Origin of the sequence: Microtetraspora malaysiensis (assembly GCF_050947145.1) — a bacterium.
In the GTDB taxonomy this organism is placed as follows: domain Bacteria; phylum Actinomycetota; class Actinomycetes; order Streptosporangiales; family Streptosporangiaceae; genus Microtetraspora_A; species Microtetraspora_A malaysiensis.
The window spans coordinates 1124901-1233442 of the sequence record NZ_CP191998.1 but is presented as its reverse complement, the minus strand read 5'-3'; the positions used below and the strand labels follow the sequence as shown (position 1 = coordinate 1233442).

At 69.0% G+C, this 108542-nt stretch carries 122 protein-coding genes and 2 tRNA genes (2 of these 124 cut by a window edge); 56 read left to right on the top strand and 68 right to left on the bottom strand.

The features are described from left to right. Nucleotides 1–66, bottom strand: the beginning of a protein-coding gene (locus ACQP1V_RS06230) for a GntR family transcriptional regulator (protein WP_433419735.1). The gene continues 294 nt to the left of window position 1, outside the view; the window shows 66 of its 360 coding nt (coding positions 1–66); it begins with the start codon at nt 64–66; its stop codon lies beyond the left edge, outside the window. Nucleotides 67–174: 108 nt separating this feature from the next. Here ACQP1V_RS06230 and ACQP1V_RS06225 point away from each other — a divergent pair, with 108 nt between their 5' ends. From ACQP1V_RS06225 to ACQP1V_RS06190, 8 genes are all read left to right on the top strand, one after another. Continuing rightward, nucleotides 175–516 (top strand): hypothetical protein, encoded by a 342-nt coding sequence (locus ACQP1V_RS06225; RefSeq protein WP_433419732.1) that lies wholly within the window; start codon nt 175–177, stop codon nt 514–516. Continuing rightward, a complete protein-coding gene (locus ACQP1V_RS06220; RefSeq protein ID WP_433419730.1) occupies nt 509–1861 on the top strand; it encodes an FtsK/SpoIIIE domain-containing protein in 1353 nt (450 codons plus the stop codon). Before ACQP1V_RS06225 ends, ACQP1V_RS06220 begins: the two co-directional genes overlap by 8 nt. A gap of 22 nt (nt 1862–1883) precedes the next feature. After that, on the top strand, nt 1884–2600 hold the full coding sequence (locus tag ACQP1V_RS06215) for a DUF2637 domain-containing protein (RefSeq protein WP_433419727.1): 717 nt from the start codon (nt 1884–1886) through the stop codon (nt 2598–2600). 17 nt (nt 2601–2617) lie between these two features. Next, nucleotides 2618–2779 (top strand): DUF3970 family protein, encoded by a 162-nt coding sequence (locus tag ACQP1V_RS06210; protein WP_157545489.1) that lies wholly within the window; start codon nt 2618–2620, stop codon nt 2777–2779. A gap of 5 nt (nt 2780–2784) precedes the next feature. Next, nucleotides 2785–2925 (top strand): hypothetical protein, encoded by a 141-nt coding sequence (locus ACQP1V_RS06205; protein WP_433222945.1) that lies wholly within the window; start codon nt 2785–2787, stop codon nt 2923–2925. Between the two features lie 97 nt (nt 2926–3022). Continuing rightward, entirely contained in the window at nt 3023–4417 is a 1395-nt protein-coding gene (locus ACQP1V_RS06200; protein WP_433419725.1) for a replication initiator, read from the top strand. Beyond that, complete coding sequence (locus ACQP1V_RS06195) at nt 4414–4599, top strand: helix-turn-helix domain-containing protein (protein ID WP_433419722.1); 186 nt, start codon at nt 4414–4416, stop codon at nt 4597–4599. The genes ACQP1V_RS06200 and ACQP1V_RS06195 overlap by 4 nt, the downstream gene beginning before the upstream one ends. Further along, nucleotides 4596–5783: a tyrosine-type recombinase/integrase gene (locus tag ACQP1V_RS06190; RefSeq protein ID WP_433419720.1), complete on the top strand. Its 1188-nt coding sequence runs from the start codon at nt 4596–4598 to the stop codon at nt 5781–5783. The genes ACQP1V_RS06195 and ACQP1V_RS06190 overlap by 4 nt, the downstream gene beginning before the upstream one ends. A 3-nt stretch (nt 5784–5786) precedes the next feature. On the opposite strand, the gene ACQP1V_RS06185 is transcribed toward ACQP1V_RS06190, so the two are convergent. Next, the gene (locus ACQP1V_RS06185) at nt 5787–6452 is read right to left on the bottom strand and encodes a DUF4145 domain-containing protein (protein ID WP_433419717.1); all 666 of its coding nucleotides are present in this window, start codon (nt 6450–6452) and stop codon (nt 5787–5789) included. A 462-nt stretch (nt 6453–6914) separates the two neighbouring features. Further along, nucleotides 6915–7451, bottom strand: a complete 537-nt coding sequence (locus tag ACQP1V_RS06180; RefSeq protein WP_433419714.1) for a hypothetical protein — start codon at nt 7449–7451, stop codon at nt 6915–6917. Between the two features lie 980 nt (nt 7452–8431). Here ACQP1V_RS06180 and ACQP1V_RS06175 point away from each other — a divergent pair. Continuing rightward, nucleotides 8432–8689, top strand: a complete 258-nt coding sequence (locus tag ACQP1V_RS06175; protein WP_433419711.1) for a hypothetical protein — start codon at nt 8432–8434, stop codon at nt 8687–8689. Between the two features lie 183 nt (nt 8690–8872). On the opposite strand, the gene ACQP1V_RS06170 is transcribed toward ACQP1V_RS06175, so the two are convergent. Continuing rightward, nucleotides 8873–10096, bottom strand: a complete 1224-nt coding sequence (locus ACQP1V_RS06170) for an XRE family transcriptional regulator (RefSeq protein ID WP_433419708.1) — start codon at nt 10094–10096, stop codon at nt 8873–8875. Between the two features lie 416 nt (nt 10097–10512). On the opposite strand from ACQP1V_RS06170, the gene ACQP1V_RS06165 reads away from it, so the two are divergent. From ACQP1V_RS06165 to ACQP1V_RS06125, 9 genes are all read left to right on the top strand, one after another. Next, nucleotides 10513–10797, top strand: coding sequence for a hypothetical protein (locus tag ACQP1V_RS06165; RefSeq protein ID WP_433419705.1), 285 nt, complete (start codon nt 10513–10515; stop codon nt 10795–10797). 296 nt (nt 10798–11093) lie between these two features. Next, a complete protein-coding gene (locus ACQP1V_RS06160; protein WP_433419702.1) occupies nt 11094–11786 on the top strand; it encodes a GntR family transcriptional regulator in 693 nt (230 codons plus the stop codon). Nucleotides 11787–12829: 1043 nt separating this feature from the next. Then, nucleotides 12830–13243, top strand: a complete 414-nt coding sequence (locus ACQP1V_RS06155) for a plasmid replication, integration and excision activator (protein ID WP_433419699.1) — start codon at nt 12830–12832, stop codon at nt 13241–13243. After that, nucleotides 13243–13563, top strand: a complete 321-nt coding sequence (locus tag ACQP1V_RS06150) for a hypothetical protein (RefSeq protein WP_433419696.1) — start codon at nt 13243–13245, stop codon at nt 13561–13563. Before ACQP1V_RS06155 ends, ACQP1V_RS06150 begins: the two co-directional genes overlap by 1 nt. Before the next feature lie 91 nt (nt 13564–13654). Next, nucleotides 13655–15196, top strand: coding sequence for an FtsK/SpoIIIE domain-containing protein (locus ACQP1V_RS06145; protein ID WP_433419693.1), 1542 nt, complete (start codon nt 13655–13657; stop codon nt 15194–15196). Further along, nucleotides 15189–15380 (top strand): hypothetical protein, encoded by a 192-nt coding sequence (locus ACQP1V_RS06140; RefSeq protein ID WP_433419690.1) that lies wholly within the window; start codon nt 15189–15191, stop codon nt 15378–15380. Before ACQP1V_RS06145 ends, ACQP1V_RS06140 begins: the two co-directional genes overlap by 8 nt. 38 nt (nt 15381–15418) lie before the next feature. Continuing rightward, the gene (locus ACQP1V_RS06135; protein WP_433425765.1) at nt 15419–16996 is read left to right on the top strand and encodes a replication initiator; all 1578 of its coding nucleotides are present in this window, start codon (nt 15419–15421) and stop codon (nt 16994–16996) included. Then, entirely contained in the window at nt 16993–17187 is a 195-nt protein-coding gene (locus tag ACQP1V_RS06130) for a helix-turn-helix domain-containing protein (RefSeq protein WP_433419688.1), read from the top strand. Before ACQP1V_RS06135 ends, ACQP1V_RS06130 begins: the two co-directional genes overlap by 4 nt. After that, the gene (locus ACQP1V_RS06125; RefSeq protein ID WP_433419685.1) at nt 17184–18398 is read left to right on the top strand and encodes a tyrosine-type recombinase/integrase; all 1215 of its coding nucleotides are present in this window, start codon (nt 17184–17186) and stop codon (nt 18396–18398) included. The genes ACQP1V_RS06130 and ACQP1V_RS06125 overlap by 4 nt, the downstream gene beginning before the upstream one ends. 59 nt (nt 18399–18457) lie before the next feature. On the opposite strand, the gene ACQP1V_RS06120 is transcribed toward ACQP1V_RS06125, so the two are convergent. From ACQP1V_RS06120 to ACQP1V_RS06105, 4 genes are all read right to left on the bottom strand, one after another. Further along, a tRNA-Thr gene (locus ACQP1V_RS06120) sits at nt 18458–18530 on the bottom strand. Between the two features lie 49 nt (nt 18531–18579). Further along, nucleotides 18580–19536 carry a 23S rRNA (guanosine(2251)-2'-O)-methyltransferase RlmB gene (rlmB, locus tag ACQP1V_RS06115; protein WP_433419682.1) on the bottom strand — a complete coding sequence of 319 codons (957 nt, stop codon included), beginning with the start codon at nt 19534–19536 and terminating at the stop codon, nt 18580–18582. Between the two features lie 22 nt (nt 19537–19558). Beyond that, entirely contained in the window at nt 19559–20953 is a 1395-nt protein-coding gene (gene cysS / locus ACQP1V_RS06110) for a cysteine--tRNA ligase (RefSeq protein WP_387407970.1), read from the bottom strand. Between the two features lie 120 nt (nt 20954–21073). Continuing rightward, nucleotides 21074–21454 (bottom strand): PPOX class F420-dependent oxidoreductase, encoded by a 381-nt coding sequence (locus tag ACQP1V_RS06105; RefSeq protein WP_067143158.1) that lies wholly within the window; start codon nt 21452–21454, stop codon nt 21074–21076. A 183-nt stretch (nt 21455–21637) separates the two neighbouring features. Here ACQP1V_RS06105 and ACQP1V_RS06100 point away from each other — a divergent pair, with 183 nt between their 5' ends. Then, nucleotides 21638–22702 (top strand): DUF2637 domain-containing protein, encoded by a 1065-nt coding sequence (locus tag ACQP1V_RS06100; protein ID WP_433419678.1) that lies wholly within the window; start codon nt 21638–21640, stop codon nt 22700–22702. Between the two features lie 214 nt (nt 22703–22916). Here ACQP1V_RS06100 and ACQP1V_RS06095 read toward each other — a convergent pair whose 3' ends face one another. The 4 genes from ACQP1V_RS06095 to ACQP1V_RS06080 form a co-directional block, all read right to left on the bottom strand. Next, nucleotides 22917–23186, bottom strand: a complete 270-nt coding sequence (locus tag ACQP1V_RS06095; protein WP_387407964.1) for a GlsB/YeaQ/YmgE family stress response membrane protein — start codon at nt 23184–23186, stop codon at nt 22917–22919. A gap of 81 nt (nt 23187–23267) precedes the next feature. After that, nucleotides 23268–23531: a GlsB/YeaQ/YmgE family stress response membrane protein gene (locus ACQP1V_RS06090; RefSeq protein ID WP_067143149.1), complete on the bottom strand. Its 264-nt coding sequence runs from the start codon at nt 23529–23531 to the stop codon at nt 23268–23270. 243 nt (nt 23532–23774) lie between these two features. Further along, on the bottom strand, nt 23775–24230 hold the full coding sequence (gene ispF, locus ACQP1V_RS06085; RefSeq protein WP_433419673.1) for a 2-C-methyl-D-erythritol 2,4-cyclodiphosphate synthase: 456 nt from the start codon (nt 24228–24230) through the stop codon (nt 23775–23777). Nucleotides 24231–24247: 17 nt separating this feature from the next. Next, complete coding sequence (locus ACQP1V_RS06080; protein WP_030510364.1) at nt 24248–24730, bottom strand: CarD family transcriptional regulator; 483 nt, start codon at nt 24728–24730, stop codon at nt 24248–24250. Nucleotides 24731–24986: 256 nt separating this feature from the next. On the opposite strand from ACQP1V_RS06080, the gene ACQP1V_RS06075 reads away from it, so the two are divergent. After that, nucleotides 24987–25646, top strand: coding sequence for a copper chaperone PCu(A)C (locus tag ACQP1V_RS06075; RefSeq protein ID WP_433419670.1), 660 nt, complete (start codon nt 24987–24989; stop codon nt 25644–25646). A 122-nt stretch (nt 25647–25768) separates the two neighbouring features. Here the strand turns inward: ACQP1V_RS06075 and ACQP1V_RS06070 are convergent, their stop codons facing one another. After that, on the bottom strand, nt 25769–26458 hold the full coding sequence (locus tag ACQP1V_RS06070; protein WP_387407958.1) for a response regulator: 690 nt from the start codon (nt 26456–26458) through the stop codon (nt 25769–25771). Further along, entirely contained in the window at nt 26455–27594 is a 1140-nt protein-coding gene (locus tag ACQP1V_RS06065; RefSeq protein WP_067143183.1) for a sensor histidine kinase, read from the bottom strand. Before ACQP1V_RS06065 ends, ACQP1V_RS06070 begins: the two co-directional genes overlap by 4 nt. Before the next feature lie 155 nt (nt 27595–27749). On the opposite strand from ACQP1V_RS06065, the gene phoU reads away from it, so the two are divergent. After that, nucleotides 27750–28403 carry a phosphate signaling complex protein PhoU gene (gene phoU / locus ACQP1V_RS06060; RefSeq protein WP_387407956.1) on the top strand — a complete coding sequence of 218 codons (654 nt, stop codon included), beginning with the start codon at nt 27750–27752 and terminating at the stop codon, nt 28401–28403. Nucleotides 28404–28479: 76 nt separating this feature from the next. On the opposite strand, the gene ACQP1V_RS06055 is transcribed toward phoU, so the two are convergent. The 3 genes from ACQP1V_RS06055 to mshA form a co-directional block, all read right to left on the bottom strand. After that, nucleotides 28480–29223, bottom strand: coding sequence for a phosphoglyceromutase (locus tag ACQP1V_RS06055; protein WP_067143137.1), 744 nt, complete (start codon nt 29221–29223; stop codon nt 28480–28482). A 25-nt stretch (nt 29224–29248) separates the two neighbouring features. After that, entirely contained in the window at nt 29249–29746 is a 498-nt protein-coding gene (locus tag ACQP1V_RS06050) for a YbjN domain-containing protein (protein WP_067143134.1), read from the bottom strand. Between the two features lie 103 nt (nt 29747–29849). Continuing rightward, nucleotides 29850–31133 carry a D-inositol-3-phosphate glycosyltransferase gene (gene mshA / locus ACQP1V_RS06045; RefSeq protein ID WP_387407954.1) on the bottom strand — a complete coding sequence of 428 codons (1284 nt, stop codon included), beginning with the start codon at nt 31131–31133 and terminating at the stop codon, nt 29850–29852. Nucleotides 31134–31295: 162 nt separating this feature from the next. Between mshA and ACQP1V_RS06040 the strand changes: the two genes are divergently transcribed. Together ACQP1V_RS06040 and ACQP1V_RS06035 are read left to right on the top strand one after the other, a co-directional pair. Beyond that, a complete protein-coding gene (locus tag ACQP1V_RS06040) occupies nt 31296–32033 on the top strand; it encodes an SDR family NAD(P)-dependent oxidoreductase (protein WP_433419666.1) in 738 nt (245 codons plus the stop codon). A gap of 71 nt (nt 32034–32104) precedes the next feature. Further along, entirely contained in the window at nt 32105–32893 is a 789-nt protein-coding gene (locus tag ACQP1V_RS06035; protein ID WP_433419663.1) for a class I SAM-dependent methyltransferase, read from the top strand. A 60-nt stretch (nt 32894–32953) separates the two neighbouring features. Here ACQP1V_RS06035 and ACQP1V_RS06030 read toward each other — a convergent pair whose 3' ends face one another. Then, on the bottom strand, nt 32954–33469 hold the full coding sequence (locus tag ACQP1V_RS06030; protein WP_433419660.1) for an O-acetyl-ADP-ribose deacetylase: 516 nt from the start codon (nt 33467–33469) through the stop codon (nt 32954–32956). 51 nt (nt 33470–33520) lie between these two features. Here ACQP1V_RS06030 and ACQP1V_RS06025 point away from each other — a divergent pair, with 51 nt between their 5' ends. The 5 genes from ACQP1V_RS06025 to ACQP1V_RS06005 all read left to right on the top strand — a co-directional run bounded on the left by ACQP1V_RS06025 (nt 33521) and on the right by ACQP1V_RS06005 (nt 36212). Continuing rightward, nucleotides 33521–33877, top strand: a complete 357-nt coding sequence (locus ACQP1V_RS06025) for a BlaI/MecI/CopY family transcriptional regulator (RefSeq protein ID WP_387407946.1) — start codon at nt 33521–33523, stop codon at nt 33875–33877. Next, the gene (locus ACQP1V_RS06020) at nt 33874–34788 is read left to right on the top strand and encodes a M56 family metallopeptidase (protein WP_387407944.1); all 915 of its coding nucleotides are present in this window, start codon (nt 33874–33876) and stop codon (nt 34786–34788) included. The genes ACQP1V_RS06025 and ACQP1V_RS06020 overlap by 4 nt, the downstream gene beginning before the upstream one ends. A 70-nt stretch (nt 34789–34858) precedes the next feature. Then, nucleotides 34859–35299, top strand: a complete 441-nt coding sequence (locus tag ACQP1V_RS06015; protein WP_067143116.1) for a helix-turn-helix domain-containing protein — start codon at nt 34859–34861, stop codon at nt 35297–35299. Between the two features lie 3 nt (nt 35300–35302). Beyond that, the gene (locus ACQP1V_RS06010; RefSeq protein ID WP_433419657.1) at nt 35303–35728 is read left to right on the top strand and encodes a hypothetical protein; all 426 of its coding nucleotides are present in this window, start codon (nt 35303–35305) and stop codon (nt 35726–35728) included. 142 nt (nt 35729–35870) lie between these two features. Then, nucleotides 35871–36212 (top strand): DUF2516 family protein, encoded by a 342-nt coding sequence (locus ACQP1V_RS06005; RefSeq protein ID WP_387407938.1) that lies wholly within the window; start codon nt 35871–35873, stop codon nt 36210–36212. 23 nt (nt 36213–36235) lie between these two features. Here the strand turns inward: ACQP1V_RS06005 and ACQP1V_RS06000 are convergent, their stop codons facing one another. Together ACQP1V_RS06000 and ACQP1V_RS05995 are read right to left on the bottom strand one after the other, a co-directional pair. Further along, nucleotides 36236–36970 (bottom strand): SGNH/GDSL hydrolase family protein, encoded by a 735-nt coding sequence (locus ACQP1V_RS06000; protein ID WP_433419655.1) that lies wholly within the window; start codon nt 36968–36970, stop codon nt 36236–36238. 270 nt (nt 36971–37240) lie between these two features. After that, nucleotides 37241–38212, bottom strand: coding sequence for a magnesium transporter CorA family protein (locus tag ACQP1V_RS05995; RefSeq protein ID WP_433419652.1), 972 nt, complete (start codon nt 38210–38212; stop codon nt 37241–37243). Nucleotides 38213–38272: 60 nt separating this feature from the next. Between ACQP1V_RS05995 and ACQP1V_RS05990 the strand changes: the two genes are divergently transcribed. Continuing rightward, complete coding sequence (locus ACQP1V_RS05990; protein ID WP_433419649.1) at nt 38273–39895, top strand: DUF2207 domain-containing protein; 1623 nt, start codon at nt 38273–38275, stop codon at nt 39893–39895. A gap of 28 nt (nt 39896–39923) precedes the next feature. Here the strand turns inward: ACQP1V_RS05990 and ACQP1V_RS05985 are convergent, their stop codons facing one another. Then, nucleotides 39924–40865 (bottom strand): asparaginase, encoded by a 942-nt coding sequence (locus tag ACQP1V_RS05985; protein WP_433419646.1) that lies wholly within the window; start codon nt 40863–40865, stop codon nt 39924–39926. Nucleotides 40866–40973: 108 nt separating this feature from the next. Between ACQP1V_RS05985 and dtd the strand changes: the two genes are divergently transcribed. Both dtd and ACQP1V_RS05975 read left to right on the top strand, forming a co-directional pair. Continuing rightward, nucleotides 40974–41399, top strand: a complete 426-nt coding sequence (dtd, locus tag ACQP1V_RS05980) for a D-aminoacyl-tRNA deacylase (RefSeq protein WP_387407928.1) — start codon at nt 40974–40976, stop codon at nt 41397–41399. A gap of 70 nt (nt 41400–41469) precedes the next feature. Then, nucleotides 41470–42282, top strand: a complete 813-nt coding sequence (locus ACQP1V_RS05975) for a hypothetical protein (RefSeq protein WP_433419643.1) — start codon at nt 41470–41472, stop codon at nt 42280–42282. A gap of 41 nt (nt 42283–42323) precedes the next feature. Here the strand turns inward: ACQP1V_RS05975 and ACQP1V_RS05970 are convergent, their stop codons facing one another. Together ACQP1V_RS05970 and ACQP1V_RS05965 are read right to left on the bottom strand one after the other, a co-directional pair. Further along, nucleotides 42324–43364: a YgfZ/GcvT domain-containing protein gene (locus ACQP1V_RS05970; protein ID WP_433419641.1), complete on the bottom strand. Its 1041-nt coding sequence runs from the start codon at nt 43362–43364 to the stop codon at nt 42324–42326. 53 nt (nt 43365–43417) lie between these two features. Beyond that, the gene (locus ACQP1V_RS05965) at nt 43418–43828 is read right to left on the bottom strand and encodes a Fur family transcriptional regulator (protein WP_066933898.1); all 411 of its coding nucleotides are present in this window, start codon (nt 43826–43828) and stop codon (nt 43418–43420) included. Nucleotides 43829–44139: 311 nt separating this feature from the next. Between ACQP1V_RS05965 and ACQP1V_RS05960 the strand changes: the two genes are divergently transcribed. Continuing rightward, a complete protein-coding gene (locus tag ACQP1V_RS05960) occupies nt 44140–47091 on the top strand; it encodes a S8 family serine peptidase (protein WP_433419638.1) in 2952 nt (983 codons plus the stop codon). Nucleotides 47092–47534: 443 nt separating this feature from the next. Here the strand turns inward: ACQP1V_RS05960 and ACQP1V_RS05955 are convergent, their stop codons facing one another. Then, nucleotides 47535–48530: an NAD(P)-dependent oxidoreductase gene (locus ACQP1V_RS05955; protein WP_433419635.1), complete on the bottom strand. Its 996-nt coding sequence runs from the start codon at nt 48528–48530 to the stop codon at nt 47535–47537. Between the two features lie 157 nt (nt 48531–48687). Beyond that, on the bottom strand, nt 48688–49185 hold the full coding sequence (locus tag ACQP1V_RS05950) for an FABP family protein (RefSeq protein ID WP_067143079.1): 498 nt from the start codon (nt 49183–49185) through the stop codon (nt 48688–48690). A 103-nt stretch (nt 49186–49288) separates the two neighbouring features. Between ACQP1V_RS05950 and ACQP1V_RS05945 the strand changes: the two genes are divergently transcribed. Further along, nucleotides 49289–49651: a DsrE family protein gene (locus ACQP1V_RS05945; RefSeq protein ID WP_433419631.1), complete on the top strand. Its 363-nt coding sequence runs from the start codon at nt 49289–49291 to the stop codon at nt 49649–49651. 73 nt (nt 49652–49724) lie between these two features. Here the strand turns inward: ACQP1V_RS05945 and ACQP1V_RS05940 are convergent, their stop codons facing one another. Continuing rightward, nucleotides 49725–50432 carry a type 1 glutamine amidotransferase gene (locus ACQP1V_RS05940; RefSeq protein ID WP_433419628.1) on the bottom strand — a complete coding sequence of 236 codons (708 nt, stop codon included), beginning with the start codon at nt 50430–50432 and terminating at the stop codon, nt 49725–49727. A gap of 33 nt (nt 50433–50465) precedes the next feature. Next, a complete protein-coding gene (locus ACQP1V_RS05935; protein WP_067143069.1) occupies nt 50466–51695 on the bottom strand; it encodes a MurT ligase domain-containing protein in 1230 nt (409 codons plus the stop codon). Between the two features lie 216 nt (nt 51696–51911). On the opposite strand from ACQP1V_RS05935, the gene ACQP1V_RS05930 reads away from it, so the two are divergent. Next, nucleotides 51912–52328: a YjdF family protein gene (locus ACQP1V_RS05930; protein ID WP_433419625.1), complete on the top strand. Its 417-nt coding sequence runs from the start codon at nt 51912–51914 to the stop codon at nt 52326–52328. 148 nt (nt 52329–52476) lie between these two features. Here the strand turns inward: ACQP1V_RS05930 and ACQP1V_RS05925 are convergent, their stop codons facing one another. Together ACQP1V_RS05925 and ACQP1V_RS05920 are read right to left on the bottom strand one after the other, a co-directional pair. Next, nucleotides 52477–56031 carry an ATP-binding protein gene (locus tag ACQP1V_RS05925; protein WP_433419623.1) on the bottom strand — a complete coding sequence of 1185 codons (3555 nt, stop codon included), beginning with the start codon at nt 56029–56031 and terminating at the stop codon, nt 52477–52479. A gap of 77 nt (nt 56032–56108) precedes the next feature. After that, nucleotides 56109–58073, bottom strand: a complete 1965-nt coding sequence (locus ACQP1V_RS05920; protein WP_433419620.1) for a hypothetical protein — start codon at nt 58071–58073, stop codon at nt 56109–56111. A 146-nt stretch (nt 58074–58219) separates the two neighbouring features. On the opposite strand from ACQP1V_RS05920, the gene ACQP1V_RS05915 reads away from it, so the two are divergent. The 3 genes from ACQP1V_RS05915 (at nt 58220) to ACQP1V_RS05905 (ending at nt 60588) form a co-directional block, all read left to right on the top strand. Further along, on the top strand, nt 58220–58873 hold the full coding sequence (locus tag ACQP1V_RS05915; RefSeq protein WP_433419617.1) for a hypothetical protein: 654 nt from the start codon (nt 58220–58222) through the stop codon (nt 58871–58873). Next, the gene (locus ACQP1V_RS05910; RefSeq protein ID WP_433419615.1) at nt 58873–59550 is read left to right on the top strand and encodes a DUF4352 domain-containing protein; all 678 of its coding nucleotides are present in this window, start codon (nt 58873–58875) and stop codon (nt 59548–59550) included. Before ACQP1V_RS05915 ends, ACQP1V_RS05910 begins: the two co-directional genes overlap by 1 nt. A gap of 105 nt (nt 59551–59655) precedes the next feature. After that, nucleotides 59656–60588 (top strand): hypothetical protein, encoded by a 933-nt coding sequence (locus ACQP1V_RS05905; RefSeq protein WP_433419612.1) that lies wholly within the window; start codon nt 59656–59658, stop codon nt 60586–60588. A 19-nt stretch (nt 60589–60607) separates the two neighbouring features. On the opposite strand, the gene ACQP1V_RS05900 is transcribed toward ACQP1V_RS05905, so the two are convergent. From ACQP1V_RS05900 to ACQP1V_RS05840, 13 genes are all read right to left on the bottom strand, one after another. Continuing rightward, nucleotides 60608–61897 (bottom strand): hypothetical protein, encoded by a 1290-nt coding sequence (locus ACQP1V_RS05900; RefSeq protein ID WP_433419609.1) that lies wholly within the window; start codon nt 61895–61897, stop codon nt 60608–60610. Between the two features lie 72 nt (nt 61898–61969). Then, complete coding sequence (locus ACQP1V_RS05895) at nt 61970–62128, bottom strand: hypothetical protein (protein ID WP_433419606.1); 159 nt, start codon at nt 62126–62128, stop codon at nt 61970–61972. Between the two features lie 62 nt (nt 62129–62190). Beyond that, a complete protein-coding gene (locus ACQP1V_RS05890; RefSeq protein WP_433425763.1) occupies nt 62191–62583 on the bottom strand; it encodes a type II toxin-antitoxin system VapC family toxin in 393 nt (130 codons plus the stop codon). Between the two features lie 28 nt (nt 62584–62611). Next, nucleotides 62612–62857, bottom strand: coding sequence for an AbrB/MazE/SpoVT family DNA-binding domain-containing protein (locus ACQP1V_RS05885; RefSeq protein ID WP_218002122.1), 246 nt, complete (start codon nt 62855–62857; stop codon nt 62612–62614). A gap of 106 nt (nt 62858–62963) precedes the next feature. Then, nucleotides 62964–63266 (bottom strand): DUF1416 domain-containing protein, encoded by a 303-nt coding sequence (locus ACQP1V_RS05880; RefSeq protein WP_433419603.1) that lies wholly within the window; start codon nt 63264–63266, stop codon nt 62964–62966. Beyond that, nucleotides 63266–64105: a sulfurtransferase gene (locus ACQP1V_RS05875; protein WP_285702703.1), complete on the bottom strand. Its 840-nt coding sequence runs from the start codon at nt 64103–64105 to the stop codon at nt 63266–63268. The genes ACQP1V_RS05880 and ACQP1V_RS05875 overlap by 1 nt, the downstream gene beginning before the upstream one ends. Next, the gene (locus ACQP1V_RS05870; RefSeq protein WP_433419599.1) at nt 64102–64512 is read right to left on the bottom strand and encodes a DUF4395 domain-containing protein; all 411 of its coding nucleotides are present in this window, start codon (nt 64510–64512) and stop codon (nt 64102–64104) included. The genes ACQP1V_RS05875 and ACQP1V_RS05870 overlap by 4 nt, the downstream gene beginning before the upstream one ends. Before the next feature lie 56 nt (nt 64513–64568). Then, nucleotides 64569–64652 (bottom strand): putative leader peptide, encoded by an 84-nt coding sequence (locus tag ACQP1V_RS05865; protein WP_352231756.1) that lies wholly within the window; start codon nt 64650–64652, stop codon nt 64569–64571. 136 nt (nt 64653–64788) lie between these two features. Beyond that, nucleotides 64789–65316: a thioredoxin family protein gene (locus tag ACQP1V_RS05860; protein ID WP_433419597.1), complete on the bottom strand. Its 528-nt coding sequence runs from the start codon at nt 65314–65316 to the stop codon at nt 64789–64791. After that, a complete protein-coding gene (locus ACQP1V_RS05855; RefSeq protein ID WP_433419594.1) occupies nt 65313–66110 on the bottom strand; it encodes an anti-sigma factor family protein in 798 nt (265 codons plus the stop codon). The genes ACQP1V_RS05860 and ACQP1V_RS05855 overlap by 4 nt, the downstream gene beginning before the upstream one ends. Beyond that, complete coding sequence (locus tag ACQP1V_RS05850) at nt 66107–66619, bottom strand: sigma-70 family RNA polymerase sigma factor (RefSeq protein WP_433419592.1); 513 nt, start codon at nt 66617–66619, stop codon at nt 66107–66109. The genes ACQP1V_RS05855 and ACQP1V_RS05850 overlap by 4 nt, the downstream gene beginning before the upstream one ends. Nucleotides 66620–66650: 31 nt before the next feature. Next, entirely contained in the window at nt 66651–67331 is a 681-nt protein-coding gene (locus ACQP1V_RS05845) for an LmeA family phospholipid-binding protein (RefSeq protein WP_387407889.1), read from the bottom strand. Between the two features lie 62 nt (nt 67332–67393). Beyond that, a complete protein-coding gene (locus ACQP1V_RS05840; RefSeq protein ID WP_387407887.1) occupies nt 67394–67642 on the bottom strand; it encodes a MoaD/ThiS family protein in 249 nt (82 codons plus the stop codon). A gap of 369 nt (nt 67643–68011) precedes the next feature. On the opposite strand from ACQP1V_RS05840, the gene ACQP1V_RS05835 reads away from it, so the two are divergent. Further along, nucleotides 68012–68731, top strand: a complete 720-nt coding sequence (locus tag ACQP1V_RS05835) for a winged helix-turn-helix transcriptional regulator (protein WP_433222339.1) — start codon at nt 68012–68014, stop codon at nt 68729–68731. Between the two features lie 67 nt (nt 68732–68798). Here the strand turns inward: ACQP1V_RS05835 and ACQP1V_RS05830 are convergent, their stop codons facing one another. Next, nucleotides 68799–70571, bottom strand: a complete 1773-nt coding sequence (locus ACQP1V_RS05830) for a bifunctional metallophosphatase/5'-nucleotidase (protein WP_433419588.1) — start codon at nt 70569–70571, stop codon at nt 68799–68801. Nucleotides 70572–70680: 109 nt separating this feature from the next. Between ACQP1V_RS05830 and mshD the strand changes: the two genes are divergently transcribed. Then, complete coding sequence (gene mshD, locus ACQP1V_RS05825; protein ID WP_433419585.1) at nt 70681–71583, top strand: mycothiol synthase; 903 nt, start codon at nt 70681–70683, stop codon at nt 71581–71583. A 56-nt stretch (nt 71584–71639) separates the two neighbouring features. Here the strand turns inward: mshD and ACQP1V_RS05820 are convergent, their stop codons facing one another. From ACQP1V_RS05820 to dcd, 3 genes are all read right to left on the bottom strand, one after another. Further along, nucleotides 71640–72638, bottom strand: coding sequence for an anion permease (locus tag ACQP1V_RS05820; RefSeq protein ID WP_433419582.1), 999 nt, complete (start codon nt 72636–72638; stop codon nt 71640–71642). Continuing rightward, nucleotides 72639–73256, bottom strand: coding sequence for a DUF47 domain-containing protein (locus tag ACQP1V_RS05815; protein WP_387407878.1), 618 nt, complete (start codon nt 73254–73256; stop codon nt 72639–72641). A gap of 175 nt (nt 73257–73431) precedes the next feature. Beyond that, nucleotides 73432–74007, bottom strand: coding sequence for a dCTP deaminase (gene dcd / locus ACQP1V_RS05810; RefSeq protein ID WP_067143016.1), 576 nt, complete (start codon nt 74005–74007; stop codon nt 73432–73434). 214 nt (nt 74008–74221) lie between these two features. On the opposite strand from dcd, the gene ACQP1V_RS05805 reads away from it, so the two are divergent. Further along, nucleotides 74222–74292 (top strand) — tRNA-Gly (locus tag ACQP1V_RS05805). Here the strand turns inward: ACQP1V_RS05805 and ACQP1V_RS05800 are convergent. The 5 genes from ACQP1V_RS05800 to ACQP1V_RS05780 form a co-directional block, all read right to left on the bottom strand. Continuing rightward, the gene (locus ACQP1V_RS05800; protein WP_433419579.1) at nt 74284–74961 is read right to left on the bottom strand and encodes a hypothetical protein; all 678 of its coding nucleotides are present in this window, start codon (nt 74959–74961) and stop codon (nt 74284–74286) included. The two genes, ACQP1V_RS05805 and ACQP1V_RS05800, sit on opposite strands and share 9 nt — an antisense overlap. A gap of 667 nt (nt 74962–75628) precedes the next feature. Beyond that, nucleotides 75629–76282, bottom strand: a complete 654-nt coding sequence (locus ACQP1V_RS05795; RefSeq protein WP_433419576.1) for a hypothetical protein — start codon at nt 76280–76282, stop codon at nt 75629–75631. Between the two features lie 146 nt (nt 76283–76428). Continuing rightward, entirely contained in the window at nt 76429–77409 is a 981-nt protein-coding gene (locus tag ACQP1V_RS05790; protein ID WP_433419573.1) for an NAD(P)-dependent alcohol dehydrogenase, read from the bottom strand. After that, nucleotides 77406–77639 (bottom strand): helix-turn-helix transcriptional regulator, encoded by a 234-nt coding sequence (locus ACQP1V_RS05785; RefSeq protein ID WP_285710287.1) that lies wholly within the window; start codon nt 77637–77639, stop codon nt 77406–77408. The genes ACQP1V_RS05790 and ACQP1V_RS05785 overlap by 4 nt, the downstream gene beginning before the upstream one ends. Next, entirely contained in the window at nt 77633–78061 is a 429-nt protein-coding gene (locus ACQP1V_RS05780; protein WP_285710289.1) for a hypothetical protein, read from the bottom strand. The genes ACQP1V_RS05785 and ACQP1V_RS05780 overlap by 7 nt, the downstream gene beginning before the upstream one ends. 631 nt (nt 78062–78692) lie before the next feature. Between ACQP1V_RS05780 and ACQP1V_RS05775 the strand changes: the two genes are divergently transcribed. The 3 genes from ACQP1V_RS05775 to ACQP1V_RS05765 all read left to right on the top strand — a co-directional run bounded on the left by ACQP1V_RS05775 (nt 78693) and on the right by ACQP1V_RS05765 (nt 80534). Then, the gene (locus ACQP1V_RS05775; protein WP_433419569.1) at nt 78693–79115 is read left to right on the top strand and encodes a DNA-binding protein; all 423 of its coding nucleotides are present in this window, start codon (nt 78693–78695) and stop codon (nt 79113–79115) included. A 249-nt stretch (nt 79116–79364) separates the two neighbouring features. Next, complete coding sequence (locus ACQP1V_RS05770) at nt 79365–79574, top strand: Imm32 family immunity protein (RefSeq protein ID WP_433419567.1); 210 nt, start codon at nt 79365–79367, stop codon at nt 79572–79574. A gap of 207 nt (nt 79575–79781) precedes the next feature. Next, nucleotides 79782–80534: an MBL fold metallo-hydrolase gene (locus tag ACQP1V_RS05765; RefSeq protein WP_433419564.1), complete on the top strand. Its 753-nt coding sequence runs from the start codon at nt 79782–79784 to the stop codon at nt 80532–80534. A gap of 282 nt (nt 80535–80816) precedes the next feature. Here ACQP1V_RS05765 and ACQP1V_RS05760 read toward each other — a convergent pair whose 3' ends face one another. Then, nucleotides 80817–80978 (bottom strand): hypothetical protein, encoded by a 162-nt coding sequence (locus ACQP1V_RS05760; protein WP_433419561.1) that lies wholly within the window; start codon nt 80976–80978, stop codon nt 80817–80819. Nucleotides 80979–81024: 46 nt separating this feature from the next. After that, nucleotides 81025–81567: a TIGR03086 family metal-binding protein gene (locus ACQP1V_RS05755; RefSeq protein ID WP_433419559.1), complete on the bottom strand. Its 543-nt coding sequence runs from the start codon at nt 81565–81567 to the stop codon at nt 81025–81027. Between ACQP1V_RS05755 and ACQP1V_RS05750 the strand changes: the two genes are divergently transcribed. Next, a complete protein-coding gene (locus ACQP1V_RS05750; protein WP_433419556.1) occupies nt 81533–82393 on the top strand; it encodes an AraC family transcriptional regulator in 861 nt (286 codons plus the stop codon). The two genes, ACQP1V_RS05755 and ACQP1V_RS05750, sit on opposite strands and share 35 nt — an antisense overlap. Before the next feature lie 235 nt (nt 82394–82628). Here ACQP1V_RS05750 and ACQP1V_RS05745 read toward each other — a convergent pair whose 3' ends face one another. Next, nucleotides 82629–83348, bottom strand: a complete 720-nt coding sequence (locus tag ACQP1V_RS05745) for a DUF2306 domain-containing protein (RefSeq protein WP_433419554.1) — start codon at nt 83346–83348, stop codon at nt 82629–82631. A gap of 101 nt (nt 83349–83449) precedes the next feature. Here ACQP1V_RS05745 and ACQP1V_RS05740 point away from each other — a divergent pair, with 101 nt between their 5' ends. Further along, nucleotides 83450–84190 carry a TetR/AcrR family transcriptional regulator gene (locus tag ACQP1V_RS05740; protein WP_067144286.1) on the top strand — a complete coding sequence of 247 codons (741 nt, stop codon included), beginning with the start codon at nt 83450–83452 and terminating at the stop codon, nt 84188–84190. 186 nt (nt 84191–84376) lie between these two features. On the opposite strand, the gene ACQP1V_RS05735 is transcribed toward ACQP1V_RS05740, so the two are convergent. Continuing rightward, nucleotides 84377–84889 (bottom strand): hypothetical protein, encoded by a 513-nt coding sequence (locus ACQP1V_RS05735; RefSeq protein ID WP_433419551.1) that lies wholly within the window; start codon nt 84887–84889, stop codon nt 84377–84379. A gap of 68 nt (nt 84890–84957) precedes the next feature. Next, on the bottom strand, nt 84958–85767 hold the full coding sequence (locus ACQP1V_RS05730) for an ArsR/SmtB family transcription factor (RefSeq protein WP_387407855.1): 810 nt from the start codon (nt 85765–85767) through the stop codon (nt 84958–84960). Nucleotides 85768–86519: 752 nt separating this feature from the next. On the opposite strand from ACQP1V_RS05730, the gene ACQP1V_RS05725 reads away from it, so the two are divergent. Continuing rightward, nucleotides 86520–86834: a DUF4145 domain-containing protein gene (locus ACQP1V_RS05725; protein ID WP_433419548.1), complete on the top strand. Its 315-nt coding sequence runs from the start codon at nt 86520–86522 to the stop codon at nt 86832–86834. Nucleotides 86835–87185: 351 nt separating this feature from the next. Here the strand turns inward: ACQP1V_RS05725 and ACQP1V_RS05720 are convergent, their stop codons facing one another. Then, nucleotides 87186–87899, bottom strand: a complete 714-nt coding sequence (locus tag ACQP1V_RS05720; RefSeq protein ID WP_433419546.1) for a DUF6461 domain-containing protein — start codon at nt 87897–87899, stop codon at nt 87186–87188. Between the two features lie 535 nt (nt 87900–88434). Here ACQP1V_RS05720 and ACQP1V_RS05715 point away from each other — a divergent pair. Beyond that, complete coding sequence (locus ACQP1V_RS05715) at nt 88435–91548, top strand: ATP-binding protein (RefSeq protein WP_433419543.1); 3114 nt, start codon at nt 88435–88437, stop codon at nt 91546–91548. A 6-nt stretch (nt 91549–91554) separates the two neighbouring features. Here ACQP1V_RS05715 and ACQP1V_RS05710 read toward each other — a convergent pair whose 3' ends face one another. After that, nucleotides 91555–92406, bottom strand: a complete 852-nt coding sequence (locus tag ACQP1V_RS05710; protein WP_387418416.1) for an ABC transporter permease — start codon at nt 92404–92406, stop codon at nt 91555–91557. Next, the gene (locus tag ACQP1V_RS05705; protein ID WP_433419540.1) at nt 92403–93374 is read right to left on the bottom strand and encodes an ATP-binding cassette domain-containing protein; all 972 of its coding nucleotides are present in this window, start codon (nt 93372–93374) and stop codon (nt 92403–92405) included. Before ACQP1V_RS05705 ends, ACQP1V_RS05710 begins: the two co-directional genes overlap by 4 nt. A gap of 301 nt (nt 93375–93675) precedes the next feature. Here ACQP1V_RS05705 and ACQP1V_RS05700 point away from each other — a divergent pair, with 301 nt between their 5' ends. Together ACQP1V_RS05700 and ACQP1V_RS05695 are read left to right on the top strand one after the other, a co-directional pair. Then, the gene (locus ACQP1V_RS05700) at nt 93676–94215 is read left to right on the top strand and encodes a hypothetical protein (RefSeq protein ID WP_433419539.1); all 540 of its coding nucleotides are present in this window, start codon (nt 93676–93678) and stop codon (nt 94213–94215) included. 196 nt (nt 94216–94411) lie between these two features. After that, nucleotides 94412–95218 carry an aminoglycoside N(3)-acetyltransferase gene (locus ACQP1V_RS05695; protein WP_433419536.1) on the top strand — a complete coding sequence of 269 codons (807 nt, stop codon included), beginning with the start codon at nt 94412–94414 and terminating at the stop codon, nt 95216–95218. A 29-nt stretch (nt 95219–95247) separates the two neighbouring features. Here the strand turns inward: ACQP1V_RS05695 and ACQP1V_RS05690 are convergent, their stop codons facing one another. Next, on the bottom strand, nt 95248–95841 hold the full coding sequence (locus ACQP1V_RS05690; protein ID WP_433419533.1) for a hypothetical protein: 594 nt from the start codon (nt 95839–95841) through the stop codon (nt 95248–95250). Nucleotides 95842–96100: 259 nt separating this feature from the next. Between ACQP1V_RS05690 and ACQP1V_RS05685 the strand changes: the two genes are divergently transcribed. The 3 genes from ACQP1V_RS05685 to ACQP1V_RS05675 all read left to right on the top strand — a co-directional run bounded on the left by ACQP1V_RS05685 (nt 96101) and on the right by ACQP1V_RS05675 (nt 98020). Beyond that, complete coding sequence (locus ACQP1V_RS05685) at nt 96101–96664, top strand: GNAT family N-acetyltransferase (protein ID WP_433419531.1); 564 nt, start codon at nt 96101–96103, stop codon at nt 96662–96664. Between the two features lie 290 nt (nt 96665–96954). Then, entirely contained in the window at nt 96955–97356 is a 402-nt protein-coding gene (locus tag ACQP1V_RS05680) for an NUDIX hydrolase (protein WP_387418459.1), read from the top strand. Between the two features lie 109 nt (nt 97357–97465). Continuing rightward, nucleotides 97466–98020, top strand: a complete 555-nt coding sequence (locus ACQP1V_RS05675; RefSeq protein WP_433419527.1) for a GNAT family N-acetyltransferase — start codon at nt 97466–97468, stop codon at nt 98018–98020. Nucleotides 98021–98269: 249 nt separating this feature from the next. Here the strand turns inward: ACQP1V_RS05675 and ACQP1V_RS05670 are convergent, their stop codons facing one another. Next, on the bottom strand, nt 98270–98557 hold the full coding sequence (locus ACQP1V_RS05670) for a heavy-metal-associated domain-containing protein (protein WP_433419525.1): 288 nt from the start codon (nt 98555–98557) through the stop codon (nt 98270–98272). Between the two features lie 222 nt (nt 98558–98779). Here ACQP1V_RS05670 and ACQP1V_RS05665 point away from each other — a divergent pair, with 222 nt between their 5' ends. Next, nucleotides 98780–99754, top strand: a complete 975-nt coding sequence (locus ACQP1V_RS05665) for a LuxR C-terminal-related transcriptional regulator (RefSeq protein WP_433419522.1) — start codon at nt 98780–98782, stop codon at nt 99752–99754. Between the two features lie 114 nt (nt 99755–99868). Here ACQP1V_RS05665 and ACQP1V_RS05660 read toward each other — a convergent pair whose 3' ends face one another. From ACQP1V_RS05660 to ACQP1V_RS05630, 7 genes are all read right to left on the bottom strand, one after another. Then, nucleotides 99869–102133 carry a heavy metal translocating P-type ATPase gene (locus ACQP1V_RS05660; RefSeq protein WP_433419519.1) on the bottom strand — a complete coding sequence of 755 codons (2265 nt, stop codon included), beginning with the start codon at nt 102131–102133 and terminating at the stop codon, nt 99869–99871. Nucleotides 102134–102162: 29 nt separating this feature from the next. After that, nucleotides 102163–103140, bottom strand: a complete 978-nt coding sequence (locus ACQP1V_RS05655) for a hypothetical protein (protein WP_433419516.1) — start codon at nt 103138–103140, stop codon at nt 102163–102165. Next, on the bottom strand, nt 103140–103349 hold the full coding sequence (locus tag ACQP1V_RS05650) for a heavy-metal-associated domain-containing protein (RefSeq protein ID WP_387416213.1): 210 nt from the start codon (nt 103347–103349) through the stop codon (nt 103140–103142). The genes ACQP1V_RS05655 and ACQP1V_RS05650 overlap by 1 nt, the downstream gene beginning before the upstream one ends. 37 nt (nt 103350–103386) lie before the next feature. Continuing rightward, nucleotides 103387–103668: a metal-sensitive transcriptional regulator gene (locus ACQP1V_RS05645; protein ID WP_067140977.1), complete on the bottom strand. Its 282-nt coding sequence runs from the start codon at nt 103666–103668 to the stop codon at nt 103387–103389. 113 nt (nt 103669–103781) lie between these two features. After that, nucleotides 103782–105209 carry an MFS transporter gene (locus ACQP1V_RS05640; RefSeq protein WP_433419511.1) on the bottom strand — a complete coding sequence of 476 codons (1428 nt, stop codon included), beginning with the start codon at nt 105207–105209 and terminating at the stop codon, nt 103782–103784. Between the two features lie 199 nt (nt 105210–105408). Then, on the bottom strand, nt 105409–105684 hold the full coding sequence (locus ACQP1V_RS05635; protein WP_433419508.1) for a heavy-metal-associated domain-containing protein: 276 nt from the start codon (nt 105682–105684) through the stop codon (nt 105409–105411). 89 nt (nt 105685–105773) lie between these two features. After that, on the bottom strand, nt 105774–106982 hold the full coding sequence (locus ACQP1V_RS05630; RefSeq protein ID WP_433419506.1) for an NAD(P)/FAD-dependent oxidoreductase: 1209 nt from the start codon (nt 106980–106982) through the stop codon (nt 105774–105776). A gap of 156 nt (nt 106983–107138) precedes the next feature. Between ACQP1V_RS05630 and ACQP1V_RS05625 the strand changes: the two genes are divergently transcribed. The 3 genes from ACQP1V_RS05625 to ACQP1V_RS05615 form a co-directional block, all read left to right on the top strand. Beyond that, nucleotides 107139–107348: a heavy-metal-associated domain-containing protein gene (locus tag ACQP1V_RS05625; protein ID WP_067140720.1), complete on the top strand. Its 210-nt coding sequence runs from the start codon at nt 107139–107141 to the stop codon at nt 107346–107348. A 190-nt stretch (nt 107349–107538) separates the two neighbouring features. Next, the gene (locus tag ACQP1V_RS05620) at nt 107539–108273 is read left to right on the top strand and encodes a LuxR C-terminal-related transcriptional regulator (RefSeq protein ID WP_433419501.1); all 735 of its coding nucleotides are present in this window, start codon (nt 107539–107541) and stop codon (nt 108271–108273) included. Nucleotides 108274–108352: 79 nt separating this feature from the next. Continuing rightward, nucleotides 108353–108542: the start of a hypothetical protein gene (locus ACQP1V_RS05615; protein WP_433419498.1), read on the top strand. It continues 341 nt past the right edge of the window; only the first 190 of its 531 coding nucleotides appear in the window; it begins with the start codon at nt 108353–108355; the stop codon falls past the right edge of the window.

The window sequence follows — 108542 nt, the reverse complement described above, 5'->3', positions numbered from 1 at the left end:
GCGGATCTGTTCGCGCAGATCGTCGGCGATCTGGAGGTAACCCGGTCGTCCCGTCTTCTTGACCATCACTCCTATCTCAGCACAGGAGACCGACCAAGCCAACCGAGAGAACATTGACAACCAAGCCAACTAGGTTAACTATGTTGACCTACGAGTCCTAAGGAGGTCACCACCATGCGCGCCATCCCGATCCCGGTCGACACGGCCAAGCTCACCTTCACCTGCGTCAAGGACCCACGGCCGCGCCTGCTCAACCAGCACACCGGCGAGGTCAAGACCGACAAGAACGGCCAGACCGTCTACGAGGTCATCACCTCTGTCGAAGACGACTTCGGCCGCATCGAACTCGTCAAGATCGGCATCTCCGGAGAACCTCCGGTCACGCGCGGTCAGCAGATCAACCCCGTCGGGCTGATCGGTTACCTCTGGGAACAGACCCGCGACGGCGAGGTGAAGTGGGGCATCGCCTACCGCGCCTCGGCGCTGCTCCCGGCCGAGGAGGGCGCCAATGCCTGACACGCTCGCCCAGACGCTCGGAGTCCTGGCCGCCCTGGTGGCCGGGCTCTGGGCCTGGCGACGCTTCCACTACCGCTCGTTCTGGCTGCTCATCGGCTTCCCGGTGGTGGCTTTGACGGTCCGGGCGACGTGGCGGAAGGTGGCTCTCGGCTGCGGGCTGACCAAGAAGCGGCAACGCTGGTGGTTCACCACTGTCCCTGGTGCGATCGCCTCAACCGGCATCGTCAAGGTACGACGGCGCTTCCAGCGAGTCGCGGTCGACACCAAGCCCTGGATGTGGCTGCCTCGCCCGACCCGGCACGGCTGGCGCGTCACCCTGTGGACGCTTGAGGGGCAGATTCCCACCGACTATGCCCAGGCCGCCGAACGGCTCGCGCACTCCTGGGGCGTCCACGCGGTCCGCGTCTCCTCGCCCCGTCCAGGCCGGGTGGTTCTGGCCGCGACCATGCGTGATCCGCTGGTGCGGGTCGATCACATCCCGCCCTCAGGCGAACTACTCAAAGTCTCGGTGGGGCGGCTGGAGACCGGCGGCCTGTGGTCGATCGACTTCCGTACCGTCCCGCACTGGATCAATGCGGGCGCGACCCAGTCCGGTAAGTCGAACCTCGCGAACGCGCTGATCGTCGGGCTCGCCCCGCAACCGGTCGCGCTGGTCGGCTTCGACCTCAAGGGCGGCGTGGAGTTCACTCCCTATGCCCCTCGCCTGTCAGCCCTGGCCACCAGCCGCGCCGAGAGCGTGGGCCTGCTGGATGACCTGGTCGCGCTGATGATCGACCGGATGGGGTTGTGCCGGACGGCCGGAGCGCGGAACATCTGGCAACTGCCCCCGGCGGTGCGGCCGGTGCCCGTCGTGGTCCTGGTCGACGAGCTGGCCGAGCTGTACCTGATGGCCGACAAGTCCAAGAAAGACGAGGTCGCCCGCACCTCCACAGCGCTGCTGCGGGTCGGCCAGCTCGGGCGGGCCTTCGGGATCTATCTGTTCCTGTCCGGTCAGCGGATCGGCTCCGACCTCGGCCCCGGCGTAACCGCGCTGCGCGCGCAGTGCTCGGGCCGAATCTGCCACCGCGTCAACGACCCGGAGACGGCCACCATGACGCTCGGCGACCTCGACCCGGCCGCCCTCGTCTCCGCGCGGGCGATCCCCGCCGAGACACCGGGCGTCGCGATCGTCGCTTCCCAGGACGGCCAGTGGTACCGCGCCCGCTCCTTCTACGTCTCCGAGCACACCGCCGAGTACGCGGCCCGTACCTGGTCCCATCTGACGCCGGAGTGGTCCGAGGTCATCCGGCCCGGCCACTCCACCGGCCTTGATGAGGCCGACCTGTCCCAACTCCTGTCCGCCTGAACCGACCAGAAAGGGGGTAACGATGCGACGCCTCGCCTCATGGCTGCTCGACTCCGGGCCGGTCCTGGTCCTGGCCGCTATCGCGGGTGCCGGATCGTTCACCCACATCCGCGACACGGCCACCGATCACGGGCAAACCGGCTGGATGTCCTGGGCTGTGGCCGTCTGCCTCGACCTCACCTGTGTCATGGCGGCTCGGGAGCGCCAGCGGGACAAGAAGACCGGCCGGGTACGGCAGGGCTGGGCGTCCTGGCCGACGCTCGTCCTGGTCGCCGGGATCGTCCTGTCCCTGGCCGCCAACCTCCACCAAGCCGAACCGACCATGTGGGGCTGGCTCACCGCCGCAACTCCGGCCGGGGCGTTCCTCATCGCCGTCTCGATGCTGGAGCGTCGCGCTTCCGGACCTCGTCCTGAACCGTCCTCGGCCACCGTCCCGGCGTCGTCCTCGACTGTCGCGGGCTCGTCCTCGTTGCCGGCCTCTTCGTCCTCGACCGTCCCCGGCTCGTCCTCGAAGTCCGGCGACCCGTCCGCCGTACCGGTGTCCGTCCCTGCCGACGAGGACGTCGCTCCAGAACCGTCCCCGGCGCTCGTCGACTACGCCCGGCGGGTGGCCGACGAACACCACTCCAAGCACGGCAGGCCGATCACCCGCGACCTACTGCGCGCCCGCCTGGGCGTGTCCAACCAACTCGCATCCGACCTGCTCCGCACCCTGCGGACCGCATCTGAACCCGCCTGACGAAAGGAGAACTGATCATGCGAATCCGCCTCGACGGTACCCGCGCCGAGATCGCCGACGCCCTGTTCCGGCTGCGCCAGACGTTCACCGTCTCCGGCGTCTCCCGGGCCTACCTCGACCGGACCCGGCCGCATCACTGGCGGGTTTTCGTCACCACCACGCCCCGCGAGAGGAGGTGATCCGCGTGAACGACACCGAGCAGGCTCCGCCTCCGGAGACCACGGAGATCACGCCTCTGCGGTGGCAGTGCTGCCATTGCGGCGGGGGCGGCCTCGACTCCTACGGCGACACCTGCCGCCACTGTGACGGGCTCGGCTTCTGCTGAACCGTCAGCGCCCCCGGCCTGGCCGTACATCCGCCAAGACATGCGCCAGGTCGGGGGCCATCCCTCCACCCGCAACGAGTGAAAGGAGGTCTCCATCTTGCCCGCATCTCTCACCAATGCGCACGCGATCCGCGGGGCTATCGCCCGGCTCGATGACCCGAACTACTCCCGGTGGGAAGCCCAGATCCGCCGCGCGGGCGGCTGTCGACAGCCGATCCACCTACGCGGCCGAGTCGAGCACTGGGACCAGGCCACCGGCGAACTCCTCCACCGCTACAGCACCCGCACCGAACCCGACGGCGTCCTTCGCGTCCCATGCAAGACCCGCCGCGCCTCCCGCTGCCCGTCCTGCGCCGAGACCTACCGGGCCGACACCTACCACCTGATCCGCGCGGGCCTAGTCGGCGGCAAGGGAGTCCCCGAGACGGTGACCGGTCACCCGTGCCTGTTCGTCACACTCACCGCGCCGTCCTTCGGCGTCGTCCACACCCGCCGCGAGAAGAACGGCAAGATCCAGCCCTGCCACGCACGCCGCGACGCCACACGATGCCCACACGGGCGCATCCTGACCTGCACCACCCGGCACGGCGCCGACGAGGAATGCCTCGGCGAACCGCTCTGCCCCGACTGCTACGACTACACGGGCTCAGTGCTGTTCAACGCCACAGCCCCGCTGCTGTGGAAACGCTTCGCTGAGGCACTTCGCCGGCACCTGGCCAAGAGCGGCGGCCTCACCCTCGCCGAAATGCGCGCCCAACTCGTCGTCTCCTTCGCCAAGGTCGCCGAATACCAGCGACGCGGCGTCGTCCACTTCCACGCCGTGATCCGACTCGACGGCCCAGACGGCCCCACCTCAACACCCCCGGCCTGGGCAACCCTCGCCCTGCTGGCTCAAGCCGTCCAGCACGCCGCGTCGGTCGTCACCGCGACAATCCCGGCCGTAAACGGGGAACCGGCGCGAGTCCTGCGCTGGGGCCGCCAGATCGACACCCGGCCCATCACCCTCGAAGGCGAACTGACCGAACAGGCCGTCGCTGGCTACATCGCCAAGTACGCCACCAAGGCCGCCGAATGCGTCGGCACCCTCGACCGCCGGGTCTTCCCGACCGAAGACCTGTCGGCGCTGCCCGTACGCGAGCACGCCCGGCAGCTCATCGCCGAATGCCTCCGCCTCGGTGCCCTCGACGACCTGGCCGACCTCCGGCTGACCCAGTGGGCGCACATGCTCGGCTTCCGCGGCCACTTCTCCACAAGGTCACGCCACTACTCCACCACCCTCGGCGACATCCGGGCCGACCGCGCCGAACACGCCATCACCGACGACGTCACCACCGGCCGCCTGCCCCTCTTCGACGAAGACACCGTCCTCATCGTCGCCGAGTGGCACTACATCGGACGCGGCTTCACCCCTGGCGACGCTCTCGTAGCCGCCTCTCTGACAGGGACGGCCATACCTCCCGCTCCTGCGGACTTCGGGGGCGGCGCCCGATGACTCCGCTCCTCCTCACGGTGCCAGAAGCTGCTGAGGCCCTGGCGATCTCGCGGAGCAAGCTCTACCAGCTCATCGCCTCTGGGGCGGTCGACTCCATCCGGATCGACGGTTCACGACGCATTCCCGTCGCCTCACTTCACGACTTCATCAGCCGCCTGGCATCAAAGGCGGTCCCAGCATGACCAAGAAGACCACGCCCAAGCTCCGCGACGGCGTCATGAAGCGCGGAACCACCTGGTCGTACGTGATCCGTGTCAAGGACCCGGAGACCGGCGAGAGCAAACCTAAATGGGTGAGCGGCTTCGCCACTGAAGACGATGCCAAGGCCGCCCGTGACGAGGCGCGGGTCAAGGCACGGCGCGGCGAATACATCGACCGGAACGCGATCACAGTCGCGGAATACCTCGCCGAGTGGATCGAGGGCCACGCCGTGGAGATCAAGCCGAAGACGCTTGCTGGATACCGTGTAATGATCCGCCTCTACATCGAGCCGAACATCGGCAGGGTACGGCTTCAGGCTGTACGCCCGGCCACCCTTACGAAGCTCTACCGGGATCTGCTGACGGCCGGCCGCAGGAACGGCAAGGGCCTCGCCCCGAACACGGTCAAGAACGTGCACACCGTGCTCCGCAAGGCGCTCAGTGACGCTGTTCTCGTTGACGAGATCCTGCCCAGCAACCCCGCCGAACGCGCCAAGCTTCCGCGTGCCCAGGTCACTGAGCCAGGCACCGTGTGGGCTCCGGCACAGCTCCGCGGCTTCCTCACCGCTGCGAGGAGTCATCGGCTGTTCGCGTTCTTCCACCTCGCCGCCTACACGGGTGCCCGTCGTGGCGAGCTGTGCAACCTGCGGTGGGCAGATGTCGACCTGGACACGCCACAGATCCGCGTGACGGGCTCCTCGGCCGTGGTCGAGGGCGAGAGGATCGAGGGCACTACCAAGGGCGGGCGGTCCCGCGTCGTCAGCCTGGACGCCGAGACCGTCGAGGTCCTCCGCGAGCATCGGAGGCGCCAGAGAGCTGACCGGCTCCGCCTCGGAGAGTCGTGGAAGGGCGCGGACGACTACGTGTTCACCACCGGATGGGGAGAGCCGATCTATCCCGACACGGTCAGCTCTCTGATGCCCACCCTGATCAAGGCGTACAACGACACGGAGCCCAGCAAGCCGCTCCCCCGCGCCCGGCTACACGACCTTCGGCACATCCACGCGACAACACTCCTGCTCGCAGGCGTCCCGGTCCATGTGGTGGCGGCCCGGCTCGGCCACTCTGACCCAGCGATCACGCTCCGCGTGTACGCCCATGTGATCCATGAGCAGATGGCCAGCGCGGCGGACATCTTCGCGTCCTCGATCAGCCGGACATCCTAGGGTTCACTCACCGACCGGCCCCGACTCGCAAGTTGAGGCCGAGCCATTCGACGCACCTTCTTCGGAAGGAGGTACGGACTTCGCCCTGCGCTGCTTGAACTCCTCGTACTGCCTCGTGAACACGTACATGTAGTTCAGGACCGCCTCCGCAAGGGTCAGAGCGTCTTCGGCATCCTGGCGCGTGATCGGCTTGCCTCCGAAGTGGGCCCCGTCGTTACCGAGAGCCCGCAATTCGTGTGCCCACTCCAGTAACCGCTTGTCGATCAAGCCTCGGCTGTGTAGATCGTCAAGGGCCTTGAAGAGAGTCCCCGTCGCGTTGTGGCTTTGGCATACTCCCTCCATCACTCGCCTGACCATGACCGCAGTGGCCGTGTACTGACCAGCCTGGAAGCACTGCGTCGCTTCAGAGAACTCCTTCCGAATCTTCAACGGGATCGCCTGATGAAGAGCTTTTGTGGTGTTCGGCCACAGCAGGTCCGGCTGGTCCCAGTCTCTCCCATTCAGTGCTTCTTGCAGGACCACGAAAGGCTCCTGGCATTCCTCGCAGCACATGAGCGTGGCGCGACAAGGCGGTCCCTCGTCGTCGTAGCACGACACCGAGCGGTCTTCCATCGCGGCTACCGGCCGCTTGCAGTTCGGGCAAACGGCCATGAGGAACGGGGCGTTCATGTGCTCCCTCTCCCGGAACCAACAAAGCCCTCCAGGCTAGATCCTTCCGAGGCTGACCTGCCACTGGTTTCTTGGCATCGCCCGAAAGGCTGCCGCTGTTAGCAGAGCCGTTAGCAAGAGAGGCCCTCTCCACAGCGGAGAGGGCCTCTGAGCTGGAGCCGCCTTGGGGAATCGAACCCCAGACCTTCTGTTTACAAGGCACCCAAACGATCTCCAAGGTCGTTCGGAACCGTTCGCCGTGCTGCTTGTCGGGACTCCGGCTGTTCAGGTCCGTACGGCTCAGTTCATGATCGTCCGTCCGAGTGGCTCCCAAGGTGGCTCCCAGAAGCCGCCAGGCGAGCTGGCAGTACTCCTCGTGGTGATCCTCCAGCAAGCCCGTCCACATATCGCTTGGTGAGCGCCTGAACCTTTCCACGGAGCTTCTCTGGACTGGAGTCGATGCCAGTCAAAGCCCGACCCCCGTCAGCCGTTGGTCGGTTCGACATCCACCACGATCATCTTGTCAAATCGGTAGCTGTCCAGGTCGGGGGCGTTCCAGTGCTCCCCCGGACGAATCGCGTGGAATCTGAACGTGGCGTTGGTCTCGTTCGCGCCGATGATGCAACGCACCGGGCTGGGCGGGTCGAGGGCGTACACAAGTTGGGAAAACTTCAGCGCGAATGCGACACCGTGAAGGAGCAGGATCCGCTGGTCATCCTCACTGATCATCGGCGCGCCGTTGACGGTGGCAACCTCGACCGGGACGAAGTCCTCCAGGTGGAAAGAACTGTCGGCGCACTCCCAGGCGGTGAGGTCGTTGCAGAACGAGGGTGCGCCTTCAACTCCTTCAACCGAGGTGGCCCAGGTCAAAACCTTCCCACGGCGGACAATGCCGCGCTCCGCGCGTTCCAGAAGACCCGATGCCAGGCCGCCCGGCGGCTCGATCGCCGCCAGCCCATTCAGCACTCCCAGCATCTGGACCGCAGCATCGTTCATCTTAAGCGAGAGCATGATGTCCATGATCTCAGCGGTCCTGGATGAATGTGAGCGGTAGAGTGCCTCTATCGTCCTACATGCGAATTAAAAGATCGGCTTGCCGTAGTTCCGCACAGTTCAATGCAGGTCAGAGCCCGCACGTAATCCGATCTGAACCGTCCTGGATCACCTGGAACTGCAACCAGGAATGCAACTCGGCGGCTAGAGCGCCCTCAATGCCTCTGCTAGTTCGCCTCCGTAGAAAGACCAACAGGAGACGGACTCCGAATCATCCATCTCGCCCATGAGGTACTCACCGTCTCGGGCGTCACGTGCCAGACAGTACCCTCCGACCTGGATGATCAATGAGACTGGGATTCTCTCTCGGCCATCTAGATCATCGAGAAACACTGGAGTATCGAGAGGCAACAACTCGGCCGAGTCAGCCATGGCCATTTCGGCGACACGCGCCAAGGTCCACCCATCAGGAAGCCGCCCAACATCGTGTCTCATCCCGCGATGGTAACCCGCGGTGACGGGAAGTTACTGCGCTAGGAACTTGAGCTCTGAAGCTACGGATTATGAGTGGAATTGATCTTGTTGGGGGAGTGGGCTTCTGACCTGCGGCTGGGTGCTGTCTCGATCATCTTCCCCGTGCGGCGTTCCGCGTATGTGCCGGATCTTGAAATGCGCGCCCGCGCACACCTCGGCCTGACTGATCTTCCCGTCTGCCTCGACCCACCGCGAAGCGGCAGCGGGCCGGCGCCGGAGGGGCAAGCCCGTCTTCGCGTGTACGCCAGCCGGTCGCCGTTCCTCGATCATCGGACGGCCAATGGTCACAGACGGGCTTGAGCCGTAGGAGCTGGTCTGCTGGGCTTGCCTGGGTCGCGGCGGACGGGACGATCAGGCTTCCACCTCAGCCAGCTACGAACTCCGGCTCGTGCTCCTGGCGATCATCCCGGAGCCGAGGCCCCCGCTGGAGGCTCGCTCTTGTTTGTCGGATAGGGCGAGACGAGAATCTCCGCATGGTGATCAGGGTGGTTGCTCTCGTTGTGATGAGCGTTCAACAGCTCGTGCTGGTCGCCGGGCTGTTCCTGCTGTGGAGTGTGAAGGACGGGACGGGGATTGTGACGCTTCCCAGCGGGGCGCTTCAGGCGGCTTCGATGGTGGTACAGGCGGGGCTCGTTCTCGGCTCGGCGGGAATTGCGCTCGGCTATATCGGGCTCTTGAAGGAGCAGAGGAGTGGAGCTGCTGGGACCACTCGTCCGGGCGATCGAGTGTGAGCGGCGGCGTGGCAACTCGGTCGGCGAGCGTTGAGTGCGGCGCGGTGGACGTGCGGCGGGCGGCCCGAGCTGCTGGCGGCCGGGACCGGCCCCCAGGCCGCATGCCCGGCCGCCGAGCGGGCGCAGGGCCGCGAGGCGGCGCGGAGCGCCGCCCTTGATCCCTATGAGCGCAATTCGGCAGTGTCAATCGAGCAGTTCCGGGCGTTGCGAGGTCAGTGCGCGCCGGGCGGTCAGGTAGCGGTCGTGGAACTCCCCGGCCAGAGCCTCGCGGCGGTATTTCTGGCGGAGGGCGCGGTCGAGGTCTCCGGCTCGGTTGACGAGGTCGGTGAGGGATCGGCGTTCGATGTCGAATGCGGCCATGCCTTGTTCGACTGCGGCGTCCAGGTTGCCGCGTCGGGCGTGGACGATGCCGAGGTCGATGTGTGCGTCGGCTACCCGCATTGGGGCGTTCGATGTTCCGTCCGGGCGGGTGTGCATCTGGATCGTCTCAAGGGCGTGTTCTTCGGCTCGGTCGTCGTCGCCGAGCCAGGTGTAGCAGGTGGCGGCGTAGAAGACCCACTTGGCGTGGTCGAACACGAAGTGATGGTCCGGGTTCTCGGGGATGGGGAGCTTGGCGAGGATGTCGGCTCCGCGTGAAAGTGCCTTGTCGGCTTCGCGGCGGTCGCCGATGCGGGCCAATCCGCGGGCTTCTTGCAAGGTGAGTTGGACCATGGCGCTGGATTGGCCGGCGGCGACCTGGCCCATGCGGGCGGCGGTGACCACGTCTTCATAGCGGCCTTCGACGAGGGCGAACCATGCGGACATCTCGTGTGCCCAGCCCATGAGTTCGCCGTGTCCGACCTGACGCCCCATCTCGAACGCGGCCTGTCGGGCAGTCTCAGCTTCTTCGCGCTCGCCCAAGTCGTAGTGGACGCATCCGAGTAGCGCGGTCAGCCATCCCGTGATGACCAAGAGTTCGCGGTGTTGGTCGAGCGTGATCCGCCCCGATAACAGCCGCGTCACCTGTGCCAAGCGCTTCTGCGTACGGTCGCGCAACGTGGCGGCAGGGACGACAGGGTAGGCACGACAGAGCAGATCGACGGCCTCGGCCAGAGCCTCCAGCGTCCCGTTCCCGACATCGGACGCCTGGAGCTGCTGGGCGAGTTCCATCGTGCCGTACAGCTCGGCCTCGGCCCGTAGCGCGTCCACGGGCATGATCTGCGCCTCGATCAGACGGCTGCCCGCGCTTCGCCGATTCGGGGAGAAGCCGAGATCTTCCGGCTCCAAGCCGGTGGCCTGGGTGAGAGCGAGCCGGAACGGGGTGCGGGGCCAGGAGACCTCCCCGGCTTCCCATCTCCTGATGCGTTCCTCGTCGACGGCGAGCCCTTCGGCGATGCCCACGCGTGTCTGGTTGATCCGGTCGGCCATCTCGGCGCGGGTGAGCTGGTGGGAGTTGCGCCAGGCGCGGAGTTGGACGTTCGGGATGCTGTCGGGCATCTCGGGCTTTCCTCCCGTCGGGGGGCCTTAAGAGGGGGGTATCAGGGGGATCTTCGGGGGTCCTGTCGCGCTCGCATTGCCGGTGGACTTGCCATCAAGCAACCACGGTACGTCAAGCGGCCTCCCAGACAGAGGGAACGCCGGATGAACGAGGAGATGGCGACGGTGACCCGGCCAGACGAGAACAGCGAGGCACGGCCCTGTCCTTCGTGTCGGGGACGTGGCAGCAAGGAGCGCCACGCGCGCCGGGCGCTCCTCATCGGCGGAACCAATGCAGATCAGGAATCGGGTGGGGAGCGGGTGTGTCTCGACTGCCTCGGAAGCGGCCGGGCCGAAGGGAACGGAACATGAACCCCATTGATGTCATGGCGGTGGCCTACATGAACCGCACGGACGAGGAGCGCAAGCTTCTCCGGCTCCGCCACGAGTTGACCCAGTTGAGCATCCATACCGAGTTGCGGGACAACAACACCGCACTCATGGTCCACCCTCCCGGCGGGAGGGGGCTGCCGGTGTGGGTGTTCGTCGGGTACGGCGGTGCGTACTTCTCCTGGCAGTACGCCGAGAAGCGGCACCCGGTGAACGACGCTCCGGGAGCGGCGAAGGTGCTGGCGGAGTACGTCAGCCGGTAGAGCTGGCGCGGCGAGATGACGGGAGTGCCCGGCCGGGGGTGGGCGGGCGTCGGTGGTGTCCATCGCCCCAGTCTCGTCGCGCCTTCGGCAGGGTCACGGACAGCCACGCCCCCCGGTCCCCGTTCGTGGCCCTGCCGTTCCACCCCTGGTCACCTCTCCCGGCCCGTAGTGGGTTGCCGGGTATGGGGTGACAGAAATCCGGAGCCGGGTTAGGCTCAAACTTGGTAAAACAACCTGTCGGCTGCTGGACGGTCGTGATGTCGCTAGAGTCCGTGCCTCCGAAGTATGCGCAACTTGTGCAGACGCTTCAGCGGCGTATTGAAGCGGGAGACTACCCGCCGGGGACGCTGCTCCCCAGTGAGAACCAGTTGATCCACGAGTTCGGCGTGTCCCGGCCCACTGTTGTTGCCGCGTTGCGGGTGCTGCGGGAACAGGGCTGGATCGAGTCGCAGCAGGGCAAGGGCCGTTTCGTGCGGGGCCGTCCCGCGCTCGCCCTGGCCGAACAGCCGCGCCCCGGTCACGCCTACCTGACCAACCCTGAGACCGCTTCTCCTGGCGAGCTGCTGGAAGCGGGCGCGCAGGCCGTTCCGAACCGGGTCGCCGCGCTGCTCGATCTGCCGGCCAAGAGCCGGGCGTTCCTGCGCCGCCGCCTTGTCGTCCGCGACGGTGAGCCGTCTGAGATCGTCTCGTTCTGGCTGCCCCTGGAGTTGTCGGAGGGGACGGACCTGACCAGCGCCGACGCGCTGCCCGACAGCATCCGGGACCACCTTCAGGCGCGTAAGGGCGCGCGGTTCGACCACATCATCGAGCAGATCACCGCACGCATGCCCGCAACGGATGAGGCCAAACGGCTCGGCATGCCCAAGAACACGCCGGTCCTGGACGTCTACGCGGCCGTGCGTGATGCCTCCGGCCGTGCCCATCTCGTGGTGAACGTGCTGCTTCCCGCCGACCGGCACGAGCTGGAAGACGCCTACCCGATCGGTTGAGCTGCCGTCCCGGTGAGCGGACGCGAGTCTGTCTATCCGCCGGGACAGTCGGTGTAACCGCCGCTCCGTCTTTACGCAGCGGCTCGCCGGGCTCCACGTCGGTGTGGTGGCGTGCCCGAATGTTTCCGGGGTCGGCAAGAATTCCATGCGGACCGCTCAGCCGACCAAATGGAGATCATGAAAGATCGAGCTATTACAGCAATGCACCCCTGGGGTGTATGGCTACGAATCTGTCTTCCCCATCAATACAAGCGCTCCTGCTGCCAGGTAGCAAACCGTCGTAATCGTAACCAGAAATGGACTGAAGTCGGGGGTAACGTCCCGATTTGGGTCGACAAGTGCGATCACCCCAATTGCTGACCAGCCGATGAACCATAGGCCAAAGATCCATCGAACAATACGGAGCGTGCGCGGCGTTAGCACTCTCACTAATAAAACAAACGGAAAGAAGAGTGTCGGAGAAACGCCAAGGCTCATCACAGAAGACACTACCGACTCGACACGAATCAGCGGCTGGAGTGTGTTAATACATTCCGGCGCCCCCGTAATAGTCCAGCACCATCCCGCCACCAATCCGCCAGGAGTCCACGAGCCAAAGTCGTACAGGAAGCCACCGACGATAGGTATCAACGCGAGGCTGAGAGCGGAGACCCATTTAACGGCGAGGCTGGACCTGTAGCCTTTGGCGACCATCTTTCCCTCCATTTATCCCGACTCTCGGTCCGGGCGATATGTTGCACAATTGCGACACCTTTGTCGCACCCTCAACAGGCAAGCCATGGGCCAGGCCAGATGATCAACAGGGCGACGACACTTGCTCTGCGTGAGGCTTTGCCTGTCATGGCTTGATTGTCACTAAGGTTGATCATTTCGGCCACACTGCGCGCGTATCGGTATCGATTTGTGTCGCCTGGGTCGATCAGCACTGAATCTGGAACTCCATCTCTTTCACCCCTGGGCACTTGACCTACCAAGTTCAGCGACCTACTCTCGAAGCAGTTGACAGGTTAAGTGCCTGTCAGTCGAGAGAGGGAATATCTCACATGGCTCTGCAAGGACCCATCCCGGTCACGTTCGACATGGTGTTCCCGCACGGCTGCTACGTCGTCGGCGAGGTCGAACCGGTCAAGGACTTCGACGCCTCGACCAACGGCCGGTTCGTCCAGGCCCGCGACAAGCAGACAGGTGAGCCCGTCTGGCAGGTCGCCGTCATGGACGCCGACCCAACGCTCAAGCCCGCGCAGAAGACGGTGGCAGTCAAGATCCTGTCAGCCGTCCAGCCGGTTCCGCCGGCCGCTGTGCCGGGGGTGCCGTTCACGCCGGTCGAGTTCGACGGGGTCAGCGTCACGCCGTACGTCAACAGCAACACCAACCGGCTCGCCTACTCCATCCGGGTCCGCGAGATGCGTCCCATCCGCACCGGCAAGACCGGCGCCGGTAAGGAGGCGGCGGCCTGATGGAGCGCGACCCGTACACCTACGTCACGATGTCGCTCAGCCCGGGCGGCCCCACCTATCTCGGGGTCTCGTTCCACTCCCCGGAACTGCGGGTGCGGGCCTCGGCGCTCACCACGGGGCGGCCCTACCTCGACATCAGCAGCAACACCGTCACGGTCACCGTCTCCACCACGGCGGCCGGGCCGGTCACCACCGCTGACCTCGACATCGCCCGGCAGATCCACCAAGCCGCCACGCGCTACCTGGCCGACTGCGAGCGCCTGCACCACGAGCAGTCGGCCAACTCCGGCGCTCCGGCCTGCGACGGTTCGGCGGCCTGAACATGCAAGCGGGGCCGCTGGAAGCGGCAACTTCCGGCGGCCCCTCAGATCTCCCACACACGCGAATGCTTGAGAGAGGAAACCAAGCCTAATGCTGCGCAAGCTCCCCGGAGACGAGGCACGCAACCTCGTCTCCACCACCCCTGACACCGCTGTCGTCTTCCGTCCGGCCGTCGTCCGCACTCCCGCGTTCGTCACGATCGTGATCTGGCTGTCGCGGCTCGTTGCGGGCTTGGTCCGGCTGGTGTGGCGGCACCCGATCGCCTCGGCCGTCGCGCTCGCGCCCGTCGCAGTCACCATTGCGTACGGTTGGCGCCTGGCCTCGGTGCTCGTCGGCCTTGTCGCCTTGGCTGGCCTGTCTTGGGCGCTGCTGGGCCGGGCCTCGTTCCTGCGGCTGGTCGGCTGGCGGCTGCTCGCCTGGTGGCGGCTGGTGTGGGTCTACCGCCGTCACTGGCAACCCGTGATGATCGTCTCCGGTCTCGGGCGGCACTTACGAGGCCGGGACTACCTACCCCACCTACTCAAGGTGCACTGCGACGGCTGGGCCGACCGCGTCACCGTGAAGATGCTCAACGGTCAGGCGGTCAAGGACTGGACCGACCGGGCCGAGCACCTCGCCCACGGCTTCGGCTCCCGTGCCTGCCGCGTCTCCGTCGCTCGCGCCGGTCGCCTCGTGCTGACCTTCCCGCGTCGCGACCCGCTCGCCGTACCGCTTCCCGCCGTCCCAATCCCGGACGTGGCGTCGGTCGGGCCGGTCGAGATCGGGGCGTGTGAGGACGGCCGTCCGCTGCGGCTCAAGGTCCACGGCACCCACGTGTTGATCGCGGGAGCGACCGGGGCCGGCAAGGGCTCCTACCTGTGGGGCACGATCCGCGGCCTCCTTCCCGCGATGCGCGCGGGCCTCGTCGAGATCTGGGCACTCGACCCCAAGCGGATGGAACTGTCCTTCGGCCGCGCCCTGTTCGGCGACCGGTACGCCGCTGACCCTGCTGACTGCGCCGACCTGCTTGAGGCGGCCGTGTCGGTGATGCAGGAACGGGCGGACCGGTTCGGCGGCCTCCAACGCAACCACACCCCGACGACGGCGGATCCGTTCGTCCTGGTGCTCGTCGACGAGGTCGCGTTCCTGACCGCCTACCAGTCCGACAAGGGCCTGAAGCTGCGGATCACGGCCGCCCTCGCGACCCTGACGACCCAGGGGCGAGCGGTCGGCGTCGGGGTCATGGCCGCACTTCAGGACCCGCGCAAGGAGGTCATGAACATCCGCAACCTATTCCCCGACAAGATCGCGCTCCGGCTGGATGAGTCTGAGCAGGTTGACATGGTCCTCGGCGACGGTGCTCGTGATCGCGGCGCGCTCGCGGACCACATCTCACCGGTTCCCGATCTCGGGGCCGGGATCGGATACGTCCGGCTGGAAACCTCCCCCGACCCGGTGCGGGTCCGGGCCGCGTACGTCTCCGATGACGACATCCGCGCCATGGTCGCCGACTACGCGGCGCCCACGGACACCACGCCTGACATTCCGGTGCAGCGTTCGGACTCCCCGCCGGTCACCGACTTCGGGGCTCGCTCCGCTCCTGCCGCGGGGGCTGCATCGGCAGCGTGTGAGGGGGCGCGGGCCAATGGTTGAGATTTCCCACCTGCTCGACGAATTGACCTGCGCGGCCTGCAGCACGTCCAACGCGCTGTGGCTGTACCCAATGCGGGGCGTGGTCGAGTGCCGCGAGTGCGGTGAGAAGGCGTCCGTCCTACCGGAGTCTCTCAACGGCTGCGACTCCCTCGACGGCCTAGACGCCTGTGGGGGTGACCGGTGACCAACAGCAGCGACAGGGCGACCCCTCGGGCGGTGCGGATGGCTCAACCGCTCGCCCGCGAGGTCGTCGAAGAGATCGCCAAGCAGTACGGCGTGTGCATCCGCCCCATCGCCCTGCGGCGGCTCGACACCTACACGGGCAAGGTCGAAACCGTTGACGTGCCGTGCGGGGCCACGCTCGAAAGCAAGTGCCCTCCGTGCGCGAAGCGGAACCGGCAGCTCCGCATGGCCCAGTGCCGGGAGGGCTGGCACCTCGACCACGAGCCGGTCAACACGCCCGACGAGGCCGACGACTATCAGCGCTACCTCGTCGAACTCCGAGCCGACGCCCAGGCGTGGCGGGATGAGGCGGAAAAGGCCGGCGAGGACACCACCGACCTGGACACGGCGATAGGCGACCTGGACGATGAGATCAACCGGGCCGGGATGCGCGGCGATGTCCTCGGCCGGACCACCGGGAAGCGGTCTCGCTCGACAAGGCGACGGCAGGACGCCCCGGACCTGCCCAAGCGGACTATGAGCGCCACGACGCTCGGGCGGACCTTCACCAGTGCGGACGGCAAGACCTTCCGGCCGTCGATGTTCATCACGCTCACGCTCCCGTCGTACGGGCGGGTCAGGAAGAACGGCACGCCCGTCGACCCGAGCACGTACGACTATGGGCGGGCGGCTCGGGACGCGCTGCACTTCTCCAAACTCGTGGACCGCTTCGTGCAGAACCTCCGCCGCGTCGCCGGGTTCGACGTCCAGTACTTCGCGACCGTCGAACCGCAAAAGCGGCTCGCGCCGCACCTGCACATGGCCGTCCGGGGCCACCTGCCACGCGCGGAGATCAAGCAGATAGCCGCGGCCACCTACCACCAAGTGTGGTGGCCGTCCGTCGATCAAGTCGTCTTCAAGGGAGACCACCTGCCCGTCTGGGATGACGGCGTCGGCTACCTCGACCCCGAAACCGGTGAAGTCCTGCCCACCTGGGATGAAGCGCTCGACCAGCTCGACCAGGACGACGACGCCGAACCCCTACACGTCCTCCGCTTCGGCCCGCAGCTCGACATCCAAGGCGTCCTCGCCGGGACCACCGACGCGGACGCCTGCATCCGCTACCTGTCCAAGTACCTGACCAAGTCCATAGGCGACGCCATCAACCCGGACGACGAGGGTCAGCGGCTCCACGCCGAACGCCTCGGCGCGGCCCTCCGATATGAGCCGTGCTCGCCGACCTGCCCGAACTGGCTCCGCTACGGCATCCAGCCCAAGAACGCTAAGCCGGGCATGACCCCGGGCCGGTGCCGGGGCAAGGCACACAAGCCCGAACACCTCGGCTACGCCGGACGGCGAGTCCTGGTCTCCCGGAAGTGGTCGAACAAGACCCTGACCGAACACAAGCACGACCGCCGTACCTGGGTCCTGGAAGCCCTCGGCCTGCCAGACGAGCCGGTCGATCCCCACCGGTACGTCTGGCGACCGGTCAGACCCGGTGACCCGGGCCTCGACCCCATCGGCGTCCGGCTCCTGCGCTCGGTCCACGAACGCCAGCGATGGCGCAACCACATGAACCAACTCCAAGCCCCAGCAGACGGACAAGATCTTTCGGCAATCAGAGAGGAGGCAGCGTGACAGGTGATCTTTCTCCCCTGCTCCTCCGGCCGGAGAGGGCGGCGGAACTCCTCGGCATAGGCCGGACCAAGGTCTACGAGCTGATCCGCTCGGGCGCTCTGCGTTCGGTCCGCATTGGAGGTCTCCGCAGAGTTTCGGCAACTGCCCTCGCCGAGTTCGTCGCACACCTGGAAGAGGAGGAAGCAGCATGAGCACGAAGAAACGCGGTCAGAACGAGGATTCGATATACAAAGACGGTGACCGGTGGCGCGGTGCCGTCTCGCTCGGCTATGGCCCAGACGGGAAGCGCACTCGCAAGAAGGTGTCCGGGAAGACGCGGGCCGAAGTGGTGGAGAAGGTTCGCAAGCTCAAAGAGATGCTTGCCAAGGGCCTTCCCGTGCCCGACGACAAGCTTACGGTGGGCGCGTTCCTCGATCGCTGGCTGACCAACCTTCCTGGGCACGTCGCGGACTCCACCTTGGATGATTACGAGGACACTGTCCGGCTGCACCTCAAGCCCGCTCTTGGACGGCACAAGCTGACCGGTCTCACGGTCGCTCAGGTGGACGCGCTGTGGCAGGCCAAGCGAGAGAAGGGCTACAAGGGCAACAGCATCCGCAACATGCGCGCAGTGCTCCGCAAAGCGCTGAGCCAAGCAGAGCGTGAGGGGCTGATCGTACGTAACGTCGCGGCACTTTCCCTTCCTCCGCGTATCCGCCAGGCGGAGGGCCGTACGCTCACGATCGATCAGGCACACACGCTCCTCGACGCCGTCGCAGAGCACCGCCTGGGCCTGGTGGTCGTCCTCTCGCTCGTCTTCGGGCTGCGGCGTGGGGAAGCACTGGGGTTGATGTGGGACACCTTCGACCCGGAGGCGAGGACTCTTCGGATCACCCATTCAGTGAAGCGCCTCAAGAACCGCGCTGCGGACGCCGAGACCAAGACGAAGATCGTAATTAGCGAGGTCAAAACGCCGAAATCGCGTCGAACGCTGGCCCTGACCCGCGAACTGGTCGACGCGCTTAAAGCGCACCGTGCCAAGCACAACACCGCGCGGTTGAAGGCCGGCGACGCATGGATCGAACACGGCCTGATCTTCCCCACCTCGTCGGGGCGTCCGTCCGATCCGGACAACTTCTCTCACGTCTTCTCGCGCCTGACGAAGAGCGCGGGCCTGGGCCACTGGCATCCGCACGAGCTTCGCCACTCCGGAGCCTCGATCATGCTCGCCCAGGGGACTCCGTTGCATGTGGTCTCGGAAGTCCTCGGGCACGCCAGCATCGCGATCACCAAGGACATCTACGGCCATCTCATGGAGGGCGACCGGCGGGCGGCGACCGAAGCCATTTCCGGCGCTCTGCTGGGGAAACGGAAGCGGGTGGCTCCCAGGGTGGCTCCCGAAGACAGCGAAGAGACCGGATGACCTTCAAAAGCACAAGGCCCCTGACCGCGAAACCGCTGGTCAGGGGCCTTCCACATCCGAGCCGCCTTGGGGAATCGAACCCCAGACCTTCTGTTTACAAGACAGATGCTCTGCCGATTGAGCTAAGGCGGCGTGCCGCCCACGAGTTTAGTGGGCCGGAGGCCGTACCGTCACCGACGTTTCACCGACGACGAAGGCGGGCGACCTCGTAGAGGGCGATGCCGGCCGCGACGCCCGCGTTGAGCGACTCGGCGGCGGCGTTCATGGGGATGCGTACGACCTGGTCACACGACTCGCGGACCAGGCGGGACAGCCCCTTGCCCTCGGAGCCGACGACCACGACGAGCGGTTCGGTCGCCAGCTCGACGTCTCCGACGTCGACGGTCGCCCCGCCGTCCAGGCCGATGACGAACAGGCCGCTCTCACGGTACGCCTGGAGCGTCTGGGTGAGGTTGGCCGCGCGGGCGACGGGCAGGTTGGCCAGCGTGCCCGCCGACGTCTTCCACGCCCCGGCCGTGACGCCGGCGGAACGGCGTGACGGCACGAGCAGGCCGTGCGCCCCGAACGCGGTGGCGGACCGAGCGATGGCGCCGAGGTTACGCGGGTCGGTCACCCCGTCGAGGGCGACGATCAGCGGCACCTCGGCGGCGTCCTGCGCCCGCTCCACCAGGTCGGACGGGTGGGCGTATTCGTACGGCGGGATCTGCAGCCCGATCCCCTGGTGGACGTTGCCCTCGGTCAGCCGGTCGAGCTTCTCGCGCGAGACCTCCAGCAGCGCGATGCCGCGGCCGGCGGCGATCTTGATGGCCTCGCGGACGCGGTCGTCGCTCTCGATGCGCTGGGCGACGTAGAGGGCGTTCGCGGGCACACCTGCCCGCAGCGCCTCGACGACCGGGTTACGGCCGCCGATGACCTCCGGCGCGTCCTCGCGGCGCGCCTTGGACTGCGCGCGAGCGGGCCGCGCCACGCCGGCGGCCTCGCGCTCTATCCGCTCGGCACGCGCCTTGTCCTTGAACCAGTGGCGCATGTGGGCCGGGGGCGTCGCGCCCCTGCCCGCGAGCGAACTGCGGCCCTTGCCGCCAGTTCCCCTGGTGGACCCCTGCTTCCGTGAGGGCTTCCCTGAAGCCTTTCCCGCCATGGTCTCTAGGGTAGGGGCACCGCTAGCGTGCCAACTCCCAGCGTGGCCCCTGGGGGGTGTCCTCGACCACCACGCCGGCGGCGGCGAGCTGCTCGCGGATGGCGTCGGCCGCGGCGTAGTCCTTGCGTGCCCGCGCCGCCTGGCGCTGCTCCAGGGCGACCGCGACCAGGGCGTCCACCACCTCGCGCAGCCCGGAGTCCCCGGTGCCGCGCCACTGCTCCGAACGCGGGTCGAGGCCGAGCACGTCGAGCATGTTCTGTGTCTCGGCCAGCAGCCGCGCGACCTGCTCCTTGTTGCCCTGGGCCAGCGCGACGTTGCCCTCGCGGACGACCTCGTGGATCACGGCGAGCGCCTGCGGCACGTTGAGGTCGTCGCTCATCGCGTCCGCGAACGCCTCGGGCAGCGGGGCCACGGCGTCCACATCGTGGATCACCTCGGCGGCCCGGGTGACGAAGCCTTCGATGCGCCGGTATCCGGCGGCCGCCTCCAGCAACGCCTCCTCGGAGTAGTCCATCTCCGAGCGGTAGTGCGCCGCGACCAGGTAGTACCGCAGCTCGACCGCCCGAACCTTGCGCAGCATGTCCGGGATGAGCAGCGAGTTGCCCAGCGACTTGCTCATCTTCTCGCCACCGAGCTTGAGCATGCCGTTGTGCAGCCAGTAGCGGGCGAAGCCGTCGCCCGCGGCCTGCGACTGGGCGATCTCGTTCTCGTGGTGCGGGAAGATCAGGTCGACCCCGCCGCCGTGGATGTCGAACGTGCCGCCGAGGTACTTCGTGGCCATGGCCGAGCACTCCAGGTGCCAGCCCGGCCGCCCGCGTCCCCACGGCGTGGGCCACGTCGGCTCGCCCGGCTTGGCGCCCTTCCACAGGGCGAAGTCGCGCGGGTCGCGCTTGAGCGAGTCGGTGTCGGTGTCGCCCGCCGCCCGCATGTTCTCCAGCTTCTGGTTGGAGAGCTTGCCGTATCGGTCGGCGTAGGACACCACGTCGAAGTAGACGTCGCCGCCCGCGGCGTAGGCGTGCCCCTTGTCGATGAGCCGGCGCATCAGCTCGACCATCTCGGGGACGTGGCCCATGGCCCGCGGCTCGACGGTCGGCGGCAGGCATCCGAGCTGGTCGTACGCCCAGGTGAAGGCGCGCTGGTTGCGCTCGGCCACGACGAACCAGGGGACGCCTTCCTCGGCGGACACTCGGATGATCTTGTCGTCGAGGTCCGTGACGTTGCGGCAGAACGTGACGTCGTAGCCCAGACGGGTCAGCCACCGCCGGAGCACGTCGAAGTTGAGGCCCGACCGGATGTGACCGATGTGCGGCGGAGCCTGGACGGTCGCACCACACAGATACATCGAGACCCGGCCGGGCTCGACCGGTACGAAATCGCGGACCGTACGCGTGCTGGTGTCGTAGAGGTTCAGGCTCACGAAGGCAAGGCTAATGCCTCACGCCGCACCACAGGCCTACTTACGGGACGGTGTGGCCCACCAGAGAGAACCGGCGTCTCCCTCGCAACACACGGCACCGGACATGACCCCGGAAAACACTCAGCGGAGATATACCTTTTGTGGCTTTATGTGGACGATCACCCGTTCGCTTTCCGGGTGCGGCTCCTCCCAGGGCCTTCCGGCGTACTTGAGGGACAGCTCCTCGATCAACGCGCCCGACCGGTCGTCCTCCATCTCCGCCACGCCTCTGACCTCGACGTACCTGTACGGGTTCGCCGGGTCGATCACCACGATCGTGACCCGGGGGTCGCGCTCGAAGTTCCGGTGCTTGCGACGCCCCTTGACCGTGGAGAAGAGGATGTCGTCGCCGTCGGTCCTGACCCACACGACCGACGCCTGCGGCGCCCCATCGGGGTTGAGACTCACGACCGTCGCGAAGTTCTTTCCGTCGAAAAGCTCGCGCACGCCGTCAGGCAACATCGCATCCTCCGGTCATCCTTATGCGGGATATGCCGATCACGTTACTTGTCGTCCGAGATCGGCGCGCGTGCTCCCATTCTGTAGGCTCGAAACGCCATGGATGCCTCTCCCCCCTCGGCGGCAGGCGCGGCCTCCCGCCCGCCCGGGTCCCCTTCCCCCGGGCTTCCGCTCGCGCTCCGCCGCGTGGCCGTCGTCATCGCGGCGCTCGCTGTCGCCCTGCTGGCCACGGCGGCCTGCGTGCTCTCCTTCGACGACATGCGCGCTCTGGCGCTGGCCGGTCAGGCGGAGCCACGTTTCGCGTACTTCTATCCGGCCGCCTTCGACGCGCTGCTGGCCGTCGCGCTGATCAGCGTCCCGCTGGTCCGCACCGGCCGGCTGATCCTGCGCGTGCAGGCCGGGGTCATCCTGGTCCTGCTGATGGCCGCCGCCGCGACGGCGACCGCGGCGACCGCCACCGGCGCGACCCCCGACCCGAGGCCGGCCGCCATCGTCGTGGCGCTGCTCCCCTGGGTCATGTTGAGCATCGGGCTCTGGCTGCTGCTGCTCCTCGCCAAGCAGGCTCAGGCGTACTGGTCCGAGCGCGACCCGGCGACGGACGCCGCCGAGATCGTCCCCTTCGCGGGCGACGATCGGCCGCGTCCGGTCGAGGCGGTCGCGCCCGCCCCGGAACCTCCCGCACCGCGGCCGGAGCCGACCGCCCCCGAGCCCGAGCCCGTACGGCAGGAGCCCGCCGAGCCGCCGGCCGCCCCGGCGACCGGCCAGACGCCCGAGACGGACGCACCCGTGCGGCAGGAGGCCGCCGGAGCCTCTCAGGATGACGAGCCGGCCCCTCAGGCCGCGGACGCCACGGAGGCGGAGCCGGCGGGCGACCGGCCCAACCGGCCCCTTCGCTGGGGCGATCTCGTCCGGCCGCACGCCGGCGACGTCCTCGTCCATCCGCTCCCGCTCACCACCCCGGAGGACACCCCCGAACCCCCGGAGGAGACCCTCGAGCAGCCCGAGCAGCCTGAGCAGGCGGCTCAGGACGTTCCCGACGAGGCGCGGGGCACGGAGGCGGATGTCGACACCCAGCCGCTCCGCGTATTCTCCGACGTCCCCGACCCGGCTCACGAGTCCGACGCCGCCGACGACGAGGAGACCCGGCAGGCCGGCCGCTCGTACGGCACGGCAGGGGAGGCCGGGGACGAACCGATGCCGTCGGATCCGCCCTCCCGCCACATGCGCAGCACCCCGCTCCCGCCGGAGTGACCGGCGTCTGAAGACATGAGTAGGCCCGCCCGGCTCTTCGTACGAGGCCGAGCGGGCCTACCGCTACTCGGGGACGGCCGCGGGTGAAGGGCGTCGGTGGCCGGGCACGGTAAGGCGCCTCCCCCGGGTCGGCTCAGACACAAAGACGTCTCAGACGCGGACAACTCAGACGCCGACGACTCAGGCACGGAGACGGCTGAGGCACGGAGACGACTCAGCCGCCGCTTCGACCGCGGATGCCGGCGACGACGCCCACACCGATGACCGCGAGCACGACCTGCATGACCAGCTCGATCCAGTCGATGCCCGGTGTGGTCGCGACGCCGAGGACCTGGGCGATGGCGGTGCCGACGAGGGCCGCGACGATGCCGACGACGATGGTGAGGATCCAGCCGATCGGCTGCCTGCCGGGGAGGAGCAGGCGCCCCAGGGCGCCGATCACCGCTCCGATCACGATGGCCCCGAGAATGGATTCGATGGTCATGATCGACCTCCCTTGAGGGTGAACACCGTCAAGGGAGATCACTACCCATCGTCTCCGAGATATTCCTTTACCTTGGCGCCATTACTCGCTACGCCCCCTAAGCCGGGTGACCGCGTACACGCCGACGATGGCGAGGAGCAACTGGATGAGGTGCTCCACCCAGTCGATGCCCCGGGTGTCCGCCACGCCGAGGACGCTCGCGATCAGCGAGCCGATCAGCGCGGCCACGACGCCGACGATGATCGTGAGTCCGATGCTGATGTTCTGGCGGCCCGGAAGTATCAGCCGTGCGAGTGCCCCGATGATGATGCCGATGATGATGGCACCGAGAATCGCTCCGATCATTGCCGGCCCCCCGTCGAAGTGACGTTTTTCACGTTCGACGGGGTTTTACCCGGCTAGCCGACAAATCATCAAAAATGGGGCGGCAACCCTTTCCGCGCCTGGATTCCGGGTCGCCGCCCTCGCGCTGAATAAGACGCTCTCGCCCCCGTACGGGTTTGCATGTCCCCTTAGATCGGTGTTGCCCCTTCTGTCGGGACGAGGCCTACGCAGGGCCGGGGCGGCAGCAGGGCCGGCCGGTGCGTCTCAGCCGAAGACGATCGCGGTCGCGATGGCCGCGACGCCCTCACCGCGCCCGGTGAGCCCCAGCCCGTCCGTCGTGGTGGCGCTCACGCTCACCGGAGCCCCCAGAGCGGCCCCCAGGGCCTTCTCCGCCTCCGTACGGCGCGGCGCGAGCTTGGGCCGGTTGCCGATGACCTGGACCGCCACGTTGCCGATCTGGAAGCCGGCGGCCCTCACCTGGCGGGCCGCCTCCTCCAGCAGAACGGCGCCGGAGGCTCCGGCCCAGCGGGGGTCGGCGGTGCCGAAGAGGCCGCCGAGATCGCCGAGGCCGGCGGCCGAGAGGAGGGCGTCACAGCACGCGTGCGCCGCGGCGTCCCCGTCGGAGTGCCCGGCGAGGCCGGTCTCACCCGGCCAGTGCAGCCCGGCGAGGTGGAGGGAACGACCGGATGTGAAAGGGTGGACATCGACACCGATGCCCACCCTTGGAGATATCGCGTTCAGGAGTTCAGCACCTCGTCCAGCAGCGCCTCGGCCTTGTCCTCGTTGGTCTTCTCCGCCAGCGCCAGCTCGCTGACCAGGATCTGCCGAGCCTTCGCGAGCATCCGCTTCTCTCCAGCGGAGAGCCCGCGCTCCTTGTCGCGTCGCCACAGGTCGCGAACGACCTCGGCCACCTTGTTGACGTCACCGGACGCCAGCTTCTCCAGGTTGGCCTTGTAGCGGCGGGACCAGTTCGTGGGCTCCTCCGTGTGCGGCATGCGCAGCACGTCGAAGACGCGCTCAAGGCCTTCCTGGCCGACGACATCACGCACACCGACAAGCTCGGCGTTTTCGGCTGGCACCTGGACGGTGAGGTCGCCTTTGTCGACCTTCAGCACCAGGTAGGTCTTTTCCTCACCCTTGATGGTTCGGGTCGTGATGGCCTCGATCCGAGCAGCCCCATGGTGGGGGTAGACGACAGTGTCGCCGACCTGGAAAGTCATGTGACAAGTACCCCTTCCGCTGTACTCCAGAGTACCACGCGCCGCCATGCTCCCGGAACAGTGAAATCAACATAACTGCAGGTCAAGCCCTCATTTTAGGACTTGACAAGCAGTCGACTCTGTGAATGGCAAAGCCGGACATACCGGATGACCTGCAAAACCGGGCCCGCTGCCAGGAGGCCGCGTCCGCGACCACGGCGGGACGCGGATATGGTGTTTCCTGCTCAAATACGTGCATACCAAGGAGATTCGAACCGTGAGCAGCACCAGCCGCCGCAGGGCGATCGCCGTTGCCGCGCTTCTCGCCGTCGCTCCTGCGTTGGCCGCGTGCGGCGCCGGGTTCGACGCCAACGTCAACGTTCCGTACGCACCGACCGAGGCGGGCGTCCACATCAGCGGCACCGGCGTGGACAGTGAGTACGGCCACAACGGCGTCAAGATCAGCCAGGCGTTCATCCTGGGCCCCGAGGCCGGCGCTCAGATCGCGGCGGGCGGCTCCGCGCCGCTGTACCTCACCATGGTGAACACCAACCCCGCCGCCGACGCCCTCACCGCGATCGTCCCCGACGACGGGCAGGCGACGTCCGTGCGGATCCCCAACGCGTTCCAGCTCTCGCCCGACACGCTGGCGAAGTCCTCGAACACCACCGTCGAGGGGCTCAAGCAGAAGCTGCTCGGCGGCGAGACCGTGAAGCTGACGCTCAAGTTCAAGAACGCGGGCGACGTCACGATGAACGTCCCGGTCATCCCGCGCAGCCGTGAGTTCGCCACGCTGCCGCCGGCCTCGGACAACTCGCAGCCGCCGGCGACGGACACCACCGCGGGCGGCACCACCGACACCACGACCGGCGCGGACACCGGGACCACGGGCACCGACACCGGAGCCACCGACACCGACACGACCACCACGGGCTGATCCCACGCCCCTGTCCCGGCGCGCACAGCGCTCACGGACAGACCGGACAGACGGAAAACCCCTTGTCCCTGTACGGCACGGCCGTGCGGGGACAAGGGGTTTTCCGGCCTCTCGGCCGCGGGTCAGGCTTCCGCCGGGTCGAACTTGTAGCCCAGGCCGCGCACGGTGAGGATGCAGCGCGGGTTGGAGGGGTCGGACTCGACCTTGGCCCGCAGCCGCTTGACGTGAACGTCCAGCGTCTTGGTGTCGCCCACGTAGTCCGCGCCCCAGACCCGGTCGATGAGCTGGCCCCGGGTGAGGACCCGCCCGGCGTTGCGCAGCAGCACCTCGAGCAGCTCGAACTCCTTGAGCGGGAGCTGCACGTGCTGCCCGCGGACGGCGACGACGTGCCGGTCGACGTCCATCCGGACCGGGCCGACCGCGAGCACGGCGGACTCCAGCTCCTCCACGTCACCCTGCCGGCGGAGCACGGCGCGGATGCGGGCCACCAGCTCCCGCGAGGAGAACGGCTTGGTGACGTAGTCGTCCGCGCCCAGTTCGAGGCCCACCACCTTGTCGATCTCGCTGTCCTTGGCGGTCAGCATGATGACGGGGACCTTGGAGCGCTGCCGGAGCGTACGGCACACTTCCGTGCCCGGCAGGCCGGGAAGCATCAGGTCGAGCAGGACGAGGTCGGCGCCGTTGCGGTCGAAGGCGTCCAGCGCCTCGGGCCCGGTGGCCGCCACGGCCACCTCGAAGCCTTCCTTGCGGAGCATGTAGGAGAGGGCGTCCGAGAACGACTCCTCGTCCTCCACGACGAGTACTCGGGTCACTTCGCGGCCTCCATGGGGGTCGTTGTGCTTGCTGGCACCCCCGCCGTGCCGCCGAACGCGGGAAGGCGGAGGGTGAAGGTGGATCCGGAGCCTTCCTTGCTCCAGACCGTGACCTCGCCGCTGTGGGCGGCGGCGACGTGCTTGACGATGGCGAGCCCGAGGCCGGTGCCCCCCGTCGCCCGCGACCGGGCGGTGTCCACGCGGAAGAAGCGCTCGAAGATGCGCTCCTGGGCGAACTCGGGGATGCCGATGCCCTGGTCGCTGACGCTCACCTCGACCGAGTCGCCCACGGGCCGGACGCTGACCACGACCCGGGTGTGCTCGGGGCTGTAGGCCACGGCGTTGTCGATGAGGTTGTGCAGGGCGGTGACCAGCAGGTCCTCGTCGCCCCAGGTGCGCAGGCCCTCGCGGCCGCCCGCGACGAGCGTGATGTTCTTGGCCGACGCCTTGGTGTTGCAGCGGTCGATCGCCTCGTGGACGACGTCGTCGACGGCCACCGCGTCCGGCGTCGGGATGGGGTCGGCACCCTGGATCCGGGAGAGGGTGATCAGGTCCTGCACCAGGTAGGTCAGCCGCGCCGCCTCGTGCTGCATGCGGCCCGCGAAGCGGGTCACCGCCTCGGGGTCGTCGGCCGCGTCCTGGATGGTCTCGGCGAGCAGGCTCAGCGCGCCGACCGGCGTCTTGAGCTCGTGGCTGACGTTGGCCACGAAGTCGCGCCTGACCGCCTCGACCCGGCGGCTCTCGGTCTGGTCCTCGGCCAGGACGAGCACCTGCCCGTGCGAGCCGAGCGGGGCCACCCGTACTGCGAAGGTGGTCGACTCCTGGCCGAACCTGCGCCCCGCGGTCTCGATCTCGCTCTCGCGGATCTCGCCGTCCCTGCGGACCTTCCGCGCCAGGGCGAGCAGTTCGGCGGCCATGAGGGATTCACCGCGCACCAGGCCGAAGGCGCGCGCCGCGGAGCTCGCGCGCAGCACCCTGTCATCCCGGTCCAGTACGACCGCCGACGAGGGGAGCACCGCGAGGACCGAGGCCACGCCGGACGACAACATGTCGTCGGGGACGTCGGCGCGCTGCTCGTGCTCGGACTGGCGGCTGATCGCCAGCATGACGACGGCACCCAGGATGAACCCCGCCATCGCCGCCAGGCTGGCCAGCAACTCGTTCACGGTTCCCAATGTAGGTGGCGGTTCCAAGGGGATATCCTCCCTCTTGGGCCGTGACCATGGCTTTTCCGGAAAAGTTCACCTGACGGTCGAAGTTCGTTCACGAAACGCCGCGTAGCGTGATCGGCATGCGCGACGCCTACCACGATGAGCTGGAAGCCCTTACCGACCGCTTGGTGGAGATGACCCGGCTCGTCCGCTCCGCCGTTTCGCGGAGCACCACCGCACTGCTGGACGCCGATCTCCAGCTCGCGGAGAGCGTGATCTCCCGGGACGAAGAGGTCAACCGCCTCTACGCCGAGATCGAGACCTCCATCTACGAGGTGATGGCCACCCAGCAGCCGGTGGCCGTCGACCTGCGCACCGTGATCACCGCGCTGCGCATGGCCTCCAACCTGGAACGCATGGGCGACCACGCCGAGCACATCGCGAAGGTGGCCCGGATGCGTCACCCCGAGTCGGCGATCCCGGCCGAGCTGCGCGACACCTTCGTTGAGATGGGCGCGATCGCCGAACGACTGATCGTCAAGACCGGCAGCTGCATCGTCTCGCGTGACGTCGAGATGGCCAAGGAGCTGGAGAGCGACGACGACGCCATGGACCGGCTGCACCGCCGGCTCTTCCGCGTACTGCTGGACAAGGGGTGGTCGCACGGCATCGAGTCGGCGATCGACATCACCCTCGTCGGCCGCTACTACGAGCGGTACGCCGACCACGCCGTCAGCGTGGCGCGGGACGTCGTCTACCTCGTCACCGGCTCGCGGTACCCCGACGCCGAGTGACCCGTGGAAATGCCGACGGCGCGGCGGGAGCCTCCCCTGCCGCGCCGTCTTCTCGCGTCCGTCCCTCGTAGGGCTGTCAGCGGCCCTGGTTGGCCACGGCCTCGATGGCGGCCGCGGCGGCGTTCGGGTCGAGGTAGTCGCCGCCCGGGTTCAGCGGGCGGAAGTTCTCGTCCAGCTCGTAGCGCAGCGGGATGCCGGTCGGGATGTTGAGCTTGGCGATCGACGCGTCGTCGATGCCGTCGAGGTGCTTGACCAGGGCGCGCAGCGAGTTGCCGTGCGCGACGACCAGGACGGTCCGGTCCGCGGCGAGGTCGGGCACGATGTGGTCGTACCAGTACGGCAGCATCCGGTCGACGACGTCCTTGAGGCACTCGGTCTTCGGCATGAGCTCCGGCGGGAGCAGGGCGTACCGCGGGTCTCCGGCCTGCGAGTACTCGTCGCCGTCGGCGATCGGCGGCGGCGGGGTGTCGTAGGAGCGGCGCCACAGCATGAACTGCTCGTCGCCGAACTCGGCGCGGGTCTGGGCCTTGTCCTTGCCCTGGAGCGCGCCGTAGTGACGCTCGTTCAGCCGCCAGGAGCGGTGAACGGGCAGCCACAGCAGGTCGGCCACCTCCTGCGCCAGGTTGGCCGTCCTGATCGCCCGGGTCAGGAGCGAAGTGTGGACCACGTCGGGGCGGACGCCGGCGTCGAGCAGGAGCTGCCCGCCGCGCCGCGCCTCCTCCTCGCCCGCCGGGGAGAGCGTGACATCCACCCACCCGGTGAACAGGCCCTTGACGTTCCACTCGCTCTCGCCATGCCGAAGCAGCACCAAAGTCGCCATGGGCAGAAAGCTTAGTCTGTACGGCTTATGCGGGGTTCCTCGCCGGATCGGCGAACCGGGCGAAGGCCTGCAGGTTGGCGAGGGATTCGCCCCTCTTGACCCGCCACTCCCACTCCCTGCGGATGGAGGAGGCGAACCCGAGTTCGAGCGCCCGGTCGAAGGACTCGTCGGAGTAGGTGAGCACGCAGCCGAGCACCCGGTCGATCTCGGCCTCGGTCACCGCGTCGAAGGGCACCCGGCCGACGAGGTAGACGTCGCCCTCGGCGTCGAGCGCGAAGTGGACGCCGTACATGGAGCCGTTCTTGGTCAGCAGCCACCGGTAGAACTCGGCGTGGTTCTCGTCCGGCTGCCGGCAGAAGAACGCCTCCACGTTGAGCGCCTGGTCGCCGAGGGCGAGCCAGGTCATGGTGGCGAGCTTGTGTTGTCCGGGCAGCCTGACCAGGAACGCCCCGGGGCGCGGCCGCTCGTAGGCGAGGTCGGCGGCCTTCAGCGCGTCCTCGATCACGCCTTCCAGATCACTCATGTCTCCTCCTCGCCGGGCGGGGCCGTGCTCCCCTGCCCCGCCGTCCGGGGCGCGAACCCCGGCGCCGCCGGTTTTTCCCAGATTAGGCCGAGCCCGCCGGGGCTCAGGAGTTGACGGCGACCGGGACGCCGGGCAACCGGGCCATCGCTCCCGTGTACACGTCCACGAGCCGGGCGGCCGTGGCCGACCAGCCGAAGGCCGCCGCGTGCCGTACGGCGTTGGCGGAGAGGTAGTCGAGCCAGTCGGGCCGGCCGAGGAGGCCGCGCAGCGCCACCTCCCACTCGCGGGGGTCGTGCCCGTCCACGAGGACGCCGGAGACGCCGTCCCTGACGGCGGTGCGCAGGCCGCCGACGGCGGCGGCGACGACGGGGGTGCCGCACGCCTGGGACTCCAGGGCGACCAGCCCGAAGGACTCGTTGTGGGAGGGGACGACGGTCACGTCCGCCGCCCGGTACCAGTCGGCCAGCTCGTGCTGCGGCGCGGGCGGCGCGAGCCGTACGACGTCGGTGATGCCGAGCTCCGCGGACAGCTCCGTGAGCAGGGAGGGGCGGGCCAGGCCGTTGCCGCTGGGGCCGCCCACGAAGGCCACGACGAGCCGGGAGCGCAGGGACGGATCCCGCTCCAGCATCCGGGCGACCGCTTTCATAAGGACGTCGGGCCCCTTCAGCGGCTGGATCCGGCCCACGAAGAGCAGCACGTGGGCGTCCTGCGGGAGGCCGAGGCGGTGCCGGGCCGCCCCCTTGGACGCGGGCTGGAAGACGGTCAGGTTCACGCCGGGGTTGACGACGGCCACCCGCTCCTCGGGCGCGTCGTAGAGCTCGATCAGCTCGCGCGCCTCGTCGGCGGTGTTGGCGACCAGGCTGTCGGCCACGTCGACGACCTGCTCCTCCCCGAGCACGCGCACGGTGGGCTCGGGCCGGTCACCTTCGGCGAGCAGCAGGTTCTTCACCTTGGCCATGGTGTGCATGGTGTGGACGAGCGGGATGCCCCAGCGCTCCTTGGCGAGCCAGCCCACCTGACCGGAAAGCCAGTAATGCGAATGGATGACGTCATAGCGGCCGGGCTCGTACATCGCCTCGGTGCGCAGGACGCCGGACAGGAAGCCACAGAGCTGGGCGGGCAGGTCGCCCCGGTCCAGCTCCTCGTACGGCCCGGCGGTGACGTGCCGTACGGAGACGCCGGGGGCGATCTCGGCGGTCGGCGGCAGATCCCGGGCCGTCTGCCGGGTGAAGATCTCGACCTCGACGCCGAGGGCGGCCAGCCGTTTGGCCACCTCGACGACATACACATTCATGCCGCCGGCGTCGCCCGTGCCGGGCTGGTCCAGCGGCGACGTGTGCATGCTGATGGTCGCCACCCGGTTGACCCGACGCCGACTCAGCGCCACCCGAACCACCTCCAGAAGGCTAATAACCGCAAGAAACCCGGCAAGATTCCCGAATCATGCGGTTCCGCAGCCTTGCAGAGCTCCTGGAAAGATATGAACCCGGCCCGTGGTCCAGAGACCGGGGCGAGCAGCCGAGGTTGGAAACCTGTTGGGAGCGAAGCGATGGCGAAGACGGTGGTGGTGACCGGGGCCAGCAGCGGCATCGGGGCGGCGACGGCCCGGCGGCTCGCGGCGGAGGGCTTCGACGTCGTGGCCGCGGCCCGGCGGCGCGAGCGGCTCGACGCGCTGGCCGCCGAGGTTCCGGGCATCCGACCGGCGATGCTCGACGTAACTTCGCAGGAATCCGTCGACGCCTTCGCCGCCGAACTGGAGCGGTGCGACGTCCTGGTCAACAACGCGGGCGGCGCGCTCGGCCTCGAACCGGTGGCCTCGTCCCGGGTGGACGACTGGCAGCGCATGTACGACGTCAACGTGCTCGGCTCGCTGCGCATGACGCGCGCCCTGCTGCCCAAGCTGATCGCGTCCGGGGACGGCGTGCTGGTCATGCTCACGTCGGTCGCCGGCCTGGTCTCGTACGAGGGCGGCGGTGGATACTGCGCGGCCAAGCACGCCCAGACGTCGATGACCGAGACGCTGCGGCTGGAGCTGTGCGGCGAGCCGGTCCGCATCGTCGAGATCGCGCCCGGCATGGTGCAGACCGAGGAGTTCTCGCTCACGCGGTTCCGCGGCGACGCGGAGAAGGCCGCCAAGGTCTACGAGGGCGTGCCCGGCCCGCTCACCGCCGACGACGTGGCCGACGTGATCTCCTTCGCGGTCACCCGCCCCGCGCACGTGAACATCGACCGTCTGGTGATCCGGCCGCGCGCCCAGGCCGCCCAGCACAAGGTCCACCGGGTCTGACGCGCGGTCCGGAGAGCGCCCGCATGGCGGCTGAGACGCGGACGGGCGCGCGGCCCGATGTACGGTCTGGTGTGCGCAAACCCGTCGGCGAGATCACCCGTGGCACAACCGGGCACAACCGGTTGCGCCGATCCGACCGGTGGATCGCCGCCGTCCACGCTCCGCTGCTGCGCGGGGCCGCCGGGGCGCCGCTCGCCGTCGACCTCGGCTACGGCGCCTCGCACGCCACCACCCTGGAGCTGTTCCTGCGGCTGCGCGCGGTGTGCCCGCGGGTCGAGGTCGTGGGCGTCGAGATCGATCCGGCGCGGGTGGCGGCGGCCCTGCCGTACGAAAGGGAGGGGCTCGCCTTCGTCAGGGGCGGCTTCGAGCTGCCGGTGCCGCGTCCCCCGCTTCTCGTGCGTGCCTTCAACGTGCTCAGGCAGTACGCCGAGGCCGACGCCTGGGCGTACTGGGACCTGCTGCGCTCGCGGATCGCCCCGGACGGCGTGATCGTCGAGGGCACCTGCTCGGAGGTCGGCCACCGCGCGGTGTGGGCGGCGCTCGGGGCCGAGGGGCCGCGCACGCTGACGTTCGCCACGCGGTTCGCCGGGTTCGAGCGCCCTTCGGATCTGGCCGAGCGGCTGCCCAAGACGCTGATCCACCGGAACGTCCCCGGCGAGCCGGTCCACGACTTCCTGCGCGACTGGGACCGCGCGTGGGCGAGCTGCGCGCCCTTCGCGCCGTACGGCGCCCGCCAGCGCTGGATCAGGACGGCGGAGCTGCTGGCGCGGGACTGGCCGGTGACCGTCGCGCCTCCGCTCGGCGGGCCGTCCCGCTGGCGTCTCGGCGAGCTGACGATGCCCTGGTACGCCGTCGCCTGAGCGGCTCGACGCCAAGCTTTTCGTATGGCACGGCAAACAGGTGGGCAGGATGCCGTCGAATCACCCGAATTCTCGCAGCGCCCGGTCGAAGATCTCATATGCTGCGAAGTCGAACAGTACAAAACGCGCCTCGCGGACGTTCGACTCAGATCGCAGCACGGTGGTGACGGAGATCCGGGCGGCGTCGTCCATCGGCCAGCGGTAGACACCGGTCGAGACGGCGGGGAACGCGATCGTCGCCGCGCCGAGCGCGTCGGCGACCTTGAGCGACTCGCGGTAGCAGGAGGCCAGCAGATGAGACCGGTCCTCGCTTCGCGAGAACACCGGGCCCACAGTGTGGATCACCCATCGGGCGGGCAGCAGTCCCGCCGTGGTCGCGACGGCCTCGCCCACCGGGAGGCCGCCGCCGTACCGCGAGGCGCGCAGCGCCCGGCACTCCGCCAGAATCTCGGGGCCGCCCTTGCGGTGGATCGCGCCGTCCACCCCACCGCCACCCAGCAGCGAGGAGTTGGCCGCGTTCACGATGGCGTCCACCGGCTGCTCGGTGATGTCGCCCTGCACCAGTGTGAGCTTCATGACATGCGCCCCTCTACGGCACGTAGTACTACCCCGAGTAGGCTTGTTGGCGTGAAAGGACTTGGCGATCTTGAACGTAGCATCATGGACATCCTCTGGGCGCAGAGCGCTCCCCTGACAGCACGCGAGGTCGGCCGCCTGATCCAGGACCGCGATCTCGCGCCCACAACCGTGATGACCGTACTGGACCGTCTTTCCCGCAAGGGGTTCCTCAACCGCACCCGGGACGGGCGCGCCTGGCGCTACGAGCCCGCCGAGAGCCGCGACGCCTACGTCACCGAGCTCATGCTCGAAGCCCTGGACCTGACGGGAGACCGCAGCGCGGCGCTGACGCGCTTCGCCCAGGCCGTCTCCGGGTCCGAGGCCGAGATCCTGCGAAGAGCCCTCCTGGAGCTGGAGGAGCAGTGATCGCGGCGGCTGTCCTGGCGGTCCTCGCCCTGGCATGCGCGGTCGGCGCCTGGCGTCTGACCTCCGCGCGCTGGCCCTGGCGTGCCCCTCGCACGGCCATCCTCCTGTGGCAGTCCCTCGGCGTCACGTGGGGGCTCGCCACCACCGGGGCTCTCTTCGCGTACGCGCTGGCCCCTTACGGCGCCGGGGTCGTGCACGGGCTCTCCATTCTGCTGACCAGCGCCGAGTTCGACGTGCGCGAGCCGCACGACGTGATCAGGCTGTGCGCGCTGCTCAGCGGCTTCACCCTCCTCACGGTGCTCGTGGTCGTGCTCGTCGCGGCCGGCGCCCAGACGCTGCGTGCCCGGCGCCGCCACCGCATGCTGCTCAAGCTGATCGCGCGGGACGAGCCCGCCGTCCCCGGCGTCCGCGTGGTCGACCACCCGGGCGCGGCGGCGTACTGCCTGCCGGGGCTGAAGTCCGAGGTCGTGATCAGCGCGGGCACGCTCGACCTGCTCTCGCAGGATGAACTGGACGCGATGCTCGCGCACGAGATCGCGCACGCGCGCGAGCGGCACGATCTGGTGCTGCTGCCGTTCGGCGCGCTGCTCCGGGCGCTGCCCTGGTCGGCCGTGGTGCGGGACGCGCAGGCGGCCGTGGCACTGCTGATCGAGATGGCCGCGGACGACCGCGCCCGCCGCTTCTGCTCGCCGAAGCGGCTCGCCACCGCCCTGCTGCGGTTCGGCGCCGCCACCGCCGTCCCGACGCCGCACGGCGCGCTGGGCGCCACGTCGGGCCAGAACGTGATGGCCCGCGTCAACCGGCTCATCAAGCCCGACATCGACCTTCCGGCGCACGTCAGGTACGGCATCCTGGCCGCGTCCGCGGCCCTGGCCGTCTCGGCTCCGCTGCTCTGGCTGCTCCCCGCCTGAGCCCCTGGCGCTTGCTGGCGTTTGCCGCCGAGTTTGCAATTGCAAGCACTATGAGGGCAGACTTGGGGGTATGGAACTACCCAAGGTCGGCTCGATCGGCGAGTACATCCGCCAGCAGCGGCAGCAGGCGAAGATCTCTTTGCGCCAGCTCGCCGCGCAGGCGGGGGTCTCGAATCCCTATCTGAGCCAGGTCGAGCGCGGGCTGCGCAAGCCGAGCGCGGAGATCCTCAACCAGATCGCCAAGGGTCTGCATATCTCCGCGAAGGTGCTGTACGTGCAGGCCGGCCTGATCGAGGACCGCGAGCCGGACAGCGACGTGCTGGCCGCGATCCGGGCCGATGTCACCGTCACCGAGCGGCAGCGCCAGGTGTTGATCGACATTTACGAGTCGTTCCGCAAGGAGAACCGCGCCGGAAATCCGGAGGCCCAGCCGTCGCGACCGGCTGAGCCCCCGACTGGTGACGCGGTTCTAACGGAGAACACCGCCACACCGGATTCCAAGGAAGGTTAACCGATGACCCTTACCGCCGAGGTCAAGAAGATCGCCGAGTCCAAGCCGTTCTACGCGGTCGCGGGCGCCGGCGACTACGCCGTCGAGAAGCTGCGTGAGCTGCCCGAGCAGATCCAGAAGCTGCAGGCCCGCCGCGGCGAGCTGCGCGAGACCGCGAAGGACATCCCGGTCCGCGCCCGCGAGTACGCCACGACCGTTCAGGGCAAGGCCGAGGCCGTCGCCAAGGACTTCCCGAACAAGGCCCGCGAGTACGCCGACACCGCCACCACCCGGTTCAACGAGCTGTACAACGAGCTGGCCGGGCGCGGCCGCCGGATCATCAGCAAGGTGAGCGGCGAGGCCGCGCTGGAGCTGGAGGAAGTCTCCAAGACGGCGGAGCAGGCGGCCGGGCGCAAGCCGGGCCGTGCGCGCACCACGTCCAAGGCCTGACACGCCGCCATGCGGGCCCGCACCGGTTCGTCCGGTGCGGGCCCGCGCCGTGTGCGGCATCCGCACCGGGACGGCGAGACCGGGCGGCCCCGCGCCGCACTAGTCTGGAGGCGACAGAGACCGTGACCGCTTGGGAGAGTCCATGTTCGGCCCCGTCAACAACTTCCTCACCCTCATCTTCTGGCTGCTTTCCGTCGGGGCCTTCATCCTGTCGCTCTGGGCGCTGATCCACGCGGTCCGGATGCCGGCGCGCGCGTTCGCCGCGGCGGGCAAGCTGACCAAGCAGCTGTGGCTGGTCATCCTGGGGCTGGCGACGCTGTTCACCTTCGCGCCCGCGGTCAACTACATGGGCATGGGGATGGGGATGCCGGGTCTGCTCACCATCCTCGCCGTCATCGCGTCCGGCGTCTATCTGGCCGATGTGAAGCCCGCGGTCAGCCAGTACCGCGGCGGCGGCAACCAGGGCCCGTACGGCCCCTGGTGATCTGACCGCGCCGATCCGTCCGCTCAGCCGGGGAGGGCTGCGGGAGCCGCCTCGTCACCGGCGAGGCCACGCGCCCGCAGGGTCTCCGCCAGCCAGTGCGCCAGCCTCAGATGGCCGTACAGGGTGGGGTGGACGCCGTCGGGCAGCAGCACCCTGGCCCGGTCGTCCACGATCCACCGCTGAGTGAGCGGGTCGAGGAAGGGCACCCCGGCCAGCCAGGCCGCGCTCGCGACGGCGTCCCTGGTCCGGTACCCCGACTGGGGCGCGGTGTCGATCCAGATGGGCCCGACCAGCACGATCCTCGTCACCGGCCACCGCTCCCTGACCCGCGTCACCAGGCGGAGCACCGCCGCGCGGACCGTCGAGGGCCGCGCCCGCCGGTCGTTGTGCCCTCCGGAGACCACGACCAGGTCCGGCGCCGGCCGCCAGGAGAGCTGCCGGTCGAAGGACCGCTCGAACGTGCGGCCCACCCGTCCCGTCGCGACGTAGCCGGTGCCCGAGCCGCCGGCCGTGACGAGCTGCCAGCCCAGGGTCTTCGCCGTGTCGGCCGCGTAGGTGTCCCACTCGGCGACCGGTCCCGAGCCGACCGTGAAGCTGTCGCCGAGGAACATCACCACCAGCGGCCTTTCCTCCGGCGCGGAAGCCCTCTGCGCGGCCTGGCTCACCGCTTCGGCGCATCCTGTGAGCAGGGGGCCGGCGGCCAGCAGGGCGGCGGCGCAGGCCGTCAGGGAACGCCGGGCTTTCCTGTGCTCGCGCATGGCACCTCGGGTGGGTCTCGTGACGTCCTGCCGCGGCTGGAACCCCCGGTCCCGCGAGTACGGCACATGCCCGTGCCGGGGCGGCGCGGCGGCCGGGTCCGCAGTTTATCCAGCGAGGTGGGGCCGACTCCGGGGATCGCGGGACTCCGTCGCAGGCCCCACGCGCGCGACGTAGTGAATCGGGAGGGTTCCTCCGGTAATACACCGAAAACGCATGGGCATTTCGGTCGAGACGTACCGGTTGTTTCGGTCGTCCCTTTTCGGGGCGCGTCAGATCCAGTCGCGCCGGCGGAACGCCCGGTACAGCAGCGCCGACACCAGCACGATGAGGAACGTGGACACCCAGAACCCCCACGGCCGCTCGAACCCGGGGAACGGAAGGTTCTGACCGTAGAAGCCGGTGATCATGGTGGGGACGGCGATGATGGCGGCCCAGCCGGTCACCCGCTTCATGATCAGGTTGAGCCGGTTGCCCTGCATGGTCAGATGCGCCTCGCGGATGTTCGCGATGAGGTCGCGCAGCGAGTCCACCCACTCGGTGACCCGCAGCACGTGGTCGTACACGTCCTGGTAGTAGGGCGTGATCGCCCCGTCGACGAAGTCGCCGTCGCGCCGCAGCAGCGTGTTCACGACTTCGCGCATCGGCATGGCGATCCGGCGCAGCACCGCGAGGCCCTTGCGCATCTCGAAGGTGCGGCGCTGCTCGGCCGGGCCGATCGGGCGCTCGTCGAACAGCGTCTCCTCCAGCGCCTCGACCTGCTCGTCCATGGCCTCGACCGCCTCGAAGTGGCTGTCCACCACGTAGTCGAGCAGCCCGTGGAGCAGGAAGGCCACGCCGTACCGGGCCAGGCGGACCGAGGAGTCCCAGCGCCGGACCACCTCGTCGATCGCGAAGTCCTCCGACTTGCGCACGGTGACGAGGACGTTCCCGGTGACGAAGGCCGCCGCCTCGGCCACGTCGAGGCGTCCCGTCTCCTGGTCGAAGGCCCCGGCGTAGACGGTGAGGAACATGTGGCTGTCGTAGACGTCGAGCTTGGGCCGCTGCCGGTGCCCGAGCGCGCCCTCGACGGCCAGCTCGTGCAGGCCCAGTTCGACGCTGATCTCGGCCAGGTCTTTCTCGGACGGCGCGCACATGTCGAGCCAGACGACCGCCGAGGGGTCGCGCAGGTGGTCGGAGACCTCCTCGACCGGGAAGCCCTCGGCCGCCAGCACCCCGTCCCTATATACGCGCGTACGAGCCATGACGTCACAGACTAGCGACAGCGACAACGAGACAAACGTGGACCGATAGGGTGCTGGCTCATGGCAATTCTCGTTCGCCGGCTCGGCCTGTCCATCCTGCTGACAGCGCTCACGCTCCTCACCGCCGGCGCCGTCGGCGGCCCGGCACACGCGGACCGGGTGACGGCGACGCAGGACGACGTGACCATGGAGCTGCGCAAGGACGGCGTACTCCATGTCGCGGAGAAGATCAAACTGTCCGGCGGCCCGCTGCGCCGCACGCTGCTCACCCGGACGCGTTACGACAACGGCAACGACCGCGTTTACCGCGTAGAGAACGTCCGCGGGGCCACCTTCGACGGCACGACCATGACCATCAGCGGCAGCGGCACCGTCGAGTACGACGTGCGGGGCGCGGTCACGCCCCTCAGCGGCGGCGAGGAGCTGCGCTGGTACGCGGTGGCGGGGCCGGCCGAGCACGCGACGGTGACGGTGAGCGGCCCCGGGCGGGCCGAGAACATCTCCTGCTTCGCCGGGGAGCCCGCCTCGGCGATCGGCTGCACCGGCGCCTCGATCGACGAGACCGGGGCGACCTCCATGTTCGAGCAGCAGGGGCTCCGGGACGGCGAGATGCTGACGATCGTCGTCGGCTACCCCAAGGGGGCGACCGGCGCCGGGCCCATCCTGGAGCGCCGCTTCGAGCTCGCCAACGCGTTCACGCTGAACATGGTGACCGGGGGTGCGCTGGCGCTGCTGCTGCTCGTGCTCTGCGGCGGCATCGGCCTGCTCTACTGGACCCGCGGCCGGGACGCCCGGGTGGTCGGCGCCCGGTCCGGCATGGTCGTCGGCCACCAGAACGGCCAGTTCGCGCCCCCGAACGACGTACGGCCCGGGCAGATCGGCACGCTGATCGACGAGCAGGCCGACGTGATCGACGTGACCGCGACCATCGTGGACCTCGCCGTACGCGGCTACCTCCGGATCGACGAGCAGCCCCGGCAGGCGTACGACGCGCCGGACTGGCTTCTGGTCAGGATGCCGTCCGCGCCGATCGCCTCACTGCTCCCGTACGAACGCGCGCTCTACGACGCCGTCTTCGAGGGGCGGGACGCCGTACTGCTGTCGCAGCTGCAGGGGTCGTTCACCGCCGGGCTCAGCAAGGTCCGTGACGGGCTCTACCGGGACATGGTGACCCAGGGCTGGTTCGCCCGGCGCCCCGACTCGGTCCGTACCCGCTGGACGACCGTCGGCGTGATCGCGGCCGTCCTGGGCGTCGTGGTGACTGTGGCGCTCGCCTGGTTCACGACGTACGCGCTGCTCGGCCTGGCACTGATCATCGCGGGCGCCGCGCTCGCGGTGGGCGGCCAGTACATGCCCGCGAAGACCTCCAAGGGCGCGACGGTGCTCGCCCAGACGCTCGGCTTCCGCGAGCACCTCATGTCCGGGGAGATCGGCGACATCCCCCCGGCGCAGCGGATCGAGCTGTTCTCCCGCTATCTGCCGTACGCGGTGGTCTTCGACAGCGTGGACCGCTGGGCCCGCGTGGTGGCCTCCATCCACGGCGACGGCAGACCGGCGGACAACCTCTACTGGTACCAGGGCCCGGCGGAGTGGGACCTGTCGAAGTTCGCCGACTCGATGCGGACCTTCACCATGACGACGTCGGGCGCGATCTCGGCCGCGCGCCTGTTCCGCTCCTTCTAGGCGTGCTTTAAGCCGGTTCGGCGAGCGATCAGGGTCGGCGGACCCGGATCTCGCCGACCCGCCCGCCGCCGCCCAGCAGGGGCGGGGTGGCCAGCTCGTCGAGCTCCGGGGCGTCCAGCCCGAGCGCGCGCAGCGCGGCCACGGTCACCGGCACCCGCGCCCGGTCGCCGCCGTCCTCGATCTTGACGGCGGCGGCCCGCCCGTCGGTGAACGCGAACGCGTCGAACGCTTCGGCGCCCGCCTTGACCATGAGGCCGGGCAGCGCCCGCATCAGCGCCGCCTCGGCCCGTGCCGTACCGCTGGTCCATTCGGGGTGGGCGCGCATGGCGTCGGCGATCCGGCGCTCGGGGGTGCCCTCGCCGGCGAGCGTGAAGGTCCGGAAGGCCCGCACCACGCCGGCCATGGAGACGAAGAACAGCGGGGCGCCGCACCCGTCCACACCGGTGGCGGCGACCCGTTCCCCGGTGAGCTCCTCGACGGTGGCCCGGATCGCCTTCTGCAGCGGATGGGCCGGGTCGAGGTACGTCTCGACCGGCCAGCCGTTCACCGCACAGGTCGCCAGCATGGCCGAATGCTTGCCCGAGCAGTTCATGAAGATCCGGGCGGGCTCGACGTGCGCCCGGATCGCCCGGTTCCGCGCCTCCGCGTCCTGGGGCAGAGCCTCGGGGCAGCCGAGGGCGCTCTCGTCCAGTCCGGCCTCGGCCAGGATCTTGCGCGCCCCATCGACGTGGAAGTCCTCGCCCGCGTGGCTGGCGCAGGCGAGCGCGAGCAGCTCGTGCTCAAGCGGGAGCCCTGAACGCACCATGCCGAGCGCCTGCAGCGGCTTCATCGAGGATCGCGGCGACACCAGGGTGGCCGTCTCCCCGTGGCGCATGACCGGAGCCCCGGACGCGTCCACGGCGAGCACCCGCGCCCTGTGAACGGACTCCACGAACCCGGAGCGGACCACCTCGACGATCAGTTCGGACATACGGCGAGTGTACGCATGAACAGGGACACACCCGACCCGCTGCGGGCCGCCTGGATCCCTCCCGCCCGATCCGGTCGTTTCCGTCCGGACGTGGCAGAATTCGGGGCCATGCGTGCGGTCGTACAGCGGGTCAGCTCCGCATCGGTAGTGGTGGACGGCGAAGTCGTGGGAGCGATCGACGAGCCCGGCCTGCTCGTCCTGGTCGGGGCCACCCACACCGACGGCCCGGCCGAGGCGGCCCGGCTGGCCGGCAAGCTCTGGGGGCTGCGCGTCCTGCACGGCGAGAAGTCCTGCTCCGACATCGACGCCCCGCTGCTCGTGGTGAGCCAGTTCACACTGTACGGCGATGCCCGCAAGGGGCGGCGGCCCACGTGGCAGGCGGCCGCGCCCGGCCCGGTGGCCGAGCCGCTGGTCGAGGCGGTCGTGTCCGAGCTCAGATCGCTGGGCGCGCGGGTGGAGACCGGGGTCTTCGGCGCCGACATGAAGGTGTCGCTGACAAATGACGGGCCGATCACTTTACTGATCGAGGTTTGAAGCGGATCTTCCTCTGTTAGGGTCGTTCCCCGCCCAAGATCATGAACGCCCATAACCCCCGGGGAGGGTCATGCGTACCACCCGAACGCTCGCCGTCGCAGCCGTCGCGCTCGCCGTGGCGGCGACGCCGGCCGCGGCGCACGCCCAGGCGTCCACCGCGCCCGTCGCCTACCACGGCCTCACCTCCGCACAGCAGACGCAGAAGTTCCAGGAGCTGAGCGGCAAGGGCTACGTCCCCGTCAGCCTGAGCATCTCCTCCGGCCCCAGCTACGCCGGCGTGTGGGTCAAGTCGTCCGGCGCTGCCTGGGCCATGTTCCAGGACATGTCCGCCCAGGGCTACCAGCAGCGGTTCGACGAGTACTCCGTGAAGGGCTACCAGCCCACGGTCGTCACGGCCACCGGCAGCGGCGACGCCGCCCGCTTCGCGGCGGTCTTCGTGAAGAAGTCCGGCAACTTCATCGCCCGGCACAACATGACCATCGAGCAGCTCACCTCGGGGAACCTCGACGCCATGGCCAAGGGGCTCATGCTGACGTCGATCGACGTGTACGGCACCGCCGGCGCCCCGACGTACGCGGCGATCTGGACGCCCAACACCTCCGGCGTCAAGTGGCACGTCACCTACGACCTGTCGTCCGCGGATCACAGCGCCGCGTTCAAGCTACGCCTCTCCAACGGCTACCGCCCCGCGTACGTCGCGGTGGACCCCGGCGGCACCTACACGACCATCTGGCGCAAGGACAAGGTCGACAGCTGGTTCGAGTACACCGGGATGTCGAGCTCGGGCTACCAGAGCCGGTTCAACGAGCTCAAGACCAAGGGCTACTACCCCGCCCAGGTGAACAGCGAGGACGGCAAGTACGCCGCCATCTGGACGAAATAACACCCTGCTTATTTGCCGCGCCGAAGGCGCGGCAAATAAGTTCAGCGGATGCGGCGGCGTAGGCCGGGGTCGATCTGCACGTTGCGCCCCGCGTCCGGCGGGACGACGACCTCCTGCGACGCCGCCACGCCGCCCGCGAGCAGGACGGCGTCCGCCGGGACGGTCCGCTTCACGACGGCCAGCGCGACGGGCCCGAGCTCGTGGTGGCGGGCGGACGAGCCGACGAAGCCGATCTGCGGCGCCTCGCCGTCCGCCTGGGCCTCCGCTCCCTGCCCCTGGAGCGTCACCGGGGCGCCGTGCGGGGGCAGCGTGTCCATGCTGCCGTCCAGGTGCAGGAAGACCAGCCGGCGCGGCGGATGGCCGAGGTTGTGGACCCGGGCGACCGTCTCCTGCCCGCGGTAGCAGCCCTTGGTCAGGTGCACCGCCGCGCCGATCCAGCCGACCTCGTGCGGGATCGTCTTGTGGTCGGTGTCGAACCCGAGACGCGGCTCGTGCGCCTCGATGCGCAGCGCCTCGTAGGCCCACAGCCCGGCCGGGCGCAGCCCGAGGTCCTCCGCCGCGGTCGCCAGCCGGGCGCGGGGGATCAGCAGGTCTCCGCCGATCACGACGCTCCCCTCGGGCAGGCCGTCCGGCACGCGTACGGCGCCGCCAGGGGCGGCGACGGAGACGACGGCGTATTCGGAGGTGACGTCGGCGACCTCCACCTGGAGCATGAAACGCATCTTCTCCAGGAAGGCGACCAGACCGGCGGCAGTACCGGGCTCGACGTGCGCCCAGACGACCGCTCCGTCGTCCACCAGGACGAGGTGGTGCTCGACCCGCCCCTGCGGATCGAGGAACAGCGTCTGGGTGGGCGTGCCGGACGCGAGATTGTCGAGCTTCTGGGAGCTCAGGCTGTTGAGCCAGCTGAGCCGGTCCGGGCCGGAGACACGGATGACCTCGCGGTGGCTCCGGTCCACGAGGGCCTCGCCGTTCGCGAGGGCCCGCTGCTCGGCGAAGGGCTCTCCGTAGTGAGCGGCGACCGTCGCGTCAGGGCCTTCGGCGGCGACGGCTCCGGGTGTGTCCAGCAAAGGGCTGCGCATGGCTCAAGGCTATTGCCGCCCGCAGCGACGCGGCGCAGCGGGAGCGCCCGAGATCAGCGGCAGTCGCGGCAGCGGCCGAAGACGGTCAGGTGGCGGACGTCCGTCGCGAACCCCAGCTCGTCCTCCAGGGTGCCGACGAGCCCCTGGACCATCTCGGGCCGGACCTCGGTCACCTCGCCGCAGCCCCGGCACACGAGGTGCACGTGGTCGGCCTCGGACGCCAGATGGTAGGTCGGCGCGCCGTGCCCGAGATGGGTGTGGGTGACCATGCCGAGCTCTTCGAGGAGCTCCAGCGTGCGGTAGACGGTCGAGATGTTGACGCCGCGCGCCGTCTCCTGCACCCGCGAGCAGATGTCCTCCGGCGTCGCGTGACCAAGCGAGGAGACCGCCTCCAGCACCAGTTGACGCTGAGGTGTGACCCGGTAGCCGCGTGCCCGCAACTCCTCGTGCCAAGTGTCGGTCATGCACAGAGTGTACGAGTCTCCGCGCCCGCGATTCGTACAAATCCGTCGCCGATTACCTCCCCGGCAGCTCACGCGTATGACGAAGCCGTCGCCCCGGCGCGCGGAACGCCGCGGGCCGGCTGTTCCCGCCGTTTCAGGTCACGTGATCGCGTGGCTTCGGATCATGGTCGCCGGTGACGAAATCCGTCACGTGACCAAAGCTGACAGCGTCGTGTCTCGACAAGCGCATCCGCCGCAGCGTTCACTTCTGCTGTCCATCCAGGTGATCTCGCCCGGTGGACGACGCCCTCCCCCTCCCCCCAAGAGGAACTATGCACAGCACGACCCAACGCGTCAGTGCGTACGGCGCTGCCCTGCTGGCCGCCGCCCTGGCGTTCACGGCGAACCCCGCACTGGCCGAGACACCCCCGTCCGCCGAGCAGACCGACACCTACATCGTCGCCCTGACCGACCAGCCGCTCGCGACCTATGACGGCGGCGTCGCCGGCATCCCCGCCACCAAGCCCGGCAAGGGCAAGAAGGTCGACACCGCCGGCGCGAACGCCAAGCGCTACCGCGACCACCTCAAGGGCAAGCAGGACCGGGTCTCGCGCAGCGTCGGCGCCACGCCGACCAAGCAGCTCTCCGTGGCGTCCAACGCGTTCGTCGCCGAGCTCACCCTGGCCCAGGTGGCCCGGCTGAAGGCCACGCAGGACGTGCTCGCCGTCGTCCCCGACACTCTGCGCAAGGCGCTCGACGACCGCAAGTCGACCGACTTCCTCGGCCTGTCCGGCGAGTCCGGTGTGTGGTCGCGGCTCGGTGGCACCGCGAACGCGGGCAAGGGCATCGTGGTCGGCGTGATCGACACCGGCATCTGGCCGGAGAACCCGTTGTTCGCGGCCCCGGCCCTCGGCACCGAGGCGCCCACGGACGCCGATCCGTACCGGCCCTACCGGGAGGGCGCGACCACGGTCATGAAGAAGTCCGACGGCGGCACCTTCACCGGTGTCTGCCAGACCGGCGAGCAGTTCACCGCGGACCTGTGCAACCAGAAGGTGATCAGCGCCCGCTACTTCGGCGACGCCTGGCTGAGGAGGGTTCCGCCGGCCAATCGCGCCGACTACGTCTCTCCGCGTGACGGGGGAGGGCACGGCTCGCACACCGCCTCCACCGCCGCGGGCAACGCGGACGTGCCGGCGAGCGTGAACGGCACCGACTTCGGCCGGGTCTCCGGTGTCGCGCCCGGCGCGGCGATCGCCGTCTACAAGGCGCTGTGGGAGAGCGCCGACGGCCAGCAGTCCGGCGGCCTGCAGTCCGACATCCTGGCCGCCATCGACCAGGCCGTCGCCGACGGCGTCGATGTGATCAACTACTCGGTGGGCAGCGATTCGGAGTCCTCGGTGTGGGACTCGGTCGGGCTCGCCTTCCGCGCGGCCGCGGCGAGCGGCATCTTCGTCTCCACCGCCGGAGGCAACAGCGGGCCGGGCGCCTCGACGCTGGACAACACCATGCCGTGGACGACCACCGTGGCCGCGAGCACGACTGCGCCGTACCTGGGCGAGGTCGAGCTGGGCGACGGCACCAAGTACCGCGGTTCGAGCACCACGGTCAGCGACCCGCTCGGGCCCAAGCCGCTGGCCACGGGCCTGCTGGTGAAGAACGGCTCCGCCACGGACTCGGACGCGCAGCTCTGCGCCAAGGACAGCCTCGACCCGGCCAAGGTCGCCGGGAAGATCGTCGTCTGCGAGCGTGGCGTCGTCCCCCGCCTGGAGAAGTCCGGTGAGGTGAAGCGGGCCGGCGGTGTCGGGATGATCATGGTCAACATGGCCGACGAGGACACCGTCGCCGACTCGCACCCCGTGCCGACCGTGCACATCGGCGGCTCCGGCGTGCCGGCCGTGCTGGCGTACGCGGCGACCGACGGGGCGACCGCGACCCTGCGGCCCGCGAGCGCCGACGGGGCCGTCTACCCGCAGGTGGCGGGGTTCTCCTCGCGCGGCCCGTCGCTGACCAACCACGGCGACCTGCTCAAGCCCGACATCGCCGCCCCCGGTGTCTCGGTCCTGGCGGCCGTGGCCCCGCCGGCGAACAACGGCAACACCTTCGGCTTCTATGACGGCACCTCGATGGCTGCCCCGCACATCGCGGGTCTGGCCGCGCTCTACCTGGGCAAGCACCCTGACCTGTCGCCGATGGCGATCAAGTCCGCGATGATGACGACGACCGTGCCGACCAAGAACGCAGACGGCACCGACAGCACCGACGTCCACGCGCAGGGCGCGGGCAACGTCGACCCGACCCGGATGCTCGAGCCCGGCCTGGTCTACGACTCCGCGGAGCAGGACTGGCTCGGCTACCTGGAGGGTCTGGGCCTCAGGACGGGCAGCGGGGTGGCGCCGATCGCCACCAGCGACCTGAACTACCCGTCGATCGCCGTCGGTTCGCTGGCCGGCACCCGTACCGTCACCCGTACGCTGACGGCCGTCACGCCCGGCAAGTACAAGGCCGACATCGACCTGCCCGGCGTCAAGGCCAAGGTGAGCCCGTCCATGCTCCGCTTCGACCGGGCGGGGGAGACCAAGTCGTTCACCGTCACCATGGAGCTGAGGGACGAGACCGCGACCGACATCGTCGGCTCGCTGACCTGGACCGGCGAGGGCCGTACCGTTCGCAGCGCCATCGCGGTGACCGCGCAGGGCGTGCTCGCTCCCGCCGACGTGCGGGGCAAGGGCGCGGACGGGTCGGTGTCCTTCGAGGTGACCCCCGTCATGAAGAAGACCGGCATCACGTCCTACGGGCTGGTCTCCGGCCCGGAGATCGTCGGCTCGACCGGCCCCGAGGAAGTCAACGGCAAGCAGTACGCGATCGACGTCCCTGAGGGGACCAAGGCCGTGGAGTTCCGGGCCCGCCCCGACAACGACCTGGAGCTGGGCTTCGGCGGACTGGTCATCTACCAGGGCCGGGAGCTCGCGGGCTGGGTGGATCGTGACGGCGACGACTTCCGGCTGGTCCTCCAGCGGCCGAAGGCCGGCACGTACACCTTCGTGCTCGTCAGCTGGGCGACCGCGCCGGGCACCACGTCGACTCCGTTCCACGCGCAGGCCAACGTGGTGACCGACACCCCGGGCGTGGGCGGTCTGACCGTGTCGCCGCGCCAGCTCAAGGGCACCCCGGGGGTCGCCGAGACGCTGACCGCCAGCTGGTCGGGGCTCCCCGACGGGCGGCCGCACACCGGTTACATCGAGTACCCCAACGGGGCCGGAACCGTGATCAGCGTCAACTGACGGCCTGATCCGATTTGACCCGGAGAAACGAAAGCGCGGGGCCGGACGACTTCGTCCGGCCCCGCGCCGTTTCGCATCGTGATCGGCGGCGCGGTGTTCCCCTTTTCTCCCATCAGGCCTGGTCAGGGCCTCGGAAAAGATCGCCGAATAATCGGTTGCCACCCCCTCCGAGCGTCGCATAACGTACGAGGCACGCAGAAAGGAGGTGGTCCAAACAATGGTGATTCATAGTTGGACTAGCGAGGTGGCTGTCCGCTAGGACGCCGTCCATTCGGACCTCCGTCTGGATGTCGCACGACGTCCGGCGAATCCTCGACAGACACCGGAACCCCGGGCAGCCGGCGGTGTGGGACCCGCTCCCCGCCTTGGTCCAGCCGGCCCGCCTCACCCAGAGGCGGAGCGCGCCCGGGGTTCTTTCTTTTCTCCAAGGGCGGGGATCGGGGTCAGACGCCCAGAGCCTCCGGGTTGGCGCAGTGCAGCGGCGGCTCTCCGCCGAGCAGGCGCACGATGTCCCCGCAGATCATCCGGCTGTGGTTCACCTCGGTGTCATACGTCCCGTCGCCGATGCCCGGGGTCAGCACGACGTTGTCCATGCCCAGCAGAGGGTGGTGCGGATCCGGGGGGACGTGGTCGAGCGCCGCGCCGCCGAGATGCCCGGTCTTCAGCGCGCCGACCAGCGCCTCGGCGTCGTGGAACTCGGGGCGGGCGGTGTTGATGAAGATCGCTCCCGGCTTCATGGCGGCGAACTCGGCCGCGCCGATCACGGCGCCCGTTCCGGGGATGCCGAACGCGCCTCGGGTGCCGATCGCGCCGCCGTCGCGGACGGGAGCGCCATGGACAGAGACCACGTCGGCCTCGGCGATCAGCCGGTCGATGCCGGGCCGGGCCCGGGACGCCTCGGGACCGTGGGCGATCACCCGCATCCCGAGCCCCTTCATGCGCCAGGTGACCGCCCGCGCCGACGGGCCGCCTCCGACGATGCCGAAGGTCCGGCCGGCCAGCTCCCAGGACCGGTGCCGCTCGCGCTCATCACGCGTATGGCCCGCCCGGAGGTCACGGTCGGCCACCAGCAGCCGGCGGTTCACCGCCAACAGCAGCGCGAGGGTGAGCTCGGCGATGCCGTCGGCGTCGCGTCCGGGGGCGCACAGCACGGGGATCCCCCGGGCCGTGGCCGCCGCGACGTCCACGTTGACCGGCTCCGCGCGCGTGCAGGCGACCGCGATCAGGGGCAGGTCGAGCACCGGCCCACCGACCTCGTCTCCGTCGGTGATGAGGATGCGGGCGTGCTCCTCCTCCAGCCGGGCGGCCAGCTCCGCCGCCCGATAGCCGCGCGGCGGACGCCGTACCGAGACCGGCTCGTAGATCACCTCGGCCAGTTCACACAGCCGGGCCCACGCGGGACCCCGCATCGGCGCCAGCACCAACGCCCGTGGCCTCATCGCATCTCCTCGTCCACCCGTCGGCATCCGCGCACCACCATCGGTCCGTATATGTCGGCCCAAATAGGTTGGTGCGTAGATATCGGGCGGAAGCGGCGCGGCGTGACAGCCGGACTCCGCGCGGCGTGACGGGCCGTGCGGCGAGGAGGGCGCGGGCCTACTCGTCCGGGGTGAAGTCGGCGACCTTCTTCAGCTCGGCCGACGTGTGCGACTGCAGCGGGTGCCCCATGGCCGCCATGTCGTACGCGTACATCAGGTTGCCGTTGACCAGCCCGTACATCCGGTGGCCGGCCGCGTAGTCCTTCGCGGTGTCGGTGCGGGCGACCAGGTCGGTGCGCAGCTCGATCTTGTGGAAGACGACCTCACCCAGGTAGATCTCCACGATGCCGGTCGGGTGCGCGATGCAGACTTCGAGCTGCCGCTCCGGCTGGATCCGCCAGAAGCCCGACTCGGTCGCCAGCGGCCGCACCTTGGCGCCCTCGTCGTCGAGCAGCCAGGTCCGGCTGGTGTACGTCAGGAAGGGCTTGCCGTTGTGCCCGAAAACGATCTCCTGCCCGAAGTTCGCGCTCTCCATCGTGGGGTAGCCGACGACGCCGGCTCCCTCCCAGCGGCCGAGCAGGAAGGCGATCGGCTCAAGGTCAGGGTGTACGTCCATAAGACACGAGCTTAGGGCGTGTTCCAGGCGTCCGACCCGGTCGCTACCCCTCGCCCCTCATGTCCCACCTTGTACGGCTTTGCGGCGGATGTAGGCTGCGGGCATGGCACGATCTCTGGTCATCAAGGTCACGGCCGGGGCGGACGCGCCGGAGCGGTGCAACCAGGCCTTCACGGTCGCGACCGCGGCCCTGGTCAGCGGCGTACCGGTCTCCCTGTGGCTGACCGGCGAGTCCTCCTGGTTCGCCCTGCCGGGCCGGGCCAAGGAGTTCAACCTGGAGGAGGCCGCCCCGCTGGCCGACCTCCTCGACGCGGTGCTCGCCGGAGGCAAGGTCACGCTCTGCACCCAGTGCGCGGCACGGCGCGGCATCACCGTCGACGACGTGATCAACGGCGTCCGGATCGCGGGCGCGCCCACGTTCGTCGAGGAGATCCTCGCCGACGACGTCCAGGCCCTGGTCTACTGACCCGCGCCGCTCCCCCGGCGGCTCCGAGGCGATCGGCCGCCGGAACGCGAGGCGTACGGCCCGCCGGACGGGTTCAGGCGGGCAGGACGGTCGCCAGCCGCTCCTCACGCAGCCGCTGGTACCAGGTGTCGTCGATCGGCGCGAGCGGCCCGACCGTCCAGGCGAGCAGCAGGTCGGCGAGAGCCGGGTTACGGGCCAGCGCGGGGCCGTGCAGGTAGGTGCCGATCACCTTGCCCGCGTAGCAGCCCTCGGTGCCGTCGCCGTTGCCCGTGCCGACGATCGTCCGGGACAGCGGCCGCACGCCCGGCCCCAGCCGGGTGACGCCCATGTGGTTCTCGAAGCCGGTCAGCGTGGGCATGCCCAGCGCCGGATCGACCTCCGCGGCCAGCTCGCCGACCGCTCGGCGCTCTCCGCGGCCTGAGCTGATGTCCAGGAGGCCGAGGCCGGACACCGGCTGGCCCTCCTCGCCGCCGAAGACCGAGCCCATGATCTGGTAGCCCGCGCAGACGGCCAGGAGTGCGGCCCCGTGGGCGACGGCACGGTGGAGGCCACCGTCCTTGCGCAGCCGCTCGGCGCCCAGGATCTGCGGCCGGTCCTCGCCGCCGCCGATCAGGTAGATGTCTCCCTGCTCGGGCACCGGGTCGGACGAGCGCACGTGGACCGTCTCGACCGACAGGCCGCGCGCGCGGGCCCGCTGCTCCAGGATCAGGACGTTGCCCTGGTCACCGTACGTGCTGAGCAGGTCCGGATAGATCCAGACGAGGCGAACGTGAGAGGTCATGCCGGGACTCCACTCGTCGGGCGGCGGCCGTGGTCACTCCGCACGGCCGAACTCCGTACGGATCTGCTGGAAGGCGGTGTAGTTGGCGATCACGTCGATGCGGCCGGGCGGCAGCACGGCGACCGCCTGTCCGAACGACTCGCAGAGCTGGAACGGCACCCCGGCGACGTACAGCCGGAGGGCGAGGTCGCGGCGGCGCTCCCCGGTCACCAGGACGGGACGCCCGCGCAGGATCCGGTAGTCGATGTCCCAGAGCCAGGACGTGTCACGTCCGTCGGGTCCCTGCGCGTTGACCGACAGGATGATCGGCAGCGAGGGGTCGGCGACGTCGAACGCCTCCAGCCAGCCGGCCGGGTTCTTGGCGAGCAGCAGCCGCAGCGACCGGCCGTCGCGCTCGACCGTGGTGTAGCGCCCGGCGACCGAGGTCACCTCGCGCAGCCCCAGGAGGGCGTGGCCGGGTTCGAGCCCGAACGCCGCCACGGTGGCGAGGGCGATCGCGGCGTTCGCCCGGTTCGCCTGGCCGGGAAGCTGCAGGTCCAGCCGCCACCGCTGACCGCGCGGGTCGATCACGTCCTCGCCGTCGAGCACCCAGGACGGCGTGGGACGGCGGAACGCGCACTCCCGGCAGGCCCAGTCGACGCCCTTGCGGTCGAGCGGGCCTCCGCACTCGGGGCAGCACCAGGAGTCCTCGCGCCAGCGCTGGCCCGCGGACACCCACGTGACCCGGGCCGAGCCGGTCGCCGCCCAGGCGACCAGCGGATCGTCGCAGTTGGCGATCACCAGCGTGGACTGCGCGGCGAGGGCGCGGCGCCACTTCTGGGCGAGCAGCCAGATCTCCCCGGCGCGGTCCATCTGGTCGCGGCTGAGGTTCATCAGGCAGACGACGCCGGCCTGCGTGGTGTCGAGCACCTCGGGGAGGTACTTCTCGTCGACCTCCAGCACCGCGTACGGCGCCTCCTTCGCCGAGGAGAGCGCCGAGACGTGGCCGGCGGGCATGTTCGCGCCGAACGCGTTGGTGGCCACCTCGCCCAGTTGCCGCAGAGCCGAGGTGATCAGACGGGTGGTCGTGGTCTTGCCGTTGGTCGCGCTCACCAGGGCGAGCCTGCGGTCCGCCGCGAGCTGGCGGAGCAGGTCCGGCTCCAGCATCAATCCGACCCGTCCGCCGATCACCGAGCCGTCGCCGCGCCCGGTCGCCCGGGACAGAGTCGCGGCCGTACGGCCCAGAGCACTGGCGAGCTGCGCCCGCAACGGAAGCTGACTCATGCGCTCCTCCTCATGCCGCTCACCATAATGCGCCGATCGATCCTATTCGGATTCGTCCAGGTCATCGCCCTGGCGTAGGGTCGGGGGACGCACACGAAAACGCAGCCCGGTTGGTAGCCCGGGCGAGTTCCTCGTATCCGCCCTCTCCAGGGCTGTCCGGTGTGCCGGTCAGCGGCCTCGTCAGGCCGTCGTTCGGCATACGACTGGAGAGCAGCGATGGTCACCCTGTCTGTCTTCTTCGATTCCCCGTTCTGGGTCGGCGTACTGGAGATCCAGGAGAACGGGGAACTTCGGGCGGTCCGTTTCGTGCTCGGCTCCGAGCCCACCGATCCCGAACTCCACGAGTTCCTCATGCGCAACGGCGTGGCCCTGCTGGAGCAGGCCGCGTCCGCCCCGCCGGTGAGCGCGAACACGTCGGCGGCCAGGCGGCCCAACCCCAAGCGGGCCGCCAAGCTCGCGAGCCGGGCGGTCAGGACGATGCGGAGCACCGCCTCCCAGGAGGCGATGCGGCTGGAACTGGAGAGCCGCAAACGCGAGGCGGCGGCCGACCGCAAGGAGCGCAGGAAGGCCGACGAGGAGCACCGCCGGGAGGTGGCCCGCCGCAAGCGGATCGAGCGCAAACGGGACCGGTGAGCCCGGCCCGCGAACCTTGGCCGGGTCGGTCACTTCGCCCGAAGGAACCTCCGGTCCTCGCGAAGCCCGCTCCGCTGGGCCAACGCTTCGGTCCTCGCTCCCTTCCGCTCCGCTCCCTCGACCCCGGTGAACGGTTGTGGACAACGCATCAGTCGGGGAACGAGAGCTCGGCCGGGGCGTCGCCGTCGAAGGGGAGCACGAACCGGCGCGGCCAGGACAGCACCGTCTCCAGCCAGCCCGCCCCCATCGTCTGGGCGACGTACCGGAGGCGCTCACGCGGCTCCACGGCGATGGCGACGGTCGTGATGTCCCGCTGGATGCCCTCGTGCTCGTCGTCGCCCAGGATGACCCGCCAGGCGAGCGCGCGGTTGCGGTCCACCTCCATGGACAGCGGGTGGTGGCGCAGCGCCTTGGCACGGTGGCCGAGCAGCTCCGTCCGGGCCGCGGCACCCGGGGGCGTCCGGCCCGGTGCCGCGTCACCCGTCCCGTCGCGGTCCGCACGGCCGGTCCCGGTCTCGTCGCCTTCGTCCTGGTCGGCGTGCCCGCCGTACGCCCCGTTGACCCCCTGGTGCGGGTACGGCCGCCCGGACGGGTCGGTGCCGAACAGCGCGTACTCCATGACGGGGGCCGGGCTGCGCAGATTGGGCGCCGGGTGCCCGAAGGGGAACAGCCGCTCGACCTCGTGCAGCCAGCGCACCTGGGGGACCACCCAGGCGGCTCCCGGCCGCTCCCCCGCCTGTGTGGGCCCGGTCCGGCCCGAGGGGCGCGTGGGGGCCACCGGCTCCGGTCGCCGGGCGGGGTCCTCCGCTCCCCCGGCAGCGCCCTCTACAGCGCTCTCGGCCGGGCCCTCAGCCGGGCTCTCGGACGGGCTCTCGGACGGGCTCTCGGCCGCCTCCTCCTCGTCGCCCGGCTCATCGTCGCCCGGCTCGTCGTCGGCCCCCGCCGAAGGCTCGGTCGTGCGGTCCGGTCCGGCGGCCGCGCCCTCGGCCCCCGCCGCGACCGCCGCGGGCACGGGCACCGCCGAGGCCACGTGTTCCGCCTCGGCCCGTACGGCGCGCGCGGCCGGGCAGGCGGGGACAGAGTCGGCGGCGGACTGCGACACCGCGGACGGCAATGCGGCGGACTGCGACACCGCGGCGGCGGAGTCGAGCAGCGCGGCGGCGACCTCGGCCGCCTTCTCGGTGAGGAGCGCGGGGTCGAACCAGGTCCGCAGGGACCAGGCGCGGCGCGCCACGCACCGCTCCACCAGCGTGGCGAGAAGGCACTCGCGGCGCTTGGGAGGCAGCTCCGCCCAGATGTCGGCGAGAATGCGCGGCACGCCCGGCAACGGCCGGTTCGTCACGAACGCCAGCACGACCGTGTCGGTCCAGATGCGCAGCCACGCCCATTCGGGCGCGACCGCGAGCAGGTCCGCCTCCCGGAGCTCGAAGAGCGTGCACGCCTTGCCCGTACGGCACTCGCGGCCGCAGGCGGCCGAGCGGCGGCCGCAGATGGGCGGGATGGGGCTGAGCATGGCGCGCTCGCGGCCCTCGCCCAGCGGGACCTGGACGCGCAGCGGGCGGTCCATGCCGTCGGCGAACACGGCGGCGTACCCGGGCTGGAGCGAGACGACCTGGCGGGACTGGTCCTCGCTGAGGTTCATGGCGGCCCCGACGAGCTGCCGGTCGTCCTCGGCGGGCAGCCGGTGCACGACCTTCAGCGCCGTGTTCTTGACCACGTCCGAGACCAGCTTGGTGGGGATCTGCTCCGCCACGATGATGCCCTCGCCGTACGCGCGGATCTCGGCGAGCATCCCGGCGAGCAGCTCGACGGCGTGGGTGGAGGCGCGCTGCGCGCCCCGGTCGCGGAGCAGCCGGTGCGCCTCCTCGATCACGATGACGTGCCTGAGGCCGCCGCCGCTTTCCTCCTGGGACAGCTCCTGCCGGGCGCGCATCCGCAGATGTTCGACGATGCGGATGATCAGCGTGCCCATGAGGAACGCCTTGTCCTCGTCGTTGGCCACATCCTCGATCGCGAGCACGACGTTCCGCTGGAGCAGGCCGCCGATGTCCGCCGGGTGGCCGCCCTCGAAGAACCGGCCGGCGCTGCCGACCCGGAGGCTGCGCAGCCGGAGGCTGATGAACCCCTCGACGTCGGCCTGCACCTCGTTGCCGTACCCGATCTCCTGGATCACCTCCAGGGCGTGCTGCTGGAGCTGCTCCAGGGTCGGTACGGCGGGCTGGACCGCGGCTCCGGGGATGCCGCCGCCGGTGACCACGTCCCACCCGTTGGCCTCGTAGACCCGCTGCAGGGCCAGGGACATGATCTGCGGGAACGGCTCCTCGGCGTCGAACGCGGCCATGAACAGGGCGCGCACCATGTCGATGTGCGCCTGCACGGGATAGCCGGGCTCGGGCGCGAGCGGGTTCACGCTGAACGGCACGTTGTCCGGCGCCGAGGGGTTGATCACTGTGAGCGGGGCCAGGTGCTCGACCCGGCCGGCCATGGCGGCGTACTCGGACTTGGCCGGCTCGATGGCGAGCCACGGGATGCCGGCCTTGGTGAGCTCCTCAAGGAGGTGCCGCACGGTCTGCGACTTGCCCGATCCGGTGGCGCCGGTGACGAAGGCGTGCCGGTTGAGCGTGGCGAGCGGGACCCGGAACGTGCCGACCGCCCGGTCCTGCCCGTCCACGATCGCGCCGAGGTTGATCGTCTCGCCGCTCGTGCTGTCCGCCTCGCTGGTCACGTCGAAGAAGCCGGCGTCGAGCACGCGTACGCCGGGGACCTCGCGGCGCGGCAGCCCGGCCAGCGCCGCCAGCGCGCCCGCCGTGGCCGCGAACGGCGCGGCGGCCCCGTCGGCGGGGTCCTGCAGGGTGACGTGGAGCGCCTCGGTGAAGCCGTACCCGGACTCGGGCGAGGAGCCGTGCGGCGAGCCGGAGCGGACCGGATCGGACAGCAGCGGCCCGGACATGGCGCTGCGCAGCCGGTACGGGTGGTGGCTCATCTCGACGGAGCCGACCAGGACGGGGGCGATCTGCCGCAGTTCGTCCGGACCGGCGGCGCCGGCGAGGACCCGGACGTTCCACAGCCCGGCCTCGCGGAAGGCGTCCAGCTCCTGCATCCGGCGTTCGGCCCGCTCGGCGTCGAACCGCGACCGCTCCGAGGCGTCGCCGTACTGGCGGAGCACGTTGAGCTGGGTGCGCAGGTGGGCGACCTCGGCGTCGAGCAGGTTGGTGGGCTCGGCGACGACCACCCAGCCGAACGGCCGGGACATCAGCGTCACCAGCGTGGACTCGAACAGCGTCGGCTGCTTGGGCTCGTCCGGCTCGGGCTCTCTGCGGCCGCTGAGCGGGGGCGCCTGGCGGCCGGGGCAGGGCGTCCAGACCAGGTCGGCGAGGTCGGCGAGCCACTCGTCCCCGATCTCGACGCCCCGGGCGCCGCCGGGGAACAGCAGCGGCTGCGGCCCGGTGGGCGTGACGTCGATCGAGGTGACGGCGCGTTTCGGCGGGCGCGGCGGCGTGAGCGGGCCGGCGTTGGTGATGAGTTCGAGCGGCGCGCCCGCCCCTCGCGACAGCCAGCCGATCACGAACGGCCGGTTGCGCTGCGCGGCGGACAGCACGGCCGGCAGGACCGTGACGAAGTCCCACTCCGCCGACGAGCTCCGTGAGGGCGCGGAGATGGCCTGGATCCGGTACCAGGGCCCGCTCAGGGGGAACGGATGCATGAGACCCCTCGGTTGACGGTTATCAGGGGAGAGACTCTTTCGCCGATCACGTTCGCACCGTCGTCTTGACGATGTGATTACCGTGATTTGCGCCAGTCAAGACGCGGCGGCGGCGGCCCGAGGTTCGGCGGCGGGGCGTCCTCGGGCTCGGGTTCGGCCCCCGGCTCCCCGTCCGGCGGATGGTCGGCCTCCTCGGGCGGGGCGAGCGCCGCCCGCCGTACCTCCTCGAAGTCGCCCAGCGTCGTCTTGGGGAACGCGAGGATCGCGGGGTTGGCGTCGGCGAGGCGGACCTGCCGCCCCTCCGCGGTGGCGTGCGTGACGATGACCGAGGTCGTCGGGAGTTGCTGGAGCTGGTGCGGCTCGACCAGGAACTCGCGGGAGCGCTGCAGGACGCCCTCCGCCATGCCCGTGGCCGCGCTCGACGCGCTGCGCCCCCACTGGGTGGACGCCGTGATGTCCTCCTTGAGGTCCCCCTCGCCCTTCGGCTCCGGGCCGACGTGGCCCTCGCCGACGGTCGAGGTGTAGTGGCCGCCCGCGCCGCTGACCGCCGAGCTGAACGTCTCGGTGAGCTGGGCCAGCTCCAGCCGGTGCTCGGTGCCGACGTGCTCGCTGGCCACGCGGGCGTCCTCGGCGTTCCCCAGCCGCATGAACGCGACGGCGGCGTGGCCGCGCCCGAGGCGCTCTCTGACCGTGGGGGTGAGGCTGCGGTAGGTCAGGACCAGCCCGGTACGGGAGGTCTCGCAGGCATCCATCAGCCGGTCGAGCACGTCGCCACGCAGCTTGTCCGCCCCCGCGACGATGATCGTGTGGTACCAGGGCCGCTCGGAGGCGGGCGACTGGCGCAGGATGTGCGTCAGCGCGGTCGCGACGTACGTGCCGAGGACCCGGTTGCCGAACACCCCGGCCTGGCGGTCCATGCTGACCACGCGCAGCCGGGCGGGCGGCAGCCGTACGGCCTCGGAGCCGAGGGACTCCAGCTTGCGCAACTGGGACTCCAGCGCCCAGGCGCGCTCGATCACCACGCGGTCGGCGACGCCCCGGCCGAACAGGGTGCCGATGCGTTCGAGCTGGCCGGCGGTGAGCAGGCCGTACCGCATGTCGTCGCGCGGGTCACCCACCTGGGCGAGCGCCCGCAGCGCCGCGGTGACCTGGTTGATCGTGGCGTTCTCGCCGAGGACCTCCAGCACCCGCTCCAGGATCGCGTTGTCGAAGCCGACGTCCCTGTGGGTCTCCTCGCTGACGCTGACCACGTGGGCGAGGACGTCGGCGAACGCGTCGGGCGGCAGTGTGGCTCCCAGGTCGAGCCGGGGCAGGTCGACGGGGAGCACCCAGACGAGCGGGTCGTCGCCGCCTCTCTTGGCCAGCTCGACGAGGTCCTTGGCGATCGCGCCTTCGGACAGGTCGAGCACGGTCAGGTGGCCGCCGCTGTACAGCCGGGTGGCGCCGATCAGGGTGACCAGGGCCGACCAGCCGGGGAGCGTGCCCCCGGCCACGTCCACGCGGTCGATCTCGTCCGGCACGGAGACGCCGTACCAGGTGAGCTGCCGGTCGAAGGCGTTCTTCCGCTCCGCCCACTCGCGGTATTTCGCGGCGTGCTCCTCCTGGGCGGCGGCGCGCTCGCGTTCCCGGCGCTCCCGCTCGCGCCGCGCCCGCGCCGCGCGCTCGTCCGCGCGCTGCCTGATCGCCCGGTCGCCCTGCCGGATCGCGTACGTGCAGATGCCGGCGACGCCGCCGGTCGCGACCAGGCCGATGAGGACGAACGACCAGGTCACGGGTCCGGCTACGCCGAGGATGAGGATGACCGCGGCCAGCACGACCATGAACATCCGGAAGATCCGGACGGGGCGGTTGAGCAGGTCCTCCTGGAGCCGCTGCCGCGCGGCCCACTCCGGGCCCGGGTCGTCGTGCGCCGGCTCGGCGAGGTCCTCGCGCGCCGGACGTTTCGGTGGCGGCCCCGGGTCGGGATGCAACAGGGCGTACTGCCAGCCCAGGTAGATCCGATCCGCCTGAAGCCGGCCATGCTCGGGGTGCAGGTCGCCCACTGACCCTCCATGTCCGCCTGGATCACAGCGTAGGAGTTGGAAAGCCGATCAGGGTGGCGTTCTCGCCATTCGGACACATTTGCGACCTCGCCGGTGGGATGTTTGCGGCTAATGGTGCAAGTGTGGTCGTACTAGCATCCATTGCCATGACGTCCTCCCCCCGTGGCGCACGCCGCCGACGCCCGGTACTCGTCCCGGTCGCCCTCGCGGTAGTCGCGGTGGGGATCGGGGCCACCGCCGCCCTCGGCGGCCTGAAAGAGGCTCCGGAGGAGCCCCCGCCGAAGGTGCAGCCGGGTGAGGTCATCGACCAAGGCGAGTTCCACACCCAGTTCCTCAAGGCCGTCGACACGGTCGAGCGATCCGAGTTCGGCAAGACCAAGCGCTACCTGAACCTCGTGCTCAAGGTCACCAACATGGGCGACACGACCGCGGGCATCGGCATGCTGCACGACCCCGGTCAGCCGTGGTCCCGTGACGCCGGCTTCGCGAGCTCCTTCGTCTCCATGACCCCCGAGATCAAGCAGGAGTACGGCCCGCGCGTCCACGTCCTCAGCTACGGCGTGAAGAGCCAGCAGCTCCACCCCGGGATCACCGCGACGGTAGTCGTGCAGTACGAGCTCGATCCGTCGGCCAAGGCGCCCGAGTCGGTCACGCTGGCCATGGGGCGTTTCGTCTACCAAGCCCCCGGTCTACGGGACCAGTACCGGATCTGGCGGCTCGAGTTGGAGGAGGACGCGGAACCCGCCGTCCCCGTCGTGGCCGCCCGGGTCACCCTCCCCGTACGCCAGGAGGAGGCGTGATGGCCGTGACGTCGTCCGAAACCGAAAGCCGCGAGGCGACCGCGGGCGGCCAGAAGCGGACGCGCCGCGGCGGCATGGCCCGGCGGATCGCCGGGGTCGTGGCCGGCATCGCCGTCGCGGCCGCGGCCGTCTACGCCCACACCTTCACCCTGCCGTACGAGCAGCGCGGATCGGCCCTCACGATCAAGGGGACGGCGGGCGAGCTGGTCGAGACGAAGTTGTTCAGCGCGAAGGTCACCTCGGTGGTCGCCGCGCACGCCGTGGAGACCAAGGGCACCACCGGCCAGGACACCGAGGTCGAGACGAGCAATCTGTTCCTCGTGGCCGACATCACGGCCACCACGCCCAAGCGGCCGATGCAGTTCGGCCGGCTGCAGCCGCCCGTCCTCCTGACCGCGGACGGCCGGCGCTACAAGGCCACGGACAAGGTCGACGAGAGCCTCACCCTGTTCAACAAGGTGATCCAGCCGGGTCTCTGGTCGAGGGGCGTGCTGGTCTTCGAGGTCCCGGAGGACGCGCTGCCCGGTCTGCGGTTGGTCCTGATCCCGCCGCAGGGAGGCCTCGTCGTCGACACCTTCATTCCCGAAGCGGAGATCGACCTCGGTCTGTCGGAGGGCGCCGCCGCCCGCCTGGTGTCCCAGGCGGAGCGGGTGCACTCCCTGGTGGACAAGAGCTGATGCGCGCGTCAGACGACCCGACCAACGGGCGGAGCCCGGCCCACGAGGCCCAGGGCTTCCCCTCCCGGCAGACCTACCGGCTGTCTCGTCAGGCGAGGTGGAGAGATGAGTGAGTCCCCGATGGAGGGGCGGCGCCGCCGCCAGCGCGAGCGGAACAGGGCGCGGGACTGGTTCTCGCCCCCACCCCGGCAGCGCCCCCGCCCCGCCCCGGCGCCGCAGATCCCGATCCCCGGGACGCTCCGCAGAAACCTCCCCGACCTGCGCGTGTGGCCGCCGCTGCCGGAGAACGAGGACAGGTCCACCCAGCCCTTCCCGGCCGTCACGGGCGACGAGGAGGCCACACCCCGCGCGGCCTCTCCGACCCCTGCGCCGGAGGCGCCCGGACTCGGCGCGCAGAGTCGCCGCCCCGCCGATCAGGAGGCCGTACCGCCTCCGCCCGAACCCGGCGCGTCCCGGCGGCGTGCCCCGATGCCTCGCGGCAAGCGGCTCGCCCTCCAGGGCACCGGCGCGCTGATGTCCATCGTGGTCGCCGTCGCCGCCCCCGGCTGGTTCTCGTACGGCGTCTACGAGTACGGCCGTCCGTCCGACCACATCCAGACAGTGCGGCCGGGAGCGACCGCCACCTGGCAGCACGTCTCGTGGCGGGTCGCGGTGCAGCGGATCTCCGACCCCACGGGCAAGCCCGGCGCCCCGGACCGCCAGTGGTTGAAGATCGTCGCCACCAGGACGGCCCTGGACGACGAGGGAGCCATCCGGCACGGCGCCCCCGACGTGGAGTTCACCGACCGGGCCGGGCGCACCTGGCAGGCCCGGCTCCTGAACGACGACACCCCTCCGGACACCCTCGACAACAAGATCGGCACGCCGTACCGGGTCGAGTTCGTCGGGGTGGTGCCCCCGGCGGTCGCGGACGAGGTGATGGTCGACCTGCGCCCGAGCACCTACCGCAGCGTGCCGGGGCAGTCCGTCGAGGACTTCATGAAGGAGGCCGGGGCGTCGACCGAGAAGCGGGACCGGGTGCTCAGGTTCCTCCGCTGACGCGGCGTCGTGAGCCGCGTCAGCCGTCGAGCCGTTTCCGGGTCGCCGCCAGGTCGAAGGTGGCGGCGATCAGGCACATCGTCAGCGTCGTGGTCACCAGGTCGGCGACGAAGTCCACGGGGACGTCCGTGACGATCCAGAAGTACGGCTTGTCGCTCGCCAGGAGGTAGCGGCCCGCCCGGCCGAGATAGTCCGACCCGACCTGGAGGCCGACGTAGCAGAGGGCGAACAGCCCGAAGAGCGGGGCGCCTCCACGCGCCGTCAGCCGGAACGCGTTGACGAGCGGGATCCACCGCTCCGACCAGCCGGCCGTCAGCCGCGCGGCCACGCGACGGGTCATCGTGTGAGTCCGCCGCTTCCCGTGCTCCGCGACCGCCTCCAGCCGCGTCCCCTTGAGCGTGCTCTCGGTGTCCTCCACGTACGCGCCGTACGCCAGGACGCCGACCGTGAGCCAGGTCAGCGGGAGGATCAGCGCCTCCACGACGTGCGGCCACACCTCGCCCACGAACTCGGAGACTGCCGCGAATCCCGGGACGTTCGCCTGCGCGTCGGTCACCCACTCGTTCAGGGCGACGAGGGCGGTGCGGCTCCCCATCCATCCCGTGCGCGTCTCCATGGCGGCGGCGATCACGTTGATGCCGTAGAACACGAACGTGAGCTCGCCGAACGCCGCCACGATCCCGGAGAAGCGCCCCTCGTTCGCCTCGTGCTTGCGCCCCGCCACCGTCTTCAGGGCGTACGCGAGGACCATCCCGACCACCGAGGGGACGAGGCCGAGGTTGGTCAGCCCCTGCATGACGTGGCTGTCCTCACCGGTGAACGCGTCGAGGAACATGATGTCCGGCGTGCGGGAATAGTCGATGGCCATGAAGTCCCGCACGTCCTGCAGGACGAAGCCCCACGTCATGTAGATGCCGGAGAACAGGAGCGCGGTCCGGTTGAACGCGCCGAAGATGCTCTCGTGGCCCTCTCCCGCCGCCCGGCGCGCCCGGGTCTCCATGAGCGCGCCGCGGATCACGTACAGCATGCCCACCGTGGTGGCCAGGGACGTCATCACGACGAGCGTGAACAGGAACACGGTCAGGACGAGGCGCGCCTGGTACCAGGAGCCGTGCGAGACGGTCGCGGCGAGCAGGAGGAGGCCCCAGCGCACCACCCGCCCGAGCGCGAACCACATGATCAACGGCAGCGCGCACGACCCGGCGATCCGCAGCATGTGCCACGGCAGCGAGTACGGCGACAGCTTCCACGGCCGCGTACGCGGTTCGGCGGCCTGGCGGGGTGCGGCAAGCGCGGACGTTCCGGACATCTGGTGCATGGTATCGGGTCCAGTCGTGCCCCATAGGCAACATGCGCCCGGGATGTTCGTGACGGTCCGACCTTACGCGTGATCGCGCCCGGCGCTCATCGCCCTGGAGCGGATCACGGACGCGTCGTATCCCTCCTCCGCCTCGGCGGCGAGCCGCTCGATGCGCTCCTCACTGACGGGAACGCCTTTCGATGTGAATCGCGGCGGTTCCTCCACCTGTCCCCCCTGCACGGCAGCGGCGTACGGGCATATGGACCCCGATGCACGCCCCGAAGTGCCGAGGATCCGGGCGCTCACGGCGTGACGAGGTCCAAGGTCGGGAAATAGGTCCGGTAGCGCGCCCCGTCCCTTGTCAGCAACGTGTAGTTCCGCACGGCCGCGTGCGCGCTGATGAAAAAGTCCGGCAGGGGAGATCTCCGCTCACCGCCACGCTTTCGATAGGCGAGGTGCGCCCTGCCGGCCAGAAACGCGGCTTCGTATGGAATGTCTTCACGCTCGAAATCGTCGGACGGCAGCGCCGCGTCGACGGCCTCGATGCCCGGGAAACCGACCGACACCTCCGCGTAGATCACCGGGTTGATGACCACGCGTCCCTTGTCCCGCGCCCAGGCGACGGCTTGGTCCGACCAGTCGCCCCATTTCGGGTCGTCGGTGGCGATATCAAGAAGCACACAGGAGTCGACCATGGTGACCCGATCGCCGACGACACGTAGGCTAGTCGCCACGCAGCAGCCCCATGATCTCGTCAGTGCTCATGGTCGTCGTCGCAGTCCCGCGAAGCCGCCGCGTCGCACGCTGTCCCCGAGTGGCGCTCGCCTCACGACGGACGATCTGCAGCGTGTTGCCGACTTCTATCACGTCGACCTCGTCACCTTCGTGCAGGCCGTACTTCTCGCGAATCTCGGCGGGGATGGTGACCTGTCCCTTGCTGTTCAGCCGCATGGAGCTCACTCCAGACACGTATTACACCTACCACGTAACACTAAGCGGGGTCGGCGGAACGGAACAAGAAGCCGAAAGGGCCGGTGCGTCGGGAGACGCACCGGCCCTTCTGGGAGAACGCAGGTCAGACAGCGACGGCGAGCTGGGCGACCTCGCCGAGCTTGGCCTCGACCGCGACGTCCTTGGTGACGCCGCCGCCCGCGATGATGCGGACGGTCCACTGGCCGGGAGCGGCGAAGAACCGGAAGATGCCCTCGTCGGAGACGACGACCTCGCCGGTGAACTCGCCGGAGTAGTCGAGCAGGCGGGCGTAGGCCGTACCGGCGCCGGAGACGACGCCCTGGATCACAGCCTGATTCGACAGGTCGACGCCTGCCGGCAGCGCCACAGTCTGCTCCGGAGCAGCGCAACCCTGAGTGGTGGTCATCAGCGAGCCTCCCCAAGCTCCACAGGCACGCCCACGAGCGAGCCGTATTCGGTCCAGGAACCGTCGTAGTTCTTCACATTGGGCTGGTCGAGGAGCTCGTGCAGCACGAACCAGGTGTGCGCCGAACGCTCCCCGATGCGGCAGTAGGCGATGGTGTCCTTGCCGAATTCGACTCCCGCGGCGGCGTAGAGCTTCGTCAGCTCGTCGTCCGACTTGAAGGTGCCGTCGTCGTTGGCCGCCTTCGACCACGGGATGTTGCGGGCGGTGGGCACGTGGCCCGCGACCTGCGACTGCTCCTGCGGGAGGTGCGCCGGAGCGAGCAGCTTGCCGGTGAACTCGTCAGGGGAGCGCACGTCGACCAGGTTCTGCTTGCCGATCGCCGCCACGACCTCGTCGCGGAAGGCGCGCAGCGAGAGGTCCTGCTCCTTGGCCGTGTAGGTGGTGGCCGGACGCTGCGGCACCTCGGTGACCAGCTCGCGGGAGTCGAGCTCCCACTTCTTGCGGCCGCCGTCGAGCAGCTTGACGTTCTCGTGGCCGTACAGCTTGAAGTACCAGTACGCGTAGGACGCGAACCAGTTGTTGTTGCCGCCGTAAAGCACGACCGTGTCGTCGTTGGCGATGCCACGGGACGAGAGCAGGGCGTCGAAACCGGCCCGGTCGACGAAGTCGCGGCGTACGGGGTCCTGGAGGTCCTTCCTCCAGTCGATCTTCACGGCGCCACGGATGTGACCCTTGTCGTAGGCGCTGACGTCCTCGTCGACCTCGACGAGCACGACACCCGGCGTGTCGAGATTGGCCTCGACCCAATCGGCATCCACCAGGACGGCGGAGCGGCTCATGTGGTTCTCCCAGGTTGTAGACGGCGGATGATCAAGTACATTTCGCAGCCCAGGCAGAAGCCGAAGGCGGCGTTGAGAAAGGCGGCCAGCAGTGCCGCTGCTGTCGCACCCAAAGCCAGGGGGGTGATCCCGGCGGTGAACCCGATCAGGCCGACAACCGCGAAGACGATGCCCACACCCTGCGCGAACCGGAGCGGCGCCACGTCTTCCAACTCTCGCGGCGGCCCCAGCCTCGGACGCACGAACCTACGGAAGAGGTAGCCGTACGGAGAGGAGTCAAGGGCACCGAGCACGAACACGATCGCCTGAAAGGCGAGGAGCCATGCACTGCCCGTCACGAGGACGAGCGCGAGAACCACAGTCGTGATCGCCGCGCTGAAACGCGGGCTTCGGGGATCGGCTTGCATCGTGAGATGCTCCTGAAGGATTCGGAATGCGGCTGATCAGCCGCGCGGAATCACCCTCAGGCCATGCGACAGAGCGCGGTCGCGACGCGGCAGAAATCAACCGCGCGCCGCTTCGTCAGCAGCTCTGTCGTGGGAGTCATGGCCTCGACAGTACCTGGCGTCTCGCCATCTGTCACACCGTGTCCGATTGGTGAGACGATTTGTCCCAGCCCTGATCACCGGCTTGCCCGAGCTCCGATCACCGTCTGGCCAATCATCGGTTTGCCCGAGTTCTGATCATCGGCGCCCGTCGGAGCCCCCGTCAGCCGCGACCGCCGCGCCGAGCGCCGCGATCACATCGACCTTCCTGGGCTGCCCTGATGCCCTTTTCACGACATTTCCTGAACCGTCGAGGATCAGCACCGTCGGCGTGCGCATGACGCCGTACCGGCGGACCAGATCGAGGCGATTCTCGGCGTCGATCTCGACGTACCGGACCCCGGGCACCATCGCGGCGACCTCGTCCAGGATCCTGCGGGTCGCCCGGCACGGCTGGCAGAACGCGGTGGAGAACTGCACCAGCGTGGCGCGCTCCCCCAGCTCGGCGCCGATCTCCTCGCCGGTCACGCCACCCGCCCTCTCGCTCGTCCCCGGGGCCGTGCCCCCGCTCGCCGCCGTCCCCGCCCCGGCGCGCGGCCGTACGGCGCGCAGCCTGCCGTCGCGCCACCGCATCAGCAGCCCGATGACCAGGCCGGCGGCGAGCGTCGCGAGCAGGACGACGATCCCTCCCATCGCGAGGGACAACCCGCGCGCGGCACGGGTCATTCCCCGTGCTTCACCGGGACGGTCACCAGCGTGCGCCCGTCAGCGGTGGCCAGCTCGAATCGGGTGATCTCGCCGAGCGGGAGCTCGGTCGACCCGCCGAAGGTGACCGGGGTCGCGCCGACCCCCTGGGCGTCCGCCGACCAGCTCGCCACCGCGGACCTCCTGCGGTCCGCGCCCACGGCGGTGAGGCGGACCACCGCTCCGGCGCGCAGGCCCGTGACGGTCGCCTCCACCCGGGTGCCGCCCACGTCCGGCGTGAGCCGCACCGTCACCTCGACGCCCCCTTGCCGCACGGACGCCGTTGTGGGGGCGACCGAGCCGAACAGCTCCTGCCCGCCCGCGTTCAGCTTCTTCGGCTGGCTGTCCGAGCTGTCCGCGGCCGCGTCGGTCCGCGCGGCGGCGGACGGCTCGGGCGCCGCCTTCGCCGACACGATCGACGACGACCCGGCCGAGCTGTCCGCCGCCTGCTGAGCGAACGCCATCCACGTCGTCCCGCCCAGCGCCACGACCGCGACGGACGCGGCGAGCGCGAGCGTGATCCGCGAGCGGCGCCTGCGCCGTACGGTGGCGGCGAGGAGACGGTCGAGCACCTGGCGGGGCGGCTCCGCCGCGTTCCGGATGTCCTCCTCGGTCACCTGGGCGAGGAGCGGCGGCAGCCCGGACAGCTCCGCGAGCTCGGCCATGCAGTCCGGACACTCGTCCAGGTGCGCCTCGACCGCGGCCGTCTCCTCGTCGTCGAGCGCGCCCAGGACGTACCCGCCGAGCGAGATGCGGACGTCGTCGTCGCAGGTCATGGTGCCAGCCCCCGTTCCTCCAGAGCCAGCTTGAGCGCCCGGAGCGCATAGAAGGTGCGCGATTTGACCGTTCCCGGCGGGATGCCGAGAATCTCCGCCGCCTCCTTCACCGATCTCCCCCGGTAGTACGTCTGCAGGAGCACTTCGCGGTGGTCGTCCCTGAGCGAGGCCAGCGCCTCGGCCACGGCCCACGACTCGACGGCCTTGTCCAGCTCGTCGGCGGCCGGCAGCACGGCCAGCGCCTCGTCGCCGGTCTCCTTCGGCCGCGACCGGCGCGCCCGGTGCTGGTCGACGACGAGGTTACGCGCCACGGTGAACAGCCAGGCGCGCACCGGCCGCCCGGCCATGGCCGAGGGGTTCCTCCAGGCGCGCAGCAGCGTCTCCTGGACGACGTCCTCCGCGCGGCCGGGGTCGCCCGTCAGCCGCAGCACGTACCCGTACAGGGGCCCGGCATGATCGTCGAAGAGGACGCGCACGAGCTCCTCATCGGCGGTTCCTGCTGGGCTCACGCCCTCCTGACGTAGGGACGGGTCGTCGGGTTCAGTGGAGGGGGACATTCGTCGCCGAACCTTCGACCGCGAGCCCCTCGGATACGGACCGCACCTTGGTGACCTTGAGATTGAGCGGCAGGTTCTTCACCGGGACGGTGAAGCCGACGAGCCGCTCCACGTTGGGCACGGAGATGCCTCCCGCGATCTCGACGTTGGCCGGAATGAGCCGGATGCCGCCCTTGACCGCGTCGATCTTCAGGTCGGCGGTGATGGGGATGTCCCGGCCCAGCACAGTGATCTTCCCCGACACGCGCAGCTTGTCGTCGCCGCCGCCCTCGATCTTCACGCCGCGGGGCGCTCGCTCTTCGAGGGTCTTTCGGGAGATCACGATGGTGCCGGCCACCCGCTCAGCACGGAGATCGGCTTTCGAGGCGTCCTGGATCAGGTCGGCCAGCGGGGCGGACACGCCGAACAGGGTAGCGTCGATCTTCGAGATCGTGATCCCTTCACGGGTCAGCGGACCGGTGGCGATGGTGATCTCCTGATAGTTCCCCGCGACCGCCTGGGTCAGGAACGGGATGCCCTCGATGTGGACGGTCGGGGTCGAGGAGAGGTCGTACTTGGCCTCGATCTGCCTGGCGATCTCACGCTGCGCACCGGCGACCGCCACCCGGTCCAGGATGGCGAGCGCGACGACGAGCAGGATCAGGAACACGACGAGCTTGCGCATCCGTCTTTCCTCCGGGGGCGTGGTCTGACGGGGGGCAAGGCGGGTCGGCTCACCCTAGCGCCTCATCCCCCTGCAAAGGGAGGTAAAACTTCGACGACCGCTCCCTCGGGCAGATCGATCGAGCGCGGGTCCCGCATGCCCGCCGGCGCGCCGTTCACCAGAAAGGAGCAGCGCGGCAGCACCCGGGCCAGGTCCGGGTTGGCGGAGATCCCCGCCAGCAGATCCCCGAGCGTGGATGCGTCGAACGGCTCCTCGGCTACCCCCGCCGCGGCCTTCGCCGCCGCCCAGTAACGGACGGTGCCCGTCGCCATGTTCCTCCCCTTCACTTGCCGGCCGTGCGCCCGGTCTACCGCGTTCGCCGGGGCTCCGGCGGCGACCCGTACGTGACCGAGCGGTTACGCGGACGGATCGTGTGCAGAACTTTTTACACGCCCGACTCACATTGGACGCAATATTCCTGTGGGCTAGCCTATGAAAGACGGGACCTGGGCGACGTTGCCCCCGGGTCCCTACGTGTTTGTACGGCTCACGCCGTGATGACGCGGAGGAGGCGAGCCTGTGATCGTGCACAGCGCGGTGCTCTCCCGGCGCGCCCTGCCGTTTCACTTGTGAAGAGGAGGGCATGTGAGCGAGCGATCTCGACAATCCCGCCACGGCGGGGGCGGGGCCAGGAGGTCGAAGTGAGCAATCTGCTCCTGCTGACGAACGCGCTGGAACCCTCCGCCGAGGTGCTGCCCGCACTCGGCCTGCTGCTGCACTCCATACGCGTCGCGCCCGCGGAGGCCTCCGCCCTGATCGACACCCCGCCCGCCGACGCGATCCTGGTCGACGCCCGCCGCGAACTGGCCCACGCGAAGGGGCTGTGCCGGCTGCTGCGCACCACGGGGCTCACCTGCCCGCTGCTGGTGATCGTCACCGAGGGCGGACTGGCCGCGATGACGGCCGAGTGGGGCGTGGACGACGTGCTGCTCGACAGCGCCGGCCCGGCCGAGGTCGAGGCCCGGCTGCGCATGGCCGTCGGCCGGCTGTCGCTGGCCGCCGCGGACGAGGTCCCGGACGAGATCTGCAGCGGCGACCTGGCGATCGACGAGGCGACCTACACCGCCCGGCTGCGCGGGCGCGCGCTCGACCTGACCTTCAAAGAGTTCGAGCTGCTCAAATACCTCGCGCAGCACCCGGGCCGGGTGTTCACCCGGGCCCAGCTGCTGCAGGAGGTGTGGGGTTACGACTACTTCGGCGGCACCCGCACGGTGGACGTCCACGTCCGGCGACTGCGCGCCAAGCTCGGGGCCGAGTACGAGTCGCTCATCGGAACGGTCCGGAACGTCGGCTACCGCTTCGTCCCCGACCGCGGGGGCGAGCAGGCCGAGAACGACGACCAGGAACCCGCCCGGAATTGAGCCTTCCGCGGGCCCACCGGACGAGACCCGCCCCGGGCCGGGACGGGCCTCCTCATCGGCGTACGGCTCAGCCGATCTTGGTGATGCGGGTCAACGCGGGCGGCGCCAGCGGAGAGTTGGCCGTGAGATAGGCGGTGAAGGCGTCCACGTCGAAGCCACCGTCCCACGTCCACAGGTCGGTGCCCTTGGTGAACTCGGCGAAGGCGTCACCGCCCGAGACCAGGAAGTTGTTGGCCGCGACCCGGACCGGCTGGCCGTCGGTCACCGCCACGCCGTCGATCTTCAGGTCGGAGATCCGGGAGCCCCAGGCCGCGCTCGCGTTGTAGCTGTAGCTGAGGTTGGACGACGGCTGCAGGATCTTGGTGAACGCCTGCGCGTTCGGGCCGCCGGTGAACTGCTGCTCCAGCACGGTCTTGAGCTGGGCGCCGGTCAGCGTGACGGCCTGCAGCAGGTTGTTGAACGGCTGCACCGCGAACGCCTCGCCGTACGTGACGACCCCGTCGCCCTCGCCCGCCTCGGAGGAGGCGTAGGTGAGGAGCGTCCGGACGCCGCCCGGGTTCATCAGCGCGATGTCGGCGTTGCCGCCGTCCTTCTTGGCCGCAGCGAGCTGGGCGTCCGCGATCACGTCACCGAGCGTGGTCTCGCCGCTGCCGCCCGCCGGGACGGCGTTGGAGATGTCCGCCGTGATCTTCCCGACCGGCGCGTTGGCCTTGGTCGAGACGGCCGACGTCCAGTACGAGACGAGCTTCTCGACCTTCCGGTCGGCCGCGTACTTGGGGATGTCGAGACCCTTGTTGGCCTCGCCGTCCACGGCGACGACCTTGTTTTCGGCGGTCACCGAGGAACGGATGACGTCCCCGGTCTTCTTGTCCACCTGGAAGTCGATCTGGGTCATCACCCGGCCGAAGGACGACCCCTGGGTGAAGTACCGGGTGTTGCCGGCCGGGTCCTTGGTCGTGCAGATGTAGGCCTGGTGCGAGTGGCCCATGACCACAAGGTCGACGTCCGCACTGAGCTTGGTGGCGATCGTCCTACCCCCGCCCGTGGTCAGCGGGCAGGCGTTCGGGCTCTGGTTCGCGGCAACCGAGTCACCCTCGTGGACCAGCGCCACCATGACGTTGACGCCACGCTTCTTCAGCCAGGCGGCCGCCCGGTTGCCGGCCTCGACCTCGTCCTGGAAGGTGAGACCCGCGATACTGGCGGGCGTCACGATGGACGGAGTGGTCTTGGTCACCAGGCCGATGTAGCCGATCTTGACGCCGTTCACGACGCGGATCGCGATGGGCGGCAGCGCGTTCTTGCCGTCGTCGTCGACCACGTTGGCCCCGATGTACTCGTACTCGGCGCCCTTCCACTTACCCGCGGGCGAGCAGCCGTCCGTGGGGTGGCAGCCGCCCTTCTGCAGGCGCTGCAGCTCGCTGAGCCCCTCGTCGAACTCGTGGTTGCCGACGGAGGAGACGTCAAGCCCCAGCTCACCGAGCACCTGCACGGTGGGCTCGTCGTGGAACGCCGCCGAGACCAGCGGCGACGCGCCGATCAGGTCGCCGGCCGCGACGACGTCGGTCCGGCCCGGGAGGCGGCTCTGCTTGATCGCGGTGGCGAGGTAGGCCGCGCCGCCCGCGGCCTGGACCGTCACGCCCGTCTCGTTGACGATGCGGCCGCTGGACCCGGTCGGGGTCTCCAGGTTGCCGTGGAAGTCGTTGATCGTGAGCAGGCGGATCTGCTTGGGAGGGGGAGTCTGCGCGGTCTGCGAGGCGGCCGCGGGGTACACGGCGATCGCCAGGCCCGTCGCCGCGGCGACGCCCGCCACCGCAAAGCGAAGAAGGGTGCGAGAGGTCATGGAACACGACACTAGGGCCGCGACCTTTACATGAGATGGCGAAGAAACAACGATTCGCCACGCGTCATGATGGCGGCTTTTGCCACTAGAGGGAACTGAGGTACGCGACGTGGACGTGCGTGTGGTGACCGGAGGACGACTCGATGACCGGCAGGTCTCCGACGTACTGGACCTGGTCGAGGAGGCCACGAAGGCCGACGGGGTGCGCCCGCTGAACGAGAACACGATGTTGCAAGTACACCACGGCGCTGACCCGGGAGCCCGGGCCGTACTCCTGTACGACGGTGACACGCTCGCCGGGTTCGCGCATCTGGATCCCGCCGACCCCGTCGAGGGATCCGGCGGGGAACTGGTCGTCCGCCCGGCGCTCCGCCGCCGCGGCCTTGGGCGGCAGTTGCTCGACGCGGTGCTCTCGGAGACCGGCGGACGGGTCCGCGTCTGGGCGCACGGCGACCACCCCGGCGCCGCCGCGCTCGCCGCCTCCGCCGGGCTCACCCGGGCCAGGTCGCTGTGGCAGATGCGCCGCCCGCTGGACGCGCCGCTCCCCACCGTGACCGTGCCCGACGGCGTACGGCTGCGCACGTTCGCCCCGGGGAAGGACGAGCACGCGTGGCTCGCGCTCAACGCCCGTGCCTTCGCCGCGCACCCCGAGCAGGGCGCGTGGACGATCGAGGACCTGGAGCTCCGCGAGCGCGAGTCGTGGTTCGACCCAGACGGCTTCTTCCTCGCCGTACGGGACGACTCCCTCGCCGGTTTCCACTGGACCAAGGTCCACGGCGGCGAGGGGCAGGACGCCGAGCCCGTCGGCGAGGTCTACGTGGTCGGCGTGGACCCCGCCGAGCAGGGATCGGGGCTCGGCCGCGCGCTGACGCTCACAGGTATCGAGCACCTGCGTTCGCGCGGCCTGGCCCAGGTGATGCTGTACGTGGACGAGGAGAACCGGCCGGCGATCAGGCTGTACGAGTCGCTCGGGTTCACCCGATGGAACACGGACGTGATGTATCGCCGCTGAGTCGCCCGCAACGTCCCGGACCGGCCCGCCGAAGGGCCGGTCCCCCGTCGGGGCCGCTACTCCACGATCCAGTGCAGGCCGAGATAGGCGAGCGCGGACACCAGCGCGGCGGCCGGGATCGTGAGCACCCAGGCGGTCACGATGTTGCCGGCGATCCCCCATCGCACCGCCGAGAGGCGCTTGGTCGCGCCCACGCCCATGATCGCGGTGGTCATGGTGTGGGTGGTCGAGATCGGCGCGCCGAATCCGATCGCGGCCGTGTAGAGGACCGACGAGGCCGCGGCCTCCGCCGCGAACCCGCGCGGCGGGTCGAGGTGGATGATCCGCCGGCCCATGGTCCGCATGATGCGCCAGCCTCCGGCGTACGTGCCGAGGGAGATGGCGGCGGCCGAGGCCGTGATGACCCACTCGGGGATGTCGGCATCCGGGGAGATGTAGCCGCCGACGACGAGCGAGAGGAAGATGACACCCATCGTCTTCTGCGCGTCCTGCAGGCCGTGACCGAGCGCGATGGCGGCCGCGGACACCGGCTGGACGAAGCGGAAGCCCCGGCTGGTGCGATGTGGGTTGGACTTGCGGAAGATCCACAAGATGACGATCATGACGAGGCCGCCCAGCCCGAACCCGATGACGGGCGACACGACCATGGGGATGACGACCTTCTGCACCACGCCCGACCAGTGCACGGTCGCGCTGGCGGCGAGGGCGGAGCCGACCAGGCCGCCGATCAGTGCGTGGCTGCTGGACGACGGCAGGCCGAAGTACCAGGTGATGAGATTCCAGACGATCGCCCCGATGAGGGCGCCGGCCACGACCACCAGGCCGTGCGCGCCGTTGGGCGCGTCGATGATCCCCTTGCCGACGGTCTGGGCGACCGCGGTGCCGAGGTGCGCGCCGATGAAGTTCATCACGGCGGCGAGGAGCAACGCGATCCGCGGGGTCAGCGCCCGCGTGGAGACCGAGGTCGCGATCGCGTTCGCGGCGTCGTGGAAGCCGTTGGTGTAGTCGAACACCAGGGCGATGGCGATGACGCCGATGACAAGTGCGAGCTCCACTTAGCTTTCCTTGACCGCGATCGACTCGATCGTGTTCGCCACGTGCTCGAACGCATCGGCGGCGAGCTCGAGCTGCTCGATGACCTCGCGCATCTTCATGACCATGAGCGCCTCGTACTCGCCGCTGAACAGCTTGGCCAGCAGTCGGCGATAGACCTGGTCGGCCTGGTTCTCAAGACGGTTGATCTCGATCCAGTACTCGTTGAGGTTCTGCATCGAGCGCAGCCGCGGCATGGCGTCGGCGGTCAGCTCGGCGGCCCTCTCCAACACCTCCACCTGGCGGACGACCTCTTTGGGCAGATGGTCGATCTGGTACAGGACGATCAGGTCGGCGGCGGCCTCCATGTAGTCCATCACGTCGTCGAGGTTCGAGGCGAGGCGGTAGATGTCCTCGCGGTCGAACGGAGTGATGAAGCTCTCGTTGAGCCGCTTCATGATCGCGTGAGTGCGCTCGTCACCCGCGTGTTCGCAGGCCCGCATCTTGTCGGCCAGTGCTTCCCGGTCCGACCCGTCGCTGATGATCTCTACCAGCAGCCGGGATGCGGTGACGAGGTTGTTCGCTGAGTCGGCGAACAAGTCGTAATAGCTGTCCTCACGGGGCGTGAGACGCATGCGCACGTCATTCTCCAGAGGTGAGGTGCGGGGATAGTCCGCAGAGAAGAGTACGGGTAACCGGATGGGATGCGAACTTAAGGGTATGCATGCCTGCTCGTAACAAGCTCATCGCTGCCCCGTAGTCATCTGTTAATACATAGACGCTGGTGAAGCACGGTGCCGCCGGTGAAGCGGCAACTCACACCTTCGTGCGGTGGAAGTTGAGGAACGACCGGCTCGGCGTCGGCCCGCGCTGCCCCTGGTAGCGGGAGCCGTACCGATGGGAGCCGTACGGGAACTCCGCGGGCGAGCTGAGCCGGAACATGCAGAGCTGACCGATCTTCATGCCCGGCCACAGCTTGATCGGCAAGGTGGCCACGTTGGACAACTCCAGAGTGACATGCCCCTCGAAGCCCGGGTCGATGAAACCCGCTGTCGAGTGGGTGAGCAGGCCGAGGCGGCCCAGGCTCGACTTGCCCTCAAGCCGGGACGCGATGTCGTCGGGAAGGCTGATCACCTCGTACGTGCTGGCCAGCACGAACTCGCCTGGATGCAGGATGAACGGCTCGTCGCCCTCCGGCTCGACCAGGCGGGTGAGGTCGGGCTGCTCCATGGCCGGATCGATGTGCGGGTACCGGTGGTTCTCGAACACCCGGAAGAACCGGTCCAGCCGCACGTCCACACTGGACGGCTGGATCATCTCCGGTTCGTACGGGTCGATCTTGACCCGTCCGGTCTCGATTTCGGCACGGATGTCACGGTCGGAAAGCAACACGCGTGCAAGGGTAACCGCCCCCACTCAGCCCCGGTCGCGGACATCCACAGGAAGCACCTCCGGCCACTCGAACCCCAGGACCGGTCGACCGCCTTCGAGGTCGCGGCGTCCGGTCCAGGAAGGGGAGGCCGTCAAAACTTCTCGCCCTCGACGGCATCACCATGCCGAGTTTCCGCTAGAGTGTTGGACGCGGTTGCTCCTCAGAACAGCCGATGCGGGTGTAGTTCAATGGCAGAACATCAGCTTCCCAAGCTGACAGCGCGGGTTCGATTCCCGTCACCCGCTCTTAAGTGACCAGTAGTCCTCGGATGCCTCCAGGGCAATCAGGAACTTGTTCGTGTCACGGATGCTCATCCAGTCCTTCAGCCACGGCTTACCTTCAGGCGCCCAGTGGTATGGCTCGTACATTCCGCCATCCGGATCCCAGAGCCGAGCGCCCGGCATGGAGTTCAAGTGCGGATCCCTGGTGCTGGAGGTGGCGAACCCCATCGTCACGCCATCACAGACGAACTCGGGGAGATCGCCGGCATCGTAGACGTGCGAGCTATTTCGAGGCTCCGGCTTGCCGCCGAACTCGTGCCAGTAGTCCCTGATCTCGGTGACCATGCTCGGGCAACCGCGAAAGCGGTCGAGGAAGGCATCGACATCGCCGTCCCAAAAGTAGGCCCGGTGCAGGGTCAACGCGCACTTCGCTGAAAAGTCCTCTTCGTTCTTGTCGTCGTCGTTGCCCCTCCTGCATCGATCGAGACCGCTGCGGCCGATCTCTCTTGTCAGGCCCGCAGTACGGACCGTCCGGTTAAGTCGGCCGTCGAGCACCTTCCTGGCTGGCGCCCGTAACTTCACCACCTCCGGAGCCGAGGGGGAGACCGGAGAGGCAGAGGAATCCGATGAGCAGGCGGACAAGGCGAGCGCCGCGGCCAGCACAAGCACACCGGGCAAGCAAGAGTTCGTCATCACAGCTCCTTAGATGGCAACCTGACCGCACGAGCACCCCCGAGTAAGAGGACCCACGCCACAAGCTGATCGTCGTGCCATTGGCGTGCCATTAACCTCGGTAACGGGGGGTCAGCCACGGTCACTCACGACCAGCCCGAAGCTCAGCTCAGCACACCTATGAGGCATGATCCATGCGATTCCCAAGCTGGCAGCGCGGGTTCGATTCCCGTCACCCGCTCCACGAGCGAAGGCCCAGGTCAGGGAGTAGATCCCCACCCGGGCCTTGATCATTTCTGGCACCTGTTCGATCTTCCGTGCAATTAGCGTGCAATTAGCCGACGGGGACGAGCGTGCCCGCTGAGCCGTCCTCGTCCTCGTCACTTGCTCGGCTGATGTGCCTGTCGATCGCGTCCGTGATCGCCTTGTCCGCCCCGCGTACGGCGTGCTGATGGCCGCCCTGACGTTGTCGTGTCCCATCCGGGCCATGAGGTCCTTGACCCCGCGCCTGACTCGGCCGCCAGCATGTTGCCGGTGTGATGAAGGTCATGAAAGTGAAGACCCGTCATCCCCATCTCGCGGACCACATCTACCCAACGGGTACGGGTGTTGAAGCCGCTCCGCCGCAGTGCGCCGCCCTTTGCGCCGGGGAAGAGGAGCGCGCCCGGTTCGTCGAGGACGTAAGTACTCAGGTGCTCACGCAGTGCGGGGATGATCGTCTGTGGATGCCGATCACCCGCCGTCCCGCCTTGGATTTTGGAGGCCCGAGAACCAGCTCACCCGTAGACCGCTCGATGAAGGCCGCCCGAACGCGAACCGTCGCGGCCTCCAGATCGAGGTCACTACGGCGGAGCGCGCTCACCTCACCCCATCGCAGGCTCGCGAAGGTCGCCAGCAGCACCAGGGCGCGGAACCGCCGATCCTGAGTGCAGTCAGCCCGGCCGTCCATACCCATCTTCCACAGCGCCCGCTCGGCATCTGCACGGCTGTGGAGAATCTCGGGATGGGTGCGCATCTCGCCGTTCCGCTGGAAGCGCAGCAGGTAGGCAGCGTTCTTGACCTTGCGGACGTTGCCGACCGGACGACGGCCGATGCGGTCAGCCAGTTCGAAGACCTGGGCCACGGCGAGCACCGGGCGTTCCTCGGGATGCTCGTCGCCGGCCCCGCGGATCCGGCACGGGTTGGCCGAGATGATCTGATCGTCCTCGGCCGCAGTCATCAGCACCGCCCGCAGCAGCCGATACGCCTTCGCCGCCATCGACACCGAGACGCCGTTGCCGACCAGGGCTCGGTCGTCCTGGTTACCGTCGGTGACACCTGAGCGGCCTGGTGGCTCACTCACATGCCGATGAGCGGACGTTGGGACGTCAGTGGTGCGGGTGTCGTTGGATGGCTATGTGGTCGGGTTTCGCGGTGTCCCCACGGATATCGCGTCGCTGCGGGCGGGTCGTCGAGCGGGTGCTGAGGTACGGGGTCGACGGCGAGTACCTATACGGTGACGACGGTCTTTCCGGCCGCGTGGCCTTGAGCGAGGTGGCGGATCGCGTCAGCGGCGTCGGCGAGGGGGTAGTCGCGGTCGATGACGGGTGTGACGGCGCCGGAGTCGATGAGCCGTCGTAGTTCCTCGAGGTCGGCGGCGTGTTCCTTGGCCATCAGGCTGCGCAGGCGCTGACTGACGAACATGGACATGAACGGTGCGCGCAGCATCTGTCGGTCGAAGCCGCCCAGTAGCCGGCCGCCACCATGCTCGCCGCCGACCAGGACCAGGGTTCCGCGCGGCGTCAGGGCGCGCCGCAGCAGGGATACCGGACGGTTACCCGCCGTGTCGATGATGACGTCATACCGTGCCCCATTGCCGTCGATCTGGCTGTGGGTGTAGTCGATGACCTCAGCGGCGCCGAGGGAACGGACGAGGTCAACCTTCGGGGTGCTGCACACGCCGGTGACCGTAGCGCCGAATGCCTTGGCGATCTGCACGGCGAAGCTGCCCACGCCGCCCGCCGCGCCGATGACCATGACTCGTTGCCCTGGCCGCAGGCCCGCACAGTCGCGCAGGCCCTGCAGAGCGGTCGTCCCGGAGATGGGCGTGGCCGCGGCCTGCTCGAAGGAGAGGTTCGCCGGCTTGATCGCCAGCCGATCCTGCCGCGCGGTTGCGTACTCGGCGAAGGAGCCGCTCTCGCAGGTCCCGTACACCTCATCCCCCGGTCGCAGCCGTGTAACCCGCGCACCGACGGCCTCCACAACCCCGGCCAGGTCCCGGCCGCGTACCGGCACCTTGGGCTTGCGCAGTCCGAACCCGAAGGCCCGCACCAGGTACGGCCGACCGGTCATGAGGTGCCATACGCCCGGGTCCACGCCTGCGGCACGCACCCGTACGAGCACCTCGTCGTCACCGACCGAGGGCCGATCGATGTCACGCAGTGCCAGCACGTCCGCCGGGCCGTACATGTCCTGAACGATCGCCTTCATGATGTCTCCTCGCCAGAGTTGGGGTACTGGAACACATCGTCGAGCCCTACGCCGAAGACGTTGGCGATGAGGAAGGCCACTTCGAGGGAGGGCGAGTACCGGCCCTGCTCGATGGCGATGACGGTCTGCCGGGTCACGCCGATGCGTTCGGCCAGTTCGGCCTGGGTCATCTCGCCGTGCGCGAAGCGCAGCGCGCGGATGCAGTTCGTCACGCGGGTCGGCTTCACCACTGCGGGAGCCTCCCGCGGTACATGGCAATCTTCGCGACCGAGCCGAGGACCGCCGACAGCGTGAAGCCCAGGTAGATCACATTGGCGATCCAGAACCGATCCCACCCAGCCATCGCCATGAGCATCGCCGCGACCGCCCCGATGACCAGGAACGACTGACCGACGTAGTCGCCGAGTTGGCCAATCTGTCGATCACGCACGTCCGCGGCCCGCGACGCTTTGGGGCTCACAACACCGATCGCGGTCTCAGCCACGATGTTCGCCACGATCGACGCGCCGACGGTCCACAGCAACGCCGCCGCGTAAGGAGCCTCCGTCAACGGCCGCCCACCCCCGCGGCCCACCACAGTGACCACGTAGACGGCGTACGCCACCACGGCGACGACCAACATGATCCACGCGCGCTTCTCTCTGTGCGCCATGCCTGCCCCTCGGTGTACAACATTTTTGACACCCTGAACGTAACTAATGTTTGACGTGGTGTCTACAATTTCTTACATCGAGTTCCGTGTGACCGCCCGCAACGCACCGCAGTCGACGCGCTGCATCTGCCGTGGGCCCACCACTGTTTGCGACCTCCGCACCGCGGAGCGGTGCTCCGGCGGCCCCGGCGAACACGCCTGAAGACGCCCTCATCTGCTTGAGATGAGGGCGTCGCACAAGTACTCCGCACGCTCGGGCCGGATTGGCATATCGAGCGCCCCCGGCCGGGTCATCGACCCCAGTGACTAGGCCGGAGACCCTAGGCCCCCGCAGCCACCGCATGACCTCGCGGCCCACCACCCGCTCGGCGGCCGATGGCCTCGCCGACCTCCTTGACCACATCCACCCAACGGGTACGGGTGTTGAAGCCGCTCCGCCGCAGTGCGCCGCCCTTTACGCCGGGGAAGAGCAGCGCGCCCGGCTCGCCCTGGACATAGGTCGCGATGTGCTCTTGAGCGCCTGGACGATGGGCCACGGGATGCCGCCGTCCCGCCTTGGACTTCAGAGGTCCGAGCAGTAGCGCTTAAACGAATCGTTGACAACAAGATGTTTATGACCCATCCTGAGGGCATGTCGGAAGATCCCTTCGCTCTGTCGAATCCCGATCAGGTGCGGGCACACCGTGTGTACACCGCCCTCGCCCGCATCGCCGATCGGCACGCAGCGACCCAAGACCAGCGCGATCGTCAGGTCCACCCACAGGTCCTCGGCGCACAGGAGGCTGTCAGGCTGGTGTCGTTCCTCGCCGCAGGGACTGCACAGCACGACGTCGACGAGCCGAAGGTCGACCAAGCCGACATCACCGCCGCACTTACCCTCATCCCACTGGCACGGGCCGAGATGGACCAGCTGGAGACCTCCCTGCTGCTCATCGCACGGGGCCGGGGCCTCACTTGGCAGGAGATCGCCTTCGGGTTGGGGCTCGGTAGCGCCCAGGCCGCCCAGCAACGCTACGAGCGGTTGGCCGGCCGCGTGGAGGCGAGCCAGGCCTAGTTTGCTGGGGCGATCGAGACGATGGACCTGTCGGACGGACGTACCCGTTGCGTGCCCGTACGGTTGGCGATCAGCGGTTAGTCCCGGGGATTCAACGGCACTCGATCCGGCATACGCCTAAGTCAGCGTTTTCTTGGACGCATAACCAGGGACACTGACGGTGTGAACGATCGTCCCGACGTGGCCAAACCTCCAACCACTCACACCCTCGCATCCGGCCACGACTACAGAGCCCCGCGATCATGGCCCATGGATCACCAACTGACCGTCCGGGCATACGACAACGAGGTCGTGATCCAGGGAGACAAGATCGCACTTCGCTCTCTTGCTGAACTCCTCCTCACACTTTCCGAGTCCGATACGCCCTTGACCACACACTTCCATCTAGAAGCATCAGCAGGACAACTGACGCCTGGTTCGGTGAACCTCGTGCTCGATCACGATGAGTGGGGCGAATGACCGCCGGCCATTAGCGGGCCGTTAAAAGGGGTGACGAGGGGCCAACCACGGTTACTCCTGACCGGCCCCACGCCCAGGTCAGCGCCCGTACGGGCCGTGATCCATGCGATTCCCAAGCTGACAGCGCGGGTCCGATTCCCGTCACCCGCTCCACGTAGGCAAGCTCAGGCCAGATAGACAGCTGGCACGGTTTGACATTCTATGCAGATGCGACAAGTCAGCGTGCTCGGCAGTTGTGGCGCCTTTCCCGAACCAGGCCGTGCCTGTAGTGGTTTCGCGGTGGACTGGGATGGTTACCGCCTGGTGCTCGACCTCGGTTATGCCACCCTGCCTCGGCTGCTCGCGCACTGGCCAGACGGTGCGATGGACGCCGTCGTCATCACCCACGAGCACCCTGATCACTGCATCGACCTGCACGGCCTGTTTCGGATGCGCTTCTACGGTGACACTGGTGCACCAAAGTTGCCGTTGTACTGCCCGCCAGGAGTGCTCGACCGTATCGGCGGCCTGGAACCCGACGTTGACCTGCACACGGTTTTCGACGTGCATCCGCTGCCCGGAAGCTACCGGTTGGGCCCCTTTGACCTGAAAGGATTGTCGCTCCCGCACTACGTACTCAATGCAGGAATCCGCCTAGAAGCTGGTGGGGTCGCCTTGGCCTACTCCGGGGACACCGGCCCAACTCCCGTGCTGGCCGAACTCGGCCGCGACGCCGACCTGTTCATCGTCGAGGCCACCGACCGCGACGGCGAGACCAGTCGCCCCACACGCAATCTACTGACCTCCGCCGAGGCCGGTTACTGGGCCCGCCGGGCGGGCGCCCGCCGACTGATGCTCACGCACTTTTGGCCGGGCAACGACCGGGGCGTTTCCGTGGCCGCAGCTCAACAAGCGTTCGACGGTATTGTGCTGGCGGCCGAAGAAGACCTCAAGGTCACCATCGGGACACCGCACCGCTGAAAGCTACCCGTCACGGCGTGCCGTTGCGTGCCCGTACGGTCGGCGACCAGCGGGGAATCCCGGGAAGTCACGGTCACTCGACCGACATACCGGCAGGTGAGTCTTTCCCCAGCTCAGACAGCATGATCGCGAAAGGCTTCCCAAGCTGACGGCGCGGGTTCGGTTCCCGTCACCCGCTCCACGAGCGAAGGCCCAGGTCAGGGACAGATCCCCGACCCGGGCCTTGATCATTTCTAGGGCCTTCTCGATCTTCCGTGCCCGATCCGTTCAAATCTTGTTCGCTCAGGGCTTCTTCGGCGAGCTCCCGAGCCCGTCGGCGATCGCCCGATCCCGCGCCATCGCGGTGTGCTGATAGATCAGCGTGGCCCGCGTGGTCGAGTGCCCCATACGGTTCATCAGCTCCCGCAACGTCGCGCCCGACTGCGAGACGAAGGTGCGGCGCACACCAACCCCGCCCCACTGGACGACGTCTTGATAGGGCTGGAGCAGATCACGCTGTCCAGGCTGGATCCCGACCGATGAGGCCGAGCAGGCGGTCGAACAGTGGGGCGTCGTCCGGCACTGCCACGGGCGGCCCGAAGACACCACGTTGCCTGCCCATCTCCACCATCTGGTCAGTGAAGTGCAGCACCCGCGAGACGGCCTCGGGGTCCGGCTCGTACTCCTGACCGGTGGCTCTGGCCAGGTCCCAGCCATGCACGACCATATCGACGAGGTACATGTGGCCCAGCGCGGTCATCGGCAGGCCCATGGCGGGGCTGGTTCCCTCCCATGCCTCGGGCCGCGACCAGGCGGCCAGCATGCCCTCCGCTCGCTCGGGAAAGTCGCCCGCGTAAGGCCCCTGCGCAACGCTCGGCCCCTTGCGAGCCAACGACTCGAACATCTCCGCCACCCATTCGAGATGGTTGATCAGGTCCTTGACGTCGAACTTCGCGCATGGCGTCGAGAACCCGAGCTGCTCCTGCCGCACCGCACGCACCAATCTCGCGGTCCGTTCGGTGGCGCGCGTCATCAGCGGCATCATGTCTTCCATGGCGACCAGCGTGCCTCGCCTGCCCGAAGGGCGGCTTGTAGAAACGCGACAGCGCGGCTGGGTCAACCCGTACGCGGGGCTCAACGCGTTCGATTTCGTCCGGCAGGCGCCAGCGCCCGAGATTGCGGCGTACGTGGAGCACTTCTGGGTCGTCACGTGGACCGATCTCGCCGAGCCGTACGAACAGCGCATCGTCTCGCACCCCACCGTGAACATGACGATCACCCAGAACTTCCGCCGGATCGCGGGAGTGATCAAGGGCGGGTTCTCCTACACGATGCGGGGCAGCGGCCGCGTGCTCGGCACACGCTTCCGCCCGGGTGGCTTCCGGCCGTTCCTCGGCGGTCCGGTATCCCAGCTGACCGGCCGGTTCGTGGAGATCAGCGAGATGTACGGCGCAGCCGGCGCGACCCTGGTCGAGCAAGTCCTGGCCGAGCCCGACGCCCAGGCCGCCATCGCGCTCACCGAGACGTTCCTACTGAGTCTGGGGCCAAATCAGGATCCGCTAACGGAAGAGGTCGCGGCATTGGCGGCGATGGTGGAGAACGACGTGTCCGTGACCAGGGTCGACGAGCTGGCCGCCAGATCGGGGCGGTCGGTGCGCTCGTTGCAGCGGCTGTTCCGGGACTATGTCGGCATCGGCCCCAAGTGGGTGATCCGCCGCTTCCGCCTGCACGAGGCCGCGGAGCGGGTTTACCAGGGCCTCGACCTCGCCACGCTGGCCGCCGAGCTTGGCTACACCGATCAAGCACACCTGACCCGCGACTTCACCGCTGCGGTTGGCATGCCTCCTGCGGCCTACGCCCGGCTCAGAAGCCAGGCCTGACCCCGGCCTTCAGCGGGAGGCCATCTCCTTTGGCGAGGCGCAGCAAGATCGGTAGCCTACTCCCAAGCTGACAGCGCGGGTTCGATTCCCGTCACCCGCTCCACAAGCGAAGGCCCAGGTCAGGGAGTAGATCGCGCAGTTCGGGCCCTCCGCAAACGCGAACACCCCGGAACCGGCGGCGGCGGTTCCGGGGCGGGCGGTCGTTCCGGGATCGGCCCGGGATCGGCCTCCGGGATCAGGTCGCGAGCGCGGTGCGGCGGCCGCGGCGGGCCACCTCACGCTCCAGGTACCACTCCACGACCAGCAGCGGGATCGTCCAGCCGAGCCAGCCGGACAGCCCGGAGATCGTCCACGCCATCAGGTCGGGGTCGCCGTGGAAGACGGTGTCCTGCAGCGGGGGCAGGGCGATGATCAGGATCCCGGTCCACACCCGGTTGGTGATGATGGAGTAGGTCAGCACGGCGCTGCGGAGCATCCAGCGCCGGTGGTCGGCGTACCGGCGGGCGCGGGCGGCGCGCCAGCCCGCCACGGTGAAGGCGAGCCACAGCAACGCGAGGAGCACATCGCTGACCGCGAGGAACAGCCCGAACGGGGTGCGCGCCCCGATGACCAGGCCGGTCAGCCCGGCCGGCAGCACCCCGGCGAACACGTAGACCCGCCCGGCGCGCCGGTGCCACACCGGGTGCCGCCGGCGGAACCACGGCCACACCTGGAAGAACGCGGTGACCATGGCGACCGAGGCGAACAGCACGTGCGCCACGAGCAGCGGGTAGTGCAGGCCGAACCCCTCTGCCTGCGGCACCCGGGACAGCGACGGATCCCCGGTCAGGTACGGCGGCAGCGAGAACGCGAGGAACCCGGCCGTGAGCAGGCCGAGCGGCACCGTCCAGCGGCGCCGCCACCACGGACGCCGGCGGGCCGGTACCGGCGGAGGACTGTCGATCGTCGTGTCCATGACGGCTCCAGGGGGAGGTCGAGTAGATGCGTATGCCATACGCTCAATGCGTACCATATACGCAAGGCGTAGGCCATACGCAAACTGGTAGGCTCCCTGGAATGCCGGACGACATCGGAGACGAGCTGCCACACGCGCTGAACGTGCTGTGGGGGCGGGCCAAGCCGAAGGGGCGGGGACGCACGCCCGCGCTCAGCCTGGAGCGGATCGTGGCGGCGGCCGTCGCCCTCGCCGACGAGGAGGGCCTGGCCGTGCTGTCCATGGCCCGGCTCGCCGAACGGCTCGGCTGCGCGCCCATGTCGCTGTACCGGCACGTGGCCAGCAAGGACGACCTGCAGCTGTTCATGCTGGCCGCCGCGCCCGGCCCGCCGCCGGAGTTCGGCACGGCGCCGGCCGACTGGCGCGGCTCACTCACCCGGTGGGCAGTCGAGCTGTTCGGCGTCTACCTGCGGCATCCGTGGATCGTCCAGCTGGTGAACTCCCCACCGGTGGACCCCGGCCAGCTCGCCTGGCTGGACGCCGCGCTGCGCGCCCTCGGCGGCACGCCGCTCGACCCGCGGGCCCGGTTCTCGATGGTCATGCTGGTGGTGCACTACGTGCGCGGCGCGGCCCAGATCCTGACGTCTATGACCGCCGAACCAGAGGAAAGGGCCGACGGGGCGTACGCCGCCCTGCTCACCGAGCTCGCCGACCCCGGCCGGTTCCCGGCACTGGCCCGCACCATCGAGGCCGGGGTGTTCGCCCCCAACCCGGGGGCGGGTCCGGACGACGACTTCCGCGCCGGCCTGGACCACCTGCTCGACGGGGTGGGGGTGGCGATCGAACGCGCCACCCGGGCCTGACCCGGGATAGCCGACCGGCGCGGTGCCGCAGGAGGCGCGGACCTTCAGCTCGGGCAGCAGTTCGACGGTCGCGATGCGCTCCTTGAGCGCCTGGACGATGGGCTGCGGGATGCCGACGATCCGCCGTCCCTCCTTGGACTCGGGCGGGCCAAGGACCAGTTCCCCCGTGGAGCGCTACAGCGATGATCAGGCCGTGGTGTCGGCCGGCGCGCGGTCCGGGAGGAGGGCCAGGAGCTGCTGCGTGTGGCCGGGCAGTTCTGTCTCGGCGAGCCCCGCGAGGAGGTCCCGCAGCGGCATGGGCTGATCGACCATGCAGGCGTCATTGGACAGCAGCCGGGTGGGCACGGGAGTGTCGAGTTCGGCCTCGCTCAGCGCCGGCCCGGCGAGCGCGCACAGGGCGTCTGCCTGGTGCTGGATGCGGTCGAGGAGCCCGGCGGTGCCACCCGCGAGCGTGGTGACGCGGTCGATGGTCCAGGCGTCGAGCGCGATGCGGTTGTCGTATGTGGTGTGGGAGCCGGAGGCAATGGCGGAGGCGGCGGCGATGGTGGTCGCCGTGACGAGTGAGACGTGCGCCAGGATCTGGTCGGCGGTCCACTCGCCGGGTGGCGGGACGGTGATCGCGCCGCCTCCGTAGTCAGCCACGGTGGTGGCGGCGTCGAGCAGCGAGCGGTAGGCCGCCTGGAGCTGGGCGGATTCCATGGGGGGCGTCCTCTTTCTGCAGGTGGGCGGCGTGGAACCATGCGCGCAGGGTGGCGGCGAGGACCGGTTCAGGCGTGCGGACGGGACATGTCCCAGGGCGCCTGTGGGAGGACCTCGCCAGTCTCGAGCAGGGACTTGAGGTTCGCCAGGACGGCGGGCCAGCCGTGGGAAATCCCGTTAAGCATCTCCTGGTTGGGGAGGTCCTCGTGGGTCACGGTCAGGCGGACGATGTCTTGGTGCGGTTCGATGAGGAAGGTGACCACCGACGGGTCCCGCAGCGATGCGGCGTCCGGCTGGTCTTCGAAGGTGATCACGAGACGGGTCGGGGGCTCCGCGGCGAGCACCCGACCGACGACGTCAACGGCCTCTGATCCGTCGGCGCGCCGGTGCTCCCAGGACGAGCCCGGCTGCCAGTCGGAGACGTTGGCGTGCCCCCAGTAGCGCGCGGTCAGATCGGCGTCGGTCAGAGCACGCCACACCTGCTCGGCGCTTGCATGGATGTAGGTGACGTAGACGTAGGTCGGCACGGAGACGGATGTCTCGGTCATGGCGTACTCCTCGGCTTGACTCCGGATGGCGCTGAGCGCTTGCAGTCGTGGCCTGTCGAACCCCGCGATCCAGCGCTGTTCGATCTCGTGGATCGGCGCCGGGTTGAGGTAGTGCAGCCGTTGCCGTCCGCGCCGCACCACGGTCACGAGGTTGGCGTCGACAAGGACGTCGAGATGCTGCGTCGCCGACTGGCGAGCCATCTCCAGGCGTTCGCACAGCTCGCCCAGCGTCTGACCGTTGCGCTCACGCAGCCGGTCGAGCAGGAGGCGCCGGGTGGGGTCGGCCAGTGCCTTGAAGGCTGCGTCCATCGTTTTGGCTTCCAGGCTCACCCCGGCATTATGCAGGTGATTACCTGCATAATGTCAAGCGGGTGTATCACCGCTGGTCAGATCGGTGGCCGTGGTCGTCGTACCGCGAGCGGACAGCTCAGCCCATCGCCTGCGAACACCAGCACACAAAGATCAACTAAGTTGACGCCGGCCGCATGACAAAGCGAACGCGTACCCACTTTCACAGGGGCAGGCCCGCCATCATCGAGCGACTCGGCTAGTGATAACCCCCGTAGAGTGGCTATATCGCGACAGTGGAGGACGAGATGAATCCAGCTCGATTCGACTTCTGGCTAACCGGCCGAGGTTGGGGTCGGGCACGGATCGCCGTAGGAGGTGCCCAGGCCGAGCTACACGCATCTTTTATCACAGACGCCCCCCGCGACCTCTTAGGAGCGCTCCAGCGCCTATGTCTTGGCGATAGCAAGGTTGCCCTCTCCTGGGAGGAGGAACCAGGAGTATTTCGGTGGATCTTCGAGCGAGACCAGCTCGACGTCCAAGTGCGCATTCTCTGGTTCCCCGACCACAACCAAGCAAACAGGAACGCAGAAATACTTTTTAACGCAAACTGCACTCTGGACCACCTAGCACGAGCGATCATTGCAGGTTTCCGCCGCTTGCAACATGAGATCGGCGAGCGCGCCTATGAAGACGGTTGGGGCTTTCCATTTCCTGCCCACGAAATCGCTACCGTCGACCAAGCACGACGGTCCTTCGCTCAGCTCAGTTGATAAAGCAGCCGTCATAAATCGATGACCGCCCCGGCGCATCACTGCGGCCACCCGGTTGCTATTCTCCACGATGCAATCCGGGACGAACTATACGCGCACTGGCCTCGTCCGATGCCTCAGACGCAGTATGACGATTTTCCCGTGGATATCTCAGAGGCAGCAAAGGACGCGCACACCTGTCTATCAGTTGGACCCTTTCGGGCAGCGGCGACCATGGCCCGCATGACGGTGGAGGCAATCGCCAAGGACAAGCACGTTCGGGGAAGCAACCTCGCGACCAAGATTGACGGGTTGCGAACAGCGGACTTGATCAGATTTGCCGGCACTTCTTCGTAGGGCAGCCGACAGCATCGAGGACCTCGGAGAAGTTGAGGTACACGACGTGATTATGCACACCGAGATCACGACGGAGGGCCCTTGGTCGAGCCTCACCGTGTACTTCGACTACAAGACCGATCAGCCTTGATCTGCGTTTTGGCTCCCGATCGTCGTGCAATTAGACAGGATGACGAGGGGCAACCACGATCACTTATGACCGGCCCTACGCCCAGGTATGCGCCCCTCACAGCCGTGATCCATGCGATTCCCAAGCTGACAGTGCGGGTTCGGTTTCCATCACCCGCTCCACACACGCAGGCTGGGTCACGGAGTTTGGAGGCCGTCAAAGCGGAACCATCCCATAGCGCCCTACCACCGGCTGGAGATCACTGCTCCCAGCCGAGGAGATTCCGGATCGAGGATCACCAAACCCCTGAATTCATGAGCGAAGGCTTCAGGGCCGACGTTGTCGACTGTATCGGTGATCACTATGCCGCTGATTCTGCTGGCAAGAGCAAGGGCTGCCGGGACGGCATTGTCGATGATGTCACCTGCGGCGGGATCGATGCCCAATGCGCGCAGATGCTCGTTCAGCCCATCGGGTGCGCTCCCCTGGCGATCGAACGGGCAAGACGGTGTGAAGCTGGTCGCCGCTCGCCCGTCCACGGCGTGGATGAAGCTGTCACCAGCGGTGCCGTCGCGTTGTACGACGATGGCCTCGCCTCCATCCTGCGACAGAAACTCGACGGACTCACGCCAGTTCCCCCGGCGGCCTTTGCACTCGGCGACCGTCCAATCTCCGGCGCGGGCGACCCTGACGATCTCCTCAGAGATCCCCGTCATCCGGTAGTCGGTGACCTCTTCGTCGGAGACGAGCCGAATGTCCTGCGCTTCAGCACCAAGGCCGTGCAGGACCTCGCGCTCGTCCAGTCCGCGGACGAAGGCGATTGTGTAGGTGGGACCGAGCGGCCCGTCCTCAGACCAGTCGTAAACACCTGGACCGGCTCCGGAGTCTTGCGCGAATACGCGAACCACCTCGTACACGTCGGGGTTCGCCGCAATGTATGCCTCGTGGACGTGCAAGGGGACCCTGCCTCCCGCACTGATCCAATGGCCGTTGGCCTCGGCCCACTCGCAAAGGCCAGGAGTTCCAGCGGGACGGACAAGCCGGGTCATTCGCATCCGGCGAAATGGGGAGTCCGACACGTTCTGGAATCTACACATATTCGATCATGTCGAGATAACGGCGAGGCAGCTGAGCGTTCACGTCCCGGATCCCAACCGAGTACCGGATACCTGACATGTCACGCCGCCCGAATCCTGGCACCTGGGGGTGATCTCGCTCTTGGGCGCGTGCCAGACCCGTGCCAGAACAAGCAGGGAGCCTCGGTCACTCACGGAGACTCATGGTCAACCGGCCTACTCTGACCTGCACCCCGCTTTCCCGGCTCAGATCACATCATCTTGAAAGACTTCCCGAGCTGACGGCACGGGTTCGATTCCCGTCACCCTCTCCAAGGGCGAGTTAGGAGACAGATCCCGGCCCGGCGGCGAGCATTGCGCCTGCGGGTCAAAGGTGAGAACGGGTGGATGGCTCGGCGAAGCCTAGACTTGCGCTATGCCGATCTACCTGGGCCTGCTCGACGGTGTGCGGTGGCAAGGGCAGCCGGTGGTCGGCGAGAGGGCTCAGGCGCTGCTCGCAGCTCTCGCACTCGCCAGCCGGACCGTGAACGCGGACCGGCTCGTCGCGGAGGTGTGGGGGGACGACGAACCGGCCAATCCAGCGAAAGCGCTGCAGGTCCTGGTGTCTCGGACCAGGTCGGTCGTGGGGTCGGAGGCGCTGGTCACGAAAGACGGCGGCTACCGGCTCGAGGTTCCGGCCGACCGGGTCGACGCCGGCCGGCTGCACGATCTGGCGGGCCGGGCGCGGGCGCTGCTCGTCGAGAATCCGGCCGCGGCGGCCGTGGTGGCGGAGGAGGCGCTCGCGCTGGGCGTCGGGGCGCTGCCGCCCGAGGGTGACGGTCCGCTGGCCGAGGTGCGTCGGCGCGCGGAACGCGACCTGGCGTCCGCGCGGCTCGTGCTCGCCCGCGCCCGGAGCCGGAGCGGCGACCACGGCCCCGCCCTGCCCGGGCTCGAAGAAGCCGTGCGCGTCCACCCCGAGGACGAGGGGCTGCTCGCCGACCTCCTGCGCAGCGAGGTGGCGGTGCGCGGAACGGGCGCCGCGCTGGGCCGCTTCGAGCGCTATCGGTCGGACCTGCGTGAACGGATCGGCGCCGACGTCGGCCCGGAGCTGCGACGGATCCACCAGGAGCTGCTGGCGCTCGACAGCCCCGTACGTGCCGGCGTGCGGTTCGACACGACCCCGCTGCTCGGCCGCGACGACGACCTCCGACGGGTGCGGGCGCTGCTCGCCACCTCCCGGGTGGTCTCGATCCTCGGCCCGGGCGGGCTCGGCAAGACCCGGCTCGCCCATGCCGTCGCCCGCGAGGCCCCGCAGCCGGTGGCGCACTTCGTCGAGCTGGTCGGTGTGACCACGCCCGAGGACCTGGTCGGCGAGGTCGGGTCGGCGCTCGGCGTCCGCGACTCGGTGACCGGACGCCGCACGCTCACCCCGCGGCAGCGCGCCGACATCCGGGCCCGGATCGCCCAGCAGCTCGACCTGGCCCCGACGCTGCTGGTGCTCGACAACTGCGAGCATCTGGTGGAGGCGGTCGCCGACCTGGTCGCCTATCTGACCGCGACCACGCGGGAGCTGCGCGTCCTCACCACGACTCGCTCGCCGCTGGCGATCGCCGCTGAACACGTCTACCCGCTGCCCCAGCTGGGCACCGGCGACGCCGTCGAGCTGTTCCGCGACCGCGCGACCGCGGCCCGGCCCGGCGTACGTCTCGACGAGGAGGACGTGCGCGCCGTCGTGGCCCGCCTGGACGGCCTTCCGCTCGCGATCGAACTGGCCGCCGCGAAGGTGCGGGTGATGTCACCGGTCGAGATCGCCCGCCGGCTGGAGGACCGGTTCGCGCTGCTGCGCGGCGGCGACCGGAGCGCGCCTTCCCGGCACCAGACACTGCTGGCGGTGATCGACTGGTCCTGGAACCTTCTCGGTGAGCGGCAGCGCCGGGCCCTGCGCCGCCTCGCGGCCTTCCCGGACGGCTTCGCCCTCGACGCGGCGGAGGAGGTGCTCGGCGGAGACGCTCTCGGCGACGTCGAGGAGCTCGTGGAGCAGTCCCTGCTCACCGTCGTGGAGGCGGCCGACGGCGTCCGGTACCGGATGTTGGAGACGGTGCGCGAGTTCGGCCGGATGCGGCTGGACTCGGCCGGTGAGACCGCGGAGGCGCGGGCCGCCGTGCGCGCGTGGGCCGTCGGTTACGCCGACCGGCACGGTGTCCGGCTGTACTCACCGGAGCAGGTCGACGCGATGGACCGGCTGCGTTCGGAGGAGACGAACCTCGCCGACATCCTGCGCGAGGCCCTCGCCGACCCGGACCCGGAAGCTGTGGTGGTGCTGTTCTCCACTCTGGGCGGCTACTGGACGATCTGCGGAGACCATCCGCGCGGCATCGTCCTCACCCCGGCCGTCACCGCCGTGCTGACCGGCTGGACGCCACCACCCCGGCTCCTCGACCGGACCCGGGTGGCCCTGAGCTGTGCGCTGTTCAACACCGTTTTCGTCTCCTCCGATGAGATCGGGGAGCTGGCACGGATGCTGTCCGCGCTGGGCGCCGACTCGGCGAACCCGGACATCCGGGCGCTGGTGACCGCATGGCTCACCACGGCGGCGGACCCCGGGAACGGCTTCGACACGCTGATCGACGATCCCGACCCCATGATCCGCCAGATCGCGCTGCACTGGCTGAGCCACGGCCTGGAGAACGCCGGCGACCCGGCCGGCGCGATCGAGGCGGCCCTGGCCGCCCTCCAACTCGTCGATGACGACGGCGGCCCCTGGCGCCGGGCGCTGCTACACGCTCACTTGGCCGGCCTGTACGCGCATCTCGGTGACTCCGCGTCGGCCTCCGTACATGCCGACGAGGCGCTCCCGGTGCTCGAACGCCTCGGGGCGGTGGACGACGCCATCCAGATCCGCGCCGCCCGCGCCATGGCGGCGCTCACTGACGGGCGCCGCGACGAGGCCGCACGGATGATCGACGACCTGGAGGCGCTCGCTTCCCGGGGCACCCACGGCGGTGTCCTCTCGGTCGCCGTCGGCAGAGCCCAGCTGGCCCTCGTCGACGGCGACATCGCCGAGGGACTGCGGCGGCACCGCGAAACCGTCGAGGTACTCCGGAATGTGCACATCCCGGGCACGCCGGACGGTTCCACACTGTGGGCCATCCTGGGCGAGGTCATCGCACTCTCGGCGTTCGCGCAGTACGGCGAGGGCGACGACGGCGCGGACCTCTTCGAGTCGCTGCGGGCCAAGGTCCTGATCATGTTCGACCCGGACCACACGTTCAACCGGGACTACCCGGTGATGGGGATGGTGCTCGCCGGGCTGGGCACCTGGGGCCTGCTCAAGGGAGCACTGCCCGCCGAGAAGGGGGTCCGCCTGCTCGCGCTCGCCGACCGGTTCGCCTACAGCCGGTTCACCCCGACGATGCAGTGGTCGGTGCTGTCCGCGCACGCCGAACGGATCGCTCCCGGCGTCATGTCCCGGATCGAGGCCGAATACGGCGAACGACGCGGCCCCGACCTGCTGGCCGAGGCCCATACCGTCCTGAAGCGGGTGGTCTGACACCGTCTACATCTTGCGGGAGTACGAGCGGACCGCCAGTGGAGCGAAGATCGCGACGACGACCACGCAGCCGATGACCGCCCAGCCGACCTCGGCCGTCACGGCCCCATCGTTGAACAGGTCGCGTACCGCGGAGACGACGTGCGACACCGGGTTGACCTTCACGAACGCCTGCAGCCACCCGGGCAGCGTCTGGGCGGGGACGAAGGCATTGGACAGGAAGGTGAGCGGGAACATGATCATCATCGAGATGCCCTGGACGCTCTGCGCGGAACGCGCCATCGTGCCCAGCCAGGTGAAGATCCACGCCAGTGACCAGCCCGAGATCACCGTGAGTGCGACACCGCCGACGCAGCCGAGCACACCGCCGCCGGGGCGGTAACCGATGGCCAGGCCGCTGGCGAGTGTCAGCACCGACGCGATGCCGTAGCGGATCAGGTCGGCGATCATCGGCCCGGCCAAGGGGGCGATTCTCGCGATCGGCAGGGACTTGAAGCGGTCGAACACCCCCTTGTCCATGTCTTCGCGCAACTGCACGCCGGTTGCCATGCAGACGGTCAGGGCCGTCTGGGCGAGGATGCCGGGGATCAGTACCGGGAGGTAGTCCGACACGCTGCCGGAGATCGCGCCCCCGAAGATGAACGCGAACATCGCGGTGAACAGCAGGGGCTGGATGAGGACGTCGAAGAACTGCTCGGGCTTGCGGCGCATCTTCTTCAGGGCTCGCCATGCCATCGCCAGGACCTGGACCCAGGTCTCCCGGACCGAGCTGCGGGACGTGGTGCGGGCGACCGCGGCGGACGGGTCGACGCGCCGAGGGGGGAGGGGGGTCTCGGTCATGGTGCTCGTCGTGGTCATCGGGCCGCCTCCATCTGGGGTTCGTCGACGGCGCCGTGGCCGGTCAGCGCCAGGAAGACCTCGTCCAGCGTCGGTTTGGCGACGCTCACCGAGGAGATGCCGAGGCCTGCTTCCCGCAGGCCGATCAGGACGTCCGCGGCCCGGTTGGGGTCGGGGAGGGGGATGCTCATCCGTCCTGATTCCGGGGTCAGGACCGGCTCCTCGCCCAGCAGCCGGCGGACGATGTCCGCGGCCAGGGCGGTGTCGGAGCCGTCAGCGAGGCTGAGCTGCAGCGTCGACTCACCGACCTGGGTCTTCAGGGCGTCGGGGGTGTCCTCGGCGACCTTTCGGCCTCGGTCGATCACAGCTACGCGGTCGGCCAGCTGGTCGGCCTCGTCCAGGTATTGGGTGGTAAGGAGGATCGTGGAGCCGTCGGTGACCAGCTCGCGGATGGTGTCCCACATCTGGCCTCGGGTTCGTGGATCAAGGCCGGTCGTGGGCTCGTCCAGGAAGATCAGGGGTGGGCGGGTGATCAGACTTGACGCGAGGTCCAGGCGGCGGCGCATGCCACCGCTGAACTGGGACAGGGGACGATCGGCCGCCTCCTGGAGGCCGAAGCGTTCGAGCAGTTCGCCGGCGATGGTCTTGGCTCGGGTGCCGGCCAGGCCCTGTAGCCGGGCGAACAGCCAGAGGTTCTCCCGGGCGGTCAGGTCCTCGTCCACCGAGGCGTACTGGCCGGTGACGCCCACCAGCTGCCGGATGCGGTGGGGTTCCCGCCGGACGTCGACGCCGAAGATCTCCGCGTGGCCGCCGTCGATCGGGAGCAGGGTGGCGAGCATCCGGAGCATCGTGGTCTTACCCGCTCCGTTGGGGCCCAGGACTCCGAAGATCTCGCCTTGCCGCACGTGAAGGTCGATTCCATCCACGGCCCGGAAATCTCCGAATTCCTTGACCAGATTCTCGGCCCGGACGGCACCGAGGTCCGCCATGACGCGTCTCCTCTCTCCGCCGAGTACCTCCCGGCGTTCGAGGAGAGCTTCTGCGTTGTCGGCTTCATCGCGGCTTCACGGCGGTTTCACCTCTGACCTGGCGGTTTCACCAGCTCCGGTGTCCTTCTCCACTACGGCATGTCTTCGCCGTCCGCGGCTCGGCCAACCGCGTGTGCCACTGCCGGATGTGGCGGTTGCCGATCTCGCCCAGGAGCCGCCTGAGTCGATACCCAACCGCAATGGTGAAGAGTGCGAAAGAAGTGTCATTCTCGAATTGGGCGGATCGGAGTGGGGAGGCAGCATGACGGAGACGGGCGGGCCCAAATTACGCGTGCGATGGACGATTCTGCTGGTCATCGTCGCGCTCGTGTCGGCAGCTGCAGCCGCTTCATGGTATTCGGGCATGGTCCGCGCGCGTCTCCAGACCGTGATGCTGGAGGGCCGCAGCGGGTCCGGCGACAGCGACACTCGCGTGATGACCATTCGATTCGGCATCAGAAACGAAGCGTGGACGCCTGTCACGATCGTGGGCGCCGGGCGCAGCAGTTCCTTCATGCGGCTGCTCAGGGTGGAGGGCACGCACACTCCCATCACGCTCGGCCCGGGCGATACGACGGATTTCGAATTCGTCTACAAGGTCACGGATTGCTCCGCCGTTTCCGCTCAGAAATGGCCGATTCCGGTCCGCGTGGAGCGCCCCTGGGGCATGCAGACCGTCTACGTCGAGCCTCCTCGACAGAGGGCGAACATTTCCGATGACTTCGCGTACGTGGATGAGAACTCGACGTGGGCGCTGTGGCACGTGGCCAGGGCCAGTTACGTCTGCGACTGGCAACAGTGACCGGCTCTCGCGGTCGAAGGCGTGAGTGCACCCACATGCCGACCTGACGCGCTGTCCGATTTTCGGATCAGAGCAACCCGCGCCGGTGGGCCACCATGGCAGCCTGCACGTCACCTGAGGCACCAGCGTTCGCGAAGCCGGACCGACCCTTGCCCGTCATGGTTCGCGGAGTCCTCCCCCGAGTACACTCCGCCAAGTGGATCAACCGCTCCCCCAGACCACTCAGTCCCTTGCGGCGGACTTGCATGCGCTCGGCGTGACCGCGGGCGACATCGTGCTCCTGCACTCGTCGATGAAAAGCATCGGCTTCGTCGCCGGCGGTCCCCAGGCGGTCGTGCAGGCGTTGCTCGACGTGCTCGGCCCGGAAGGCACCCTCGTCGTGCCGACCCACACGCCCGCGAATACCGATCCGGCCGGTTGGCGGAACCCGCCGGTCCCTGAGACGTGGTGGCCGGTGATCCGCGAGCAGGCGCCCGGATTCGACCCGTCGCGTACGCCGAGTCAGTGGATGGGCGTCATCGCCGAGTCGGTCCGCAACTGGCCCGACACCCTGCGCAGCGACCATCCCCACGTCTCCTTCGCCACGCATGGCCCGCACGCTGTGGACATCATTGGCGGGCACCAGCTCGACGATGCGCTGGGCGATCACTCACCACTCGGGGCGGTGTACCGACTGGACGGGAACGTGCTGCTGCTGGGGTGCGGGCACGGTTCGAACACATCGCTACATCTAGCCGAATACCGGCAGGCATCGCCGCCACGCGCACTCGCCGGTGCCTCGGTCCGGCAGCCTGACGGAGCAGGCCAGTGGACCACGTGGACCGATGTGGTGCCCGATACGGACGACTTCGAGCGGCTCGGCGCCGATTTCGAAGCCACCGGCGCGGCGATGATCGGCAAGGTTGGCTGCGCGACGGCACGCTTGATGTCCCAGCGTGCTCTGGTCGACTTCGCGACAGACTGGATGGCCGCCCATCGCGTCGCGGCGGGAGAGGCCCCGTAGAAAATGCGTCGGCACCTCGTCAGGTCGGCTCAAGCGGAATGGCCGAGGCGATCCCAGACCAGGCGCCGGCGTTCCGCTGACAGACCCTGGTCCCTCATGGCCCGATGTAACAGGTCAACATCGCACCCATGGGCGCTCATATAGTCAAGGAGAGGTTCGTAACGGTCGGCCCTGTCCCGTACGAGTTCCGTAGCCAACCGTAGTTCCAAACGAACCGCAGGAACCTGGTGCGAGCCACATGCGATCCACACGTAGTGCTGCCATGGGCCGCGACCAACGCATTCCATCCCGTCAGAGTCAGCCTGCCGCTCAACGGTGCTGATTTCCACCTTGACCCCGTGCACCTCATACCTGGCGAAGTATTGCGAGGACTGTGGAATCCACGAGGCAGCATTCAGACAGGGAAACGAGGCGAGCGCGGCACCGAACTTATCCACGTCCTCTCGCCGCGCCACCAAAAGGTCGATGTCCTCGACAGGAAGTCGGACACCCTGGAGAAGAGCCGCGCTCGTGCCCCCCAGGCGGTAAGTGATGCCGGCGTCTACAGCTCGCATGGCAGTGAGCACGGTGTCCAGCGTCGCAGTGATGTCCGCCGCCTGAAGAAATGTTCCACCGTTGTCCATGACGAGCAGCCTAAGAGCATCAAGACACGGGAGGACAGGCGTCACAGGCCACACGCCAAATCTTCAGATCAACGAACCCATGAGCAACCGAGGCCGGTGGGAACAGCTCAAATCATGGTTCTCCCTGCTCAACGAGGCAGGCTAACGGTTCAGCACACCCCCGCGACACAATGATCTCGTGCCGCGATCCGATGCCGCAGAAGCCGACCTGGTCCCTGGCCAACGGGTCCGAGTGACCCAGCGACACCCGTGGGGCGTCATGGTGGAAATCCTCGGTCACGAGGGCATGTCCACACCTGCGTTGCGCCTACGTCCCTGGCGAACAGAGGATGCGGTGGCCCTCGTAGCGGCTCATCGTGATCCGCTTCTGCGCCGCTGGCTGACCACCTCACTTGCCAGCGGCACAGAGGCTCGTCGCTGGATCGATGATCAGAGCGAAGGATGGGCCACCGGCGTCCGATTCAGCTTCGCCATACTGGAGTGCCGCGGCAAGGACGGCGATGCCGGTCGTCCAGTCGGCCACATTGCGGTCACGGCGACCGATTCCAGCAAGACTCTGGCGACGGTCGGTTACTGGACGTCGGCCGAAGTCCGAGGCCGGGGCATCGCCGGCCGCGCTCTTGAGGTTGTATCGCGTTGGGCGCTTGGTTCGCAGCGCATCATGCCGCTAACCCGCCTCGATCTGCTGCATGCCGTCGATAATCACGCGTCGTGCCGTGTGGCAGAGAAATGCCGGTACGCGCTCCGTTCCATTCTCCCTGCCCAACCCCCCGCCTTCCCGCGCGATGGGCACCTGCACGTCCGAATCAACAGCGACGCGTGAAACCGGCCGGCACCGCTTCATGCCCGAAGATGCCGGACCCGGACCTGCCAGCCAGGCCACGCCAGCAGCTCCCCGAAGGACCTGCCGGACACCCGCTGATCAAGCCGACTCGGAGCGATGATCGAAACCTGTGGATCTGACCGGGAAGGGTGTACCTTCCCGGATCAGCCGATGGTGGTTTCGAGATAAGGCCGACGTTGGCGCGGCCTTCACCGACGGCAGACTCCTCGAACGCCCCGACGACCTGGCCGCCTGACCCATCCCTCTGCCCCCGACAACAGGAGCACACGATGAACAGCACCATCGACAAGATCGCCTGGATCCACCTGGACAACGGCAAGATCCTCAGCACCCGGTCGCGAGGCAAGAACGCCTACTACATCCCCGGCGGCAAACGCGAACCCGGCGAAACCGACCTCGACACCCTCATCCGCGAGATCGACGAGGAACTCTCCATCGCCATCATCCCCGCAACCGCCACCCACGTGGGCACCTACCAGGCCCAGGCACACGGCCACGCCGAGGGCATCACCGTGCGGATGACCTGCTACACCGCCGACCATCACGGAGTACCGACGCCCAGCAGCGAGATCGAAGAAATCACCTGGCTGAGCTACGCCGACCGCGACCGCGTGTCCCCAGTCGACCAGATCATCTTCGATGATCTACACCAGACCGGACAGCTTCACTGACTCAGCGCACCCCAACCGATCCACAGGTATTGACTGTCCCCGACTCGGAGTCTTGTGCGCGGTCCCGTCCCACCGGGAGGTTCCGACGGCCCGCAATAAAATCCCTGGGATGGAGACCCTCTTGATCCGTCGGAGAACTACCGAGGATCTGCCTGCGTGCATCGATGCTCTCGCCGCCGTGCAGGCGTCCGATCGCTACCCGGTGGACTGGCCCGCCGATCCCGGGCGATGGCTGACACCGTCCAACCTGGTTGAGGCGTGGGTGGCGGTTGACGGGCTTGACGTGGTCGGACACGTGGGACTCGCACAGATTGACGCGGCGACCCTTGAACCGTCCCTCGCCGAGGCCCTCGGTACGCCGGCTGCTCCGGTTGGATCGATCACCCGGCTCTTCGTCACCCCTCGGCAGCGAGGCCACGGGCAGGCCACCCAGCTCCTCGAGGTGGCCGGCAAGGAGGCCGCCAACCTCGGGATGCCTCTCATCCTCGACGTATCGGACGACGGCCACGCGGCCATCGCTTTGTACGAACGTGTCGGATGGCGACGTGTCGTCACCACCCGCGCCGACTGGCTGAACGCCGCGGGCGAACACGCCGTGGTGCACTACTACGTGAGTCCTGAGACGGCGCGGAAGCCGGGACGTGCCGCCCGCCTGTCCGAGTAGGCCGTTCCGGGAATCGGCGCGAAGCAGGAGCCGGGCCGGGGCCGTCGCCCTCATCGTCACAAATCGCCAGACTGCCGGCGCGATGATCCGCGTAACGACGAAGAGGGCGACGATCGTGCCGAGCACCCGCAGGCGGGTCAGCTAACCGCCCAGGTGGCCTTGTCTGCGACAGCGCGGCAGCGCACCTGGACGGCCGGCGACGTTGAACAGCAGGTTGGTGGTCAGCACACCAGACGAAGGATCCTGCCGTCAGGCCAGGGTGGGAACCGGGATGGGACCGCCCTCCCTGGATTCCTCCTCGATCGCGGATCCGACGATCTCGCAGCCCGCGAGGTCCATCGCCGCGCGAACGAGGTCCTCATCCACCGCGCTGTTCGTGAGAACACTGACCTTCCCGGCGCCGGGATCCACCTCCACGCCTACGACACCGGGCACCTTGATGAGGTCGGCCTTGATCGCGGCCACGCAGTGATCGCAGGTTCCGGAGGACAGACCAGTGACGTGGTAGCCGACCAGGCTGTAGGCAATAGTGATCACACCGATCTCCTTAGATCGAGAGGGAAATGGGGAGGCGTTCCGGTCGAGTCCGCCGCCAATGAGCCTGCCGCAGTGCAGAGGCGAATGGTGGTGAATGAGGCGTCCGGAGAACGCCATGGCGTGAATCGGCCATCCAGGCGTGGATCATCCGGATTTTGCGGCAGAAGCGCCCGATGCCATCGTTGTCGCATCCTTGATACCGAAACGGGGGTGCCAGGGTCGGTGACCGACGCGTCTCATGCCGAGAAAGAGCGCCATGTCCGCATGCTGTACGCCCGGATGCACGAGCAGGGCGAGTCCCTCGCGGAGGCCACAACGCAACTCGGACTGTCAGTTGACGATCTCAGGCGGGCCCAGGACGGCCTGGTACGTCTCGGCCTCCTGGACACCGGGACGGAGACCACCGTCGACGCGGTCGCGGCGTTGACCCGCGGCCTTGAAAGCAGCCACCGCGCACTGGACCGGCTGGTCGAACACCACGCCATGGTGGCCTCCCTCGCGCAGAACTACCTCGGGTTCACCCGGCACGCGAACGACGATCTCCGCGTCGAGTTCTACGAGCGCGAGCGGTTGGCGGCGCTCAACAACCGGATCGACGAACTGGCGGATCTGGCCCAGCTGGAAGTAATGACGATGCACCCGGCGGCGAACTGGACTCCGGAGCGGCTGGACACCGGCGACGCCCGCCTCAGGCGACGCAGGGGGCGCGGCGTACGGGAGCGCGAACTGCACGCCCAGGTGATGCTCGCCAACCCGATGTTGCGCGAGCGGCTGCGAGCGCGGAGAGAAGAGGGAACGGAGATCCGGGTCGCGCCGGTGATCCCGACCCGGATGCTCATCTATGACCGGCAGGTCGCGGTCGTGCAGGCCGACCCCGAGGATCTGGAGCGCGGCGCCGTACTGATCCGCGGACGTGACGTGATCAGGTCTCTCGCGGCGCTTTACGAGTTCTGCTGGACGAATGCGTCCGAGTTGGTCGACGTCCCGCGCTCGGCGGACGACACGGCGCTCACCGAGCAGCAGCGAGCCGTGCTCCGTCTGCTGGCCACGGGCGCCAAGGACGACGCCATCGCCCGTAGCCTCGGCGTCTCGACGCGTACGGTGACCCGCCTGGTAGGGGAGCTCACGGCGATGCTGGGAGCGGGCAGCCGCTTCCAGGCCGGGGTACGCGCCGCGCGACTCGGCTGGCTCGACTGACAAACCCGCCGTGACGCGGCGGACCCCGCCGACACCTAATTCCGGCACAGCGAACGGCGGCCCCCGGAACATCTCCCGGAGGCCGCCGCTCGCCCTGCTCCTACGTGAAACCTTCTACTTGAAACCGCGCAGGCGGAGACTGTTGCTGACCACGAACACCGACGAGAACGCCATCGCGGCACCCGCGATCATCGGGTTCAGCAACCCCGCCGCGGCCAACGGCAACGCCGCCACGTTGTACGCGAACGCCCAGAACAGATTGCCCTTGATCGTCCGCAACGTCCGCCGCGACAACCGGATCGCGTCCGCCGCCACCCGCAGATCACCCCGAACCAGCGTCAGGTCCGACGCCTCGATCGCCGCGTCCGTACCTGTCCCCATCGCCAGACCGAGATCGGCCTGCGCGAGCGCCGCCGCGTCGTTGACGCCGTCCCCCACCATCGCGACCGTACGGCCCTGGCCCTGCAAGCGCTTGACCACGTCCACCTTGTCGGCGGGCAGCACCTCGGCGATGACCTCATCGATGCCGACCTCGGCCGCGACCGTCCGGGCCACCGCCTCGTTGTCGCCGGTGAGCAGCACCGGAGTCAACCCCAGCGCGCGCAACTGACCGATGGCCTCGGCCGAGGTGGCCTTGACCGTGTCCGCCACGACGAGCACGGCGCGCGCCTTGCCGTCCCAGCCCACCGCCACCGCGGTACGCCCCGCCGCCTGAGCCGCCTCAAACGCCCGCTCCAGCTCCACCGGCAGGTGCTGGGACCACTCGGCCAGCAGCTTCGGCCGTCCGACCAGCACCGCGTGCCCGTCCACGATCCCCTGGACGCCGAGTCCTTCGATGTTGGCGAAGTCCTCGGGCGTGGGCAGCGGGCCGACCCGCTCGGCCGCGCCCTTGGCCACGGCCTGGGCGATCGGGTGCTCGGAGGCGTGCTCCAGCGCTCCGGCCAGGCGCAGCACCTCGGCCTCGTCGGAGCCGTCGGCGGTGTGCACCTCGACCAGGGTCATCTTGCCCTCGGTGACCGTGCCGGTCTTGTCCAGCACGACCGTGTCGATCTTCCGGGTGGACTCCAGCACCTCCGGGCCCTTGATCAGGATGCCGAGCTGGGCTCCCCGGCCGGTCCCGACCAGCAGCGCGGTCGGGGTCGCCAGGCCGAGCGCGCACGGGCAGGCGATGATCAGCACGGCGACCGCCGCGGTGAACGCCGCCCCCACCCCGTCCCCGGTGCCCAGCCAGAAACCGAGCGTGCCCAACGCCAGCGCGATCACGACCGGGACGAAGATGCCGGAGATCCGGTCGGCCAGCCGCTGGACCTGCGCCTTGCCGGTCTGCGCCTCTTCCACCAGCCGGGCCATCTGGGCCAGCTGGGTGTCGGAGCCGACCCGGGTGGCGCGGACCACCAGGCGGCCGCCGGCGTTGACGGTCGCGCCGGTCACCGCGTCGCCCGGCCCTACCTCGACCGGGACGGACTCCCCGGTCAGCATCGAGGCGTCGACCGCGGAGGTGCCTTCCTCGATCACGCCGTCGGTGGCGATCTTCTCGCCGGGGCGGACCACGAACCGGTCCCCCACCGCGAGCTGGTCGCTCGGGATCCGGACCTCAACCCCGTCGCGAAGCACCGCGACGTCTTTTGCGCCCAGCTCCAGCAGGGCCCGCAGCGCGGCGCCCGCGCGGCGCTTGGAACGCGCCTCGAAGTAGCGTCCGGCCAGGATGAACGCCGTCACCCCGGCGGCGGCCTCCAGGTAGATGTTGCCGGAGCCGTCGCTGCGCTGGATCGTGAAGTCGAACGGGTGGGTCATGCCGGGGGTGCCGGCGGTGCCGAAGAACAGCGCCCACAGCGACCAGCCGAGCGCGGCGATCGTGCCGAGCGACACCAGCGTGTCCATGGTCGCGGCGCCGTGGCGCAGGTTGGTCCAGGCCGCCTTGTGGAACGGCCAGCCCGCGTACACGACGACCGGGGCGGCCAGCGTCAGCGACAGCCACTGCCAGTTGGTGAACTGCAGCGGGGGGATCATCGCCATCGCGACCACCGGGACCGCCAGGACCAGCGCGGTGATCAGCCGGGCGCGTAGCGGGCCGAGTTCGTCTTCCGGCTCCTCCGGCCCGCCGCCGTTCTCGTTCTGCTGGCGGGGCGGGGCGGGCAGCTGCGCGGTGTAGCCGGCCTTCTCCACCTCGGCGATCAGGTCGTGCGGGGCGATGCCGTCGGGGAAGGTGACCTTGGCCTTCTCGGTGGCGTAGTTGACCGTCGCGGTCACGCCGTCCAGCTTGTTGAGCCGGCGCTCGATCCGGTTGGCGCAGGACGCGCAGGTCATGCCGCCGATCGAGAGCTCGAGCGAGCCCAGGGGCTGCTCCTCGACGGTGGCAGACTCGGTGACGGAAGTCATCGTCTCTCCTCTCTCACGTCACGCCCGCGTCAGTGCGTGTGCTCGCCGTGCCCGGCGGAACCGGACGGGGACTCGTCGTGGCCGCCCTGCTCGCCGGACGCCGGGGCACCGTCCGCGTGGAGGGTGAAGTCCGCGGTGCGGACCTTGCCGTCGTGCTGGAAGTCCAGGAAGAGCCGGTAGTCACCGCGGCTGGGCGCCTCGGCGTAGAAGACGATCTCCGGACCCGGCTGGGTCTTGCCGTCGCCAGGCTCGCCATCGGGGTGCACGTGCAGGTAGGCCAGGTCGCCACCGCGCAGCGCCACCAGGTGGCCGTACGCGCCGAGGTAGGGCTGCAGGTCGGTGACCGGCTTGCCGTCCTTGCTGACCTTGAGCGTGATCCGGCTCGTCCGGCCGGGAGCCAGGTCGCCGTCGAGGGTGACGGTGTATCCGTCCACCGTCGCCGTACGGCTCACGCCCGGCAGGGCCTTCGGCGCGTAGTCGCCCGCGGCGTACAGGTCGGCGCCGAGGGTCATGCCGCTGCCGCCTTCGGGGGCGAAGTCGGCGAACATCCGGTACGCGCCCGCCTCGGGGAGGGTCAGCGGCACCGACCACACACCGTCGCCGGCCTCGGCCGGGTGCAGGTGCTGGAAGTGGGAGAGGTCCCGGGAGACCAGGATGAAGTGCAGCTTCTTTTCGTGCTGCACCTGGTAGCCGGTGACCGGCTTGCCGTCGGGCCCGGTGACCGTGAACCGGAAGTCCGTGTTCTTGCCCGGCTCGGCCGTCGTGGTCAGCGGGGTGAGCGTGTAGCCGTTCTGGGACACCTCGAGCCCTCCTGGAATGGCCGCCGTGCCAGCGGGGGTCGCCTGGCCAGCGGCGGTGGGGGCACCGCCGTGGTCGCCGTGGGCGCTGTGCTCCTCGGCGGCCGGCGGGGTGCCGACGCCTCCCACGGCGGTGCCGACTCCGAAGGTCGCGCCGAAGACCACGGCGAGGCCGAGAACGTAGGCTCCGAGCTTGGCGGGGGTGTTCATCAGCGATCCACCACTTCGTATCCGGCCTCTTCGACGGCGGCGGTGACCGCGGCCGCGTCCACGGGGCCTTCGCTTTCAACTGTCACCAGGCCGGTGGCGAGGTCCACCTCGACGCCCGTGACGCCGGCGACCTCTCCGACCTCTTCCTTGACCGAGCTGACGCAGTGGCCGCAGGTCATGCCCTTGACGGTGTAGGTGGCGGTGGTCATATCGATCACTCCTGTCATTCGTGAATGTCGGTGAAGTTCAGGAACGGACGAGGCGGGCGATGGCGTCGGAGGCTTCCTTGATCTTCGCCTCGGCTTCCGCACCGCCCTTCGCCGTGGCGTCCGCGACGCAGTGGGCCATGTGCTCGTCGAGAAGAGCGAGGGCGAAGGACTGGAGAGCGCGACTGGCCGCAGAGACCTGGGTGAGGATGTCGATGCAGTATTTGTCTTCTTCGACCATCCGCTGCAGACCCCGGACCTGCCCCTCGATCCGGCGCAGCCGCCGGAGGTGCTCCTGCCCGGTGTCGCTGTATCCGGCCATCTCCCCGCTCCTCTCGCTCAGGCTACTCATGTTAACACCATACCCCCCTATGGTATCCCGCCGAGTTCGGGGTACCCGGGCGCGCTCCGGATGGAGCGCGCCCCGTCCCCGCGTCAGGCTCCGAGCGACGACGCCTCCCGCTCCCCGCTCCGCACGGCGGCGGCCTTCCGGCCACGCATCAGCAGGAGGGAGAGCAGGGCGCCGAGCACGGCCACCGCGCCCGCGCCGACGAAGGCGGCCTGGAAGCCGTGGGTCAGCCTGGGCAGGTTCCCCAGATCGGCCGCCCCCTGCGACGTGGCGATCGCGGTCATGACGGCCAGGCCGAGCGCCGAGCCCACCTGGTAGGTGGTGTTGACGATGCCCGAGGCGAGGCCGCTCTCCTCCGGCCGCGCGCCGGACATGGCCGACATCATGGCCGGAATGTAGGCCAGCGACATGCCGACCGCCGCCACCAGCGACGCGGGCAGCACATCGGCGGCGAAGGAGCCGTCAGGGTGGACCAGGGAGAGTCCCCCCACGCCCGCGGCCAGGACGAGCAGGCCGATCACGATGAGCGGCTTGGCCCCGAACCGGCCGAGCAGCCGGGCGGTGATGCCGATCATGAAGATCATGATCGCGATGGTCATCGGAAGCAGCGCCGCACCGCTCGGGAACGCGCCGTATCCCAGAACCTGCTGCAGGTAGAGGTTGAGGAAGTACCACATCGGGATCCACGCGGCGCCGAGCAGCGCCATCGCCAGGTTGGCCGTGGCCAGCCCGGGGGTGCGCCAGATCCGGAGCGGCATGAGCGGCTCGCGGACCGACCGCTGGATGACAAGGAACAGCACCAGCAGCACCACGGCTCCGACGCTCTGGACGACGGTGGCGCCGGCGCTCTGCTCGGGCGCCCGGACGATCGTGAACACGGCGAGGGCGATGCCGGCGGTGACCGCGACCGCGCCCAGCAGGTCGACCGATCCGCGCCTGCCCTGGACGGCCGGAAGCAGCGCGGGGACGGCGGCCAGCGTGGCCAGGCCGATCGGGACGTAGACGATGAACACCCACGGCCAGCTCAGGTATTCGGTGATGACGCCGCCGAGGAACACGCCCGCGGTGCCGCCCGCCGGGGCGGCCGCGCCGTACAGGGCCATGGCCTTGCCGAGTTCGCGCTGGTCGTGCCCGAAGAGCATCATGAGCAGGGTCATCGCGGCGGGCGCGATCAGCGCGCCGCCCACGCCCTGGACAGCCCGGCCGGTGATCTCCAGCGCCGGGTTGCTCGCCGCCGCCGCGACGACGGATCCGGCGACCAGTACGACCCAGCCGGCGGTGAACACCTTGCGCGCGCCGAGCAGGTCGGAGAGCCGCCCGCCGAGCAGCAGCAGCCCGCCGAAGGCGACGACGTACGCGTTGAAGACCCACTGCAGGTCACCCTGGGAGAAGCCCAGGTCGCGCTGCATGTCCGGTAAGGCGACTCCAATGATCGAGGTGTCCATGATGACCATGAACTGCGCGGCGGCGAGCACGATCAGCGCCTGCCACCTGCGCGGATTGACGGCATTCATGCCTGTCTCCTGGTTCTTCGCACCATAGGATGCGAAACGGGGATTGGGTGTGATGACGAGTCCGACCGGCCCCAGGTGGGCGTGCACGGCAATGCACGCCCACCCCTTACGTCCCGGGACGTTCTCCCGGCTCCCGGCGGGGGCCCATACTTCGCGGTCCTGCTGCGCGGCCCCTTGAGGGCTTTCCGCGTGGCCTTCGCTAGGCGGGCGTCCCGGCCAGCTCGTAGCCGGCCTCCTCCACCGCGGCGCGGATCTCCTCGTCGGAGAAGCCCGCTCCGCTGACGGTGACGGCTCCGGCCGCCAGATCGACGGCCACGCCGGTCACCCCGGCGACCTTGCCGATCTCACCGGAGACCGACGAGACGCAGTGACCGCAGGTCATGCCGCTGACCGAATAGATCCGCGTGGCGCCGTCACCGATCGCCACGGTCGTGGCAGCGGCCTCTCCGCTACAGCACGAACATGCCGTGGACATGAGCTTCCCTCCTTGGCCAGATACCCATGGGGGGTATCCATCGGCGAGAAACGTAACATACCCCCTGGGGGTTTCTCAAGCGGTGGGGATCAGGAAGTTGCGGCTTCGAGGACATCCCCGGCGGCGATCCCGCGCTTCAGCCGGTTCAGTTCCTTCGGAGCGTTCACCCCGACGGCGCCCACGAGGACACCGCCCCTGAGGAAGGCCACGACGAAGCTGGCCTCTTCCGGCGCACCGTGCACCGTTCGCGCCTCGTCGGCGAGGTGGGGCAGGCCGGCGGTCTGGATCCGCGCCCCATGCGTGTGCGTCCCGAACGCGGGCACGTCCGCGTACGGCACGGCGCCCTCGGGGCCGGCGAGAAGGTTGCGCGCGGCCACCGCCCCCTGGGCATTGGCGTTGGCCCAGTGCTCCACCCGCACGAGCGCGCCCCCGTACAACTCGTGCCGCCAGCGCGCGACGTCGCCGGCCGCGACGATGGTCGACGTCCCCTCGGCGAACAGCGACGGCGTGCAGACCACTCCGTCGTCGAGCGTGAGACCGCTGCCTTCCAGCCACTCGACGTTGGGCACGATGCCCATGCCCGCGACGACGAGGTCGGCCGGGATCGACCGCCCGTCTTCGAGTCGCACACCGGTCACCCGGCCGTCCCTGCTCTCGAAACCGGCCACCCGGACGCCGGAGATCAACTCGACACCGTTCTTCTGGTGGTGGGCGGCCAGCCACCGCGCCGTGTCCACCCCGAGGACGCCGCGCATGGGGTAGGGCCCGGCGTCGACGAGCGTCACGGTCAGGCCGAGCGCCCTGGCCGTCGAGGCGATCTCCCCGCCGATGAATCCTCCGCCGACGACGACCAGGCTCCGGTGCCCGGCGTCGAGCTCGGCCCGCAGCGCCAGCGCGTCGTCGATCGTGCGCAGTTCGTGGACTCCCCCGGGCCGTTCGGCGAACCGCCGCGGCCTGGCACCGGTCGCGATGACCAGGCCGTCGAACGGGATCTCCGCGCCGTCGTCCAGGGTTATGGAGCCGCCCCCGGTGCTCGCGGTGGCGGCCCCCGGGCTTCTGTCGACGCGCAGCCTTACGGCCCGCCGGTTCCCGAGCCACTCCCCGCCGAGTTCCTCGGCACCGGGAAGGGTCACGTCGTCGTCACCGCGTAGCACGCTCTTCGAGAGTGGCGGACGGTTGTACGGCCGGTGCGTCTCCGCGCCGATCAGGGTGATGTCACCGGCGAATCCCTCGCTACGCAGGGTCTGCACGGCGCGCAATCCGGCAAGGGACGCGCCGACGACCGCGATTCTGCTCATGTCAGCCATGCCGCCGAACCATACCGGGGTAGGGTAGGACTGGCGATGTGATGTGGATCTCACAGTACCTATGGGGGGTATGCCTTGCGGTGTCGCCACCCGCATGACTATCTTTCCCTGGAAGTTACCCACCCGGGGTATTTGCGAAGGAGCGACATGAGCGTCAGCACGTACACCGTCACCGGCATGACCTGCGGCCACTGCGTGGGCACGGTGACGTCCGAGATCGGCAAGGTCACCGGGGTCACCGGCGTCGAGGTCGAGCTGGCGACCGGCAAGGTGACCGTGACCAGCGACAGCCCGCTGAACGAGACCCTCGTGCGGGACGCCGTCGAAGAGGCGGGCTACGAGCTCGTGGCCGGCTGAGCGAGCCATACCGGGCAACCGACGGCCGAGCCGAGGTGGGAATCTCCGCCTTGGCTCGGCCGTAGCTCGTTTCAGTCAAGGTCACGTGAAGCCTCGCGGGATGATTCCGGGATCCGGAGACAACCGGCTGTGGCCTGTCACATGAGTTGTGCCGGATACCCGTAGAGGACACATTCGACGAGGGGGGCGCGTGGGCGAGAGCATGTCGTCGGCCCGATTGGAGCAGTTGGCCCATCGGCTGGAAGAGGCGGTGGACAAGCTGCGCGGTGTCCCCGTCGGCGTCGAGTTGCTGGACGACAGCGAACTCGTCCAGCAGCGGATCGCCGAGGCGGTGCGTTCGGCCCACGAGCTGCGCGCGATGCATCCGGTGGGCTCATCGGAGAAGGGGCGCGAGGAGCAGAAAAGCAGGAGAAGCGTGCTCGACGCCTTGCAGCATGGCATGGCGATGCGCACCATCGTCCACGCGAGCGTGCTGGACGATCCGCGCAAAGCGGCCCGAATCAGGGAACTGCACTCCTCGGGTGACCTCCACCGCGTCGTCGACGAGCCGATTCAGCAGCTGCTCATCTTCGACCGCGCCGTGGCGTTCGTGCGGACGACTCCCGTCCCGTACTCGCCGGGCGCACTGATGATCAGGCAGCCGAGCCTGATCACCACTCTCATCGATCTGTTCGAGCACACCTGGAACAGGGCCCGGGAGGTCACCGAGCCGGTGCTGCGACTGACCGCGCGTGAGCGCCAGGTGCTCGGACTGATCGCCGAAGGGCGCTCCAACAGCGCCGTGGCCCGCGCGCTGTCGATCACCGAGGCGGCTGTCGGGAAGCATGTGGCCGGCGTGTTCGCCAAGCTTGAGCTACCGGCGACCGAGGACGTCAACCGGCGGGTGCTGGCCGTGCTCGCCTATCTGCGCGGCACCGCGAGGTAGTGCCAGGCCTACCTCGTCCTCGTCTTGGCCCCCTTGTAGCGACGATCCGGCGTCCTTTTCAATGAATGACATGCAACGAATGACTGGATTGCTGGTCGGCGCGGTCTTCGGCGCGGTGTTTGTGGTCGTCAACGCACAGAGCCCGCTGAATTCCGTGGCCGCGATTCTTCTGAAAGTGGCTGCCTGCGTGGGGGCCGTAGGTGTTCTGGCCATGTGGTTCGTCTCCGCTCGGGGGGAGCGTGGTTCCGCCGAGGGAGCGCAGCGGAACA

Bases quoted from the DNA above. Each gene is read 5' to 3' on its own strand.
- ACQP1V_RS06105 (WP_067143158.1), bottom strand. From the start codon at position 21,454: ATGTTGCCTGACGGCGTGCGCGAGCTTTTCGACGGAAAGAACTTCGCG.
- ACQP1V_RS05830 (WP_433419588.1), bottom strand. From the start codon at position 70,571: ATGACCTCTCGCACCCTTCTTCGCTTTGCGGTGGCGGGCGTCGCCGCG.
- ACQP1V_RS05790 (WP_433419573.1), bottom strand. From the start codon at position 77,409: ATGAAGGCGATCGTTCAGGACATGTACGGCCCGGCGGACGTGCTGGCA.
- ACQP1V_RS05630 (WP_433419506.1), bottom strand. From the start codon at position 106,982: ATGAGCAGAATCGCGGTCGTCGGCGCGTCCCTTGCCGGATTGCGCGCC.
- ACQP1V_RS06195 (WP_433419722.1), top strand. From the start codon at position 4,414: ATGACTCCGCTCCTCCTCACGGTGCCAGAAGCTGCTGAGGCCCTGGCG.
- ACQP1V_RS06005 (WP_387407938.1), top strand. From the start codon at position 35,871: ATGTTCGGCCCCGTCAACAACTTCCTCACCCTCATCTTCTGGCTGCTT.
- ACQP1V_RS05950 (WP_067143079.1), bottom strand. From the start codon at position 49,185: ATGGACGTACACCCTGACCTTGAGCCGATCGCCTTCCTGCTCGGCCGC.
- ACQP1V_RS06150 (WP_433419696.1), top strand. From the start codon at position 13,243: ATGGAGCGCGACCCGTACACCTACGTCACGATGTCGCTCAGCCCGGGC.
- ACQP1V_RS05780 (WP_285710289.1), bottom strand. From the start codon at position 78,061: ATGGCGCACAGAGAGAAGCGCGCGTGGATCATGTTGGTCGTCGCCGTG.
- ACQP1V_RS06030 (WP_433419660.1), bottom strand. From the start codon at position 33,469: ATGAAGCTCACACTGGTGCAGGGCGACATCACCGAGCAGCCGGTGGAC.
- ACQP1V_RS05990 (WP_433419649.1), top strand. From the start codon at position 38,273: ATGGCAATTCTCGTTCGCCGGCTCGGCCTGTCCATCCTGCTGACAGCG.
- ACQP1V_RS05870 (WP_433419599.1), bottom strand. From the start codon at position 64,512: ATGCAAGCCGATCCCCGAAGCCCGCGTTTCAGCGCGGCGATCACGACT.
- ACQP1V_RS05855 (WP_433419594.1), bottom strand. From the start codon at position 66,110: ATGACCTGCGACGACGACGTCCGCATCTCGCTCGGCGGGTACGTCCTG.
- dtd (WP_387407928.1), top strand. From the start codon at position 40,974: ATGCGTGCGGTCGTACAGCGGGTCAGCTCCGCATCGGTAGTGGTGGAC.
- ACQP1V_RS06190 (WP_433419720.1), top strand. From the start codon at position 4,596: ATGACCAAGAAGACCACGCCCAAGCTCCGCGACGGCGTCATGAAGCGC.
- ACQP1V_RS05775 (WP_433419569.1), top strand. From the start codon at position 78,693: ATGTCGGAAGATCCCTTCGCTCTGTCGAATCCCGATCAGGTGCGGGCA.
- ACQP1V_RS05690 (WP_433419533.1), bottom strand. From the start codon at position 95,841: ATGGACAACGGTGGAACATTTCTTCAGGCGGCGGACATCACTGCGACG.
- ACQP1V_RS05985 (WP_433419646.1), bottom strand. From the start codon at position 40,865: ATGTCCGAACTGATCGTCGAGGTGGTCCGCTCCGGGTTCGTGGAGTCC.
- ACQP1V_RS06010 (WP_433419657.1), top strand. From the start codon at position 35,303: ATGACCCTTACCGCCGAGGTCAAGAAGATCGCCGAGTCCAAGCCGTTC.
- ACQP1V_RS05740 (WP_067144286.1), top strand. From the start codon at position 83,450: ATGCCGGACGACATCGGAGACGAGCTGCCACACGCGCTGAACGTGCTG.
- ACQP1V_RS06215 (WP_433419727.1), top strand. From the start codon at position 1,884: ATGCGACGCCTCGCCTCATGGCTGCTCGACTCCGGGCCGGTCCTGGTC.
- ACQP1V_RS06210 (WP_157545489.1), top strand. From the start codon at position 2,618: ATGCGAATCCGCCTCGACGGTACCCGCGCCGAGATCGCCGACGCCCTG.
- ACQP1V_RS05845 (WP_387407889.1), bottom strand. From the start codon at position 67,331: ATGCGCAAGCTCGTCGTGTTCCTGATCCTGCTCGTCGTCGCGCTCGCC.
- ACQP1V_RS05660 (WP_433419519.1), bottom strand. From the start codon at position 102,133: ATGACTTCCGTCACCGAGTCTGCCACCGTCGAGGAGCAGCCCCTGGGC.
- ACQP1V_RS05755 (WP_433419559.1), bottom strand. From the start codon at position 81,567: ATGGAAGACATGATGCCGCTGATGACGCGCGCCACCGAACGGACCGCG.
- ACQP1V_RS05875 (WP_285702703.1), bottom strand. From the start codon at position 64,105: ATGAGCCGCTCCGCCGTCCTGGTGGATGCCGATTGGGTCGAGGCCAAT.
- ACQP1V_RS06220 (WP_433419730.1), top strand. From the start codon at position 509: ATGCCTGACACGCTCGCCCAGACGCTCGGAGTCCTGGCCGCCCTGGTG.
- ACQP1V_RS05800 (WP_433419579.1), bottom strand. From the start codon at position 74,961: ATGACGAACTCTTGCTTGCCCGGTGTGCTTGTGCTGGCCGCGGCGCTC.
- ACQP1V_RS05680 (WP_387418459.1), top strand. From the start codon at position 96,955: ATGAACAGCACCATCGACAAGATCGCCTGGATCCACCTGGACAACGGC.
- ACQP1V_RS05645 (WP_067140977.1), bottom strand. From the start codon at position 103,668: ATGGCCGGATACAGCGACACCGGGCAGGAGCACCTCCGGCGGCTGCGC.
- ACQP1V_RS05650 (WP_387416213.1), bottom strand. From the start codon at position 103,349: ATGACCACCGCCACCTACACCGTCAAGGGCATGACCTGCGGCCACTGC.
- ACQP1V_RS05975 (WP_433419643.1), top strand. From the start codon at position 41,470: ATGCGTACCACCCGAACGCTCGCCGTCGCAGCCGTCGCGCTCGCCGTG.
- ACQP1V_RS05840 (WP_387407887.1), bottom strand. From the start codon at position 67,642: ATGGCGACGGGCACCGTCCGTTACTGGGCGGCGGCGAAGGCCGCGGCG.
- ACQP1V_RS05965 (WP_066933898.1), bottom strand. From the start codon at position 43,828: ATGACCGACACTTGGCACGAGGAGTTGCGGGCACGCGGCTACCGGGTC.
- ACQP1V_RS05685 (WP_433419531.1), top strand. From the start codon at position 96,101: ATGGTGGAAATCCTCGGTCACGAGGGCATGTCCACACCTGCGTTGCGC.
- ACQP1V_RS05625 (WP_067140720.1), top strand. From the start codon at position 107,139: ATGAGCGTCAGCACGTACACCGTCACCGGCATGACCTGCGGCCACTGC.
- rlmB (WP_433419682.1), bottom strand. From the start codon at position 19,536: ATGGCGGGAAAGGCTTCAGGGAAGCCCTCACGGAAGCAGGGGTCCACC.
- ACQP1V_RS06015 (WP_067143116.1), top strand. From the start codon at position 34,859: ATGGAACTACCCAAGGTCGGCTCGATCGGCGAGTACATCCGCCAGCAG.
- ACQP1V_RS06065 (WP_067143183.1), bottom strand. From the start codon at position 27,594: ATGGCGGGGTTCATCCTGGGTGCCGTCGTCATGCTGGCGATCAGCCGC.
- ACQP1V_RS05905 (WP_433419612.1), top strand. From the start codon at position 59,656: ATGAGTGAGTCCCCGATGGAGGGGCGGCGCCGCCGCCAGCGCGAGCGG.
- ACQP1V_RS05960 (WP_433419638.1), top strand. From the start codon at position 44,140: ATGCACAGCACGACCCAACGCGTCAGTGCGTACGGCGCTGCCCTGCTG.
- ACQP1V_RS05970 (WP_433419641.1), bottom strand. From the start codon at position 43,364: ATGCGCAGCCCTTTGCTGGACACACCCGGAGCCGTCGCCGCCGAAGGC.
- ACQP1V_RS05675 (WP_433419527.1), top strand. From the start codon at position 97,466: ATGGAGACCCTCTTGATCCGTCGGAGAACTACCGAGGATCTGCCTGCG.
- ACQP1V_RS06090 (WP_067143149.1), bottom strand. From the start codon at position 23,531: ATGATCGGAGCGATTCTCGGTGCCATCATCATCGGCATCATCATCGGG.
- ACQP1V_RS05705 (WP_433419540.1), bottom strand. From the start codon at position 93,374: ATGGCGGACCTCGGTGCCGTCCGGGCCGAGAATCTGGTCAAGGAATTC.
- ACQP1V_RS05770 (WP_433419567.1), top strand. From the start codon at position 79,365: ATGGATCACCAACTGACCGTCCGGGCATACGACAACGAGGTCGTGATC.
- ACQP1V_RS06135 (WP_433425765.1), top strand. From the start codon at position 15,419: ATGGCTCAACCGCTCGCCCGCGAGGTCGTCGAAGAGATCGCCAAGCAG.
- ACQP1V_RS05940 (WP_433419628.1), bottom strand. From the start codon at position 50,432: ATGACCTCTCACGTTCGCCTCGTCTGGATCTATCCGGACCTGCTCAGC.
- ACQP1V_RS05955 (WP_433419635.1), bottom strand. From the start codon at position 48,530: ATGAGGCCACGGGCGTTGGTGCTGGCGCCGATGCGGGGTCCCGCGTGG.
- ACQP1V_RS06050 (WP_067143134.1), bottom strand. From the start codon at position 29,746: ATGAGTGATCTGGAAGGCGTGATCGAGGACGCGCTGAAGGCCGCCGAC.
- ACQP1V_RS05945 (WP_433419631.1), top strand. From the start codon at position 49,289: ATGGCACGATCTCTGGTCATCAAGGTCACGGCCGGGGCGGACGCGCCG.
- ACQP1V_RS05890 (WP_433425763.1), bottom strand. From the start codon at position 62,583: ATGGTCGACTCCTGTGTGCTTCTTGATATCGCCACCGACGACCCGAAA.
- ACQP1V_RS05735 (WP_433419551.1), bottom strand. From the start codon at position 84,889: ATGGAATCCGCCCAGCTCCAGGCGGCCTACCGCTCGCTGCTCGACGCC.
- ACQP1V_RS06185 (WP_433419717.1), bottom strand. From the start codon at position 6,452: ATGAACGCCCCGTTCCTCATGGCCGTTTGCCCGAACTGCAAGCGGCCG.
- phoU (WP_387407956.1), top strand. From the start codon at position 27,750: ATGCGCGACGCCTACCACGATGAGCTGGAAGCCCTTACCGACCGCTTG.
- ACQP1V_RS05930 (WP_433419625.1), top strand. From the start codon at position 51,912: ATGGTCACCCTGTCTGTCTTCTTCGATTCCCCGTTCTGGGTCGGCGTA.
- ACQP1V_RS06095 (WP_387407964.1), bottom strand. From the start codon at position 23,186: ATGACCATCGAATCCATTCTCGGGGCCATCGTGATCGGAGCGGTGATC.
- ACQP1V_RS05880 (WP_433419603.1), bottom strand. From the start codon at position 63,266: ATGACCACCACTCAGGGTTGCGCTGCTCCGGAGCAGACTGTGGCGCTG.
- ACQP1V_RS06040 (WP_433419666.1), top strand. From the start codon at position 31,296: ATGGCGAAGACGGTGGTGGTGACCGGGGCCAGCAGCGGCATCGGGGCG.
- ACQP1V_RS05860 (WP_433419597.1), bottom strand. From the start codon at position 65,316: ATGACCCGTGCCGCGCGCGGGTTGTCCCTCGCGATGGGAGGGATCGTC.
- ACQP1V_RS05995 (WP_433419652.1), bottom strand. From the start codon at position 38,212: ATGGCTCGTACGCGCGTATATAGGGACGGGGTGCTGGCGGCCGAGGGC.
- ACQP1V_RS05655 (WP_433419516.1), bottom strand. From the start codon at position 103,140: ATGAACACCCCCGCCAAGCTCGGAGCCTACGTTCTCGGCCTCGCCGTG.
- ACQP1V_RS06145 (WP_433419693.1), top strand. From the start codon at position 13,655: ATGCTGCGCAAGCTCCCCGGAGACGAGGCACGCAACCTCGTCTCCACC.
- ACQP1V_RS06175 (WP_433419711.1), top strand. From the start codon at position 8,432: ATGGTGATCAGGGTGGTTGCTCTCGTTGTGATGAGCGTTCAACAGCTC.
- ACQP1V_RS05925 (WP_433419623.1), bottom strand. From the start codon at position 56,031: ATGCATCCGTTCCCCCTGAGCGGGCCCTGGTACCGGATCCAGGCCATC.
- ACQP1V_RS06155 (WP_433419699.1), top strand. From the start codon at position 12,830: ATGGCTCTGCAAGGACCCATCCCGGTCACGTTCGACATGGTGTTCCCG.
- ACQP1V_RS06225 (WP_433419732.1), top strand. From the start codon at position 175: ATGCGCGCCATCCCGATCCCGGTCGACACGGCCAAGCTCACCTTCACC.
- ACQP1V_RS05915 (WP_433419617.1), top strand. From the start codon at position 58,220: ATGACGTCCTCCCCCCGTGGCGCACGCCGCCGACGCCCGGTACTCGTC.
- ACQP1V_RS05715 (WP_433419543.1), top strand. From the start codon at position 88,435: ATGCCGATCTACCTGGGCCTGCTCGACGGTGTGCGGTGGCAAGGGCAG.
- ACQP1V_RS06170 (WP_433419708.1), bottom strand. From the start codon at position 10,096: ATGGCCGACCGGATCAACCAGACACGCGTGGGCATCGCCGAAGGGCTC.
- ACQP1V_RS05725 (WP_433419548.1), top strand. From the start codon at position 86,520: ATGACCGCCCCGGCGCATCACTGCGGCCACCCGGTTGCTATTCTCCAC.
- ACQP1V_RS05935 (WP_067143069.1), bottom strand. From the start codon at position 51,695: ATGAGTCAGCTTCCGTTGCGGGCGCAGCTCGCCAGTGCTCTGGGCCGT.
- ACQP1V_RS05745 (WP_433419554.1), bottom strand. From the start codon at position 83,348: ATGGACACGACGATCGACAGTCCTCCGCCGGTACCGGCCCGCCGGCGT.
- ACQP1V_RS06080 (WP_030510364.1), bottom strand. From the start codon at position 24,730: ATGACTTTCCAGGTCGGCGACACTGTCGTCTACCCCCACCATGGGGCT.
- ACQP1V_RS05710 (WP_387418416.1), bottom strand. From the start codon at position 92,406: ATGACCACGACGAGCACCATGACCGAGACCCCCCTCCCCCCTCGGCGC.
- ACQP1V_RS06125 (WP_433419685.1), top strand. From the start codon at position 17,184: ATGAGCACGAAGAAACGCGGTCAGAACGAGGATTCGATATACAAAGAC.
- ACQP1V_RS05700 (WP_433419539.1), top strand. From the start codon at position 93,676: ATGACGGAGACGGGCGGGCCCAAATTACGCGTGCGATGGACGATTCTG.
- ACQP1V_RS05910 (WP_433419615.1), top strand. From the start codon at position 58,873: ATGGCCGTGACGTCGTCCGAAACCGAAAGCCGCGAGGCGACCGCGGGC.
- ACQP1V_RS05900 (WP_433419609.1), bottom strand. From the start codon at position 61,897: ATGTCCGGAACGTCCGCGCTTGCCGCACCCCGCCAGGCCGCCGAACCG.
- ACQP1V_RS05865 (WP_352231756.1), bottom strand. From the start codon at position 64,652: ATGACTCCCACGACAGAGCTGCTGACGAAGCGGCGCGCGGTTGATTTC.
- ACQP1V_RS06140 (WP_433419690.1), top strand. From the start codon at position 15,189: ATGGTTGAGATTTCCCACCTGCTCGACGAATTGACCTGCGCGGCCTGC.
- ACQP1V_RS05765 (WP_433419564.1), top strand. From the start codon at position 79,782: ATGCGACAAGTCAGCGTGCTCGGCAGTTGTGGCGCCTTTCCCGAACCA.
- ACQP1V_RS06000 (WP_433419655.1), bottom strand. From the start codon at position 36,970: ATGCGCGAGCACAGGAAAGCCCGGCGTTCCCTGACGGCCTGCGCCGCC.
- ACQP1V_RS06165 (WP_433419705.1), top strand. From the start codon at position 10,513: ATGAACCCCATTGATGTCATGGCGGTGGCCTACATGAACCGCACGGAC.
- ACQP1V_RS05635 (WP_433419508.1), bottom strand. From the start codon at position 105,684: ATGTCCACGGCATGTTCGTGCTGTAGCGGAGAGGCCGCTGCCACGACC.
- ACQP1V_RS06055 (WP_067143137.1), bottom strand. From the start codon at position 29,223: ATGGCGACTTTGGTGCTGCTTCGGCATGGCGAGAGCGAGTGGAACGTC.
- ACQP1V_RS06180 (WP_433419714.1), bottom strand. From the start codon at position 7,451: ATGGACATCATGCTCTCGCTTAAGATGAACGATGCTGCGGTCCAGATG.
- ACQP1V_RS05640 (WP_433419511.1), bottom strand. From the start codon at position 105,209: ATGAATGCCGTCAATCCGCGCAGGTGGCAGGCGCTGATCGTGCTCGCC.